109 protein-coding genes and 1 pseudogene (2 of these 110 cut by a window edge) are annotated in these 113,142 nt (G+C 59.7%); 53 read left to right on the top strand and 57 right to left on the bottom strand.

The features are described 5' to 3' along the window. The 16 genes from glmS to mnmG all read right to left on the bottom strand — a co-directional run. Window positions 1-1,811 carry the 5' portion of a glutamine--fructose-6-phosphate transaminase (isomerizing) gene (gene glmS / locus AC4PS6_RS10945; protein ID WP_014720585.1) on the bottom strand. Its footprint begins 22 nt before the window's first position, so only the first 1,811 of its 1,833 coding nucleotides appear in the window; the start codon lies at window positions 1,809-1,811; its stop codon lies beyond the left edge, outside the window. A gap of 10 nt (window positions 1,812-1,821) precedes the next feature. Continuing rightward, window positions 1,822-2,589 carry a DeoR/GlpR family DNA-binding transcription regulator gene (locus tag AC4PS6_RS10950; RefSeq protein WP_103451440.1) on the bottom strand — a complete coding sequence of 256 codons (768 nt, stop codon included), beginning with the start codon at window positions 2,587-2,589 and terminating at the stop codon, window positions 1,822-1,824. A 238-nt stretch (window positions 2,590-2,827) separates the two neighbouring features. Continuing rightward, complete coding sequence (glmU, locus tag AC4PS6_RS10955; RefSeq protein WP_336827191.1) at window positions 2,828-4,195, bottom strand: bifunctional UDP-N-acetylglucosamine diphosphorylase/glucosamine-1-phosphate N-acetyltransferase GlmU; 1,368 nt, start codon at window positions 4,193-4,195, stop codon at window positions 2,828-2,830. A gap of 122 nt (window positions 4,196-4,317) precedes the next feature. Further along, complete coding sequence (locus AC4PS6_RS10960) at window positions 4,318-4,734, bottom strand: F0F1 ATP synthase subunit epsilon (RefSeq protein ID WP_003195825.1); 417 nt, start codon at window positions 4,732-4,734, stop codon at window positions 4,318-4,320. Window positions 4,735-4,778: 44 nt separating this feature from the next. Next, on the bottom strand, window positions 4,779-6,155 hold the full coding sequence (gene atpD, locus AC4PS6_RS10965) for a F0F1 ATP synthase subunit beta (RefSeq protein ID WP_003195827.1): 1,377 nt from the start codon (window positions 6,153-6,155) through the stop codon (window positions 4,779-4,781). 27 nt (window positions 6,156-6,182) lie between these two features. Next, window positions 6,183-7,043 carry a F0F1 ATP synthase subunit gamma gene (gene atpG / locus AC4PS6_RS10970; RefSeq protein ID WP_005792602.1) on the bottom strand — a complete coding sequence of 287 codons (861 nt, stop codon included), beginning with the start codon at window positions 7,041-7,043 and terminating at the stop codon, window positions 6,183-6,185. A gap of 50 nt (window positions 7,044-7,093) precedes the next feature. Then, the gene (gene atpA, locus AC4PS6_RS10975; protein WP_003195831.1) at window positions 7,094-8,638 is read right to left on the bottom strand and encodes a F0F1 ATP synthase subunit alpha; all 1,545 of its coding nucleotides are present in this window, start codon (window positions 8,636-8,638) and stop codon (window positions 7,094-7,096) included. A gap of 21 nt (window positions 8,639-8,659) precedes the next feature. Continuing rightward, entirely contained in the window at window positions 8,660-9,196 is a 537-nt protein-coding gene (locus tag AC4PS6_RS10980) for a F0F1 ATP synthase subunit delta (protein WP_003195833.1), read from the bottom strand. 12 nt (window positions 9,197-9,208) lie between these two features. Further along, on the bottom strand, window positions 9,209-9,679 hold the full coding sequence (locus AC4PS6_RS10985; protein ID WP_003195835.1) for a F0F1 ATP synthase subunit B: 471 nt from the start codon (window positions 9,677-9,679) through the stop codon (window positions 9,209-9,211). Window positions 9,680-9,734: 55 nt separating this feature from the next. After that, window positions 9,735-9,992 (bottom strand): F0F1 ATP synthase subunit C, encoded by a 258-nt coding sequence (gene atpE / locus AC4PS6_RS10990; RefSeq protein WP_002555987.1) that lies wholly within the window; start codon window positions 9,990-9,992, stop codon window positions 9,735-9,737. A gap of 133 nt (window positions 9,993-10,125) precedes the next feature. Then, the gene (gene atpB, locus AC4PS6_RS10995; RefSeq protein WP_014720589.1) at window positions 10,126-10,995 is read right to left on the bottom strand and encodes a F0F1 ATP synthase subunit A; all 870 of its coding nucleotides are present in this window, start codon (window positions 10,993-10,995) and stop codon (window positions 10,126-10,128) included. Between the two features lie 16 nt (window positions 10,996-11,011). Beyond that, the gene (locus AC4PS6_RS11000; RefSeq protein WP_010565865.1) at window positions 11,012-11,419 is read right to left on the bottom strand and encodes a F0F1 ATP synthase subunit I; all 408 of its coding nucleotides are present in this window, start codon (window positions 11,417-11,419) and stop codon (window positions 11,012-11,014) included. A gap of 148 nt (window positions 11,420-11,567) precedes the next feature. After that, complete coding sequence (locus AC4PS6_RS11005) at window positions 11,568-12,440, bottom strand: ParB/RepB/Spo0J family partition protein (RefSeq protein ID WP_003195890.1); 873 nt, start codon at window positions 12,438-12,440, stop codon at window positions 11,568-11,570. A 9-nt stretch (window positions 12,441-12,449) separates the two neighbouring features. Further along, a complete protein-coding gene (locus AC4PS6_RS11010; protein ID WP_003195891.1) occupies window positions 12,450-13,247 on the bottom strand; it encodes a ParA family protein in 798 nt (265 codons plus the stop codon). A gap of 18 nt (window positions 13,248-13,265) precedes the next feature. After that, window positions 13,266-13,910, bottom strand: a complete 645-nt coding sequence (gene rsmG, locus AC4PS6_RS11015; protein ID WP_020302581.1) for a 16S rRNA (guanine(527)-N(7))-methyltransferase RsmG — start codon at window positions 13,908-13,910, stop codon at window positions 13,266-13,268. After that, a complete protein-coding gene (gene mnmG, locus AC4PS6_RS11020) occupies window positions 13,907-15,799 on the bottom strand; it encodes a tRNA uridine-5-carboxymethylaminomethyl(34) synthesis enzyme MnmG (RefSeq protein WP_014720591.1) in 1,893 nt (630 codons plus the stop codon). The genes rsmG and mnmG overlap by 4 nt, the downstream gene beginning before the upstream one ends. Window positions 15,800-16,340: 541 nt before the next feature. Between mnmG and AC4PS6_RS11025 the strand changes: the two genes are divergently transcribed. The 3 genes from AC4PS6_RS11025 to AC4PS6_RS11035 all read left to right on the top strand — a co-directional run bounded on the left by AC4PS6_RS11025 (window position 16,341) and on the right by AC4PS6_RS11035 (window position 20,317). Then, a complete protein-coding gene (locus tag AC4PS6_RS11025) occupies window positions 16,341-16,847 on the top strand; it encodes a sigma-70 family RNA polymerase sigma factor (protein ID WP_032901518.1) in 507 nt (168 codons plus the stop codon). Further along, complete coding sequence (locus tag AC4PS6_RS11030; protein ID WP_073452715.1) at window positions 16,847-17,791, top strand: FecR domain-containing protein; 945 nt, start codon at window positions 16,847-16,849, stop codon at window positions 17,789-17,791. Before AC4PS6_RS11025 ends, AC4PS6_RS11030 begins: the two co-directional genes overlap by 1 nt. Window positions 17,792-17,881: 90 nt before the next feature. After that, window positions 17,882-20,317: a TonB-dependent siderophore receptor gene (locus AC4PS6_RS11035; protein ID WP_492180808.1), complete on the top strand. Its 2,436-nt coding sequence runs from the start codon at window positions 17,882-17,884 to the stop codon at window positions 20,315-20,317. Between the two features lie 18 nt (window positions 20,318-20,335). Here the strand turns inward: AC4PS6_RS11035 and mnmE are convergent, their stop codons facing one another. The 5 genes from mnmE to rpmH form a co-directional block, all read right to left on the bottom strand. Next, window positions 20,336-21,706, bottom strand: coding sequence for a tRNA uridine-5-carboxymethylaminomethyl(34) synthesis GTPase MnmE (mnmE, locus tag AC4PS6_RS11040; protein WP_014720595.1), 1,371 nt, complete (start codon window positions 21,704-21,706; stop codon window positions 20,336-20,338). Between the two features lie 79 nt (window positions 21,707-21,785). Then, the gene (gene yidC / locus AC4PS6_RS11045) at window positions 21,786-23,468 is read right to left on the bottom strand and encodes a membrane protein insertase YidC (protein WP_014720596.1); all 1,683 of its coding nucleotides are present in this window, start codon (window positions 23,466-23,468) and stop codon (window positions 21,786-21,788) included. 2 nt (window positions 23,469-23,470) lie between these two features. After that, entirely contained in the window at window positions 23,471-23,716 is a 246-nt protein-coding gene (gene yidD / locus AC4PS6_RS11050) for a membrane protein insertion efficiency factor YidD (protein ID WP_019816912.1), read from the bottom strand. Further along, window positions 23,709-24,116 (bottom strand): ribonuclease P protein component, encoded by a 408-nt coding sequence (gene rnpA / locus AC4PS6_RS11055; RefSeq protein WP_020302575.1) that lies wholly within the window; start codon window positions 24,114-24,116, stop codon window positions 23,709-23,711. The genes yidD and rnpA overlap by 8 nt, the downstream gene beginning before the upstream one ends. A gap of 13 nt (window positions 24,117-24,129) precedes the next feature. Continuing rightward, window positions 24,130-24,264: a 50S ribosomal protein L34 gene (gene rpmH / locus AC4PS6_RS11060; RefSeq protein WP_003213577.1), complete on the bottom strand. Its 135-nt coding sequence runs from the start codon at window positions 24,262-24,264 to the stop codon at window positions 24,130-24,132. Between the two features lie 585 nt (window positions 24,265-24,849). On the opposite strand from rpmH, the gene dnaA reads away from it, so the two are divergent. The 4 genes from dnaA to gyrB are packed head-to-tail and all read left to right on the top strand — an operon-like array spanning window position 24,850 to window position 31,058. Continuing rightward, a complete protein-coding gene (gene dnaA / locus AC4PS6_RS11065; protein ID WP_032901521.1) occupies window positions 24,850-26,370 on the top strand; it encodes a chromosomal replication initiator protein DnaA in 1,521 nt (506 codons plus the stop codon). A gap of 38 nt (window positions 26,371-26,408) precedes the next feature. After that, the gene (gene dnaN, locus AC4PS6_RS11070) at window positions 26,409-27,512 is read left to right on the top strand and encodes a DNA polymerase III subunit beta (protein WP_073452723.1); all 1,104 of its coding nucleotides are present in this window, start codon (window positions 26,409-26,411) and stop codon (window positions 27,510-27,512) included. A 20-nt stretch (window positions 27,513-27,532) separates the two neighbouring features. Continuing rightward, window positions 27,533-28,636, top strand: a complete 1,104-nt coding sequence (recF, locus tag AC4PS6_RS11075; RefSeq protein ID WP_003187251.1) for a DNA replication/repair protein RecF — start codon at window positions 27,533-27,535, stop codon at window positions 28,634-28,636. Between the two features lie 4 nt (window positions 28,637-28,640). Continuing rightward, the gene (gene gyrB / locus AC4PS6_RS11080; RefSeq protein ID WP_003187253.1) at window positions 28,641-31,058 is read left to right on the top strand and encodes a DNA topoisomerase (ATP-hydrolyzing) subunit B; all 2,418 of its coding nucleotides are present in this window, start codon (window positions 28,641-28,643) and stop codon (window positions 31,056-31,058) included. 103 nt (window positions 31,059-31,161) lie between these two features. Here gyrB and AC4PS6_RS11085 read toward each other — a convergent pair whose 3' ends face one another. After that, a complete protein-coding gene (locus AC4PS6_RS11085; RefSeq protein ID WP_014716281.1) occupies window positions 31,162-31,884 on the bottom strand; it encodes a response regulator transcription factor in 723 nt (240 codons plus the stop codon). A gap of 411 nt (window positions 31,885-32,295) precedes the next feature. On the opposite strand from AC4PS6_RS11085, the gene AC4PS6_RS11090 reads away from it, so the two are divergent. Further along, window positions 32,296-34,575: a CHASE2 domain-containing protein gene (locus AC4PS6_RS11090; protein WP_336827188.1), complete on the top strand. Its 2,280-nt coding sequence runs from the start codon at window positions 32,296-32,298 to the stop codon at window positions 34,573-34,575. Window positions 34,576-34,756: 181 nt separating this feature from the next. On the opposite strand, the gene AC4PS6_RS11095 is transcribed toward AC4PS6_RS11090, so the two are convergent. The 4 genes from AC4PS6_RS11095 to glyQ form a co-directional block, all read right to left on the bottom strand. Then, entirely contained in the window at window positions 34,757-35,527 is a 771-nt protein-coding gene (locus AC4PS6_RS11095) for a lysophospholipid acyltransferase family protein (RefSeq protein ID WP_032901527.1), read from the bottom strand. A gap of 82 nt (window positions 35,528-35,609) precedes the next feature. Continuing rightward, complete coding sequence (gmhB, locus tag AC4PS6_RS11100; protein WP_173877514.1) at window positions 35,610-36,149, bottom strand: D-glycero-beta-D-manno-heptose 1,7-bisphosphate 7-phosphatase; 540 nt, start codon at window positions 36,147-36,149, stop codon at window positions 35,610-35,612. After that, window positions 36,149-38,203, bottom strand: a complete 2,055-nt coding sequence (gene glyS / locus AC4PS6_RS11105; protein WP_020302121.1) for a glycine--tRNA ligase subunit beta — start codon at window positions 38,201-38,203, stop codon at window positions 36,149-36,151. Before glyS ends, gmhB begins: the two co-directional genes overlap by 1 nt. Continuing rightward, a complete protein-coding gene (glyQ, locus tag AC4PS6_RS11110) occupies window positions 38,200-39,153 on the bottom strand; it encodes a glycine--tRNA ligase subunit alpha (protein ID WP_003187265.1) in 954 nt (317 codons plus the stop codon). The genes glyS and glyQ overlap by 4 nt, the downstream gene beginning before the upstream one ends. An 81-nt stretch (window positions 39,154-39,234) precedes the next feature. Between glyQ and AC4PS6_RS11115 the strand changes: the two genes are divergently transcribed. Together AC4PS6_RS11115 and AC4PS6_RS11120 are read left to right on the top strand one after the other, a co-directional pair. After that, window positions 39,235-39,792 (top strand): DNA-3-methyladenine glycosylase I, encoded by a 558-nt coding sequence (locus AC4PS6_RS11115; RefSeq protein ID WP_014716284.1) that lies wholly within the window; start codon window positions 39,235-39,237, stop codon window positions 39,790-39,792. A gap of 40 nt (window positions 39,793-39,832) precedes the next feature. Next, window positions 39,833-40,720, top strand: coding sequence for a lysophospholipid acyltransferase (locus AC4PS6_RS11120; protein WP_014716285.1), 888 nt, complete (start codon window positions 39,833-39,835; stop codon window positions 40,718-40,720). A gap of 131 nt (window positions 40,721-40,851) precedes the next feature. Here AC4PS6_RS11120 and AC4PS6_RS11125 read toward each other — a convergent pair whose 3' ends face one another. The 5 genes from AC4PS6_RS11125 to def all read right to left on the bottom strand — a co-directional run bounded on the left by AC4PS6_RS11125 (window position 40,852) and on the right by def (window position 45,531). After that, complete coding sequence (locus tag AC4PS6_RS11125) at window positions 40,852-41,163, bottom strand: tetratricopeptide repeat protein (protein ID WP_014716286.1); 312 nt, start codon at window positions 41,161-41,163, stop codon at window positions 40,852-40,854. Between the two features lie 135 nt (window positions 41,164-41,298). Then, window positions 41,299-42,672, bottom strand: a complete 1,374-nt coding sequence (trkA, locus tag AC4PS6_RS11130; RefSeq protein WP_492180809.1) for a Trk system potassium transporter TrkA — start codon at window positions 42,670-42,672, stop codon at window positions 41,299-41,301. Window positions 42,673-42,694: 22 nt separating this feature from the next. Further along, window positions 42,695-44,005 carry a 16S rRNA (cytosine(967)-C(5))-methyltransferase RsmB gene (gene rsmB, locus AC4PS6_RS11135; protein ID WP_336827187.1) on the bottom strand — a complete coding sequence of 437 codons (1,311 nt, stop codon included), beginning with the start codon at window positions 44,003-44,005 and terminating at the stop codon, window positions 42,695-42,697. Further along, a complete protein-coding gene (fmt, locus tag AC4PS6_RS11140) occupies window positions 44,002-44,955 on the bottom strand; it encodes a methionyl-tRNA formyltransferase (RefSeq protein WP_014716289.1) in 954 nt (317 codons plus the stop codon). The genes rsmB and fmt overlap by 4 nt, the downstream gene beginning before the upstream one ends. A gap of 69 nt (window positions 44,956-45,024) precedes the next feature. Continuing rightward, on the bottom strand, window positions 45,025-45,531 hold the full coding sequence (gene def, locus AC4PS6_RS11145; protein WP_003187273.1) for a peptide deformylase: 507 nt from the start codon (window positions 45,529-45,531) through the stop codon (window positions 45,025-45,027). A gap of 135 nt (window positions 45,532-45,666) precedes the next feature. Between def and AC4PS6_RS11150 the strand changes: the two genes are divergently transcribed. The 3 genes from AC4PS6_RS11150 to tsaC all read left to right on the top strand — a co-directional run bounded on the left by AC4PS6_RS11150 (window position 45,667) and on the right by tsaC (window position 48,241). Beyond that, complete coding sequence (locus tag AC4PS6_RS11150; RefSeq protein ID WP_103452227.1) at window positions 45,667-46,443, top strand: peptidoglycan-binding protein; 777 nt, start codon at window positions 45,667-45,669, stop codon at window positions 46,441-46,443. A 63-nt stretch (window positions 46,444-46,506) separates the two neighbouring features. After that, window positions 46,507-47,610 carry a DNA-processing protein DprA gene (gene dprA / locus AC4PS6_RS11155; protein ID WP_020301424.1) on the top strand — a complete coding sequence of 368 codons (1,104 nt, stop codon included), beginning with the start codon at window positions 46,507-46,509 and terminating at the stop codon, window positions 47,608-47,610. A gap of 73 nt (window positions 47,611-47,683) precedes the next feature. Continuing rightward, on the top strand, window positions 47,684-48,241 hold the full coding sequence (gene tsaC / locus AC4PS6_RS11160) for an L-threonylcarbamoyladenylate synthase type 1 TsaC (protein ID WP_014716292.1): 558 nt from the start codon (window positions 47,684-47,686) through the stop codon (window positions 48,239-48,241). A 110-nt stretch (window positions 48,242-48,351) separates the two neighbouring features. On the opposite strand, the gene AC4PS6_RS11165 is transcribed toward tsaC, so the two are convergent. Then, the gene (locus AC4PS6_RS11165) at window positions 48,352-49,329 is read right to left on the bottom strand and encodes a quinone oxidoreductase family protein (RefSeq protein WP_336827186.1); all 978 of its coding nucleotides are present in this window, start codon (window positions 49,327-49,329) and stop codon (window positions 48,352-48,354) included. 178 nt (window positions 49,330-49,507) lie between these two features. Here AC4PS6_RS11165 and hemF point away from each other — a divergent pair, with 178 nt between their 5' ends. Both hemF and aroE read left to right on the top strand, forming a co-directional pair. After that, entirely contained in the window at window positions 49,508-50,440 is a 933-nt protein-coding gene (gene hemF, locus AC4PS6_RS11170; protein ID WP_014716294.1) for an oxygen-dependent coproporphyrinogen oxidase, read from the top strand. Continuing rightward, window positions 50,440-51,258, top strand: coding sequence for a shikimate dehydrogenase (gene aroE / locus AC4PS6_RS11175; protein WP_014716295.1), 819 nt, complete (start codon window positions 50,440-50,442; stop codon window positions 51,256-51,258). The genes hemF and aroE overlap by 1 nt, the downstream gene beginning before the upstream one ends. A 128-nt stretch (window positions 51,259-51,386) precedes the next feature. On the opposite strand, the gene AC4PS6_RS11180 is transcribed toward aroE, so the two are convergent. From AC4PS6_RS11180 to betC, 3 genes are all read right to left on the bottom strand, one after another. Then, on the bottom strand, window positions 51,387-52,955 hold the full coding sequence (locus AC4PS6_RS11180) for a SulP family inorganic anion transporter (protein ID WP_020301423.1): 1,569 nt from the start codon (window positions 52,953-52,955) through the stop codon (window positions 51,387-51,389). 222 nt (window positions 52,956-53,177) lie between these two features. Beyond that, window positions 53,178-54,092, bottom strand: coding sequence for a choline ABC transporter substrate-binding protein (gene choX, locus AC4PS6_RS11185; RefSeq protein WP_014716297.1), 915 nt, complete (start codon window positions 54,090-54,092; stop codon window positions 53,178-53,180). A gap of 18 nt (window positions 54,093-54,110) precedes the next feature. Next, window positions 54,111-55,625 carry a choline-sulfatase gene (gene betC / locus AC4PS6_RS11190; RefSeq protein WP_019816917.1) on the bottom strand — a complete coding sequence of 505 codons (1,515 nt, stop codon included), beginning with the start codon at window positions 55,623-55,625 and terminating at the stop codon, window positions 54,111-54,113. 103 nt (window positions 55,626-55,728) lie between these two features. On the opposite strand from betC, the gene AC4PS6_RS11195 reads away from it, so the two are divergent. The 6 genes from AC4PS6_RS11195 to AC4PS6_RS11220 all read left to right on the top strand — a co-directional run bounded on the left by AC4PS6_RS11195 (window position 55,729) and on the right by AC4PS6_RS11220 (window position 61,457). Continuing rightward, window positions 55,729-56,679: a choline sulfate utilization transcriptional regulator gene (locus tag AC4PS6_RS11195; RefSeq protein ID WP_336827185.1), complete on the top strand. Its 951-nt coding sequence runs from the start codon at window positions 55,729-55,731 to the stop codon at window positions 56,677-56,679. Between the two features lie 30 nt (window positions 56,680-56,709). Further along, the gene (locus AC4PS6_RS11200; RefSeq protein WP_014716300.1) at window positions 56,710-57,036 is read left to right on the top strand and encodes a DOPA 4,5-dioxygenase family protein; all 327 of its coding nucleotides are present in this window, start codon (window positions 56,710-56,712) and stop codon (window positions 57,034-57,036) included. Between the two features lie 176 nt (window positions 57,037-57,212). Further along, the gene (locus AC4PS6_RS11205; protein ID WP_038448344.1) at window positions 57,213-58,172 is read left to right on the top strand and encodes a 2-dehydro-3-deoxygalactonokinase; all 960 of its coding nucleotides are present in this window, start codon (window positions 57,213-57,215) and stop codon (window positions 58,170-58,172) included. Window position 58,173: 1 nt separating this feature from the next. Next, complete coding sequence (locus AC4PS6_RS11210) at window positions 58,174-58,794, top strand: 2-dehydro-3-deoxy-6-phosphogalactonate aldolase (protein WP_014716302.1); 621 nt, start codon at window positions 58,174-58,176, stop codon at window positions 58,792-58,794. A 48-nt stretch (window positions 58,795-58,842) separates the two neighbouring features. Continuing rightward, window positions 58,843-59,991, top strand: coding sequence for a galactonate dehydratase (dgoD, locus tag AC4PS6_RS11215; RefSeq protein ID WP_336827184.1), 1,149 nt, complete (start codon window positions 58,843-58,845; stop codon window positions 59,989-59,991). A gap of 161 nt (window positions 59,992-60,152) precedes the next feature. Beyond that, entirely contained in the window at window positions 60,153-61,457 is a 1,305-nt protein-coding gene (locus AC4PS6_RS11220) for an MFS transporter (protein ID WP_032872181.1), read from the top strand. 32 nt (window positions 61,458-61,489) lie between these two features. Here the strand turns inward: AC4PS6_RS11220 and AC4PS6_RS11225 are convergent, their stop codons facing one another. From AC4PS6_RS11225 to trpB, 3 genes are all read right to left on the bottom strand, one after another. Then, window positions 61,490-63,148: an FAD-binding oxidoreductase gene (locus tag AC4PS6_RS11225; protein ID WP_038448347.1), complete on the bottom strand. Its 1,659-nt coding sequence runs from the start codon at window positions 63,146-63,148 to the stop codon at window positions 61,490-61,492. A 184-nt stretch (window positions 63,149-63,332) separates the two neighbouring features. After that, on the bottom strand, window positions 63,333-64,142 hold the full coding sequence (gene trpA / locus AC4PS6_RS11230; RefSeq protein WP_014716305.1) for a tryptophan synthase subunit alpha: 810 nt from the start codon (window positions 64,140-64,142) through the stop codon (window positions 63,333-63,335). Next, the gene (gene trpB, locus AC4PS6_RS11235; RefSeq protein WP_014716306.1) at window positions 64,142-65,368 is read right to left on the bottom strand and encodes a tryptophan synthase subunit beta; all 1,227 of its coding nucleotides are present in this window, start codon (window positions 65,366-65,368) and stop codon (window positions 64,142-64,144) included. Before trpB ends, trpA begins: the two co-directional genes overlap by 1 nt. A gap of 108 nt (window positions 65,369-65,476) precedes the next feature. Between trpB and AC4PS6_RS11240 the strand changes: the two genes are divergently transcribed. After that, on the top strand, window positions 65,477-66,373 hold the full coding sequence (locus AC4PS6_RS11240; RefSeq protein ID WP_336827183.1) for a LysR family transcriptional regulator: 897 nt from the start codon (window positions 65,477-65,479) through the stop codon (window positions 66,371-66,373). A gap of 8 nt (window positions 66,374-66,381) precedes the next feature. Here the strand turns inward: AC4PS6_RS11240 and AC4PS6_RS11245 are convergent, their stop codons facing one another. Then, window positions 66,382-66,708, bottom strand: coding sequence for an ElaB/YgaM/YqjD family protein (locus AC4PS6_RS11245; protein ID WP_003187304.1), 327 nt, complete (start codon window positions 66,706-66,708; stop codon window positions 66,382-66,384). A gap of 157 nt (window positions 66,709-66,865) precedes the next feature. On the opposite strand from AC4PS6_RS11245, the gene AC4PS6_RS11250 reads away from it, so the two are divergent. Then, window positions 66,866-67,081, top strand: coding sequence for a dodecin (locus AC4PS6_RS11250; protein WP_005783406.1), 216 nt, complete (start codon window positions 66,866-66,868; stop codon window positions 67,079-67,081). A 116-nt stretch (window positions 67,082-67,197) separates the two neighbouring features. Next, entirely contained in the window at window positions 67,198-67,425 is a 228-nt protein-coding gene (locus AC4PS6_RS11255) for a DUF1161 domain-containing protein (RefSeq protein WP_014716308.1), read from the top strand. Between the two features lie 137 nt (window positions 67,426-67,562). Here AC4PS6_RS11255 and AC4PS6_RS11260 read toward each other — a convergent pair whose 3' ends face one another. Continuing rightward, on the bottom strand, window positions 67,563-68,564 hold the full coding sequence (locus AC4PS6_RS11260; RefSeq protein ID WP_014716309.1) for an LLM class flavin-dependent oxidoreductase: 1,002 nt from the start codon (window positions 68,562-68,564) through the stop codon (window positions 67,563-67,565). 218 nt (window positions 68,565-68,782) lie between these two features. On the opposite strand from AC4PS6_RS11260, the gene AC4PS6_RS11265 reads away from it, so the two are divergent. Together AC4PS6_RS11265 and AC4PS6_RS11270 are read left to right on the top strand one after the other, a co-directional pair. After that, entirely contained in the window at window positions 68,783-69,214 is a 432-nt protein-coding gene (locus AC4PS6_RS11265) for an OsmC family protein (protein WP_003187311.1), read from the top strand. A gap of 212 nt (window positions 69,215-69,426) precedes the next feature. Continuing rightward, window positions 69,427-69,666, top strand: a complete 240-nt coding sequence (locus AC4PS6_RS11270) for a DUF1161 domain-containing protein (protein ID WP_020301418.1) — start codon at window positions 69,427-69,429, stop codon at window positions 69,664-69,666. Window position 69,667: 1 nt separating this feature from the next. Here the strand turns inward: AC4PS6_RS11270 and AC4PS6_RS11275 are convergent, their stop codons facing one another. Further along, window positions 69,668-70,090, bottom strand: coding sequence for a PA0061/PA0062 family lipoprotein (locus AC4PS6_RS11275; protein WP_014716310.1), 423 nt, complete (start codon window positions 70,088-70,090; stop codon window positions 69,668-69,670). 110 nt (window positions 70,091-70,200) lie between these two features. On the opposite strand from AC4PS6_RS11275, the gene AC4PS6_RS11280 reads away from it, so the two are divergent. Then, window positions 70,201-71,244, top strand: a complete 1,044-nt coding sequence (locus AC4PS6_RS11280) for an aminopeptidase (RefSeq protein ID WP_014716311.1) — start codon at window positions 70,201-70,203, stop codon at window positions 71,242-71,244. A 95-nt stretch (window positions 71,245-71,339) separates the two neighbouring features. Here the strand turns inward: AC4PS6_RS11280 and AC4PS6_RS11285 are convergent, their stop codons facing one another. Beyond that, complete coding sequence (locus tag AC4PS6_RS11285; protein WP_014716312.1) at window positions 71,340-71,999, bottom strand: HAD family hydrolase; 660 nt, start codon at window positions 71,997-71,999, stop codon at window positions 71,340-71,342. Next, window positions 71,996-72,538 carry a gamma carbonic anhydrase family protein gene (locus tag AC4PS6_RS11290; protein WP_003187318.1) on the bottom strand — a complete coding sequence of 181 codons (543 nt, stop codon included), beginning with the start codon at window positions 72,536-72,538 and terminating at the stop codon, window positions 71,996-71,998. Before AC4PS6_RS11290 ends, AC4PS6_RS11285 begins: the two co-directional genes overlap by 4 nt. 101 nt (window positions 72,539-72,639) lie before the next feature. Here AC4PS6_RS11290 and prlC point away from each other — a divergent pair, with 101 nt between their 5' ends. Together prlC and AC4PS6_RS11300 are read left to right on the top strand one after the other, a co-directional pair. Further along, complete coding sequence (prlC, locus tag AC4PS6_RS11295) at window positions 72,640-74,691, top strand: oligopeptidase A (RefSeq protein ID WP_014716314.1); 2,052 nt, start codon at window positions 72,640-72,642, stop codon at window positions 74,689-74,691. Further along, window positions 74,688-74,963, top strand: coding sequence for a YheV family putative zinc ribbon protein (locus AC4PS6_RS11300; RefSeq protein ID WP_020301415.1), 276 nt, complete (start codon window positions 74,688-74,690; stop codon window positions 74,961-74,963). Before prlC ends, AC4PS6_RS11300 begins: the two co-directional genes overlap by 4 nt. 35 nt (window positions 74,964-74,998) lie before the next feature. Here AC4PS6_RS11300 and AC4PS6_RS11305 read toward each other — a convergent pair whose 3' ends face one another. Next, window positions 74,999-75,649 carry a dual specificity protein phosphatase family protein gene (locus AC4PS6_RS11305; RefSeq protein ID WP_073452753.1) on the bottom strand — a complete coding sequence of 217 codons (651 nt, stop codon included), beginning with the start codon at window positions 75,647-75,649 and terminating at the stop codon, window positions 74,999-75,001. Between the two features lie 275 nt (window positions 75,650-75,924). Between AC4PS6_RS11305 and AC4PS6_RS11310 the strand changes: the two genes are divergently transcribed. The 6 genes from AC4PS6_RS11310 to AC4PS6_RS11335 all read left to right on the top strand — a co-directional run bounded on the left by AC4PS6_RS11310 (window position 75,925) and on the right by AC4PS6_RS11335 (window position 83,503). Beyond that, window positions 75,925-76,677, top strand: coding sequence for a gluconate 2-dehydrogenase subunit 3 family protein (locus tag AC4PS6_RS11310; protein ID WP_014716317.1), 753 nt, complete (start codon window positions 75,925-75,927; stop codon window positions 76,675-76,677). Window positions 76,678-76,679: 2 nt separating this feature from the next. Beyond that, complete coding sequence (locus tag AC4PS6_RS11315) at window positions 76,680-78,464, top strand: GMC family oxidoreductase (protein ID WP_014716318.1); 1,785 nt, start codon at window positions 76,680-76,682, stop codon at window positions 78,462-78,464. A 12-nt stretch (window positions 78,465-78,476) separates the two neighbouring features. After that, window positions 78,477-79,775, top strand: coding sequence for a cytochrome c (locus tag AC4PS6_RS11320; protein ID WP_102665865.1), 1,299 nt, complete (start codon window positions 78,477-78,479; stop codon window positions 79,773-79,775). 82 nt (window positions 79,776-79,857) lie between these two features. Continuing rightward, window positions 79,858-80,916: a PA0069 family radical SAM protein gene (locus tag AC4PS6_RS11325; protein ID WP_014716320.1), complete on the top strand. Its 1,059-nt coding sequence runs from the start codon at window positions 79,858-79,860 to the stop codon at window positions 80,914-80,916. A 228-nt stretch (window positions 80,917-81,144) separates the two neighbouring features. Then, on the top strand, window positions 81,145-81,876 hold the full coding sequence (locus AC4PS6_RS11330) for a carbonic anhydrase (RefSeq protein ID WP_003187331.1): 732 nt from the start codon (window positions 81,145-81,147) through the stop codon (window positions 81,874-81,876). Between the two features lie 85 nt (window positions 81,877-81,961). Then, complete coding sequence (locus AC4PS6_RS11335) at window positions 81,962-83,503, top strand: SulP family inorganic anion transporter (RefSeq protein WP_014716321.1); 1,542 nt, start codon at window positions 81,962-81,964, stop codon at window positions 83,501-83,503. 68 nt (window positions 83,504-83,571) lie between these two features. On the opposite strand, the gene AC4PS6_RS11340 is transcribed toward AC4PS6_RS11335, so the two are convergent. Further along, on the bottom strand, window positions 83,572-84,219 hold the full coding sequence (locus tag AC4PS6_RS11340; protein ID WP_003187334.1) for a hypothetical protein: 648 nt from the start codon (window positions 84,217-84,219) through the stop codon (window positions 83,572-83,574). Window positions 84,220-84,588: 369 nt separating this feature from the next. Between AC4PS6_RS11340 and coxB the strand changes: the two genes are divergently transcribed. The 4 genes from coxB (at window position 84,589) to AC4PS6_RS11360 (ending at window position 88,968) form a co-directional block, all read left to right on the top strand. Then, window positions 84,589-85,716 (top strand): cytochrome c oxidase subunit II, encoded by a 1,128-nt coding sequence (gene coxB, locus AC4PS6_RS11345; protein WP_014716323.1) that lies wholly within the window; start codon window positions 84,589-84,591, stop codon window positions 85,714-85,716. Window positions 85,717-85,774: 58 nt separating this feature from the next. Continuing rightward, complete coding sequence (gene ctaD / locus AC4PS6_RS11350) at window positions 85,775-87,358, top strand: cytochrome c oxidase subunit I (RefSeq protein ID WP_003187339.1); 1,584 nt, start codon at window positions 85,775-85,777, stop codon at window positions 87,356-87,358. 135 nt (window positions 87,359-87,493) lie between these two features. After that, window positions 87,494-88,045: a cytochrome c oxidase assembly protein gene (locus AC4PS6_RS11355; protein ID WP_003187340.1), complete on the top strand. Its 552-nt coding sequence runs from the start codon at window positions 87,494-87,496 to the stop codon at window positions 88,043-88,045. A gap of 35 nt (window positions 88,046-88,080) precedes the next feature. Further along, window positions 88,081-88,968 carry a cytochrome c oxidase subunit 3 gene (locus AC4PS6_RS11360; protein ID WP_014716325.1) on the top strand — a complete coding sequence of 296 codons (888 nt, stop codon included), beginning with the start codon at window positions 88,081-88,083 and terminating at the stop codon, window positions 88,966-88,968. A 6-nt stretch (window positions 88,969-88,974) separates the two neighbouring features. Here the strand turns inward: AC4PS6_RS11360 and AC4PS6_RS11365 are convergent, their stop codons facing one another. After that, a complete protein-coding gene (locus AC4PS6_RS11365) occupies window positions 88,975-89,178 on the bottom strand; it encodes a twin transmembrane helix small protein (protein WP_003187345.1) in 204 nt (67 codons plus the stop codon). Between the two features lie 31 nt (window positions 89,179-89,209). Between AC4PS6_RS11365 and AC4PS6_RS11370 the strand changes: the two genes are divergently transcribed. From AC4PS6_RS11370 to AC4PS6_RS11390, 5 genes are read left to right on the top strand one after another with little or no spacing between them, the layout of a single operon-like run. Further along, a complete protein-coding gene (locus AC4PS6_RS11370) occupies window positions 89,210-89,974 on the top strand; it encodes an SURF1 family protein (RefSeq protein WP_336827182.1) in 765 nt (254 codons plus the stop codon). After that, window positions 89,940-90,524: a PA_0111/PP_0108 family redox-active disulfide protein gene (locus tag AC4PS6_RS11375; protein WP_014716327.1), complete on the top strand. Its 585-nt coding sequence runs from the start codon at window positions 89,940-89,942 to the stop codon at window positions 90,522-90,524. The genes AC4PS6_RS11370 and AC4PS6_RS11375 overlap by 35 nt, the downstream gene beginning before the upstream one ends. Before the next feature lie 10 nt (window positions 90,525-90,534). Beyond that, complete coding sequence (locus tag AC4PS6_RS11380; RefSeq protein ID WP_096142994.1) at window positions 90,535-91,614, top strand: COX15/CtaA family protein; 1,080 nt, start codon at window positions 90,535-90,537, stop codon at window positions 91,612-91,614. Further along, window positions 91,602-92,501, top strand: a complete 900-nt coding sequence (gene cyoE / locus AC4PS6_RS11385; protein ID WP_336827181.1) for a heme o synthase — start codon at window positions 91,602-91,604, stop codon at window positions 92,499-92,501. Before AC4PS6_RS11380 ends, cyoE begins: the two co-directional genes overlap by 13 nt. Beyond that, entirely contained in the window at window positions 92,498-93,133 is a 636-nt protein-coding gene (locus tag AC4PS6_RS11390; RefSeq protein ID WP_122300900.1) for an SCO family protein, read from the top strand. Before cyoE ends, AC4PS6_RS11390 begins: the two co-directional genes overlap by 4 nt. A gap of 128 nt (window positions 93,134-93,261) precedes the next feature. On the opposite strand, the gene AC4PS6_RS11395 is transcribed toward AC4PS6_RS11390, so the two are convergent. From AC4PS6_RS11395 to AC4PS6_RS11405, 3 genes are read right to left on the bottom strand one after another with little or no spacing between them, the layout of a single operon-like run. Then, window positions 93,262-94,032: a MetQ/NlpA family ABC transporter substrate-binding protein gene (locus tag AC4PS6_RS11395; protein WP_014716331.1), complete on the bottom strand. Its 771-nt coding sequence runs from the start codon at window positions 94,030-94,032 to the stop codon at window positions 93,262-93,264. A gap of 51 nt (window positions 94,033-94,083) precedes the next feature. After that, the gene (locus tag AC4PS6_RS11400) at window positions 94,084-94,758 is read right to left on the bottom strand and encodes a methionine ABC transporter permease (protein WP_003187354.1); all 675 of its coding nucleotides are present in this window, start codon (window positions 94,756-94,758) and stop codon (window positions 94,084-94,086) included. Further along, entirely contained in the window at window positions 94,758-95,765 is a 1,008-nt protein-coding gene (locus AC4PS6_RS11405; protein WP_014716332.1) for a methionine ABC transporter ATP-binding protein, read from the bottom strand. Before AC4PS6_RS11405 ends, AC4PS6_RS11400 begins: the two co-directional genes overlap by 1 nt. 265 nt (window positions 95,766-96,030) lie before the next feature. Here AC4PS6_RS11405 and katE point away from each other — a divergent pair, with 265 nt between their 5' ends. Continuing rightward, window positions 96,031-98,172: a catalase HPII gene (gene katE, locus AC4PS6_RS11410; RefSeq protein WP_060766945.1), complete on the top strand. Its 2,142-nt coding sequence runs from the start codon at window positions 96,031-96,033 to the stop codon at window positions 98,170-98,172. Window positions 98,173-98,258: 86 nt separating this feature from the next. On the opposite strand, the gene AC4PS6_RS11415 is transcribed toward katE, so the two are convergent. Genes AC4PS6_RS11415 through zur form a run of 4 tightly spaced genes read right to left on the bottom strand, consistent with a single transcriptional unit; the run spans window position 98,259 to window position 101,049 of the window. Then, complete coding sequence (locus AC4PS6_RS11415) at window positions 98,259-98,978, bottom strand: PA5502 family lipoprotein (protein ID WP_020301406.1); 720 nt, start codon at window positions 98,976-98,978, stop codon at window positions 98,259-98,261. Window positions 98,979-99,015: 37 nt separating this feature from the next. Continuing rightward, on the bottom strand, window positions 99,016-99,804 hold the full coding sequence (gene znuB / locus AC4PS6_RS11420; RefSeq protein WP_014716335.1) for a zinc ABC transporter permease subunit ZnuB: 789 nt from the start codon (window positions 99,802-99,804) through the stop codon (window positions 99,016-99,018). Continuing rightward, window positions 99,797-100,567: a zinc ABC transporter ATP-binding protein ZnuC gene (znuC, locus tag AC4PS6_RS11425; protein ID WP_003187361.1), complete on the bottom strand. Its 771-nt coding sequence runs from the start codon at window positions 100,565-100,567 to the stop codon at window positions 99,797-99,799. The genes znuB and znuC overlap by 8 nt, the downstream gene beginning before the upstream one ends. Further along, entirely contained in the window at window positions 100,567-101,049 is a 483-nt protein-coding gene (gene zur / locus AC4PS6_RS11430) for a zinc uptake transcriptional repressor Zur (RefSeq protein WP_014716336.1), read from the bottom strand. Before zur ends, znuC begins: the two co-directional genes overlap by 1 nt. A gap of 58 nt (window positions 101,050-101,107) precedes the next feature. On the opposite strand from zur, the gene AC4PS6_RS11435 reads away from it, so the two are divergent. Further along, window positions 101,108-102,037, top strand: a complete 930-nt coding sequence (locus AC4PS6_RS11435) for a zinc ABC transporter substrate-binding protein (protein ID WP_003187364.1) — start codon at window positions 101,108-101,110, stop codon at window positions 102,035-102,037. A 107-nt stretch (window positions 102,038-102,144) separates the two neighbouring features. Here AC4PS6_RS11435 and AC4PS6_RS11440 read toward each other — a convergent pair whose 3' ends face one another. Beyond that, a complete protein-coding gene (locus tag AC4PS6_RS11440; protein WP_014716337.1) occupies window positions 102,145-103,098 on the bottom strand; it encodes a homoserine kinase in 954 nt (317 codons plus the stop codon). A gap of 56 nt (window positions 103,099-103,154) precedes the next feature. Continuing rightward, the gene (locus AC4PS6_RS11445; protein ID WP_014716338.1) at window positions 103,155-103,445 is read right to left on the bottom strand and encodes a DUF2782 domain-containing protein; all 291 of its coding nucleotides are present in this window, start codon (window positions 103,443-103,445) and stop codon (window positions 103,155-103,157) included. A 74-nt stretch (window positions 103,446-103,519) separates the two neighbouring features. On the opposite strand from AC4PS6_RS11445, the gene polA reads away from it, so the two are divergent. Then, window positions 103,520-106,315 (top strand): DNA polymerase I, encoded by a 2,796-nt coding sequence (polA, locus tag AC4PS6_RS11450; protein ID WP_336827179.1) that lies wholly within the window; start codon window positions 103,520-103,522, stop codon window positions 106,313-106,315. A 271-nt stretch (window positions 106,316-106,586) separates the two neighbouring features. On the opposite strand, the gene yihA is transcribed toward polA, so the two are convergent. Then, complete coding sequence (yihA, locus tag AC4PS6_RS11455; protein ID WP_003187369.1) at window positions 106,587-107,228, bottom strand: ribosome biogenesis GTP-binding protein YihA/YsxC; 642 nt, start codon at window positions 107,226-107,228, stop codon at window positions 106,587-106,589. A 192-nt stretch (window positions 107,229-107,420) separates the two neighbouring features. On the opposite strand from yihA, the pseudogene AC4PS6_RS11460 reads away from it, so the two are divergent. The 6 genes and pseudogenes from AC4PS6_RS11460 (at window position 107,421) to AC4PS6_RS11485 (ending at window position 112,903) form a co-directional block, all read left to right on the top strand. Continuing rightward, window positions 107,421-107,628: pseudogene (locus tag AC4PS6_RS11460) on the top strand (cytochrome). Between the two features lie 33 nt (window positions 107,629-107,661). Further along, entirely contained in the window at window positions 107,662-108,288 is a 627-nt protein-coding gene (locus AC4PS6_RS11465) for a c-type cytochrome (protein WP_014716340.1), read from the top strand. Between the two features lie 167 nt (window positions 108,289-108,455). Continuing rightward, a complete protein-coding gene (gene dsbA / locus AC4PS6_RS11470) occupies window positions 108,456-109,091 on the top strand; it encodes a thiol:disulfide interchange protein DsbA (protein ID WP_014716341.1) in 636 nt (211 codons plus the stop codon). Window positions 109,092-109,101: 10 nt separating this feature from the next. Further along, window positions 109,102-109,980 carry an endonuclease/exonuclease/phosphatase family protein gene (locus AC4PS6_RS11475; protein WP_003187377.1) on the top strand — a complete coding sequence of 293 codons (879 nt, stop codon included), beginning with the start codon at window positions 109,102-109,104 and terminating at the stop codon, window positions 109,978-109,980. Continuing rightward, the gene (locus tag AC4PS6_RS11480) at window positions 109,977-112,037 is read left to right on the top strand and encodes a GGDEF domain-containing protein (RefSeq protein ID WP_014716343.1); all 2,061 of its coding nucleotides are present in this window, start codon (window positions 109,977-109,979) and stop codon (window positions 112,035-112,037) included. The genes AC4PS6_RS11475 and AC4PS6_RS11480 overlap by 4 nt, the downstream gene beginning before the upstream one ends. Before the next feature lie 89 nt (window positions 112,038-112,126). Then, the gene (locus tag AC4PS6_RS11485) at window positions 112,127-112,903 is read left to right on the top strand and encodes an N-acetylmuramoyl-L-alanine amidase (RefSeq protein ID WP_014716344.1); all 777 of its coding nucleotides are present in this window, start codon (window positions 112,127-112,129) and stop codon (window positions 112,901-112,903) included. 32 nt (window positions 112,904-112,935) lie between these two features. Here AC4PS6_RS11485 and AC4PS6_RS11490 read toward each other — a convergent pair whose 3' ends face one another. Further along, window positions 112,936-113,142, bottom strand: partial view of a KinB sensor domain-containing domain gene (locus tag AC4PS6_RS11490; protein ID WP_020301401.1) — the end only. It continues 1,581 nt past the right edge of the window; only the last 207 of its 1,788 coding nucleotides appear in the window; the start codon falls outside the window, past its right edge; it ends in the stop codon at window positions 112,936-112,938.

A 113,142-nucleotide genomic window follows, 5' to 3' on the forward strand; every position in this document is an offset into this window, starting at 1 on the left:
GCCAGGTTACGCGGCTGGTCAACGTCGGTGCCCTTGAGCACCGCGACGTAGTACGACAGCAACTGCAGCGGGATGGTGTAGAGGATCGGCGACAGGGTGTCGTGGATGTGCGGCATGTTGATTACATGCGTGCCTTCACCGTTGGTCATTCCGGCCTTCTCGTCAGCGAAGACGATCAGTTGGCCGCCACGGGCGCGTACTTCCTGCAGGTTGGACTTGAGCTTCTCCAGCAGTTCGTTGTTCGGCGCCACGGTGACCACTGGCATGTCGTCATCCACCAGGGCCAACGGGCCGTGCTTCAGCTCGCCGGCCGGGTAGGCTTCGGCGTGGATGTACGAGATTTCCTTGAGTTTCAGCGAGCCTTCCATCGCAACCGGGTACTGCGCACCACGGCCGAGGAACAGGGTGTGGTTCTTGTCGGCGAACAGCTCGGCGACTTTTTCCACGGTGCCGTCCATGGCCAAGGCTTCGCCCAGGCGGGTCGGCAGGCGGCGCAGTTCTTCCACCAGAGTGGCTTCGACACCGTCGGCGAGGGTGCCGCGTACTTGGCCCAGTGACAGGGTCAGCAGCAACAGGCCCACCAGTTGGGTGGTGAAAGCCTTGGTGGAGGCGACGCCGATTTCACGACCGGCCTGGGTCAGCAGGGTCAGGTCGGATTCACGCACCAGGGAGCTGATGCTGACGTTGCAGATCGCCAGGCTGCCGAGGAAGCCCAGTTCCTTGGCATTGCGCAGGGCGGCCAGGGTGTCGGCGGTTTCGCCGGACTGGGAAATGGTCACGAACAGGGTGTCGGGCTGCACCACCACCTTGCGATAGCGGAACTCGCTGGCGACTTCGACCTGGCATGGGATGCCGGCCAGTTCTTCCAACCAGTAACGCGCCACCATACCGGCGTGATAGCTGGTGCCGCAGGCGACGATCTGCACATTGCGCACTTTGGCGAACAGTTCAGCGGCTTGCGGGCCGAAAGCATTCACCAACACTTGGTTCTGGCTCAGGCGACCTTCCAGGGTGCGCTGTACCACGGACGGCTGCTCGTGGATTTCCTTGAGCATGAAGTGGCGGAACTCGCCCTTGTCGGCGGCTTCGGCACCGTCGCGGTATTGCACGGCTTCACGTTCCACGGACTGACCGTTCACGTCCCAGATCTGCACGCTTTCACGGCGGATGTCGGCAATGTCGCCTTCTTCCAGGTACATGAAGCGGTCGGTCACTTGGCGCAGGGCCAGTTGGTCGGACGCAAGGAAGTTCTCACCCAGGCCCAGGCCAATTACCAATGGGCTACCGCTGCGGGCGGCCACGACGCGGTCAGGCTGGCTCGCGCTGATCACGGCCAGGCCGTAGGCGCCGTGCAGCTCTTTGACCGTGGCCTTGAGGGCGGTGGTCAGGTCGCTGTGGTCCTTGAGCTTGTGGTTGAGCAGGTGGGCGATCACTTCGGTGTCAGTGTCCGAGGTGAAGACGTAGCCCAGGCCCTTGAGTTGTTCACGCAGCACTTCATGGTTTTCGATGATGCCGTTGTGCACCACCGCCAGGTCGCCAGAGAAGTGCGGGTGAGCGTTACGCTCGCACGGAGCACCGTGGGTGGCCCAACGGGTGTGGGCGATCCCTAAGCGACCTACCAGTGGCTCACCGGCCAGGGCCTGGTCCAACTCGCTGACCTTGCCCGGGCGGCGCATGCGCTCCAGCTTGCCGGCGTTAGTGAAGACGGCCACACCGGCGCTATCGTAGCCGCGGTATTCGAGGCGCTTGAGGCCTTCGATCAGGATGGCAGTAACGTTACGTTCGGCGACTGCGCCAACAATTCCACACATGGTGCTTCTCCTAGATGATTGCCGCGCATATCAGCGTGATGCCGCGGGCTTGGATCTGGTCGCGGGCCTCGAGCGGCAGGCGATCATCGGTAATAAGGGTATGGACGCTGCTCCAGGGCAGTTCCAGGTTGGGAATCTTGCGGCCGATCTTGTCGGATTCGACCATCACCACCACTTCACGGGCGACCTCGGCCATGACGCGGCTCAAGCCCAGCAGTTCGTTGAAGGTGGTGGTGCCGCGCAGTAAATCGATGCCATCGGCACCGATGAACAGCTGGTCAAAGTCGTAAGAACGCAGGACCTGCTCGGCGACCTGGCCCTGGAACGAATCCGAATGCGGGTCCCAGGTGCCCCCGGTCATCAACAGCACCGGTTCGTGTTCCAGTTCGCTCAAGGCGCGGGCCACGTTCAGGGAGTTGGTCATCACCACCAGGCCCGGCTGATGGCCCAGTTCGGGGATCATCGCGGCGGTGGTGCTGCCGCTGTCGATGATGATGCGCGCATGTTCACGCAAACGCTTCACGGCCGCACGGGCGATGGCGCGCTTGTAGACCGAGATGGGCTGGGCAGCGTCACCCACCAGCTCTTGGGGCATAGTGATTGCACCGCCGTAGCGACGCAGGAGCAAGCCGTTACTTTCGAGGGCAGCAAGGTCCTTGCGGATGGTCACTTCCGAAGTTTCGAAATGTTTGGCCAATTCGTCCACGCTGACTTCGCCCTGTTCGTTGAGCAAGGTCAGGATATTGTGGCGTCGTTGGGGGGTGTTTCGTTTCGACATGGTAGTGATAAGTTTCGTTTCGAAAGATAACGAAGGCAATCAAAACCTATTGGTGAAAGATCGTCAAGAGGCGGAAGGCATTTTTGTAGAGCTTTCGGACATGCCACTAAACAACTGTGGGAGCTGGCTTGCCTGCGATAGCGGCGTGTCAGGCGACATCATGATGAATGTCAGACCGCTATCGCAGGCAAGCCAGCTCCCACAGGAGGGCGTATCAACCTATGGAGTTGTGGATAACTCAGGTCTTCTTGATTTTGACCGGGCGTTTCCAGCCGTCGATGTTGCGTTGGCGAGCCCGGGCAACAGCCAGTTGGGACTTATCCACATCCTGGTTGATGGTTGAGCCCGCTGCGGTGTTGGAACCATCGCCGATGGTCACCGGAGCAACCAGCGAGTTATTGGAGCCGATGAACACGTCTTCACCAATGGTGGTCTGGTACTTGTTGGCACCGTCATAGTTGCAGGTGATGGTGCCGGCGCCGATGTTGGTGCGGGCGCCGATGACGGCATCGCCCAGGTAAGTCAGGTGGCCGACTTTGGCGCCTTCGCCCAGGTGAGCGTTTTTCAGTTCGACAAAGTTCCCCACATGGGCCTTGGCCCCCAGCTCGCTACCCGGACGCAAGCGCGCAAACGGCCCGGCATCGCTGCCCTCGCCCATCACCGCACCGTCGATATGGCTGTTGGCCTTGACCACCACGCCTTTGCGCAAGGTGCTGTCCTTGATCACGCAGTTCGGGCCGATCACCACACCGTCTTCAATGATCACGCGGCCTTCGAGGATCACATTGATATCGATCAGGATGTCGCGGCCCACCGTGACTTCGCCACGTACATCGAAACGCGCCGGGTCTCGCAGAGTCACACCCTGGGCCATCAGGCGCAGGCCTTCGCGCAGTTGATAGTGACGTTCCAGCTCTGCCAGTTGTTTGCGGTCGTTGGCGCCCTGCACTTCCATCGGATGGTGGGGCTGCTCGGTGGCGACCAGCAGGCCATCGCTGACGGCCATCTCGATGACGTCGGTGAGGTAATACTCGCCCTGGGCGTTGTTGTTGGACAGGCGGCTCATCCAATCGGCGAGCTTGTTGGCAGGCACCGCGAGAATGCCGGTGTTGCCTTCAGTAATCGCGCGCTGGGCTTCGCTGGCATCTTTGTGTTCAACGATGGCAGCCACCTTGCCGTCGGCGTTGCGCACAATGCGGCCGTAGCCCGTAGGGTCGTCCAGCTCAACGGTCAGCAGGCCCATCTGGCCAGGCACCACGTGCTTGAGCAGGCGTTGTAAGGTTTCCACTTCAATCAGCGGTACATCGCCGTAGAGGATCAATACCGTGTCCGCGGTGATGAAAGGCACAGCCTGCGCGGTCGCGTGGCCGGTGCCCAGTTGCTTGTCTTGCAATACGAAATTCAGGTCGTCCGCGGCCAGACGCTCACGGACCACGTCGGCACCGTGGCCAATCACCACATGAATACGTTGTGGGGCCAGTTGCCGGGCGCTGTGGATAACATGACCCAGCATGGAATTGCCCGCGACCGGGTGCAGCACCTTGGGCAGGGCCGAACGCATACGAGTGCCCTGGCCTGCGGCGAGAATGACGATTTCAAGAGACATGAATGGCTACCAATCCTGGGCGGTCCGGGTTCAGACCAAAGAAGTGTTTTGCAAAAAAGAAAAAGGGTAGCCGAGGCTACCCTTTTTAATCAATCACGCATCAAGCAAAACGGCGTGGCCGCTTACTTCTTGCGGATCTGCTGGAGAGTACGCAGCTGGGCTGCGGCCTCGGCCAGACGGACTGCAGCAGCGCTGTAGTCGAAGTCTGCGCCTTTTTCGTTCAGCGCCTTCTCGGCAGCCTTGACGGCTTCCTGAGCGGAGGCTTCATCCAGGTCGCCAGCACGTTGCACGGTGTCGGCAAGTACCTTGACCATGTTCGGCTGAACCTCGAGGAAACCACCGGAGATGTAAAACACCTCACGTTCCCCGCCTTGCTTGGTCAGAGTGATCGGACCTGGCTTCAAGCTTGTGATCAGCGGGGCGTGACCCATGGCGATACCAAGATCACCCAAGTCGCCGTGCGCTGTTACAAACTCGACCAGACCGGAGAAAATTTCCCCTTCCGCGCTGACGATATCGCAATGGACTGTCATAGCCATCTGATTGCCTCAACCTGATGAGCGCCCGTTTCCGGGCGCCAGGATTACAGTTTCTTGGCTTTCTCGATCGCTTCTTCGATGCCGCCGACCATGTAGAACGCTTGTTCTGGCAGGTGGTCGTAGTCACCGTTGAGGATGCCTTTGAAGCCAGCAATGGTGTCTTTCAGGGAAACGTATTTACCCGAAGCACCGGTGAAGACTTCAGCCACGAAGAACGGCTGCGACAAGAAACGCTGGATCTTACGAGCACGGTTTACCAACTGCTTGTCGGCTTCCGACAGCTCGTCCATACCCAGGATCGCAATGATGTCCTTCAGTTCTTTGTAACGCTGCAGCACGTACTGAACGCCGCGAGCGGTGTCGTAGTGCTCCTGGCCGATCACGTTCGGGTCCAGCTGGCGCGAAGTCGAGTCGAGTGGATCGACCGCTGGGTAGATACCCAGGGAAGCGATGTCACGGGACAGAACGACGGTGGCGTCCAAGTGGGCGAAGGTGGTAGCTGGCGACGGGTCGGTCAAGTCATCCGCAGGTACGTATACCGCTTGGATCGAAGTGATCGAACCTTCCTTGGTCGAAGTGATACGTTCTTGCAGAACGCCCATCTCTTCAGCCAGGGTCGGCTGGTAACCTACTGCAGAAGGCATACGGCCCAGCAGTGCGGATACTTCAGTACCGGCCAGGGTGTAACGGTAGATGTTGTCGACGAACAGCAGAACGTCGTTACCTTCGTCACGGAATTTCTCGGCCATGGTCAGGCCAGTCAGGGCTACGCGCAGACGGTTTCCCGGCGGCTCGTTCATCTGACCGTAAACCAGTGCCACTTTGTCCAGAACGTTGGAGTCCTTCATCTCGTGGTAGAAGTCGTTACCCTCACGAGTACGCTCACCAACACCTGCGAACACGGAATAACCGCTGTGCTCGATGGCGATGTTACGGATCAGTTCCATCATGTTTACGGTCTTGCCTACACCGGCACCACCGAACAGACCGACTTTACCGCCTTTGGCGAACGGGCAAACCAGGTCGATAACCTTGATGCCGGTTTCCAGCAGGTCGTTGCCGCCCGCTTGTTCTGCGAACGAAGGTGCTGCGCGGTGAATGCCCCAGCGCTCTTCGGTGGCAATCGGGCCAGCTTCGTCGATCGGGTTGCCCAGTACGTCCATGATCCGGCCCAGGGTCGCTTTACCGACCGGTACGGAGATGGCAGCGCCAGTGTCGACAACGTCCAGACCGCGCTTCAAGCCTTCGGTGGAACCCATCGCAATGGTACGAACTACGCCGTCGCCCAGCTGCTGCTGAACTTCCAGGGTAGTTTCCGCGCCTTGTACTTTCAGCGCGTTGTAGATGCTCGGTACGCTGTCGCGTGGAAATTCCACGTCGATAACGGCGCCGATGATTTGAACGATACGTCCGCTACTCATAGCTGGATCCTCTGAATATTTGAACCGTTAAACCGCGGCAGCGCCGCCGACGATTTCCGAGATCTCTTGGGTGATCGCAGCCTGACGCGCCTTGTTGTAGATCAGCTGCAAATCGCTGATCAGATCACCGGCGTTATCGGTAGCGTTTTTCATCGCGATCATCCGCGCCGCTTGTTCAGCTGCGTTGTTCTCGACCACCGCCTGGTACACCTGCGACTCCACGTAGCGCACCATCAAGCCGTCAAGCAGCTCTTTGGCGTCTGGTTCGTAGAGGTAGTCCCAGTGGTGCTTGAGTTCCTGATCCGGGGTTGCCACCAGTGGAATCAATTGCTCCACGGTTGGCTGCTGGGTCATGGTGTTGATGAACTTGTTGGATACCACGGACAGGCGGTCAATCCGGCCTTCCAGGTACGCATCCAGCATCACCTTCACACTGCCGATCAAATCATTGATCGACGGCTCTTCACCCAGGTGGCTGATAGCTGCAACGACGTTACCGCCGAAGTTGCGGAAAAAGGCCGCACCCTTGCTACCAACAACACACAGATCGATCTCGACGCCGTTTTCGCGGTTTACCGCCATGTCCTTGACCAGGGCCTTGAACAGGTTGGTATTCAGACCACCGCACAAACCACGGTCACTGCTCACTACCACATAACCTGCACGCTTGACGGCGCGCTCGATCATGAACGGGTGGCGGTATTCCGGGTTGGCGTTGGCCAGATGCCCAATTACCTGGCGGATACGCTCCGCATAAGGACGGCTAGCAGCCATGCGCATTTGTGCCTTGCGCATTTTGCTGACCGCCACTTTTTCCATGGCGCTGGTAATTTTTTGCGTGCTTTTGATGCTCGCAATCTTACTGCGAATCTCTTTTGCGCCTGCCATGTAACACCTATCAGGTTAGCAAGCGGAAGCCTTGCGGCTCCCGCTGCGGCTTACCAGGTTTGGGTGGCCTTGAACTTCTCGATACCGGCTTTCATGCCAGCGTCGATATCGTCATTGAAGTCACCCTTCACGTTGATCTTCGCCATCAATTCGGCGTGATCGCGGTTGAAGTAAGCAATCAGCGCTTGTTCAAAGCTGCCGACCTTGGCGATTTCAACGTCGGTCAGGAACCCACGCTCAGCGGCATACAGCGACAACGCCATGTCAGCGATCGACATTGGGGCGTATTGCTTCTGCTTCATCAGCTCGGTAACGCGCTGACCATGCTCAAGTTGCTTACGGGTCGCTTCGTCCAGGTCAGAAGCGAACTGGGCGAATGCCGCCAGTTCACGGTACTGAGCCAGAGCGGTACGGATACCACCGGAGAGCTTCTTGATGATCTTGGTCTGAGCGGCACCACCCACACGAGATACCGAAACACCGGCGTTCACTGCAGGGCGGATGCCCGAGTTGAACATGGCCGATTCCAGGAAGATCTGACCGTCGGTGATGGAAATCACGTTGGTCGGAACGAACGCGGAAACGTCGCCAGCCTGGGTTTCGATGATCGGCAGTGCGGTCAGGGAACCGGTTTTGCCGGTCACTGCGCCGTTGGTGAACTTCTCTACGTATTCTTCCGAAACGCGGGATGCGCGCTCCAGCAGACGGGAGTGGAGATAGAACACGTCGCCTGGGTAGGCTTCACGGCCTGGTGGACGGCGCAGCAGCAGGGAAATCTGGCGGTAAGCCACTGCTTGCTTGGACAGATCGTCATAAACGATCAGCGCGTCTTCACCGCGGTCGCGGAAGAATTCACCCATGGTGCAACCGGAGTACGGTGCCAGGAATTGCAGCGCAGGAGATTCCGAAGCACTGGCAGCCACGATGATCGTGTTGGCCAGGGCGCCGTTTTCTTCCAGCTTGCGAACTACGTTGGCGATGGTCGATTGCTTCTGACCGATGGCTACGTAGACGCAGAAAATGCCGCTGTCTTTCTGGTTGATGATCGCGTCGATGGCCAGAGCGGTTTTACCGATCTGACGGTCACCGATGATCAGCTCACGCTGGCCACGGCCGACCGGGATCATGGCATCGACAGCCTTGTAGCCAGTCTGTACAGGCTGGTCTACCGACTTACGCCAGATCACGCCTGGAGCAACTTTCTCGACCGCATCGGTCTCGGTGTTGCCCAGTGGACCTTTACCGTCAACAGGGTTACCCAGTGCGTCGACAACGCGACCCAGCAGTTCCTTACCAACCGGAACTTCCAGGATGCGGCCTGTGCACTTGGCGCTCATGCCTTCAGCCAGACTGGTGTATGCGCCCAATACAACGGCACCTACGGAGTCTTGCTCCAGGTTGAGGGCCATACCGTAGACGCCGCCCGGAAACTCGATCATCTCGCCGTACATGACGTCGGCCAGACCGTGAATCCGCACGATGCCGTCAGATACGCTGACGACAGTGCCTTCGTTACGGGCTTGGGAGGTCACATCGAGCTTGTCGATGCGGCCCTTGATAATTTCACTTATTTCGGAAGGATTGAGTTGCTGCATTGCTCTGCTGCCCCTTCAAACTCAAGATTTCAATGCTTCGGCAAGTTTCGCGATTTTGCCGCGAATCGAGCCATCGATAACCAGGTCGCCGGCACGGATAACAACACCACCAATAAGCGATGCGTCCTCCGAAGCTTGCAGGCGCACTTCCCGATTGAGTCGTGCACTGAGAACCTTGGCGAGTTTGTCTTGCTGTTCTTGGTTCAATGCGAAAGCACTGGTCACTTCAACGTCTACCGATTTCTCTGCTTCGGCCTTGTACAGGTCGAACAGAGCGGCGATCTCCGGCAATAGCGGGAGACGGTCGTTTTCGGCAATGACGTGGATGAAGTTCTGCACCTTCACATCAAACTTGTCGCCGCACACTTCAATAAAAGTGGCGGCCTTGTCTGCGCTCGTCAGGCGCGGGGCCTTGAGCACGCGCTGCATGGTGTCGTCTTGCGACACTGCTGCAGCCAGGCCGAGCATGGCTGACCAAGAGGCCAGCTGCTGGTGGGCCTGGGCGTGCTCGAAGGCTGCCTTAGCGTAAGGTCGGGCCAACGTGGTCAGTTCTGCCATGATCGCCCTCGCTTAAATTTCAGCAGCCAGTTTGTTAACCAGCTCCGCGTGCGCGTTTTGATCGATTGTGGCACCGAGGATCTTCTCAGCACCGCCAACGGCCAGAGCACCCAGTTGGGCACGCAGCGCGTCTTTGACACCGTTCAGTTCCTGTTCGATCTCGGCATGAGCCGAAGCCTTCACACGGTCAGCTTCGACGCGGGCTTTTTCAACAGCCTCTTCGACGATCTGGTTACCGCGTTTCTTGGCTTGCTCAATGATCTCGGCTGCCTGTGCTTTAGCTTCGCGCAGTTGCTGACCCACTTTCTCGTGGGCCAACTCCAGGTCGCGAGCTGCACGGCTGGCAGCGTCCAAACCATCCGCGATCTTCTTCTGACGTTCGTGCAAAGCCGCGATGACCGGAGGCCACACGAACTTCATGCAAAACACTACAAAAATGAAGAACGCAACGGATTGGCCAATCAGGGTTGCATTAATGTTCACGCCAACACCTCGCTCATTCGTTGTCCATCACCCCAATCACTCGAAAATCGAGTGATTAGCCAGCGAGTTGACCAACGAAGGGGTTCGCGAAGGTGAAGAACAGTGCGATACCAACGCCGATCATGGTCACGGCGTCGAGCAGGCCGGCGACGATGAACATTTTAACTTGCAGCATTGGGACCATTTCTGGCTGACGCGCTGCGCCTTCCAGGAATTTGCCGCCCAGCAGGCCGAAACCAATGGCAGTACCCAGGGCGCCCAGGCCGATCAACAGTGCAACAGCGATAGCGGTTAGACCAACTACAGTTTCCATCTTTCCTCCCGACTTTTACGTCGTATGGTTTAGGTTTTTTAGATTTTAAAGCGGTAAAACAAATCGTTTCATAGCCCTGTTGGGCCACCTTCCCGTTTGACCGGGAAGGACATCAGACTAGTCGAGACTGGTCTTAATGGTTCTCTTCGTGCGCCATCGACAGGTAGACGATGGTCAGCATCATGAAGATGAAGGCCTGCAGGGTAATGATCAGGATGTGGAACACAGCCCACGCCCACTGCAGAACTACGCCCAGGCCGCTAAGCCAGAGCAGGCCGCTGCCGAACATCACAGCGATCAGAATGAACACCAGCTCGCCGGCATACATGTTGCCGAACAGTCGCAGAGCCAGGGAAATCGGCTTGGCGACCAGGGTGACGAATTCCAGCAGGAAGTTCACCGGGATCAGCAGGGCTTGAACGAAGATGTTCTTGCTGCCGAACGGGTGCAGGGTCAGTTCGCCGATGAAGCCGCCGATGCCCTTGACCTTGATGCTGTAGAAAATGATCAGCGCGAATACCGACAGAGCCATGCCCAGTGTGGCGTTCGGGTCAGTGGTGGATACGGCGCGGAATGGAATGTGCGGGTCGCCGGAGATCGCCATGGCCAACTGAGGAATCCAGTCCACCGGGATCAGGTCGACGGCGTTCATCAGGAACACCCAGACGAAGATGGTCAGTGCCAGCGGTGCAATCACCGGGCTACGGCCATGGAAGCTGTCTTTCACGCTGCCATCGACGAATTCGACCAATACTTCAACGAAGTTCTGCAAAGCACCTGGCTGACCCGAAGTCGCCTTCTTTGCCGCCATGCGGAAAATCAGGACGAAGATCAGACCCAATGCGACCGACCAACCCAGAGTATCCAGGTGGAAAGCCCAGAAACCCATTTCTTTGGCTTCTGCTGCGGTGTGGGCAAAGCCCCAGCCGCCATTAGGAAGCTGACCGAAGGTCAGGTTCTGCAAGTGGTGCTGGATATAGCCCGAAGCGGTTGTTTCTGCCATGGTTGCCTCAAACGCCCTAAGGTTTCGAAAGTCTTGTTTTCATTAGCAGGGGAGCGAACCAGCTGACCAGTTGGGTCAACACGAAGACGCCGAATACAGCCAGCGGCGCCAATGGCTTCACACCTGCAAAGGTCAGTGCAAACAGCACTGCCGTCAAAATCAGTTTCCCTGCTTCGCCGGCATAAAAAGACCGGACGATAGCCTGGGCTGCTCGGGCGCCGGAAAACCGAAAGGCCCTGTGAGCAAAATACATATTGGGCAGCAAGGCTATCAGGCCTCCGCAGAGTCCTGAATACCCGGCTACGACTCCATGCCAATACCAGAGCGCCAATGCGGCGATCAGCAAAATGACAAATTGAGCCAGTAGAACCGGAAAAACAGCCAAGCGATGGAACGGCAACGTGTTTGGCGTGCGGGTTTCCATCACTCTTGCTCCTCAATGGTCGGCTGCCGGAAATCAATAACTTGGCATAATTTGTGCCGACAAAATGCGCGCAGAGTATAGGGGCGGTTCAGCCCCTATTCAACTGTCGGGTAGTGATTTCCGATCACGCGCTACATAAGCAAATGTTTCAGCGGATGTGGGCAAGGACGCCCTGAAGCTCATCGAGTGAGTTATATCCGATGACCAACTGCCCTTTGCCCTTCTTGCCGTGGCGAATTTGCACCGCAGAGCCTAGCCGCTCGGCCAGGCGCTGCTCAAGGCGCGCGATATCCGGATCAGGTTTGGCGGTTTCGACCGGTGCAGGTTTACCGCTGAGCCACTGGCGAACGAGGGCCTCGGTCTGACGAACGGTGAGCCCTCGTGCGACAACGTGTCGCGCCCCTTCAACCTGTTGATTTTCCGGCAAACCGAGCAACGCACGGGCATGGCCCATTTCCAGGTCGCCGTGGGACAACATGGTCTTGATCACTTCCGGTAGCGCGATCAAACGCAACAAGTTGGACACGGTGACGCGGGACTTGCCCACTGCCTCGGCCACTTGTTGCTGGGTGAGCTGGAATTCCTGCTGCAAACGCTGCAACGCAATCGCTTCTTCGATCGGGTTGAGGTCTTCACGCTGAATATTTTCGATCAGTGCCATGGCGATTGCGGTTTCATCCGGCACGTCGCGCACCATCGCCGGGATAGTCTCCTTGCCTGCCTGCTGGCTGGCACGCCAGCGGCGCTCCCCGGCGATAATCTCAAAGCGGCCACCGCCAATGGGGCGCACCACGATGGGCTGCATCACGCCCTGAGCCTTGATCGAGTTGGACAGTTCTTCCAGGGCCTGGGGGTCCATGTCCCGACGTGGCTGGTATTTGCCGCGCTGGATCAGGTCCAGCGGCAAGTGCTGCAGCTCGCGCTCGTCGGCCTGCACCGCTTGTTCTTCAAGCGATGTGACGGTCGGACCACTCAACAGTGCATCCAGTCCACGTCCGAGACCTCGTTTCTTGACGGCCATGGGGATTCCTTAAGTTGGCTGGGCTGCAGCGGTGCGTGAATTACGGCGTTGGCGGCGAACCATCTCGCCAGCCAATGCCAGGTAGGCGATGGCGCCACGCGAGGATTTGTCGTACGCCAGCGCCGGCATGCCATAGCTTGGCGCTTCGGCCAGACGGATGTTGCGTGGAATCACGGTGTCGTACAGCTGGTCACCGAAGTGTTCCTTGAGCTGCGCCGACACATCGTTCATCAGGCTCAGGCGCGGGTCGAACATGGTCCGCAACAAGCCTTCGATCTGCAGTTTCGGGTTGAGCAACTCGGCAATGCGCTTGATGTTATCCACAAGGTCACTCAGGCCTTCCAACGCGTAGTACTCGCACTGCATGGGGATAATTACCCCATCGGCGGCCACCAGCGCGTTAAGCGTGAGCATCGACAGCGACGGTGGGCAGTCGATCAAGATGTAATCGTAGTTGTCGCGAATGGGCGCCAGGGCGCTGCGCAGACGGCTTTCTTTCATCTGCATTTCCAGCAGCACCACTTCCGCCGCGGTCAGATCGCGGTTGGCCGGCAGCAGTTGGTAACCGCCGTGCTCGGAATAATGCATGGCCTGGGCCAGGTCGCATTCGCCAATCAGCAAATCGTAGACCGAGTTTTCCAGGCCGTGTTTATCCACACCGCTACCCATGGTGGCGTTGCCCTGTGGATCGAGATCGATCAACAGCACCCGACGCTTGGTCGCGACCAGGGATGCTGCGAGGTTGATACAGGTGGTGGTTTTACCCACGCCACCTTTCTGGTTCGCTATCGCGAATACCTTAGCCATTCTTGCTTGTGTTCCCAATCATGCCGTGCGGCGCAGTATCAGCAGATGGCGTTGGCCTTGGCAACCAGGTACGGCCAAGGCGTGTTCGCTATCGAGGTGGAAGTCTGCCGGCAATGCTAACAGCTCGTCGCTTGGATGGACGCCCTTCATTGCCAGCCAGCGCGTGTCGCGATCGCCAAGGTGGCGGGTCCAGTTGCTGAAGTTCTCCATGCTGCTGAACGCCCGGGAAACAATTCCGTTGAAGGGCTGTTCAGGCGTGAAGGCTTCGACGCGGCTGTGGATAACTTGCAGGTTGTCCAGCTTGAGTTCGAGTTTGACCTGGGTCAGGAAGCGGGTTTTCTTGCCGTTGCTGTCCAGGCAGGTCACTTGCGACTCGGGAAACAGAATCGCCAGCGGAATACCGGGCATTCCGCCGCCGCTGCCGACATCCAGCCAGCGACCATTTTCGATGAATGGCATAACACTAAGACTATCGAGCAGATGGCGCGAGACCATTTCGTCCGGATCACGCACTGCGGTCAGGTTGTAAGCCTTGTTCCATTTGATCAACAGGGCGAGGTAGCCCAGCAGTAGCTCATGCTGGGCTTCGGTCAGCGCAACGCCCAACTGGCGCGCTCCTGTGGATAACTCTTCGGCGTGTTGCGAGGTGACCAACGAACTCAAGCGCTTTGCTCCAACTGACGGCCCGCGCCGCGTTTTTTCAAATGAATCATCAACAGCGAGATGGCTGCCGGGGTGACGCCAGGAATACGTGAAGCCTGCCCGAGGGTTTCCGGACGAGTTATCCCCAACTTGCTTTGGATTTCTTTCGACAACCCGGAAATCCCGGTGTAGTCGATATCCACAGGCAGCTTGGTGTCTTCACTGGCGCGCAGGCGAGCAATTTCGTCCTGCTGGCGATCAATGTAACCGGCGTACTTGGTCTTGATCTCCACCTGTTCGGCAACTTGTGGGTCTTCAGCGCCCTGGCCTGTCACTTCGACCAAACCAGCGTAGTCGATTTCCGGACGGGAAAGCAGGTTGAGCAAGTTGTACTCATGGGTCAACGGCGTGCCGAATTTTTCTGCGATGGCGTCGCCCTGCTCCGTGCCCGGGCGAACCCAGGTACTTTTCAGACGCTGTTCTTCGAGCGCAATGCTTTCGCGTTTTTTGCAGAAGGCCGCCCAGCGGGCGTCATCGACCAGGCCCAGCTCGCGACCTTTTTCGGTCAAGCGCAGGTCGGCGTTGTCTTCGCGCAGGATCAGACGGTATTCCGCCCGAGATGTGAACATCCGGTACGGTTCCTGGGTACCCAGGGTAATCAGGTCGTCGACCAATACGCCGATGTAGGCTTCATCGCGACGCGGGCACCAGCTGTCTTTGCCCTGTGCACGCAATGCTGCGTTGGTCCCGGCCAGCAAACCTTGGGCCCCGGCTTCTTCATAACCGGTGGTGCCGTTGATTTGGCCGGCGAAGAACAGGCCACCGATCACTTTGGTTTCCAGGCTGTATTTCAGGTCGCGCGGGTCGAAGTAGTCGTACTCGATGGCGTAGCCCGGACGCACGATGTGCGCGTTTTCCATACCGCGAATCGACTGCACGATCTGGATTTGCACATCGAACGGCAGCGAAGTGGAAATTCCGTTGGGGTACAGCTCGTGGGTGGTCAGGCCTTCGGGTTCGATAAAGACCTGGTGGCTTTCCTTGTCGGCAAAGCGGTGGATCTTGTCTTCGATCGACGGGCAATACCGCGGGCCAATGCCTTCGATCACCCCGGAATACATCGGCGAACGATCAAGGTTCGCGGCAATGATTTCGTGGGTACGGGCGTTGGTGTGGGTAATCCAGCAGCTGACCTGTTTCGGGTGCTGTTCTTTGGAACCCATGAACGACATGACCGGGATCGGCGTGTCGCCGGCTTGCTCGGTCATCATCGAGAAATCCACAGAACGCCCATCAATGCGTGGCGGGGTCCCGGTTTTCAAGCGGCCGACGCGCAGCGGTAGTTCACGCAGACGTTTTGCCAGGGCGATCGACGGCGGGTCACCGGCACGGCCACCGGAATAATTTTGCATACCGATGTGGATAAGTCCGCCCAGGAACGTGCCCGTGGTCAGTACGACCGAATCTGCATGAAAACGCAGACCCATTTGTGTAACAACACCACGTACCTGGTCCTGCTCGACGATCAAGTCATCGGCGGCCTGCTGAAATATCCACAGGTTCGGCTGGTTTTCCAGGGTTTCGCGTACCGCTGCCTTGTACAGGATGCGGTCGGCCTGAGCCCGGGTAGCACGTACGGCCGGGCCTTTACGGCTGTTGAGCACGCGAAATTGAATACCACCCTTGTCGGTGGCCATCGCCATTACCCCGCCAAGGGCATCGATTTCCTTGACCAGATGGCTTTTGCCAATCCCGCCAATTGCGGGGTTGCAACTCATGGCACCGAGGGTTTCCACGTTATGCGTCAGCAACAGGGTTTTTACACCCATGCGTGCTGACGCCAGTGCTGCCTCGGTACCGGCATGACCGCCGCCGATGACGATCACTTCAAAACGGGAAGGGAAATCCACCACGCACCTCGTGCCTGCTTATGTAGGTAATCAGGAATTGTTTGTTGAAAGGGTTTTAGAGCTTTGCGGGCAAGTATAGGGACTTAGGGCTTCCTAAAGAACCCTTTGCACAAAATTTAACCAGCTGTGGATGAATCACAGACAATAGAAATTAAAAGAGAGAAATTTATTAAATCTTTGTTTTTATGTTTATTTATACTGAGCAACATTTCTGTGGATAGATCTCTACAGGCCTTTGTTTACAATGTGTACAGCGATTCAAAACGTTGTGGTCATCTGCCAATGAGGCCCTTGGATAAGTGCTTTAAGCCTGTGGATTAAACGACCGGTTATCCACAGATGGGTTTTTACGCAGGTTTCACGCCCTGTTATCAACTGGGCACAGGAGCGGTTATTCACAGGGCTTAATCCACAGAAACGGCCGATTTCGTCCACGGCAAAGCTGGGAATTAATCCCGGGTGGGACAAAAACAGATCTATTGTGGGAAAACACTGGGCCAGTTAATAATAGCGATTATCATTAACCTGCCTTGTCGCGCCTATGCCTCCCTCCTCACATACCGCAGCGGTCCACCACATCTATGAACAGCACCATTCGTGGTTGCGCGGATGGCTCAAGGGAAAATTGCATAACGCCAGCGATGCAGCCGATGTGGCCCACGACACGTTCGTGCGCATGCTCGGTGGACGACATGCGGCGCAGATCCTCGAACCACGGGACTATCTGGCCACCATCGCCAGGGGCCTGGTGATTGATCGGTATCGCCGGCATGCCATCGAGCAGGCCTACAGGCAGACCCTGGCAGAGCGTCCTGAAGCCACGGCTATCAGTGAGGAAGACAAGGCAATCATCATCGAAACCCTGGTGGCTGTGGATAAAGCGCTGTCTGGGCTGGGTGAGCGTGCACGGCGAATTTTCATGCTGGCACAGATTGAAGGGCTGACTTATCAACAGATCGCCGATCTACTGCAGGTATCGCTGACCACGGTGAAGAAACACATGATCCGTGCCCTCACCGAGTGCTCCCTGATCATGGCCAGCCGGTAATGGTCAGCCCTGACCGCAAGACGTTCGAGGTCGCTGCCAGTTGGTATGTGCAATTCCAGTCGCAATCACCGACGCCCGCACAACATCAAGCGTGGCAGCAGTGGCTTAATCATGACCCGTCCCACCAGGCGGCTTGGGACCAGATGGAGCAGTTGCAACGCAGCCTCGGTGGCCTGCCCCCTGATCTCACACGCCGCGCGTTATCCACCACGCAACAGCGGCGCCAGGTACTCAAGTGGATGCTGGTGCTTGGCGGCAGTGGCTACCTGGGCTGGAACGTCCAGCAACATACGTCGTTGGGTAACGCATGGGCTGATTACCGCACGTCGGTGGGCCAGAGGCGGCGCATCGAGTTGGCGGATGGCACGCAGATCAATCTCAATACTCATACCGCTATCGATGTGGCCTTTGACGGGTACCAACGTTTGATCCGTCTGCGCGAGGGTGAAGTACTTATCCACACCGGCACGCGGGGTGGGCACTTACCGTTTTATGTAGAAACTCGCCAAGGCCGGGTCAAGGCGCTGGGCACTCGGTTTACTGTGCGCCAACTGCCGGATGCCACGCGGGTGGGCGTCTTGGAAGAACGGGTTGAGATATCCCCCGGCGACCAACCCGAACTTCGCCGCACTATGGGCGCGGGTGAGAGCGCAGAGTTTGATCGGCACAATGTGCGCCCTGCCCAGCGATATGGCGGTGTACAGGCCGCCTGGGTCGATGGCCAACTGATCGTGCTCGATGCTCGGCTAGGAGAAGTTATCGATGAGTTGGCGCGCTATCGGCCGGGCGTATTGCACTGCGACCCAGCCTCTGCGGGCCTACGCGTTTCCGGGACATTCCGTCTGGACTCAACCGATGCCGTCCTCGCTAACCTGCAAGCGAGCCTGCCGATTCAAGTGAAATACTTTACGCGCTATTGGGTGTCGGTCACCCGGATCGGCTAATCGAAAAATAATCCACAGAGGGGTTATCTTTTTTTGACCTGGTGCGGCCCTACAGGTAATCACGACGCTACCTTCAGGGCTTACTCACCTATGCGCCTTCCCACCCCGCTCCGCAAACGACTTTCCTGCCATGGCATGACGTACGGTCTGCAGTTCATCACCGCTACGACCGGTGTGTTGTTATCCACCACCGTCATGGCCGCCAGCGCAACGCAACACTTTGCCATTGCCGCAGGCCCGCTGGACAACGCCTTGAGCCAGTTTGCCGCCAAGGCCAATGTGATTCTGTCCTTCTCGCCACAGCAAACGGCGCGTTTGAATACGCCAGGGCTGCAAGGTGACTATTCGGTGGACCAGGGCTTTGCGCTACTGTTGCAGAACTCGGACCTGCAGGCGGTCGCACAGGCTCCCGGCAGCTATGTATTACAGGCGGCACCTGCTGGCCAATTGACCTTGGCCCCTACCACCGTCAGCGCTTATCAACAGGGCGGCTTCAATCAAGAGATCGCCGGGGATGTAGGCTACAAGGCTCAGAGCAGCCGGATCGGCACGAAGACCAGCACACCGCTGTCCGAGACCCCGCGTTCGGTGTCCGTTGTCACTGGCCAGCGTATCAAGGACCAGAAGTCCCAGACCCTGACAGAAGTGCTGGGCTACGTACCGGGAATCTTCGCCCCACCGTTCGCGGCGGGCGACGGCTTGGCAGGCGATCTGTTTTTCATACGCGGTTTCAACGCCACGGATTACGGCTACGGCCTGCTGCGAGATGGCCTGCGAGTTCAAGGCAATCGATACGACACCACCAGCGAACCCTACGGCCTGGAACGGGTCGAGATTTTCCGAGGTCCTTCTTCCCTGCTCTACGGTGAAAACGCACCCGGTGGCTTGGTTAATCTGGTGAGTAAACACCCGACTGCAACCCCGCAAGGCGAGGTGCAGGTGAGTTATGGTTCGAATAATCGACGCCAGTTGGGTGTGGATATCTCGGGCCCGCTCAACGACAGTGACACTGTCCTGGGCCGGGTGGTGATGCTGGGGCGTAAATCCGACACGCAGACCGATCACGTTCCGGACGATCGTCTGTATATCGCGCCATCCCTGACCCTGAACTTCGACGACTACAACACCCTGACGCTGCTGGCCAACTATCAGAAAGACCATACCAACCTGGAACTCGGCCTACCCGCCGCCGGTACCCTGCTTACAAATCCCAACGGCAAGCTGTCCAAACACACCTTGCTGGGCAACCCGGACTGGAACACCTTTGAACGCGAAGCGTGGAGCACCGGCTATGAGTTCAGCCACAGCTTCAATGATGACTGGCAGTTCCGTCAGAACTCGCGCTATATGCAGTCACGTATCAACCGGCACGAAACCTGGCCTGGCTCATTGAATAACGGTGGCTTCGGCACCCGGCTGAACATGAACGCCTACGACCGCTACAACAAGTCGATGGTCTATTCCCTGGATAACCAGCTCGAAGGCAAGTTCCAGTTGGGCAGTGTGGAAAACACAGTGCTATTGGGCGCCAGCTATGACCGAACCTCGTTCAATCAAGACTGGGATGCGGGTTTCGCCGGCACCATCGATGTGTATAACCCGGTGTACCTGCGCGACCCGCTCACTCCCCTGGCAGTGCAAAACACTTTGCTTGAACAGCAGATGAAAGGGGTTTATGCACAGATCCAAAGCAAATACGACCATTGGCTCTTTCTGCTCGGCGGTCGCCAGGACTGGGTCGACAGCGATTACCGAGACAAGGTCAAGCCATCGAGCAATATCAACTCACAGGATCGTAAATTCACTTACCAGGGCGGGGTGATGTACCAGTTCGACAACGGCCTTACGCCGTATGTCAGCTATTCCACCGCGTTTGTCCCCGTGCAGCAGATCTCCAACGCCGGCTCGCCGTTGAAACCGATCACCAGCAGCCAATACGAAGTGGGCGTTAAGTACGAACCGATCGGCTGGGATACGGCGATGACCGTGTCGGTGTATGACCTGCGCAAGCAGGACGATACCTACCTTGATGCCACCACCAACAGCTATCGCCAAGTCGGTGAAAGTCGCGCCAAGGGCGTGGAAGTCGAGGTCAACAGTAACATCAGCTCCAACTTCAACGTGACGGCAGCCTATACCTACACCGACGCCCGGATAACCAAGGATTCGGCCACTTCGCTGGTAGAAGGCCGTCAGATGACGGGCGTGCCGCGTAACCAGGCTTCGGTGTGGGGCAAATATCGCTTTCTCGACGGCCAACTCAAGGGTTTCTCCGCGGGCGGCGGGGTGCGCTATTTCGACAGTACCTTTTCCTACACCCCGCCTACGCTCTACGGGAAGCTGGACGCAGGTAGCGTCACCTTGGTGGATGCGGCACTGGGTTATCAGATCAACCCACACTGGTCGGTGGACCTGAACGCCAAGAACCTGTTCGACAAGGAATATGTATCCGGTTGCAACGATGCGGGGCGTTGCTATTGGGGCGACAGCCGTACCTTGCTCGGTACGGTGTCTTACAACTGGTAGACGGTGTGGATAACTCGGTTACTTGCCAATGCAAAAGCTTGAGAAAATCCGCCCCAGCAAATCATCCGAACTGAAAGCGCCGGTGATTTCACCCAACAGCTGCTGCGCCTGACGCAGATCTTCAGCCAGCAGCTCCCCAGCCCCCGCCAAGGTCAACTGAGCGCGCCCGTGCTCCAGGGCCGCGCTGGCATGACGCAGCGCTTCCAGGTGCCTGCGCCGCGCACTGAAGCTGCTTTCCGAGGTCTGTTCGTAGCCCATGCAGGCTTTAAGGTGTTCGCGCAGCAATTCCAGACCCTCACCGGCCGATTTCGCGCTCAAGCTGATCGTGACGTGGCCATCTTCACTGGTTTCCAGGGCGATGGCTTCACCCGTAAGGTCGGCCTTGTTACGGATCAAGGTGACTTTGGCCGGGTCTGGCCGTTGTTCAAGGAATTCGGGCCACAAGGCAAAAGGATCCACAGCTTCCGGTGCAGTGGCATCCACCACCAGCAACACCCGATCGGCTTCGCTGATCGCCTTGAGCGCACGTTCCACGCCGATCTTTTCCACCTGGTCGTCGGTGTCGCGCAGACCAGCGGTGTCGACCACGTGCAGCGGCATACCGTCGATGTGGATATGCTCGCGCAAGATATCCCGTGTAGTGCCGGCGATCTCGGTGACGATGGCCGCCTCGCGCCCTGCAAGAGCATTGAGCAGGCTGGATTTGCCGGCATTGGGCCGGCCGGCAATTACCACCGTCATACCATCGCGCAGTAAGGCGCCCTGCCCGGCTTCACGCAGCACTGTGGATAACTCATCGCGGACTTTGTCCAGCATCGCCAATACATGGCCATCCGCCAGAAAGTCGATTTCTTCTTCCGGAAAATCAATCGCGGCTTCGACGTAGATGCGCAGACTGATCAACTGCTCGGTCAAGTTATGCACACGCAGGGAAAAAGCCCCCTGCAATGAGCGCAACGCGTTACGTGCAGCCTGTGCAGAACTGGCTTCGATCAAATCAGCGATAGCTTCGGCCTGGGCCAGGTCGAGCTTATCGTTCAAGAATGCGCGTTCGCTGAATTCCCCGGGTCTGGCCAGGCGGCAACCCAATTGCAAGCAGCGCTGCAGCAGCATGTCCAACACCACAGGACCACCGTGCCCTTGTAGTTCAAGGACATCTTCACCGGTGAACGAGTTTGGCCCTGGAAAATAGATGGCCAGCCCCTCGTCCAATACGCTGTGGTCGGCATCCAGGAACTGGCCGTAATGGGCATAACGGGGTTTCAGCTCCCGGCCGCTGATAGCCTTGGCTGCCACGCCCGCCAATGGCCCGGAAATTCGAACGATGCCGACACCGCCCCGACCTTGAGCGGTAGCGACAGCAGCGATGGTTTCACGAGGAGCGCTCATCAGCAGGTTCCAGAACAAAAGTGACGGAAAGCAAAACGCCCCACTAGGGGGCGTCTTGAGTGGTTATCCACAGAGTAAATTACGCCTCGGCTTTTTTGGTAGCCGCTTCGATTTTACGTGTGATGTACCACTGTTGAGAGATCGACAACACGTTGTTGACCACCCAGTACAGTACCAAGCCAGCAGGGAACCACAGGAAGAAGAAGGTGAAGATGATTGGCATCATTTTCATTACCTTGGCCTGCATCGGATCCGGCGGGGTTGGGTTCAGACGCTGCTGGATAAACATGGTAGCGCCCATGATGATCGGCAGGATAAAGAACGGGTCTTTGATCGACAGGTCAGTTATCCACAGCATGAACGGCGCCTGGCGCATTTCAACGCTTTCCAGCAATACCCAGTAAAGCGACAGGAACACCGGCATCTGTACCAGAATCGGCAAGCATCCACCCAGCGGGTTGATCTTCTCTTTCTTGTACAGCTCCATCATGGCCTGCGACATTTTCTGCCGGTCATCACCATGTTGTTCTTTCAGCGCGGCCAGTTTCGGGGCCACGGCGCGCATACGCGCCATCGACTTGTAGCTGGCTGCCGACAGAGGGAAGAAAAGCCCTTTGATCAGCATGGTCAGAAAGATGATCGACCAGCCCCAGTTACCGACGATGCTGTGGATATGCTGCAACAGCCAGAAGATCGGCTGGGCAATGAACCACAGGAAGCCGTAGTCCACAGTCAATTCCAGGCCTGGGGACAACTCTTTCAGTACCGCCTGGCTTTTAGGGCCGGCGTACAGGGTAGCGCTGGTTTCAGCCTTGGCACCTGGAGCGACGGTCAACGCCGGGCCAGTGAAGCCAATGATGTAGTTGCCCTGGCTGTCCTTGCGGGTCTGAACCAGGTTCGCGTCACCCTTGTTAGGAATCCAGGCGGTCACGAAATAGTGCTGCAGCCACGCTACCCAGCCACCTTGGACGGTTTCTTTCAGCGAGCCCTTGTCGATATCTTTCATCGACACTTTTTTGTACGGCTCGTTACTTGTCCACAGGGCGGCGCCCAGGTAAGTGGCGGTACCGGTGGCGGTGCTGGAAGACGGATCGGAGCTGGCGTCACGCTTGAGCTGGGCAAACAGGTTGCCGCTCCAGGCTTTGTCGCTGGTGTTGTCGATCAGGTAAGTGACCTTCAAATCGTACAAACCGCGGGTAAAGCTGAAACGCTTGATGTAGTTGACACCGTCGAGGCTGAATTTCAGGTCGACGTTCAACTGGTTCTGGCCGTCTGCCAGTTGATAAGTCTTCTGCTCGGTCGAATAAACCGGACGACCGGTAGCACGTGCATCCGGACCATTGGTGCCGGTCAGGCCGCTTTGCGCCAGATAGGTACGTTCACCGCCGTTATCGAACAGTTGGAACGGCACATCCGGATGGTCTTGGCGACGTGGATAAAGCGGCAGCTTCAGCTGTGCGATATCACCACCTTGTGGGTCGATAGCCAGGTCGAGCACATCCGTTTTTACGTGGATGAGGTCTTTGTTGGTGACCACTGGCGTTTCTAACGGGGCACTTGTCTCGCCATTCGCGCTGGGAACATCGGCACTCGCGGACGCATTGTTACCCAGCGGGGTGTCCGGAATAGCCGGCGCAGCCTGATTGGTAGCAACATTCTGAGTCGGCAGGGCAGCCTGACCGTAGTCCTGGTTCCATTTAAGGACCATGACATAGGACACGATTGCCAGGGCGACGATCAGGATTGTGCGTTTAATATCCATGATTACTCGGCCATCGAAGAAGAACGGGAGGTAGGGATAGGTGGAACCGGGTCATAACCACCGGGATTCCACGGATGACAGCGACCTAAACGACGAAAGGTCAGCCAGCCACCGCGCAGAAGACCATGATTTTCTATGGCCTCTAACGCGTAGCAGGAACAACTGGGGTAGAAACGACAGTGGCTGGCCATCAGAGGACTAATGGCATAGCGATAAAACTGGATCGGAACGATTGCCAGTTTACGCATCAAGGCTGTCTACCCCTACAGTTTCGGTGCTGACTGCTGGTGCTGGCTTGTGGGTACGCGCCAAACGTTTCCAGAGCTTGCCGAAATGCTGAATCAATTCGGGGTTTTCTACATCACCCAAGCCTTTGCGCGCGACGATAACAATATCCCAACCAACCAGAGTGTCCTGGTGGAGGCGAAACGATTCGCGCATCAGACGCTTGAGGCGATTGCGCTCAACGGAGAGCTTTACGCTCTTCTTGCCGATCACCAACCCGAGACGGGGATGATCAAGATCGTTGTTACGCGCAAGGAGCAGGAGATTTTTCCCCGGAACCTTGCCGGTGGGGGAGTCAAAGACTGCCTTGAAATGCCGGGGGGTTAGCAGACGCTTTTCCCGACTGAAGTCCTGACTCACCACCAGTACCGGATTATCAAACTGCCAGACGCGCACGACCTTTGGCGCGGCGACGCGACAGGACAGCACGGCCGTTCTTGGTAGCCATGCGAGCACGGAAGCCGTGAGTACGGGCGCGTTTGATGGTGCTTGGTTGGAAAGTACGTTTCATGGCGTTGTTACCTGGTTCGTCCACAACGGGCCGGAATGGCCCCCGTTTTAAGAGACCGGCGATTCTAGAGAAAGCAAGCCTCTAGGTCAATTTCCAACCAGCTTTTCCTTTAATTAGATGTCGACGGGGTCCTGGCGCCCTTCTCCCCGTCTGACTTCCATCTGCCATGCGATAGATATAAAAATAAAGAAGGAAGTTATTTAAAGCTTTTCTGTAAAGCTTATAAAAGCTAGGGACGCGATCATCTGTGGATAACTGCCTTGAGCCCTTGTTCCACGTGTTGTACAGAGAATGACAACACGGGGGAGAAGCGGTGCTCTGCCTGTGCTGCGCTATCGGATAAGCTGTGTGTGGAACAGCTACTTATCCACAGGCCGGTTACCCACAGACTTTCGACCCCACTTGTACAACGAGCTTAGGTGGGTTTATCCACAGAGCTTATGCACAGACCACTGGTCGCATTTTTTGCGGTTAAGGCATTGATTTTGGGTGGCCTGTGAACAACCTACATGTGGATAAGTGGACGGCTGGCCGCTACAATGGCGGCTGTTTTTGCCTCACCGGCTTTCAACTTAGGGGATATCCGTGTCAGTGGAACTTTGGCAGCAGTGCGTGGAGCTTTTGCGCGATGAGCTGCCTGCCCAGCAATTCAACACCTGGATCCGTCCGCTACAGGTCGAAGCCGAAGGCGACGAGTTGCGTGTCTATGCGCCCAATCGTTTTGTCCTCGACTGGGTCAACGAGAAGTACCTGGGCCGCGTTCTCGAATTGCTCGACGAACATGGCAACGGCCTGGCGCCTGCTCTCTCCTTATTAATAGGCAGCAAGCGCAGCTCAGCTCCTCGCGCCGCGCCGAATGCGCCATTGGCCGCCGCCGCGTCGCAAGCCCAAGCTGCAGTGGCGCCTGTCGCCGCAGCACCTGCACCGACAGCTGCGCCGTCCAAGCCGTCGTCGCGCAAAAATAATGCGCCAGAGAATGAAGAGCCGTCCCGCGACAGCTTCGACCCGATGGCCGGTGCCAGCTCTCAACAGGCGCCCGTGCGCTCCGAGCAACGTACTGTGCAGGTAGAAGGCGCGCTCAAGCACACCAGTTACCTGAACCGCACGTTTACCTTCGAGAACTTTGTCGAAGGCAAGTCCAACCAGCTGGCCCGAGCGGCCGCCTGGCAGGTCGCCGATAACCCCAAGCATGGTTACAACCCGCTCTTCCTTTATGGCGGCGTGGGCTTGGGTAAGACGCACTTGATGCACGCCGTCGGTAACCACCTATTAAAGAAGAACCCGAATGCCAAGGTGGTTTACCTGCATTCGGAGCGCTTCGTGGCCGACATGGTCAAGGCCTTGCAGCTCAACGCCATCAACGAGTTCAAACGTTTCTACCGCTCCGTTGATGCCTTGTTGATCGATGACATTCAGTTCTTTGCCCGCAAGGAACGTTCCCAAGAGGAGTTCTTCCACACCTTCAACGCCCTGCTCGAAGGTGGCCAGCAGGTCATCTTGACCAGTGACCGTTACCCGAAGGAAATCGAAGGCCTGGAAGAACGTCTGAAGTCTCGTTTCGGCTGGGGCCTGACTGTTGCCGTGGAGCCACCGGAGCTGGAAACCCGCGTTGCGATCCTGATGAAGAAGGCCGACCAGGCTAAAGTCGATCTGCCTCACGATGCTGCGTTCTTCATCGCCCAACGCATCCGTTCCAACGTGCGTGAGCTGGAAGGCGCGCTCAAGCGGGTCATCGCCCACTCCCACTTCATGGGTCGCGATATCACCATCGAGCTGATTCGCGAGTCCTTGAAAGACTTGTTGGCCTTGCAGGACAAGCTGGTGAGTGTGGATAACATCCAGCGCACCGTGGCCGAGTACTACAAGATCAAGATTTCCGACCTGCTGTCCAAGCGCCGTTCGCGCTCGGTGGCACGTCCACGCCAGGTTGCCATGGCCCTCTCCAAGGAGTTGACCAACCACAGCCTGCCGGAAATCGGTGATGTGTTTGGCGGACGCGACCACACCACGGTCTTGCACGCATGCCGCAAGATCAATGAACTTAAGGAATCCGACGCGGATATTCGCGAGGACTACAAGAACCTGCTGCGTACACTGACTACGTGATGACACCAGCGCAGCTTATTAAGGCAAGGGACTAGACCATGCATTTCACCATTCAACGCGAAGCCCTGTTGAAACCCCTGCAACTGGTCGCAGGCGTCGTCGAGCGCCGACAGACCTTGCCGGTGCTTTCCAACGTATTACTGGTGGTCGAGGGGCAACAGTTGTCCTTGACCGGTACCGACCTGGAAGTCGAACTGGTGGGTCGTGTCCAGCTCGAAGAGCCTGCCGAACCCGGCGAGATCACCGTGCCGGCGCGCAAGCTGATGGATATCTGCAAAAGCCTGCCTAACGATGCGCTGATCGACATCAAGGTGGATGAGCAGAAGTTGGTGGTCAAGGCAGGCCGCAGCCGTTTCACCCTGTCGACCTTGCCGGCCAATGACTTTCCAACCGTAGAAGAAGGCCCTGGCTCGCTGACGTGCAGCCTGGAGCAAAGCAGGCTGCGTCGTTTGATCGAGCGCACCAGCTTCGCAATGGCCCAGCAGGACGTGCGTTACTACCTCAACGGTATGCTGCTGGAAGTCTCGGAAGGCATTATCCGTGCTGTAGCCACCGACGGTCACCGCCTGGCGATGTGCTCGATGCGTGCCGATATCGGTCAGCCGGATCGTCACCAGGTAATCGTTCCACGCAAAGGTATCCTTGAACTGGCGCGCTTGCTCACCGAGCCGGACGGCAACGTCAGCATCGTGTTGGGCCAGCACCACATTCGCGCGACCACCGGTGAGTTCACCTTCACCTCCAAGTTGGTAGACGGTAAGTTCCCGGACTACGAGCGTGTGTTGCCTAAAGGTGGCGACAAGCTGGTGGTCGGTGATCGTCAGGCTCTGCGTGAAGCCTTTAGCCGTACTGCGATTCTGTCCAACGAAAAGTACCGTGGTATTCGCCTGCAGCTGGCCAACGGCCAACTGAAAATCCAGGCCAACAACCCGGAACAGGAAGAGGCGGAAGAAGAAGTGGGTGTCGACTACAACGGCGCATCGCTGGAAATCGGCTTTAACGTGAGCTACCTGTTGGACGTGCTGGGTGTTATGACTACCGAACAGGTTCGTCTGATCCTGTCGGACTCCAACAGCAGCGCCCTGGTACAAGAATCCGACAACGACGACTCGGCTTACGTTGTCATGCCGATGCGCCTGTAATCATGCTCAGCAGAAGCTAGATGTCCCTCAGTCGCGTCTCGGTCACCGCGGTGCGCAATCTGCACCCGGTGACCTTCTCCCCTTCCCCCCGCATCAATATCCTCCATGGCGCCAACGGCAGTGGCAAAACCAGTGTGCTGGAAGCCATCCATCTGCTGGGGCTTGCGCGTTCCTTCCGCAGTGCCCGTTTGTTACCCGTGATTCAGTACGAACAATTGGCCTGTACCGTATTTGGCCAAGTGGAACTGGCTGAGGGCGGTCATAGCAGCCTGGGGATATCGCGTGATCGTGGTGGGGAATTTCAGATCCGAATCGACGGGCAAAATGCGCGCAGCGCAGCGCAACTGGCAGAGATCCTGCCGTTGCAACTGATCAACCCCGACAGCTTTCGATTGCTGGAAGGTGCCCCGAAAATCCGTCGGCAATTCCTCGACTGGGGCGTGTTCCACGTGGAACCCCGCTTCATGGCCACTTGGCAGCGGCTGCAGAAGGCCCTGCGGCAGCGGAACTCATGGCTGCGGCATGGTACACTTGACGCCGCTTCGCAAGCAGCCTGGGACCGTGAACTGTGCCTGGCCAGCGACGAAATAGATGAATACCGCCGCGCCTATATCAAAGCCTTGAAACCAGTCTTTGAGCAGACCTTGAGCGAGTTGTTGGACCTCGAGGGCCTGACGCTGAGTTATTACCGCGGTTGGGACAAAGAACGTGAGCTGAGTGCAGTGCTCGCAACGTCCTTGCAACGGGATCAGCAAATCGGACACACCCAGGCCGGCCCCCAGCGCGCTGATTTGCGCCTTAGATTAGGTGCACACAATGCTGCGGACATCTTGTCCCGCGGCCAGCAAAAGTTGGTGGTCTGTGCGTTGCGTATCGCGCAGGGCCATCTGGTTAGCCAGGCTCGACGCGGTCAGTGTATTTATTTGGTGGATGACTTGCCGTCAGAACTCGACGAGCAGCACCGCCGCTCGCTATGCCGCTTGTTGGAAGACTTACGCTGCCAAGTGTTTATCACCTGTGTAGACCACGAATTATTGAGGGAAGGCTGGCAGACGGAAACGCCAGTCGCTTTGTTCCACGTGGAACAAGGCCGTATCACCCAGACCCACGACCATCGGGAGTGAAGGCATGAGCGAAGAAAACACGTACGACTCGACCAGCATTAAAGTGCTGAAAGGTTTGGATGCCGTACGCAAACGTCCCGGTATGTACATTGGCGACACCGATGATGGTAGCGGTCTGCACCACATGGTGTTCGAGGTGGTCGATAACTCCATCGACGAAGCTCTGGCCGGTCACTGCGACGACATCAGCATTATCATCCACCCGGATGAATCCATCACCGTGCGTGACAACGGTCGTGGCATCCCGGTAGATGTGCACAAAGAAGAAGGCGTTTCGGCGGCAGAGGTCATCATGACCGTGCTCCACGCTGGCGGTAAGTTCGACGACAACTCCTATAAAGTATCCGGTGGTTTACACGGTGTAGGTGTGTCGGTAGTGAACGCCCTGTCCGAAGAACTGATCCTCACTGTCCGCCGTAGCGGCAAGATTTGGGAGCAGACCTACGTCCACGGCGTACCACAGGAGCCGATGAAAATCGTCGGTGACAGTGAAACCACCGGTACCCAGATCCACTTCAAGCCATCGGAAGAAACCTTCAAAAACATCCATTTCAGCTGGGACATCCTGGCCAAGCGGATTCGCGAACTGTCTTTCCTTAACTCCGGTGTCGGCATCGTCCTCAAGGATGAGCGCAGCGGCAAGGAAGAGCTGTTCAAGTATGAAGGTGGCCTGCGAGCGTTCGTTGAATACCTGAACACCAACAAGACCGCGGTCAACCAGGTGTTCCACTTCAACATCCAGCGTGAAGATGGCATCGGCGTGGAAATCGCCCTGCAGTGGAACGACAGCTTCAACGAGAACCTGTTGTGCTTCACCAACAACATTCCACAACGCGATGGCGGTACTCACCTGGTGGGTTTCCGTTCTGCGCTGACGCGTAACCTGAACACCTACATCGAAGCGGAAGGCTTGGCGAAGAAACATAAAGTCGCCACCACCGGTGACGATGCCCGTGAAGGCCTGACGGCGATCATCTCGGTCAAGGTACCGGATCCGAAGTTCAGCTCCCAGACCAAAGACAAGCTGGTGTCTTCCGAAGTGAAGACTGCGGTTGAACAGGAAATGGGTAAGTACTTCTCCGACTTCCTGTTGGAAAACCCGAACGAAGCCAAGCTGGTTGTCGGCAAGATGATCGATGCTGCACGCGCCCGTGAAGCCGCACGGAAGGCCCGTGAAATGACCCGCCGCAAAGGCGCGCTGGATATCGCCGGCCTGCCAGGCAAACTGGCTGACTGCCAGGAGAAGGACCCTGCCCTCTCCGAACTGTACCTGGTGGAAGGTGACTCTGCTGGCGGTTCCGCCAAGCAGGGTCGTAACCGTCGCACCCAGGCCATCCTGCCGTTGAAGGGTAAGATCCTCAACGTTGAGAAGGCCCGCTTCGACAAGATGATTTCCTCCCAGGAAGTCGGCACCTTGATCACGGCGTTGGGCTGCGGTATTGGCCGCGATGAGTACAATATCGACAAGCTGCGCTACCACAACATCATCATCATGACCGATGCTGACGTCGACGGTTCGCACATCCGCACCCTGCTGCTGACCTTCTTCTTCCGTCAGTTGCCGGAGCTGATCGAGCGTGGCTACATCTACATCGCCCAGCCGCCGTTGTACAAAGTGAAAAAGGGCAAGCAAGAGCAATACATCAAAGACGACGACGCCATGGAAGAGTACATGACGCAGTCGGCCCTGGAAGATGCCAGCCTGCACTTGAATGACGAAGCGCCGGGTATCTCCGGTGAGTCGCTGGAGCGCCTGGTCAACGACTTCCGTATGGTCATGAAGACACTCAAGCGTTTGTCGCGCCTGTACCCACAGGAGCTGACCGAGCACTTCATCTATCTGCCGGCCGTGAGCCTGGAGCAGTTGGGCGATCACGCCGCCATGCAGGATTGGCTGGCCCAATACGAAGTGCGCCTGCGTACTGTGGAGAAGTCTGGTCTGGTGTACAAAGCCAGCCTGCGTGAGGACCGTGAACGTAACGTATGGCTGCCAGAGGTCGAACTGATCTCCCACGGCCTGTCCAATTACGTCACCTTCAACCGCGACTTCTTCGGTAGCAACGACTACAAGACCGTGGTTACCCTCGGCGCGCAATTGAGCACCCTGCTGGACGACGGTGCTTACATTCAGCGTGGCGAACGCAAGAAGCAGGTCAAGGAGTTCAAGGAAGCCTTGGACTGGTTGATGGCGGAAAGCACCAAGCGTCATACCATCCAGCGCTATAAAGGTCTGGGCGAGATGAACCCGGATCAGCTGTGGGAAACCACCATGGACCCTGCTCAACGTCGCATGCTGCGCGTGACCATCGAAGACGCCATTGGCGCCGACCAGATCTTCAACACCCTGATGGGTGATGCGGTCGAGCCTCGTCGTGACTTCATCGAGAGCAATGCCTTGGCGGTGTCTAACCTGGACTTCTGATCAGGAACATCTGCTAAAAAAAAGGCCAACGCTTAGCGTTGGCCTTTTTTGTTGGTTCGTAGTCGCGCATTTTTTAAATGCTCCACGTGGAACATCAGCCTATTTAACTTTCCACAGCGGGTGTCACACTCTCCAACCGATACCCGTACCCATAGATGGTAAGCAGCTGCCAACCGCGATCCGCGGTCAGCCCTAGCTTGTTGCGCAGGCGGTAGATATGCGTGTCCAACGGCCGCGACGACACCATTTCTTCGTGGCTCCAGAACCGCTCATAGAGATACTCGCGAGACAACGGCCGGGCCAGGTTGGCAAATAGACAACTTGCCAAACGGTATTCCCGTTCTGTCAGGTTAATGGGCTTGCCCGCTCGGGTGACGGTCAGTTCGGCATCGTCGAACGTCAGATCGTTAAAGCTCTGCACTTCCTGGGTAGCCGACTTTTGCAAACCGTGGCGCCGCAGCACGGCGCTGACTCGGGCTTTGAGTTCGTTGGGCCGAAACGGCTTGCTGACATAGTCGTCCGCCCCGCTGTTCAACGCCGTCACGATATCGCTTTCGGCATCGCGACTGGTGAGCATGATAACGGCGGGAGGCGACTCCATGTGCTCGCGGGTCCAGCGCAATAACGCGATCCCGGAGATATCCGGCAGTTGCCAGTCGAGGATCAGCAGGTCAAAGGTTTCCCGACGTAGCTGGCGTAGCAGGTCTTCGCCACGTTCAAAAAAATGCAGGGACCAGGGCTGTTCAGCCGGACCGGGAATCTGTCGCAGTGTCTGTTCCACCCGTCGCAACTCTGCGGGTTCGTCATCCAGTATTGCGACACGCATGGGCGGGGTCCTTCCTACAAAAATACGAGAGCTTGAATGGGGGGCACATGCTGTACAAATGCCGGCCTATGAATCTGAATAATTATGGACGGATTCTACAGTGCCTGGATCTCTCGATACGCTGAAAGCGCCGTAAACTCAATCCACTACGATCCTCAAAGAAGATACCGGCTCCTGTCGTTCCGTAAAAGCGTCGGTGTGATCGCCTCGCCGGGGCGTTATGCCCGCTCCAATGTGCGGTATCGTTCATTGCGCGGTCGTGGGAAGTTCCTCCAATGAGACCGAAATAAGCTTCACTGGTTTCAGAACACTGCATGCACTTCATCGCAACCCCATGGAGAGAGATCCTGGGCTTATGACATCTTTACTTAACGACCATCAATGCCTTGGCCCCCTCATGGCGCTAGCCCTGTGAAGCTCTGGCGCAAAACCGAGAAACGCCAACCTACCCAGGCCCAGCTTTTGTTCCATGGGTTGGTTCGTGAATGGCTGTTGATCGGTTTGGTACTCCTGCCCTTTACGGCCTACTTATCCTTGAGCGCTGGCTTAGCGCTCAATAATCCGCTCTATGACAGCCTGCGCCGCCTCACGCCCTTGCCGGTAGATCCACGCATCGTCCTGGTGACCATCGACGCACCCAGCCTGGAAGCACTTGGCCCATGGCCTTGGCCGCGCAGCGTACATGCCGAGCTGATTGAACGCGTGAACGCCGCACAGCCGGCGGGCATTTTGTTGGATGTGATCTTCAGTGAGACCGACCACAGTCATGACGACCAGCGCCTGGCCGATGCCGTATGCAAAGCCGGCAATGTATTGCTGCCCATCGCCGGAGACAGCAGCGTCAGCCCCAAGGCTCCCATAGCGCCGTTGTCGCCACTGCTCAAGTGCGCCAAGGGTGTCGGTCACATCAACGTCGAAGCGGACAACGACGGTGTGGTGCGCAGCGTGTATCTACGTGAAGGCCCGCCGGGGAGCACGCTTCCTCAGTTGGCGTGGCTGGCGTTCGTCATGAGCGAGCATGCCGAGACGATGCCGGGCCTGCCGCAAGAGCCTACTGGAGGTCACTGGCACCAGGAACATGAAATCCGTGTGCCGTTCACTTCGGAACCAGACCATTTTCCCAGTCTGTCCTACGTCAGCGTATTGCGGGGCGAGGTACCTCCCGAGTCTCTGCGTGGTCGCCTGGTTCTGATCGGCGCCTCAGCCTATGGCATGGCCGATCGTTTCGTGACGCCGCTCTCTTCCACCGTAGGTACCACAGCGGGCGTTGAGATCCAGGCGGACGTACTGAATGGTTTATTGCAGGGCCGCAGCATCGTCGATTTGCCCGGCTGGCTGGCGGCGTTGCTAGCAACGTCCCTGGTGGCCCTGCTGCTGGGCCTTCTGCTTGTGCGCCCCCGTTACGCCCTGTGGATGACCTTGGCGTGCATGGCCGTGGCTTTGCTGGGCTCATGGGGCTTATTGCGCCTGGGCCACTGGTGGAGCCCCGCAGCATGCCTGATCGGTTTGTTGCTGAGTTACCTGATCTGGAATTGGCGACGTCTGAGCGTAATTCTCGCCTACTTTGGCTGGGAACTGGCACGTCTGGATAACGAACCCAAGGTGCTTCCGGAACGTCGTCGCGCGCCCGCCAGTAAGGGCGATGTGCTGCAAGGGCGGATCTTTGCCCTTGAACAAGCCGTCAGTCGTACACGCGATACGCGGCGCTTTATGGCTGACGGGCTGGAGTGCCTGCCGGTAGCAACGCTGATCACCGACCCTCAGGGCAGCATCCTGTTGGCCAACCGCGTGGCCCGTGAAGTATTCGGCAATGACCTGGTCGGCGAAAACCTCGTCGAACAGCTCGCCGATCTAGGCTATCCCCCGCTGCACAATGGTGTACGCCCTGCCCTATCGGCACTGGAACTGGTCGAGTTTCGCGATATCCACCAACGCAGTTTGCGCATGGAGCTAGCCCCTTTGCTGCCTGCCGAAGGGGATTTTGCCCTCGGCTGGTTGTTGAGCCTCACGGACCTGAGCAAGGAGCGTGAAGCCCAGCAGCACCGCGAGACGATGCTGCGTTTCCTTTCCCACGACCTGCGTGCACCGCACTCAGCGATCCTTGCCCTGTTGGACGTGCACAACGGGGAGTCCCCGGTGTTTACCCAGATCGAACAGCAGGTGCGGCGGGCCTTGAGCCTGACTGAATCCTTTGTGCAATTGGCCAAGGCTGAAGCGGACGGTTACCAGTTCCAGCCCACCCTGTTTGCCATGCTGGTGATGGACGCCTTTGATCAAGTGGCGGTGATTGCGCAGTTGAAGGGCATCCATTTGGTTCACGACCTGGATGAGGCGGACGAGGCCATGGTCTACGCTGACCAATCGCTGCTCACCCGGGCGTTGTTCAATGTGCTGGAGAACGCGATCAAATACTCCCCATCCGGTACCACCGTCAGGTTGAGGCATGGCAGTGCGCAAGGTTGGTTGGAATGCAGGATAAGCGACCAGGGACCGGGGATTGCGCCTGAGGATCTGCCGGAGTTGTTTAACCAATACCGACGTTTCGATTCGGCTCAAGGCAGTGAGGGGCTTGGACTGGGGCTGACCATGGTTAAAGCAGTGTTGGAGCGGCACGGTGGGCGCATCGTGTGTGAAAGTGAGCTGGGCAAGGGCTCGACGTTTATCCTGCTGCTGCCGTTATTGGAGGACTGAAAAAGCGGCTTTTCTGCTGTGCATAAAAAACCGGTCACAAGGACCGGTTTTTTTATGAAGAAAAAACTTATGCACGTTTTTCTGAATTTTATGAGCTTCAGAAATATGTAAGTAAATCAGCTTGTTATGAAGCAAAAAAGCCAATTCGCCAACAAAGCGTACACAGGTTATCCACAGATGCTCAAACGGCCGGCGTCTCCACCACCACAGGTTCCGGAGGCAGAGAGCCCATGGCCCGTTGCTGCGCTTCATTCCACGCCGCAGCGCGGTCGTTCAGAGCGGCGATGGCACGTGGTCCTTCGCCTTCTGCGTACATCGGTTCGCCGATCACTACGGTGATAGTGCCTGAGCGTTTAGCCCAGCCAGTCTTGGGCCAGAACTTGCCGGCGTTATGCGCAATTGGCAGCACAGGCAGGTTGGCGTTGACCGCCAGGGCGGTACCACCCCGTGAGAACTTACCCACGGTGCCGTAGGGCACCCGCGTGCCCTCGGGAAAGATCAGCACCCAGACGCCGTCCTTGAGCAACTCATCGCCCTTCTTCGCGACATGCTTGAGCGCAGCCTTGGGGTTGTCCCGGTCGATGGCGATCGGACGCAACATGGCCATGGCCCAGCCGAAGAATGGCACATACAGAAGCTCGCGCTTGAGCACCTGGCTCAACGGCGAGAAATACGCCGAGAGGAAGAACGTCTCCCAGGTGCTCTGATGGTTCGAGAGAATCACGCACGGTTGATCAGGAACGTTTTCAGCGCCCTTGATCTCGAAACGAATATTCAGGAACACCTTGCTCAGCCACAACGCGCAGCGGCACCAGTAGACGTTGATAAAGCGATAGCGCGCCTTGAAGGGAAGGAACGGTGCAATAAAAAAGCTCAGGGTGCACCAGAGAAACGAACTGGTGCCCAGCAGCAGGTAAAAGAAAAAGGTTCTGATGGCCTGCAAGATCGACATGGCGGCATTTACCGTTGCGGGACACGGCCCGCCTGCTAAAAGCGCACTCCCGAACAGTCCTTGGTCAGGAAGTCGAGGGCGGCTAGTTGTTGATAAGTTCTGCGGCAACGGCCGCCAGATCGTCAAAAATCAAGGTGCCTACCGGCAGGTTTTTAGCCTGGGTCTTTTCGCCTTTTCCGGTTTTAACCAAAACTGGCTGAGAGTCGACGGCTTTGGCCGCCTCCAGGTCACCGAGGCTGTCCCCGACGAACCATATCCCAGCCAAGGGCACCTTGTAATGTTCTGCAATAATTTTCAACATGCCAGGCTTGGGCTTGCGGCAATCGCAGCCTTCGTCCGGCCCGTGGGGGCAGTAGACCACCAACCCCACCTCGCCGCCCTGCTCGGCCACTAACGCGCGCAAACGCGCGTGCATGGCCTCCAGGGTCGCGATGTCGTAGTAACCGCGGGCGATGCCGGACTGGTTGGTGGCGATGGCCACCGTCCAGCCGGCTTTGCTCAACTGCGCGATGGCCTCGATCGAACCGGGCAGCGGGATCCACTCCTCCACCGACTTGATGTAAGCGTCGGAGTCGTAGTTGATCACCCCGTCCCGATCGAGAATCAGCAGTTTCAACATGATCAGCCCAGTACGGAGATGTCGGCGATATTGATGAACAAGCCACGCAGGCGCGCCAGCATGGCGTAGCGGTTTTTGCGCACGCCAGCATCATCGGCATTGATCATCACCGCTTCGAAGAACGCATCCACCGGCTCACGCAAGGACGCCAGGCGCGCCAACGCTTCAGCGTAGTTACGCTCAGCGATCAGCGGCTTCACGGCGTTCTCGGCCTTGGCGATGGCTGAGTTCAGCGAGAACTCCTTGGCATCGGCAAACAGGCCCGGGTCGACTTCGGCAGTGCCGAGGCTGTCGGCCTTGCTCAACAGGTTCGACACGCGCTTGTTCACGGCGGCCAGGGCATCGGCTTCCGGCAGCTTGCGGAACGCTTGCACGGCTTGTACACGCTGGTCGAAGTCCAGTGCCGAGCCCGGTTGCAGGGCACGTACCGACAGGTAGACGGAAACGTCCACGCCTTCGTCTTCATAACGCGCACGCAGGCGATCGAACACAAACTCCAGCACTTGCTCGGCCAGGCCGGCTTGCTTGACCTTGGTGCCGAACTGGCCGACGGCAAATACCACGGCCTGGGTCAGGTCGAGGTCCAGCTTTTTGTCGATCAGGATACGCAGCACGCCCAAGGCCGCACGGCGCAGGGCATACGGGTCTTTGCTGCCGGTGGGCAGCATGCCGATACCGAAGATACCCACGAGGGTGTCCAGCTTGTCGGCAATGGCCACGGCCGCACCGGTCAGGGTGCTCGGCAGTTCTGCACCGGCACCGCGCGGCATGTACTGCTCGTTCAGGGCCAGGGCGACATCATCCGGCTCGCCGTCGTTGAGGGCGTAGTAGTAACCGGCCACGCCTTGCATCTCTGGGAACTCGCCGACCATCTCGGTGGCCAGGTCGCACTTGGACAGCAAGCCAGCACGCGCTGCCCAGGCTGCGTCGCCGCCGATACGTGGGGCAATGTAGGCCGCCAGCTTGGAAACACGCACGGCCTTGTCGTAGACGCTGCCGAGTTTTTCCTGGAACACCACGTTTTGCAGGCGCAGGTTGAAGTCTTCCAGCTTCTGCTTCTTGTCTTGCTTGAAGAAGAACTCGGCGTCGGTCAGGCGCGGGCGCACGACTTTTTCGTTACCGGCGATGATCTGCTGTGGGTCTTTGCTTTCGATGTTGGCCACGGTGATAAAACGCGGCAACAACTTACCGTCCACGTCCAGCAGGCAGAAGTACTTCTGGTTGTCCTGCATGGTGGTGATCAAGGCTTCTTGCGGCACGTCGAGGAAACGCTCTTCGAACGAGCACACCAGCGGCACCGGCCATTCCACCAGGGCGGTCACTTCGTCGAGCAGGCTTGGCGGCACGATGGCGGTGCCTTCTTGCAGACGGGCCAGCTCTTCGGTGCGCTTGCTGATCAGCTCGCGACGCTCATTGGCGTCGGCCAGCACGTAAGCAGCGCGCAGGTCGTTGAGGTAGTTGGCCGGCGAAGTGATGCGCACGCTTTCTGGATGATGGAAGCGGTGACCACGGGAGTCACGACCGGCCTTCTGGGCGAGGATGGTGCAATCGATGACCTGGTCGCCGAGCAGCATCACCAGCCATTGGGTTGGGCGCACGAACTCTTCCTTGCGCGCACCCCAGCGCATGCGCTTGGGGATAGGCAGGTCGTTCAGGGAATCTTCAACGATGGTCGGCAACAGGCTGGCGGTTGGCTTGCCGGTGATGACCTGGCTGAAACGCAGTTTCGGGCCGCTCTGGTCGATCTCGCTCAGCTCCACGCCACACTTCTTGGCAAAGCCAAGGGCCGCCTGGGTCGGGTTGCCTTCGGCGTCGAAAGCCGCCTGGCGCGGTGGGCCGTCCAGGTTGATGCTGCGATCCGGCTGCTGGGTTTCCAGCGCGGTCAGCAGCACAGCCAGGCGGCGCGGCGCGGCGTAGACCTTCTTGGCTTGAAACTTCAGGCCAGCGGTCTGCAGGCCTTTTTCGATACCGGCCAGGAATGCATCGGCCAGGGTATTGAGGGCCTTGGGTGGCAGCTCTTCGGTGCCCAGTTCAACCAGGAAATCTTGAGCACTCATTGTGCAGCCTCCAGCTTAGCCAACACTTCATCACGCAAATCCGGGGTTGCCATCGGGAAGCCCAGCTTGGCGCGAGCCAGCAGGTAGGCTTGGGCGACGGAACGCGCCAGGGTGCGCACACGCAGGATGTATTGCTGGCGCGCAGTAACCGAAATGGCACGGCGGGCGTCCAGCAGGTTGAAGGTATGGGAGGCCTTCAACACCATTTCATAGCTTGGCAACGGCAGCGGCTGGTCGAGTTCGATCAGGCGCTTGGCTTCGCTTTCATAGAAGTCGAACAGTTCGAACAGTTTGTCGACGTTGGCGTGTTCGAAGTTGTAGGTGGACTGCTCCACCTCGTTCTGGTGGAACACATCGCCGTAAGTCACCTTGCCGAACGGGCCGTCAGCCCATACCAGGTCGTAGACCGAGTCCACGCCTTGCAGGTACATGGCCAGGCGCTCAAGGCCATAGGTGATTTCGCCGGTGACCGGGTAGCACTCGATGCCGCCGGCTTGCTGGAAGTAAGTGAACTGTGTCACTTCCATGCCATTGAGCCAGACTTCCCAGCCCAGGCCCCAGGCGCCCAGGGTTGGCGATTCCCAGTTGTCTTCGACGAAACGAATGTCGTGCACCAGTGGGTCCAGGCCGACATGTTTCAGCGAGCCCAGGTACAGCTCCTGGAAGTTGTCCGGGTTGGGCTTCAATACCACCTGGAACTGGTAGTAGTGCTGCAGACGGTTCGGGTTTTCGCCGTAGCGGCCGTCAGTCGGGCGGCGACTGGGCTGCACATAAGCGGCGTTCCAGGTTTCCGGGCCGATGGCCCGCAGGAATGTAGCGGTGTGGAAAGTGCCGGCGCCTACTTCCATATCGTAGGGCTGAAGTACCACACAACCTTGCTCGGCCCAGTATTGCTGGAGGGCGAGGATCAAGTCTTGGAAGGTACGCACGGCTGGCGTAGGCTGGCTCACGAAATTCACCTGTTACTTGGGCTGCGATTTAAAGAGCGGGAGTATACCCGATTCGGCCCCGCCACCACTCCCTGGAGCCTTATGCCACGCTGCTTTTGGTGTTCTGAAGATCCGCTGTACATGGCTTATCACGATCAAGAGTGGGGAACGCCGCTGCGCGATGCGCAGGGTTTGTTCGAGTTGCTTTTGCTCGAAGGGTTCCAGGCAGGCCTGTCCTGGATCACCGTTTTACGCAAACGCGAGCATTATCGAAAGGTGTTGTTCGGCTTTGACGCGCAGCGTCTGGCGCAATTGAGCGATGACGAAATCGAGGTGCTGATGCAGGACCCGGGTATCGTGCGCAATCGCTTGAAGCTCAACGCTACCCGGCGCAACGCCGCGGCCTGGCTGGCGCTGGAAGATCCCGTGGGGTTGCTGTGGTCGTTTGTCGGCGGCAAACCCAAGGTCAATCACTTCAAGGATCGCAGCGACGTCCCGGCGATCACGCCCGAAGCCCAAGCCATGAGCAAAGCCTTGAAAAAGGCCGGCTTCACCTTCGTCGGGCCGACCATCTGCTACGCCTTCATGCAGGCCTCGGGCATGGTCATGGACCACACCCAGGACTGCGACCGTTACGCGGACTTGGTCAACGCCGGTTAGAATGCCGGCTTTGCGCACCACACACGATCAGGAGTGACCTGTGGAAAAGTTTAAAGGCGCCTTGCTGGTAGGCGCTCTTCGGTTGTTTGCCCTGCTGCCCTGGCGCGCCGTACAAGCCGTCGGCACGGGGATCGGCTGGATCATGTGGAAAACCCCCAACCGTTCCCGCGATACCGTGCGGATCAACCTCTCCAAATGCTTCCCGGACATGGACCCTGCAGAACGCGAGCGCCTGGTGGGCCGCAGCCTGATGGACATCGGCAAGTCCCTCACCGAAAGCGCCTGCGCGTGGATCTGGCCGGCGCAGCGCTCCATCGACCTGGTCCGCGAAGTCGAGGGCTTGGAAGTGCTGCACGAGGCCCTGGCTTCTGGCAAAGGCGTGGTGGGCATCACCAGCCACCTGGGCAACTGGGAAGTGTTGAACCACTTCTATTGCAGCCAGTGCAAACCGATCATTTTCTATCGCCCGCCCAAGCTCAAGGCGGTGGACGAACTGCTGCGCAAACAACGCGTGCAGCTGGGCAACCGCGTGGCGGCTTCCACCAAGGAAGGCATTCTCAGCGTGATCAAGGAAGTGCGCAAAGGCGGCCAGGTGGGCATTCCTGCCGACCCGGAGCCGGCTGAGTCCGCCGGGATCTTCGTACCGTTTTTTGCCACCCAGGCGCTTACCAGCAAGTTCGTGCCGAACATGCTCGCGGGCCACAAGGCCGTTGGCGTATTCCTGCACGCCCTGCGCCTGCCGGACGGCTCGGGCTACAAGGTGATCCTGGAAGCGGCGCCGGAGGACATGTACAGCACCGACACCGCGACGTCCTGTGCGGCGATGAGCAAGGTAGTTGAGCGCTATGTAGGCGCTTACCCAAGCCAGTACATGTGGAGCATGAAGCGCTTCAAGAAACGCCCGCCGGGTGAGGCGCGGTGGTATTGATACACCGCTGACCTCCAGCCCAATGGAGATCAAATGTGGGAGCTGGCTTGCCTGCGATAGCATCACCTGGGAGTGCCTGATATACCGAGGTGTCTTCATCGCAGGCAAGCCAGCTCCCACAGGTGATCACGTCAGGTTTGGCGATCAAGTTTCTTCAGGAACACCGTCATTTCTTTTTCGGCCTGTTTGTCGCCATGGGCCTGGGCGGCTTCGATGCCCTTCTCCCATGCCAGGTGTGCTGCCGCGCGATCTTCCAATCCCAGCCGCGCCTTGCCCAACAACTTCCACGCCGCTGAATACTTCGGATCGAACTCGACGCATCGCTGCAAATGCTCGGCCGCCGTTGCGTTGTCCTTCAGGTCCAGATAACCCTTGCCCAGGCCAAAGCGCAGCAGCGAATTATCCACACCCTTGGCGAGCATTTTTTCCAGGGATTCGAGCATGACTGTGCGTCCTTTAGCTATATAGCGGTTTCGATATCGTCATCGCGGGCAAGCCCGCTCCCACACTTGGAACGCGATCACATGTGGGAGCGGGCTTGCCCGCGATGGCGGCGGCAGGCTCACTCAATTTTTTAATCAGAAAAAACTCAGCCCCACGTGGAACAGCTTCTCCACATCGCGGATATGTTTCTTGTCCACAAGGAACAAAATCACGTGGTCTCCGGTGGCGATCACCGTGTCGTCGTGGGCAATGATCACTTCTTCATCGCGAATGATCGCACCAATGGTGGTACCGGGCGGCAGGCCGATATCGCGGATCGCCTTGCCAATCACTTTGCTGGACTTGGAGTCACCGTGGGCAATCGCCTCGATGGCTTCCGCTGCGCCACGGCGCAACGAGTGCACGCTGACAATGTCGCCACGCCGTACGTGGGCGAGCAAGGTACCGATGGTCGCCAACTGCGGGCTGATGGCAATGTCGATATCGCCGCCCTGGATCAGGTCCACATAGGCCGGGTTGTTGATGATGGTCATCACCTTCTTCGCCCCCAGCCGCTTGGCGAGCAAGGACGACATGATATTGGCTTCGTCATCGTTGGTCAGGGCCAGGAAGATATCCGCGTCGGCGATGTTCTCTTCCATCAGCAGGTCACGGTCCGAGGTGCTGCCTTGCAGTACGACAGTGCTGTCGAGGGTGTCGGACAAATGCCGACACCGCGTCGGGCTCATCTCGATGATCTTCACCTGATAGCGGCTTTCGATGGCTTCGGCCAAACGCTCGCCAATCTGCCCACCGCCGGCGATGACGATGCGTTTGTAGCTTTCGTCGAGCCTGCGCATTTCGCTCATGACCGCACGAATGTTCGCCTTGGCGGCGATGAAAAACACTTCGTCGTCAGCCTCGATCACCGTATCGCCCTGGGGCAGGATCGGCCGGTCACGGCGGAAAATCGCGGCGACGCGGGTTTCCACATTCGGCATGTGCTCACGCAGCTGGCGCAATTGCTGGCCAACCAGCGGCCCGCCGTAATAGGCCTTCACGGCTACCAGTTGCGCTTTGCCTTCAGCGAAGTCGATAACCTGTAGCGCACCTGGAATTTCGATCAGGCGCTTGATGTAGTGGGTCACCACCTGTTCCGGGCTGATCAGGACGTCTACCGGGATGGCGTCGTTGTCGAACAGCCCGGCGCGGGTCAGGTAAGCCGCTTCGCGCACCCGAGCGATCTTGGTCGGGGTGTGGAACAGGGTGTGGGCGACCTGGCAGGCGACCATGTTGGTCTCGTCGCTGTTGGTCACAGCCACCAGCATGTCGGCATCGTCGGCACCGGCCTGGCGCAGCACCGTCGGAAACGACGCGCGGCCTTGCACCGTACGAATGTCCAGGCGGTCGCCCAGGTTGCGCAAGCGCTCGGCATCGGTGTCGACCACGGTAATGTCGTTGGCTTCACCGGCCAAATGTTCGGCCAGCGTGCCACCCACCTGCCCTGCTCCAAGGATGATGATTTTCATCCGGTCACTCCCTTAAAACCATTCAGCCGCGCACGGCGGCAATCTTGATCAGTTTGGCGTAGTAGAAGCCATCGTGCCCGCCTTCCTGCGCGAGCAGTTGGCGGCCGTGAGGCTGCTTGATGCCGGCGCTGGTGGCGAGGTCCAGTTCGCGCGCGCCGCTGGTGCGGGCGAGGAAGGCTTGGATGACCTCGGTATTTTCGGTGGGCAGCGTGGAGCAAGTGGCGTAAAGCAGGATGCCGCCCACTTCCAGGGTTGGCCACAGCGCGTCGAGCAGTTCGCCTTGCAACACCGCCAGCGCGGCGATGTCGTCGGGCTGGCGGGTCAGCTTGATGTCCGGGTGCCGACGGATCACACCGGTGGCGGAGCAAGGAGCGTCCAGCAGGATGCGCTGGAATGGCTTGCCGTCCCACCACGTCGCGGTGTCGCGGCCGTCGGCGGCGATCAGGTCGGCGCTGAGGCCCAGGCGTGCAAGGTTTTCCCGCACGCGCACCAGGCGCTTGGCCTCAAGGTCCACAGCCACCACACCGGCCAGGTCTTTTTCAACCTCAAGGATGTGACACGTCTTACCGCCTGGCGCGCAGCAGGCGTCGAGTACGCGCTGGCCTGGGGCCAAATCGAGCAGATCGGCAGCCAATTGCGCGGCCTCGTCCTGCACGCTGATCCAGCCTTGGGCAAAGCCCGGCAGGCTGCGCACATCGGCGGCGGCTTCCAGCACGATACCGTCCGTGCTGTACACGCACGGGGTGGCGTTGATGGCCGCGTCGGCGAGTAATTGCAGGTATGCATCCCGGCTGTGGTGGCGACGGTTGACCCGCAGGATCATCGGCGGGTGCGCGTTGTTGGCCGCGCAGATAGCCTCCCATTGCTCGGGCCAAAAGGCCTTCAGGGATTTTTGCAGCCAGCGCGGGTGGGCGGTGCGCACCACCGGATCATGTTCCAGCTCGGCCAACAGCGTTTCGCTTTCACGCTGGGCGCGGCGCAGCACGGCATTGAGCAGGGCCTTGGCCCAGGGTTTTTTCAGCTTGTCGGCGCAGCCGACGGTTTCACCAATGGCGGCGTGGGCGGGCACGCGGGTGTAGAGCAACTGGTAGAGACCCACCAGCAACAGCGCCTCGACATCCGCGTCCGCCGTTTTGAACGGTTTTTGCAGCAGCTTGGCGGCCAACGCAGACAACCGTGGCTGCCAACGGGCGGTGCCAAAGGCCAGGTCCTGCGTAAACCCCCGATCGCGGTCTTCAACCTTATCCAACTGCGTGGGCAATGAACTGTTCAGCGAAGCCTTGCCGTTGAGCACGGCGGCGAGAGCCTTGGCGGCGGCCAGACGTGGGTTCATTGAGTGACCACTCCAAGCGTGGTGCCCAGGGCGAATTTCTCACGACGACTGTTGAACAAATCACTGAAGTTCAGCGCCTTGCCGCCGGGCAATTGCAGACGCGTCAGGCACAGCGCCTGTTCACCGCAAGCCACCAACAGGCCGTCTTTGCTGGCGCCGATGATCTCGCCGGGAGCGCCTGCACCATCGGCCAGGGTCGCGGCCAACACTTTCAAAGCCTCGCCGTTCAGGGTGCTGTGGCAGATCGGCCACGGGTTGAAGGCACGTACCAGGCGCTCAAGCTCCACGGCTGGGCGGCTCCAGTCGATGCGTGCTTCGTCTTTGTTCAATTTGTGCGCGTAGGTGGCCAGGCTGTCGTCCTGTACCTCGCCTTCCAGTGTGCCGGCAGCCAGGCCAGCGATGGCCTGGATCACGGCGGGCGGCCCCAATTCAGCGAGGCGGTCGTGCAGGCTGCCGCCGGTGTCTTGGGCGGTGATCGGTGTGGTGACTTTGAGCAGCATCGGCCCGGTATCCAGGCCGGCTTCCATGCGCATCACGGTCACGCCGCTCTCGCTGTCGCCTGCTTCAACGGCACGTTGAATCGGCGCCGCACCGCGCCAGCGGGGCAGCAGTGAAGCATGACTGTTGATGCAACCCAGGCGCGGTATATCCAGCACAGCCTGAGGCAGGATCAAACCGTAAGCCACCACCACCAGCAGGTCCGGCTTCAGCGCGGCCAGTTCGGCCTGGGCGTCGGCGTTACGCAGGGTCGGCGGTTGCAGCACCGGAATGTTGTGCTCCAGTGCTAATTGCTTGACCGGGCTCGGCATCAGTTTTTGCCCGCGACCGGCCGGGCGATCCGGTTGGGTGTACACCGCGACGATGTCATAAGGGCTGGCAAGCAGCGCCTTGAGGTGTTCGGCGGCAAATTCAGGAGTGCCGGCAAAAACAATGCGCAATGGCTCGGTCATGGGAGTTCTCGGTTAAAAACAGTCACAAAAGAAAAAGGCTTGCCGCAGCAAGCCTTTGGAAGAAGGGCATCAAGCTTGCTGGCGATGCTTTTTTTCCAGCTTTTTCTTGATCCTGTCCCGCTTGAGCGTGGACAGGTAATCGACAAACAGTTTGCCGTTGAGGTGGTCGCATTCATGCTGGATGCACACCGCCAACAGACCTTCGGCAATCAGCTCAAACGGCTTGCCGTCACGGTCCAGCGCCTTGATCTTCACGCGCAGCGGGCGTTCCACATTTTCGTAGAACTCCGGCACCGACAGGCAGCCTTCCTGGTATTCGCCCATCTCTTCGGTCAGCGGTTCGAACTCAGGGTTGATGTACACCCGAGGTTCGCTGCGATCTTCCGACAGGTCCATGACCACGACACGCAGATGCACGTTGACCTGGGTAGCGGCGAGGCCGATGCCCGGGGCTTCATACATTGTTTCAAACATGTCATCGACCAACTGACGAACCTTGTCGTCCACTACGGCCACCGGCTTGGCGATCGTGCGCAGGCGCGAGTCGGGAAATTCGAGGATGTTCAAAATAGCCATAAGCGTAATTGCTGCACATGTGAGGAAGAGACAAATCGGCGGTGGGATGGACCCATACGGCCGGTGTGAAACGCTCGGAAGCCGCGAAGGCCATGGCATTTCACGCGAACGCACATAATAAAGGAGATTCACCCCATGAGGAAATCGCTACTCGTCTTGCTGCTGTGGGCCCCGTTCGCCACGGCGTTGATTGCGCAACCCACTGAGCGCCTGGATCAGGCCGCGCAACAGGCCATCCAGCATTTTTTACTGCACAACCGTATTTTTGACTCGCCCGAGGACCTCGATAACGCGCCTTACATTATTGCGGCGCAAGGCGGGCGCGTGCTGGGTGCCAACGACGAGCGTGTGCATGCGCGCGGGCGTCTGGACCCGGCCCAGCCGAGCTACGGGATCTTTCGGCGAGGCAAGGCCTACACCGACCCCGTTACCCAGGAGTTACTCGGCATCAATGCCGACGACATCGGCACTGCGCGCTTTGTGCTTGCCGACAGCCTCACCACCCTCGCAGTGCAACGGGTGACCCAGGAAATCCGCCCAGGCGACCGCTTGTTGCGCGCCGAGCCTCCCGTTGCTTTGGTCAGCCTGGAACCCTGCAAACCTGCACCCTTGATTACAGGGCACATCATCGACATCCCCAAGGGCGTCACGCAGATTGGCGTGCTCGACGCTGTGACCCTGAACAAGGGCCGCCGCGATGGCCTGGTGGAGGGCCAACTGCTGACGGTGATCAAGGCTGGCGCCACCGTTCGAGACGCCCTCACCGGCACGCCCACACCACTTCCGGATGAGCGAGCCGGCACCCTTCTGGTGTTTCGCACCTATGAAAAGCTCAGCTATGCCCTGGTGCTCAGTGCTTCACGGTCGCTAGCCGTGCAAGACCGTTTCGAGACGGCTCAACAAGCGCAATAAATAGCCTGCTAAATAAGTTACCAACAGAGTTATCCACAGCTTGTTCCGGTCAAGGATGATCATATGAATCCGATAAACAGTAGCGATATTTCCCCGGCAGAGCTGGAAGCCCGGCTACGCTTGCACAGGCTGCCAGAACTGGGGCCCAAGCGTTTTCACGTGTTGATCGAAGCCTTTGGTTGCGCTTCCAAGGCTCTGAGTGCTCCCGCCAGCGCCTGGCGTTCCCTCGGTTTGCCCGCCATCAGTGCCGAGGCCCGACGTAGCCCAAAAGTCCGTGACGGTGCCAGTGAGGCGTTAGCCTGGCTGGCGCGCCCGGCCCAGCATTTGCTGATGTGGGACCAACCAGAGTACCCGGCGTTGCTCGCGCAGATCGACGATGCGCCGCCGTTGTTATTCGTGGCGGGCGACCCCGGTATTCTGGAAAAACCACAGTTGGCCATGGTCGGAAGCCGGCGTGCCTCTCGCCCAGGCATGGACACGGCAGCGGCCTTTTCCCGCAGCCTGGCGAGCGCCGGTTTTGTCATCACCAGTGGGCTGGCGGTGGGCATTGACGGCGCAGCGCACCAGGCGGCATTGGACGTGGGCGGCCATACCATCGGCGTGCTTGGCACTGGCCTGGAAAATTTTTATCCACAGCGCCATCGCAAGCTTGCTGCGGCGATGATCGCCCAAGGCAGCGCCGTGGTTTCCGAGTTTCCGCTGGATACCGCGCCCCAGGCCGGTAATTTCCCACGGCGCAACCGGATTATCAGCGGGTTGTCGTTAGGCGTGCTGGTGGTGGAGGCCAGTATGTCCAGCGGCTCGCTGATCACCGCACGCCTGGCGGCGGAGCAAGGGCGTGAGGTGTACGCGATTCCGGGTTCCATCCACCACCCCGCCGCCAAGGGCTGTCATCAACTGATCCGTGATGGCGCGGTGCTGGTGGAAACCATCGAGCACATTCTTGAAGGCCTGCGCGGTTGGCAGCGGTTGCCCCCTGCTGCGCCGGTGCCCGTGACCCATCCGCTGGTGGCGCTGCTGCACGCGGCACCGCATAGCAGCGAAGCCTTGGCGATTGCCAGCGGCCGGCCGTTGTCCCAAGTGCTGGCCACCCTGACGGAGCTGGAGTTGGAGGGCCAGGTGATTTGCGAAAGCGGGCGCTGGCTGGCGCGGTGTCCGCTTTTGTAGTGGACGTTTTTGGCGCTAGGTTTTGTAACGAAGATCGGTAAACTGCCCAGAGCTTTAGTCCGGAGAGTAAACAATGGTCAACAGGTGGCGTGTGCTGGAAGCCGCACGGGAAATTCGCGCAGGCGCGGTGATCGCCTATCCGACCGAAGCGGTCTGGGGCCTGGGCTGCGACCCGTGGAACGAAGAAGCAGTGGATCGGCTGCTGGCGATCAAGAACCGCTCGGTCGACAAAGGCCTGATCCTGGTGGCGGACAATATTCGTCAGTTCGACTTTCTGTTTGAAGATTTCCCGGACACATGGATCGAACGCATGGCCAGCACCTGGCCAGGGCCGAATACGTGGCTGGTGCCCCATCAAGACTTGCTGCCCGAATGGGTCACGGGTGTGCATGACACCGTAGCGCTGCGGGTCAGTGATCATCCGTTGGTGAGAGATTTGTGCGCCGAGGTCGGCCCGTTGATTTCCACCTCGGCCAACCCACAGGGCCGTCCGGCAGCCCGCACGCGGATTCGCGTGGAGCAGTATTTTCGCGGGCAAGTGGACCTGGTGTTGGGCGGCGCCTTGGGTGGGCGCAAGAACCCGAGCCTGATTCGGGACCTGGTGACGGGTGATGTGGTGCGCCCCTCCTAGGTGCAGCTCGTTCCCACGCTCTGCGTGGGAACGCCGCATTGGACGCTCTGCGTCCGCTTGTGACGCAGAGCGTCACGGTATGCATTCCCACGCAGAGCGTGGGTACGATCTTAAGGCAGCAGGATGGTCGATCCAGTCGTGCGCCGCGCCGACAACTCCGTCTGCGCTTTGGCCGCCTCTGCCAGCGAGTAGCGCTGGTTGATATCAATGCGCACCTTGCCACTTTTGATCATCGAAAACAGATCGTCCGCCATCGCCTGCAAGTTCGCCGGGTTGTTCGCGTAGGTCGCCAAAGTAGGCCGGGTCACGTACAGCGATCCTTTCGCCGACAGAATTCCCAGGTTCACCCCATCCACTGCACCCGACGCATTGCCGAAGCTCACCAACAAGCCCCGTGGCGACACGCTGTCGAGCGAGGTCAGCCAGGTGTCTTTGCCGACGCCGTCATATACCACCGGGCACTTCTTGCCGTCAGTCAATTCCAGTACGCGTTGTGCGACATCTTCCTTGCTGTAGTCGATGGTTTCCCAGGCGCCGAGCGATTTGGCCAGGGCGGCTTTTTCCGGGGAACTGACCGTGCCGATCAACTTCACCCCCAGGGCTTTGGCCCATTGGCAGGCCAGGGAGCCCACGCCACCCGCAGCGGCGTGGAACAAAATGGTTTCACCGCCTTTGAGCTCATAGGTCTGGCGCAACAGGTATTGCACGGTCAGGCCTTTGAGCATGGCACCGGCGGCCTGTTCGAAGCTGATCTCATCCGGCAGGTGCACCAGGTTGGCGGCAGGCAACACATGCCGCTCGCTGTAGGCACCCAGCGGACCGCTGCCGTAGGCCACGCGGTCGCCAACTTTGAATTGGCTGACTTCACTGCCCACCGCGTCCACCACGCCAGCGCCTTCCGCACCCAGGCCCGATGGCAGGGCGGGCGGCGCGTAGAGACCACTGCGGAAATAGGTGTCGATGAAGTTCAGGCCGATGGCCTCGTTGCGCACCCGAACCTGCTGTGGGCCAGGCTCCGCTGGCGTGTAGTCCACATATTCAAGTACTTCGGGGCCGCCATGGGCGCTGAACTGGATACGTTTGGCCATCTGCACTTCTCCTTGGGTTCGAATCTGCGTAGCCCCCTATCGGACTCCTAAGCTTGATCCTCGTCAACTGCTGTGCACCTAAGTGCAGTGGCATGTAGGCGCAGTGGTATCCTGTGCGCCCATTTGCCGCCGACGCCCCATGGGCCTCGCGTAGCTTTGCCCGATTCAAGGTGATGCCATGACTACCCGCACCGAGGCCGTTAAAGCCTACCTGCTTGACCTGCAAGACCGCATTTGCAGCGCCCTGGAAACCTTCGAGACGGACACTCGCTTTATCGAAGACGCCTGGACCCGGCCAGCCGGCGGTGGCGGTCGTACCCGTGTGATGGAAAACGGTTCGGTGATCGAAAAAGGCGGTGTCAACTTTTCCCACGTGTTCGGCAGCGGTCTGCCACCGTCTGCCAGTGCCCATCGCCCTGAACTGGCGGGCCGTGGGTTTGAGGCCCTGGGTGTGTCGCTGGTGATCCATCCGCATAACCCTCATGTACCGACTTCCCACGCCAATGTGCGGTTTTTCATCGCTGAAAAAGAAGGTGAAGAACCGGTGTGGTGGTTCGGTGGTGGCTTCGATCTCACCCCGTATTACGGCAATGAAGAAGACTGCATTCACTGGCACCGCGTGGCCGAGCAGGCCTGTGCACCGTTTGGCCCGGACGTGTACTCCCGCTACAAGGCCTGGTGTGACACCTACTTCCACATCAAGCACCGCAACGAGCCCCGTGGCATCGGTGGGCTGTTCTTCGATGACTTGAACGAGTGGGGCTTTGACACCTGCTTCGCCTTCATCCGCGCCATCGGCGATGCCTACATCGATGCCTATCTGCCGATTGTGCAGCGTCGCAAGGCCATGGCGTACACCGAGCAACAACGCCAGTTCCAGGAGTTCCGCCGGGGCCGCTACGTTGAGTTCAACCTGGTCTATGACCGGGGCACCCTGTTCGGCCTGCAATCGGGCGGGCGTACGGAGTCGATCCTGATGTCGCTGCCACCTCAGGTACGCTGGAGCTACGACTGGAAGGCCGAAGCCGGCAGCGAAGAGGCGCGCCTCACCGACTACTTCCTGCAAGACCGTGACTGGCTCGGCGTTGCCGCGCCCAAGGCGGCGGTGTGATGGACCGTTATGTGGTGTTCGGCAACCCCATCGGCCATAGCAAGTCGCCGCTGATTCATCGTCTGTTCGCCGCCCAGACCGGCGAGCAACTGGACTACAGCACGATGCTCGCGCCGTTGGAGGACTTCACCGCCTGTGCCCGTGAGTTTTTCCAACAGGGCCGTGGCGCCAACGTGACCGTGCCGTTCAAGGAAGAGGCCTATCGCTTGGCCAATACCCTGACCGAACGTGCCCAGCGCGCCGGCGCCGTGAACACCTTGAGCAAACTGGCTGACGGCACGTTGTTGGGCGACAACACCGACGGCGCGGGCCTGGTGCGCGACTTGACGGTCAATGCCGGGCTGAGCCTGCAAGGCAAACGCATTCTGTTGTTGGGCGCCGGTGGCGCGGTACGCGGTGCGCTGGAGCCGTTGCTGGCGCAGCAACCCTCGTCGTTGATCATCGCCAACCGCACCGTGGAAAAGGCCGAGCGGCTGGCTGAGCTGTTCGATGACCTGGGCCCGGTGTCTGCCAGTGGTTTCGACTGGTTGCGTGAGCCGGTGGATGTGATCATCAATGCCACGTCGGCCAGCCTGTCAGGCGATGTACCGCCGATTGCCGGCAGCCTGATCGAGCCGGGCAAGACCTTCTGCTACGACATGATGTACGCCAAGGAACCCACCGCATTCTGCCGCTGGGCGAGCGAGCAAGGCGCGGCGGTGGCGATGGATGGCCTGGGCATGCTGGTGGAGCAAGCGGCGGAAGCCTTCTTGCTGTGGCGCGGCGTGCGTCCGGATTCGGGCCCCGTACTGGCCGAACTGCGCCGGCAATTGGCCTGATCCCACACGCTGATGTGGGCACACTTAATGTGGGAGCTGGCTTGCCTGCGATAGCAATAGGTCAGTTACCCATGTGCTGGCTGATCCACCGCTATCGCAGGCAAGCCAGCTCCCACAGTTGATCGGGTTTAATCTTCGAAATGGAGGGGGCAGTTATCCGGCCCCTCCAGCTTCATCAATTCCTCGACCACCTGCGGCCTGGCCCCACGCAACGTCAAGCTACGGCCCAACCCCGCCAACCGCCGCGCCTCCTGGTGCAGCATCTCCACCCCGGAATAGTCGATAAAGTTGATCTGCTGCGCCTCGATCACCACCCGCTCACCCTGCAGACGTTGCAGGCGCACTTGCAGGTAATGGCTGGCGCCAAAAAAGATCGAGCCGCCCACCCGCAACACATCCGCTTCACCGTCGCGCCAGTGTTGCACCCGTGGCTGCGAGGTGCGCTTGAGATAGAAAAACAGCGACGCCAGTACCCCGGCATAGATCGCCGTTTGCAGCTCCAGCAACAAGGTGGCGACACAGGTCAGGCTCATCACCACAAATTCGGCGCGGCTGACCCGGAACAGCGCACGAATGCCGCGGTGGTCCACCAGGCCCCAGCAGATCAGCAGGATGCTCGCCGCCATGCTCGGGATCGGAATATGCGCAATCAACGTTGCGCCAAATAACGCGAATAACGCCACCCACAGGGCCGAAAAAACCCCCGCCAATGGCGAACAGGCACCCGCCTCATAACTGAGGCCCGAGCGGGTGAACGATCCGGCTGACAGGTATCCGGAAAAAAATCCGCCCACGATGTTGGATAAACCCTGGGCGCGTACTTCCTGGTTGGCGTCGAGCAGTTGTTGCGAGCGGGCGGACAGCGAACGGGCAATCGACAGGCTGGTCACCAACCCCAGCATTCCCACCGCCACGGCACTGGGCAGCAGGCGCAGCACCAGATCCAGATCCATCGGCAACGGGCTGAACGGCGGCAGTTTGCCAATAAACGAACTGACCCGTGCCACATGCCCGAACATCGCCGGCAACAGCCATGCCGCCAGGCTGCCCAACACCAAGGCGATCAACAATGTCGGCCAACGTGGCACCAGGTACTTGAGCAGCATACCTGCCAGCAATGTACCCAGCCCCAGGGCCAGGGACGCGTGGTCCCACTCGCCACGATGGTCGATCAGCGCCAGCAGGCCATTGATAGCCGTGGCCTGGCTCGGTAAATCCAAGCCGAGCAGGTTGGGCAATTGCCCCAAGGCGATCACTACGGCGGCACCCAGGGTGAAACCCAGCACCACCGAATGGGAGACAAAGTTCACCAACGCGCCGAAGCGCAGCAGGCCGAGCAACCATTGGAATACCCCGGCGAGGAAGGTCAGCAACAGTATGAGGGTGATGTAGTCCTGGGAGCCTGGCACGGCCAGTGGGCTGATGCTGGCGTAAAGCACGATGGAGATGGCGGCCGTGGGCCCGCAGATCAGGTGCCAGGACGAGCCCCACAGGCAGGCGATCAATACTGGGATGATGGCTGCGTAGAGCCCATATTCGGGTGGGAGACCGGCGATCAGTGCGTAGGCAATCGACTGCGGCAGCGCAAGCACAGCGCCGCTGAGGCCGACGATCGCGTCCCGGCCGACGCTGGCGCGGGTTTGGCGCGGCAGCCAGCGCAGGAAAGGCAAGAGTGTATGGCGGTTGGGCCGGGGCATCGCAGGCTCGGATAAAGGGTTTTGGCAAGAGTATCAATATGCATGGGTACCTGTGGGAGCTGGCTTGCCTGCGATGCTGGCGCCTCGGTGTGAGAGGCATACCGGGGTGATGCTATCGCAGGCAAGCCAGCTCCCACGGGGTCGCCGGCAAGCGTCAGAGTTGATCGTTCCCACGCTCTGCGTGGGAATGCTGCTCGGGACGCTCTGCGTCCGATTTTAACGTCAGAGTTTGGCTTTTACCGCCGGCAACGCCTCCTGGCCGTCCAGGGTTTTCACCCCCTCCAGCCACTGGTCCAGGACCGCCGGGTTGGCCTTGATCCACGTCTTCGCCGCCTGCGCATTGCTGACCTTGTTGTTCGCCACGTCAGCCATGATGCTGTTCTCCATGGCCTGGGTAAAACTCAGGTTGGTCAGCAGTTTGCCGACATTGGGGCACGCTTGTGCGTAACCCTTGCGAGTCAAGGTATAGACGCTGCCGGTGGCACCAAAGTACTGCTCGCCGCCCTTGAGGTAGCGCATTTTCAGCTGCACGTTCATCGGGTGCGGGGTCCAGCCGAGAAAGGTGATGAAACGCTGTTTCTTCACCGCTCGCGAGACCTCTGCGAGCATCGCCTGTTCGCTGGACTCGATCAGCTTCCACTGCCCCAGGTCGAAATCATTTTTCTTGATGATCTCCTGCAACGAGATATTGGCTGGTGCGCCGGAGCCGATGCCGTAGATCTTCTTGTCGAACTTGTCGGCAAATGTGTTCAGGTCGGCAAAGTCATGCACCCCGGCGTCCCACACATAGTCCGGCACGGCGAGGGTGAACTCGGTGCCCTCCAGGTTCTTCGCCAGTTGCACCACATCGCCGTTGGCCACGAACTTGTCGTAGAAGCCCTGCTGCGCCGGCATCCAGTTGCCGAGGAAGACATCCACCTGGCCGTCCTTGAGCCCGCCGAAGGTAATCGGCACCGCCAGGGTGTCGACCTTGGGTTGATAGCCCATGCCCGTCAGCAGGAAACTGGTGATAGCGTTGGTGGCGGCAATATCGCTCCAGCCTGGATCGGCCATCTTTACCGTTTCGCAGCGAGTGTCTGCGTACACCTGGGCGCTGCTGAGCACCACCAAACTCAGTACCACGGTCAACTTTTGCATGGCCTTCCCTCTGTCTACTTATTGGTTTTGGCAGGGTTGTGGAAAACGTGCTTTGCGCTCCAGGTCATCAAGGTCGATATGGTTGCGCATGTACTGCTGACTGGCGTCTACCAGTGGCTGGTGATCCCAGCTCTTGAGCTTGCCTTGGGTCAGCGCTTCAAACACCAGGCGGCGACGGCGTTGGCTGGCGAGCACCTGTTGATGGATCGCCGGGATGTCCCATTTAGCCCGCGCTTCACGCAAGAACGCCTCGAACAATGGCCGATGTTCAGCTGACTGGCTGAGGTTTTCCTGCTCGCTCGGGTCGTTGTGCACATCGAACAATAGGCAAGGATCGTCCTCGCTGTAGATGAATTTGTAGGCGCCCCGGCGAATCATCATCAATGGGCTGACGGTGCCTTCGGCCATGTATTCGCCAAACACTTCGTCATGTCCGCCCTGCCCCTGCAAGTGCGCGACCAGCGAGCGGCCGTCCAGCGGCAAGTGCGGATCCAGTTCGCCTCCGGCCAATTCCACCAGGGTCGGCAACAGGTCGGCGGTCGACACGGCCTGGGTGACGCGGCCAGCGGCGAACTGCCCCGGCGCACTGATCAGCAGCGGCACGCGGGCGGCCATTTCAAACCAGTGCATTTTGTACCAGAGGCCGCGCTCGCCAAGCATGTCGCCGTGGTCGCCAGAGAAAATGATCAGGGTGTCGTCGGCCAGGCCGGTGTCTTCCAGGGTCTGCAGCAGCTTGCCGACGTTGCTGTCGATGTAGCTGCAGGCACCGAAGTAGGCGCGGCGGGCGTCGCGGATCTTATCCACAGGCAGCGGTTTGTCCCACAAGTCATAAACCTTGAGCAGCCGCTGGGAATGCGGGTCGAGATCGGCCTGGGGCGGCGTCGCGGGCATTGGGATCTCGGTGTCGGCGTAGAGGTCCCAGAACGGCTTGGGAATGGTGTAAGGGTCGTGGGGATGAGTCATCGACACGGTCAGGCAGAACGGCTGGTCGCCCGGCTCGCGGATGTGGTCGAACAGATATTGCTGGGCCTTGAACACCACCTCTTCGTCGAAATCCAGCTGGTTGGTGCGTACACACGGACCGGCTTGCAGCACCGAGGACATGTTGTGATACCAGGTAGGGCGTACGTCTGGCTCATCCCAGTTCACCGCCCAGCCGTAGTCGGCGGGATAGATGTCGCTGGTCAGGCGTTCCTCATAGCCGTGCAACTGGTCGGGGCCGCAGAAGTGCATCTTGCCCGACAGTGCGGTGCGGTAGCCCAGGCGGCGCAAGTAGTGGGCATAGGTCGGCACGTCGGCGGGGAAATCGGCGGCGTTGTCGTAGGCGCCGATCTTGCTCGGCAACTGGCCGCTGACCAAGGTGAAGCGCGACGGTGCGCACAACGGGCTGTTGCAATAGGCAGCGTCGAACACCACGCCTTGTGCCGCCAGGCGGCTGAGGTTGGGCAGCTTGATCGGGGAAGGCCCGTAGAACGGCAGCATCGGCGCGGCCATCTGATCGGCCATGATGAAAAGAATGTTCTTGCGCTTCATGGTTTCTCGGCATTCCATAGGCAGTGTTTATGCCAATGAGCATGCGGTCCTTAAATTATGGGGTAAAGCCCATGCGCAGCAATGACTAGGATAAGTTGAGCTTATGTATGAAGCGCTGGGTGACCTCTCTCTCGATTTGCTGCGCGCCTTTGAGGCGGCGGCGCGTCATCGCAGTTTCACCGCGGCTGCGATGGAGCTGGGTACCACCCAACCGGCGGTCAGCCAGCAAATCAAACGCCTTGAAGAGCAACTGGCGATCCGCCTGTTTGATCGCATTTACCGCGGCATCGAACTGACCGACGCCGGTGCCCTGCTGTTCGAGCATGTGCAAGGCGGCCTGCAGAACATCAACCAGGGCCTCGGCGCCATCACTCAACAAAGCCAGCATGAAGTGCTGCAAGTCGCCACCGACTTTGCCTTCGCCGCCTATTGGCTGATGCCACGCCTGCATCGCTTTCACCAGGCCAACCCGCAGGTGGATGTCAGCCTGGTCACCAGTGAGCGCAACCACGCCACGCTGCGCAGCGATATTGATGTGGCGGTGCTGTTTGGCGATGGCCGTTTCAAGCAGGGCGAAAGCCTGTGGTTGTTCAATGAGGAAGTGTTCCCGGTGTGCAGCCCGCAGTGGCTCAAGGAGCAGGTCGCGCCCCTGACGGTGCAGACCTTGCAAGACTGCCCGTTGCTGCACCTGCGCCAGGAAAACAACAGCCAGTGGTTCGACTGGAATGGCGTGTTCCGTGAATTGGGTATCACGGCTGCGCCGACCCCTGGGCAATTGCGCTTTGACAACTACACCTTGCTGATCCAGGCCGCGATTGCCGGCCAGGGCGTCGCCATCGGCTGGCGCCACCTGGTGGATAACCTGCTGGAGCAGAATTGGCTGTGCCGGCCGATCAGCCACACGGTGACGTCGCGCTTGGGCTATTACGTGGTGCAGCCCCAGCGCAAACGCCGTGGGCAGTTGGTGGACCGCTTTGTCGAGTGGCTGGTGGCGGAACAGGCCAACAGTGCGCAGTCGTTGACCGGGCTGGCCCTGCCGTCGATTGCGGTCTAGGATCGGCGCACAGTGGAACCGGAGTCTGTCATGCAACGTATCAAGGGCTACCACGCCCATATCTACTTCGACGCCAGCACGATTGAGCAGGCGCGCACGCTCTGTGAAGACGCCGCCAAGTTGTTCCCGCTGCGCATGGGCCGCGTGCACGAGCGGCCCGTGGGCCCGCACCCGGATTGGAGTTGCCAGTTGGCGTTCGAGCCGGAATATATCGGCGTGGTGTTGCCGTGGCTGGCGCTGCATCGCAATGGTCTGGTGGTGTTCCTGCACCCTGAAACCGGTGATGACCTCAAGGACCACACCGATTACGCCATCTGGATGGGTGCGATGCGCGAACTGGACCTGTCTATTTTTTAGCCTTTCCTACCCGATAATCCCGCGTCTTTCCCTAAGTAAAAACAGGATGAGTTGTAGGATTTATCTTGTCTTGTCTCATTATATGGGATTGATATTTATATATTGAGATATTCCGCGCCCTAGGTTTATATTCGCCCATCTGCTTTTATCAGCACCCACTCATTTCAGGTGAAGCGATGCAGGCGCAATTGATCGCGCTCGATTGGGGGACCAGCTCCCTTCGTGCTTACAAACTCGGCCCCGCGGGGGTTGTGCTGGAACAGCGCTCGCTGGCTACGGGCATCATGCATTTGCCCACAGCGTCCCGGGAAATAGCCGGTGTGCTGTGCACCGATGGCTTTGAACTGGCGTTCGATAGCGCCTGTGGCGATTGGCTTGATGCCCAGCCCGAGCTGCCGGTGATCGCTTGCGGCATGGTCGGCAGCGCACAGGGTTGGAGCGAGGCGGCCTATCGCAGCACGCCCGTGGATGTCGCCAGTCTCGGCCAGGCGTTGCATGGCATACGCAGCCTGCGCGGGGTGCAGGTGCATATCGTGCCGGGGGTGATCGAGCAAGTGGGTCTGCCTAATGTCATGCGTGGCGAAGAAACCCAAGTGCTCGGCGTACTGCAAGGGCTAGGGCCCCAGGTGTTGATCGGCCTGCCCGGCAGCCATTCCAAATGGGTCGAGGTGGTGGAAGGCCGCATTACCCATTTCGATACCTTCATGACTGGCGAAGTGTTTGCGGTGTTGAGCAAGCACAGCATCCTGGGGCGTACCCAACAGGCGAGCGAGCAGTTCCAGGCCGAGGCGTTTGATCGCGGCGTGCGCGTGGCGCTGTCCAACGATGGTCAGCGTGGCGTGCTTTCGACCCTGTTCAGTGCCCGTACCCTTGGGCTGACCGCGCAGCTGGCGCCCGACCAGCAACCCGATTACCTGTCTGGCCTGCTCATCGGCCATGAGCTCGCCGGCTTGCCAGATTCGGCCAAACATCAGCCGATCATCCTGGTCGGCGCTGCTGCACTTTGCGCCCGCTATCAACGCGCCCTCGCCCTTTGCGGATTTGCCCACGTCAGCCTGGCGCAAGAAGCCACCGAGCGTGGCCTGTGGCAACTGGCGCAAGCCGCCGGGCTCATTCGACCTGTACTGGAGGCCTGACATGCTCAAGCAAGCACTCGCACAAAACGGTTTGATCGCCATCCTGCGCGGCCTACGCCCCGACGAAGCCCAGGCGGTCGGCCAAGTGCTGTACGACGCGGGGTTTCGCGTGATCGAAGTGCCGCTCAACTCGCCAGACCCTTACACCAGCATCCGCATCCTGCGCGACAGCTTGCCCGCCGATTGCCTGATCGGTGCCGGCACGGTGTTGACGCCTGAGCAGGTCGAACAGGTCAAGGCCGCCGGAGGCCAGGTGATCGTCATGCCCCACAGCGATGCCAAGGTGCTGCGTGCCGCTAAAGCGGCGGGCCTGTACTTGTCGCCTGGGGTAGCCACGCCTACGGAGGCCTTTGCCGCACTGGCCGAAGGCGCCGATGTGTTGAAGCTGTTCCCGGCCGAGCAGATGGGCCCTTCAGTGATCAAGGCATGGCTGGCGGTATTGCCGGCGGGCACATTGCTGCTGCCGGTGGGCGGCATCACCCCGGACAACATGCAGGTGTTTACCGACGCCGGCGCCAAGGGCTTCGGATTGGGTTCCGGGCTGTTCAAGCCGGGCATGACAGTGGATCAGGTTGCGAGCCGTGCCCAGGCTTATGTCGCCGCCTGGAAAGCCCTCGGCTGAGAGCATATTCCGCGCCCACAGGCGCTGCATCTATAAGAGAGACAAGAGATGAAAATTACCAAACTGACGACCTTTATCGTTCCGCCGCGCTGGTGCTTCCTCAAGGTCGAAACCGACCAGGGTGTGACCGGCTGGGGCGAGCCGGTGGTCGAGGGCCGCGCTCACACGGTGGCCGCCGCCGTGGAAGAACTGTCCGACTACCTGATCGGCAAAGACCCACGCAATATCGAAGATATCTGGACCGTGCTCTATCGCGGCGGCTTCTACCGAGGCGGCGCGGTGCACATGAGCGCCCTCGCCGGTATCGACCAAGCGTTGTGGGACATCAAGGGCAAAGCCCTCGGTGTGTCGGTCAGCGATCTGCTGGGCGGCCAGGTGCGTGACAAGATTCGCGTGTACTCATGGATCGGCGGTGACCGCCCCGCCGACACCGCCCGTGCTGCCAAAGGGGCCGTAGCGCGTGGCTTCACGGCGGTAAAAATGAACGGCACCGAAGAATTGCAGTTCGTCGACAGCTTCGAAAAAGTCGACCTGGCCCTGGCCAACGTCGCTGCCGTGCGCGATGCGGTCGGCCCTAACGTGGGTATCGGCGTCGACTTCCATGGCCGCGTGCACAAGCCGATGGCCAAGGTGCTGATGAAAGAGCTCGACCCATACAAACTGATGTTCATTGAAGAGCCGGTGCTGAGCGAAAACTACGAAGCGCTGAAAGAACTGGCGCCGCTGACCAGTACGCCGATCGCCCTGGGCGAGCGCCTGTTCTCGCGCTGGGATTTCAAGCGGGTGCTCAGCGAAGGCTACGTCGACATCATTCAGCCGGACGCCTCCCACGCCGGTGGGATTACCGAAACCCGCAAGATCGCCAACATGGCCGAAGCCTACGACGTGGCCTTGGCCCTGCACTGCCCACTGGGCCCGATTGCCTTGGCGGCATGCCTGCAATTGGATGCGGTTTGCTACAACGCGTTTATCCAGGAGCAGAGCCTGGGTATTCACTACAACGAAAGCAATGATCTGCTCGACTACGTGCGAGACCCGGGCGTATTCGACTATGACCAGGGCTTTGTGAAGATCCCCAACGGCCCGGGGTTGGGCATTGAGATCAACGAGGAGTATGTGGTTGAGCGCGCGGCCATCGGCCATCGCTGGCGCAACCCGATCTGGCGCCATGCCGATGGCAGTTTTGCCGAGTGGTGATTTCCACTTGATTGAAACGCGCTAAAAATGTGGGAGCTGGCTTGCCTGCGATGGCGGTGGGCCAGTCACCGCAGCGGTGCCATTCATGCCGCCATCGCAGGCAAGCCAGCTCCCACATTGAGCGCGTTCCTTCCTCAACAAATATAAAAAGAGGCACCCCCATGCACCCTGAATCCCTCACCGGGCAGGCTTCTTTAGTCACGCCTAGCAGAAAGCGCTTTTTCATCATGGTGCTGCTGTTCATCACCGTGGTCATCAATTATCTCGACCGTAGCAACCTGTCGATTGCCGCGCCCGCGCTGACCAGCGAGCTGGGGATCGACCCGGTGCAAGTCGGGCTGATTTTCTCTGCCTTCGGCTGGACGTACGCGGCCATGCAAATCCCGGGTGGCTGGCTGGTAGATCGGGTGCCGCCGCGCATTCTATACACGGCCGCCCTGCTGCTGTGGTCGATTGCCACCGTGATGCTCGGTTTCGCCGCCAGCTTTATCGCGCTGTTTGTGCTGCGCATGGCCGTGGGTGCGTTGGAGGCACCGGCCTATCCCATCAACAGCCGTGTGGTCACCACCTGGTTTCCCGAGCGTGAGCGCGCCACGGCTATCGGCGTCTATACCTCCGGGCAATTCGTCGGCCTGGCGTTCCTCACCCCGGTGTTGGCGTGGCTGCAGCACCAGTACGGCTGGCACATGGTGTTTGTGGTAACCGGTGGCATCGGCATCCTGTGGGCGGCGATCTGGTATGCGGTGTATCGCGAGCCCAAGGATTTCAAAGGCGTCAACGAAGCCGAAGTCCAACTGATCCGCGACGGTGGCGGGCTGGTGGACATGCAGGCTAAAACCGTCAAGGCACCCTTCAGTTGGACCGACCTCGGCATCGTGCTGAGCAAGCGCAAGCTGTGGGGCATCTACCTGGGCCAGTTTTGCCTGAACTCCACGCTGTGGTTCTTCCTGACCTGGTTCCCGACGTACCTGGTGAAATATCGCGGCATGGACTTTATCCAGTCTGGCTTGCTGGCCTCCTTGCCGTTCCTGGCCGCGTTTGTGGGCGTGCTGTGTTCGGGGGTGTTTTCCGATTGGCTGATTCGGCGTGGGGCGTCAGTGGGCTTTGCGCGCAAGTTACCGATCATCAGCGGGCTGCTGATTTCCACGGCGATCATCGGGGCCAACTACGTGGAATCGACGGGGTGGGTCATCGCGTTTCTGGCGGTGGCGTTTTTCGGCAATGGCCTGGCGTCGATCACCTGGTCGTTGGTGTCGACCTTGGCGCCTGCCCGTCTGCTGGGGCTGACCGGCGGGGTGTTCAACTTCATTGGCAACCTGGCGGCGATTGCCACACCTATCGTGATTGGCTTTCTGGCCAGTGGCTCATCGTTTGCGCCGGCCATCACCTATATCGCGGTCTTGGCGTTGCTCGGTGCGCTTTCCTACATATTGCTGGTCGGCAAAGTCGAGCGGATCGAGCTGTAAAAAAGGCGACCTTCGGGTCGCCTTTTTTTGTTCTACGGCACCGACATCTCGTTGCGAAATATATTGTGCGGGTCCCAGCGCTGCTTGGTACGGCGCAAGCGGCTTTCGATCATCAGATCGGGAAAGAAGATTTTGTACCACTGGGGGTTTTTGCCGTTGGCCGGGTTACCTCCTTTGTAAGTCATGTCGAGGTCGGGATAATTGATGTAGCAGCCTTCGAACGCATCGTTGAGCGGCACGCCTTGAGCGTCGGCAAACGCGTTGAAGTACAGCCCCCGGATCCAGTCAGCATGGACTTGGTCCGCAGCGGCGCTGTCGCCGTGCCAGTAACATTGGGGTTGCCACTTGAGGAAGGACGAACGCTGGGCGGCCGACGACTCCTTGCGTACGGGCGCACTGGCGGCGTTGATCTGGCCGCCGAAGGACTGGATCTGGATCAGGCTTTGTGTCAGGTGGTTGTCTGGGTCTGGCCAGGTCAAGGCCCGCCAGATGGCCTCTAATACGTGAGGGCTGAATCCACCTTTCTGATAGGCCGATTTGTAGCGCCCACGCTGATTGTCTCCCGAACCATTCAATGTTTGCTGGCACGCCAGCCAATCCAGGCGCCGCGCCGCAGCCTGGGCGGATGACACTGAGTCGATGGGGCGCCCGCCGGCTGTGCCAGGCGGCAAATGGACCACATGAAACGGCACCAGCGACTCGGTGGCAGGTAAGCCGATGGCCGTGAGCATCTTGTCGACAAAATCATCGAAGGGCGCAAGGTCGTTCAGCTCACCCTCCTTGTCCACATAATGGATGCCCAGGGTGATATTGCCTGTGTGCTCGTGGCGCATTTCCAGTTTGGTCGCCAGGCCCCAGGTGTCCGGGTTGTTCTGATGGCTGGCAAACCATAGCTGGTAAGCCGCCAGCAGATTGTTCAGTGCATCCTGGGTCAGTACTGACCAATCCCATTCCAACACCAGCCACAGTACTTCTTTGGGGGCCGGTGGCAGGTCTTCGAAGTAATAGCTGGTGATAATGCCGAATTGCCCACCCCCCGCACCGCAGCACGCGGCGAACAGGTCCAATTCGTCCTGTTGCGTGCTGTCCCGGCTGACATGGCGCGGTTCGAGCCCTTTGCCTTGGCTGTCAGGCACCAGGATATCGACCCCGCTGAGCCAGTCACACACCAGTCCATACTTGCGCGACAGCAGCCCGTAGCCGCCACCACAAATGTGCCCGCCCAGGCCCACTGAGTAACATGAGCCGCCGGGCAGGGTTTTGTTGGCTTGCTTGTACAACGCGCTATAGCTGTCCCAGGCCTGGCTGCCGGCCTCGAGGCGAAAGCGGTAGCGAAAGGGCTGCGTGGGATTCAGCTCGGAACCGATCTGGCCGCTGGCATCGTAGACCACTCGGTTCAGCGCGCTGATATCCAGGATCGATAGCACCTCATGCGGGCTGTCGGGCATCTTGTTGGCGACAAACCCTTCGTAGCAATGACCGCCGCTGCGTACGGTGATGCGCCCATTGGGCAGGGCCAATGCCTGGGCGGCGGCGTCCATGATGTCTTGCGGGCTGCGGCACAGGTAAATCAGATTGGCGCCCTTGGTCGACGACTGGCCCTGCACGTTTCCCAAGGGCCAGCGCAGGTTGAAGCCTTTTTGTAGGGCTGAGTGACGACGGTCTGAAACCGTGACGAGATCAAATGCCATGATGTACTCCTTAAAGAGACAAGAATGACTTCTGATGCGGCTAACTTAACGACCGAGGGGCAAGGACTGCAGGACTTGCGAAGGTGGTTAGACGGCAAAGGGCACGAAGTGCGATAAAAAAGGAGGTGGGCGACATGCCCACCTCCTTTGAAGCCTAGCGTATGAGCTGCGGTCGTTGTGCAGTTTACTTGCGTGCGTTGCGAACACCTTCCGACAGCGCCGCGCACAGGGTCAGTACGCCGTCAATGGCTTGCTGGTCGTTCTTGGCCGTGGCGATGTGATCGATCAGCGCCGAACCCACTACCACCCCGTCTGCCAGGCGTGCGATGGCCGCTGCCTGGTCCGGTGTGCGGATACCAAAGCCGATGCTGATCGGCAGGTCGGTATGACGGCGCAGGCGGGTCACGGCTTCTTCGACGTGTTCCAGAGTGGCGGCGCCCGCCCCGGTAACACCGGCGACCGACACGTAATACACAAACCCGGAGCTGCCATTGAGCACAGTAGGCAGGCGCACATCATCGGTGGTCGGCGTGGTCAGGCGGATAAAGTCGATGCCTGCGGCCTGGGCCGGGTCGCACAGCTCGCCGTTGTGCTCGGGGGGCATGTCCACCACGATCAGGCCGTCGACGCCAGCTGCCTTGGCATCGGCAATGAACTGCGACACGCCATATTTATGGATCGGGTTGAAATAGCCCATCAACACCAGCGGCGTGTCGTTGTTGTCCTGGCGGAACTCGCGAACCATCTGCAGGGTTTTCAACAGGTTCTGTTTGGCGGCCAGCGCGCGGATATTGGCCAGTTGAATGGCCGGGCCGTCGGCCATCGGGTCGGTGAAGGGCATGCCCAGTTCGATCACGTCGGCGCCAGCGGCCGGCAAGCCCTTGAGGATCGCCAGCGAGGTGTCATAGCCGGGGTCGCCAGCGGTGACGAAGGTCACCAGGGCGGCGCGGTTTTGTTCTTTAAGTTGCGCAAAGCGCGTTTGCAGGCGGCTCATCAGTGTTTCTCCTGCTTGGACTGTTCCATATGGTGCATCACGGTCTGCATGTCTTTGTCGCCACGGCCCGAGAGATTGACCACCATCAGATGATCCTTGGGCAAGTTTGGCGCGCGCTTGAATACTTCAGCCAGGGCGTGGGCGCTTTCCAGGGCAGGAATGATCCCTTCCAGGCGGCAGCATTTGTGGAAGGCTTCCAGGGCTTCGTCGTCCGTTACCGAGGTGTATTGGACGCGGCCAATGTCATGCAACCAGGCGTGTTCCGGGCCGATGCCGGGGTAGTCCAGGCCTGCGGAAATCGAGTGGGCGTCGATGATCTGGCCGTCGTCGTCCTGCAGCAGGAAGGTGCGATTGCCGTGCAGCACGCCCGGGACGCCGCCGTTGAGGCTGGCGGCGTGCTTGCCGGTTTCGATGCCATGGCCTGCGGCTTCAACGCCGATGATCTCGACGCTGGTGTCATCCAGGAACGGGTGGAACAGGCCCATGGCGTTGGAACCGCCGCCGATGCACGCCACCAGGCTGTCCGGCAGGCGGCCTTCCTGGGCTTGCAGCTGGGTGCGGGTTTCCTTGCCGATCACTGCCTGGAAGTCGCGCACCATCGCCGGGTATGGGTGTGGGCCGGCCACGGTGCCGATCAGGTAGAAGGTGCTGTCGACGTTGGTGACCCAGTCGCGCAGGGCTTCGTTCATGGCGTCTTTGAGGGTGCCGGTGCCGGCGACCACGGGGATGACCTCGGCGCCCAGCAGCTTCATGCGAAACACGTTGGCCTGCTGGCGCTCGATGTCAGTGGTGCCCATGTAGATCACGCATTGCAGGCCAAAGCGCGCCGCCACAGTTGCGGTGGCCACGCCGTGCATGCCGGCGCCGGTCTCGGCGATGATGCGTTTTTTGCCCATGCGCCGGGCCAGCAGGATCTGGCCGATGCAGTTGTTGATCTTGTGCGCGCCGGTGTGGTTGAGCTCTTCGCGCTTGAGGTAGATCTTGGCGCCGCCGCAGAACTCGGTGAGGCGTTCGGCAAAGTACAGCGGGCTTGGGCGTCCGACATAATCGCGCTGAAAGTAGGCCAATTCTTCGTTAAACGCCGGATCTACCTTCGCCGCTTCGTATTCACGGGCCAGGTCGAGAATCAACGGCATCAGGGTTTCAGCGACGTAGCGGCCGCCGAACGCACCAAACAGGCCGTTGGCGTCGGGGCCGTTGCGTAGATCGGTCTGGGACTGAGTCATGGGACGCTCCAGGAAAAATGTGTTTAAAGGCAATGACGGTCACTCTACTCGTGACGCCCTGGCCTGAAAACCGATAAGATCGCCGTAACCTGTCAGGAAAACTCACAGATGAGTCGTAATCTCCCGCCCTTTAATGCCCTGCGCGCTTTTGAAGCCACTGCTCGCCTTAACAGCGTCAGCCAGGCTGCGCAGCTATTGCACGTGACCCACGGTGCTGTCAGCCGGCAGTTGAAAGTACTGGAGGAGCATTTGGGCGTGAGCCTGTTCGTCAAGGATGGACGCGGCATTAAACTCACAGATGCTGGCGTCAGGCTACGAGATGCCAGCAGCGAGGCTTTTGAGCGGTTGCGCGACGTGTGCGCCGAACTCACCCAACGCGGCGCTGATGCGCCCTTCGTTCTTGGCTGTTCAGGCAGCTTGCTGGCGCGTTGGTTTATCCCTCGGCTGGGGCGGTTGAATGCCGACTTGCCGGATTTACGCCTGCACCTGTCGGCGGGCGAAGGCGATCTGGACCCGCGCCGTCCGGGGCTGGATGCCCTGCTGGTATTCGCTGAGCCGCCTTGGCCGGCGGACATGCAAGTGTATGAATTGGCCAGCGAGCGTATCGGCCCGGTCTTGAGCCCCCGCTTCGCCGGTTTTGAACACCTGCGTCAGGCCCCAGCGTCGGAACTGCTGGAGCAACCCTTGCTTCACACCACTTCAAGGCCGCAAGCCTGGCCCAGTTGGGCACGGCAACACGGCATCGAACCCGGTGCGCTGAAGCTCGGCCAGGGGTTTGAGCATTTGTATTATTTACTGGAAGCGGCGGTTGCCGGCTTGGGAGTGGCAATTGCGCCAGAACCGCTGGTGGCAGAGGACCTGCGAGCGGGTCGCCTGGTGGCGCCGTGGGGGTTCAGTGAAACCCCGGCGCACCTGGCGTTGTGGCTACCCAAGCGCGCCGCAGACGGGCGCGCCGGGCAGTTGGCGCAATGGCTCAAGGCTGAGCTGTTGCGTCAACCGGTGTAACCGGTCAATCAGTCACCGCGCTTGCACAGCAGGTAAGCCGCCAGCAGGCCCAGCGCGCCCACGGCGACGCCAGCGGTCGTCCATGGGTGCTCTTGTGCGTAGTCACGGGTGGCAGCGCTGGTTTCGCGGATTTTGACTTTGCTTTCTTCGTAGGCGTCGCTGATCAGATGGCGAGAGTGCTTGAGCGCGTTCTCGGCATTGCTCTTCAAGGCCTTCAGCGTTTTGCGCGACTCATCGGACGCGTCGTCCTTGAGGCTCTCCAGAGATTTGAGCAGGCTCGAAATCTCGGCTTCCATGCTTTCCAGCGACGCTTTGCGTAAAGAAGTGTTGGCCATGTGGACATCTCCTGAAGTGATTGAGTGGCGTGTGTAGATACCGACTGCGCCGGTTTCAGAAAGTGCAGTAATTCTGAACTTTCGCCTCCCAACGGTCGCCTGAAGCAGTACGCACATTCGCTGCTAGTCTTGATTGACGACCTAAAGGAGAAACGCCATGAGTGATCATCACACGTACAAGAAAGTCGAACTGGTAGGCTCTTCCACCACCAGCATCGAAGACGCGATCAACAATGCCCTGGCCGAAGCCAACAAGAGCATCAAGCATCTGGAATGGTTTGAGGTGACCGAAACCCGTGGTCACATCAAGGATGGCAAGGCTGCGCACTTCCAGGTCACGCTCAAAGTGGGATTCCGCATTGCCAGTAGTTGATCGGCAGAGTTGAACTTTGCCCGCTGGCCGATTGCCATAACCTGCGCTACAAACAACGGGTGCCGACGCGATGAGCGTCGGCACGCTCTTTTTGATCAGCGCAAGGAAAGTAACGGATGAAGAAGTTTCTGTTAGCGGTAGGGTTGTTGAGCATTGCGGGTACCGCTATGGCGGCGGGCAAGCCTTGTGAAGAGCTGAAAAGCGAAATCGCAGCGAAAATCGACGCCAAGGGTGCTTCGGGGTATTCGCTGGAAGTGGTGGACAAAGGTGCTACGCCAAGTGACCACACAGTAGTTGGCACCTGCGAAGGTGGCACCAAGGAAATTGCCTACAAGCGCGGCTAACCTCGTGCTGTATAAGCGACGCACCTGTGGCGAGGGAGCTTGCTCCCGCTGGGCTGCGTAGCGGCCCCAAAAAAATGGGAGCGCTGCGCACTCCAGCGGGAGCAAGCTCCCTCGCCACAGGTATATCGTTTTACCATTCAGCCCTTCATCACTTGTGCGAGCAGCTCGTAGGAATGAATCCGGTCGGCGTGCTCATACAGGTCACTGGTAAAAATCAGCTCATCAGCGCCGGTCTGCTCGATCAACACCTCCAGCTTGCCGCGAATCTTCGCCGGGCTGCCCACCATGGCCAGGCCGAGGAAGCTGCCCACCGCGTCTTTTTCGTGAGGCAACCACAGGCCGTCCATGGTTTTTACTGGAGGGCGCTGCACCAGGCTCTGGCCGCGCATCAACGCGAGAATACGCTGGTACACCGAGGTGGCCAGGTAATCGGCCTGCTCATCGGTGTCCGCGGCCACCAGCGGAATGCCGAGCATCACGTAGGGCTTGTCCAGCACCGCCGAAGGCTTGAAGTGATTGCGGTACACGCGAATTGCTTCGTGCATCAGGCGCGGCGCGAAATGGGAGGCGAAGGCGTAAGGCAAGCCACGCTCACCGGCCAATTGCGCGCTGAACAGGCTTGAACCCAGCAGCCACACTGGCACATTGGTGCCGGTCCCCGGTACCGCGATAACCCGTTGGTCGGGCGTACGCGGGCCCAAGTAGGCCATCAGCTCGGCCACATCTTCGGGGAAGTCATCGGCACTGCCGGAGCGTTCACGGCGTAGGGCGCGGGCGGTCATCTGGTCGGAACCGGGGGCGCGCCCCAGGCCCAGGTCGATACGGCCAGGGTAGAGGCTTTCCAGGGTGCCGAACTGCTCGGCGATCACCAGTGGCGCGTGGTTAGGCAGCATCACCCCGCCGGAACCCACGCGAATGGTCGAGGTGCCGCCTGCCAGGTAACCGAGCAGTACCGAGGTAGCCGAACTGGCGATACCGTCCATATTGTGGTGCTCGGCTACCCAGAAACGGTGGTATCCGAACTTCTCCACATGCTGGGCCAGGTCCAGGGAATTGCGCAGGGACTGCGCCGGGTTGCCGTCGGCGCGCACGGGCACGAGGTCAAGGGTCGAGAATTTTACGTCGGACAGCGATTTCATAAGCCTGCTTCTCCAATTGGGCGCACAGGCTTTTTTAAACGAGCCAAAACCTGCCGCTGCATGTGCATACCCTATGCAATGAGGGCATATACCCGAGATTCAATAGTAACCGCCAAATTTCCTACTTAATCACTAGGTTTTTCTTACAAGTGAACTTTGCCGCGGCGTCTATCCTCAGAACCCTTACCGACGCAAAACCACCGTTCGAGGAGAAAGCTATGAGTATCGTTAAAAAGGCATCCGCGCATTGGGAAGGTGACCTGAAGACTGGCCTGGGCTCCATTTCCACGGAAACCGGCGTGCTGCGCGAAGCGCCCTACGGCTTCAAGGCCCGCTTCGAGGGCGGCAAGGGTACCAACCCTGAAGAATTGATCGGCGCGGCTCACGCCGGCTGTTTCTCCATGGCGTTTTCCATGATTCTTGGCGACGCCGGGCTCAAGGCTGACAGTATCGACACCCAGGCCGAAGTGACCCTGGACCAGGTCGAGGGCGGCTTTGCGATTACAGCAGTGCATCTGATCCTGAAGGCCAAAATTCCAGGCGCGAGCCAGGCGCAGTTCGATGAACTGAGCAAAAAGGCCAAGGAAGGATGCCCGGTGTCCAAGGTGCTGAATGCAACCATCACCTTGGATGCCACGCTGGTCAACTGACACAGCAGTCATCTTGTGTGGGAGCGGGCTTGCTCGCGAATGCGGTGGATCAGCCGATATCTTCGGTGCCTGATACTGCGTATTCGCGAGCAAGCCCGCTCTCACATTTTTGGTGCTGCGTTAAATTAGAACTCGTGTTTGCAAAATGTGGTCGAATAGCCCATGCAGCCTAGGCGCACACTCGTGCGCAGCGCATTCAGGGAGCTCCACACATGAAACGTTTTGCCTTGGCAATCATCTGCGGTGTATTGGCCACTTCGGCCGTGGCCGCGCCAAAAGATTGTGAAGAGCTCAGGAAAGAAATCGAAGTGAAGATCCAGGCCAAGGCGATTCCGTCCTACACCCTGGAAATCATCACCGCCGAAGAAGCCAAGAACCATGACGAAGCCATGATTGTCGGCTCATGCGAAAGCGGCACCAAGCGCATCATCTATCAAAAGAACAACGACTGATTCAGATGCAGTTCACGCTGCGCTCTTCGGCCAATAGCTGGCGGGTTGAGTCGTACAGCCGGATGTTGGGCGTGAACGCCAGTGATCGCCCTTCCAGCACATAGTGCTGGCCGGCCTGAAAGTGGTCGTACTGCAGCGTCATGAAGCAGGTGCGATACATCATCTGGCTGAGGCCACCCAGGCCGCCGCCGGCGGGCACTTCAAAGTCAAAGCGCACCATCAGCTCGTGAGGGCCGGGAGGCATTTGAAAAAAGCGCCCGTCGTCGAGGTTTTTCCCGTCCAGGCGCTGAGCCATCACCAACTTGGAACCCGGTGTCGGCGTGGTGAAATCCACCCAGGCCTGCTGCGGGTCCACAGGGGGGATGGGGGTATAGGCGCAAGCGCTGAGGAACACAGCGGCGAGGGGAAGCACAAGCTGGCGCATGGCAGGTACTCAACACGAAGAGAGGCTTGAGTATAAACACGCCATGCCGTGGAAAAATCCCCTGCAAGCGCGATAGTCTGGCGAACCCATCATCCAGGAGCAGTCAGGGCATGATCAGGCGTTTTCTTCCAGGGCTGATGGTTGTGCTGCTCAGCGGCTGCTCCAGTGTCAGTTATTACAGCCAGTTGGCGAGCGGCCAGTGGCAGCTGTTGCGGGCCCGGGAGCCGGTTGCCGAGGTCATCGCCGACCCTGCTCGCCCGCCAGTGCTGCGCGAGCATCTGGCTCAATCGCAGAGAGCCCGAACCTTTGCCAGTGAACAGCTGCATCTGCCTGACAACCAAAGTTATCGGCTGTATGCCGATATCGGCCGGCCCTATGTGGTCTGGAATGTCTTTGCCACGCAGGAATTTTCTCTGTCACCACAGAACCATTGCTTTCCCATCGCCGGTTGCGTCGCCTATCGCGGCTACTACAACCAAGGCGCTGCGCGGGGCGAGGCGGCGCTGTTGCGGCAGCAGGGCATGGATGTGTCGATTGGTGGCGTGGAGGCCTATTCCACCCTGGGCTGGTTCAACGACCCGATCATGAGTTCGATGATGAGCTGGGGCGATGAGCGCCTCGCCACGCTGATCTTCCATGAGCTGGCCCACCAGCGCTTCTACGTGAAAGACGACACCGAGTTCAACGAGTCCTATGCCAGTTTTGTCGAGCAGGAAGGCACCCGACAATGGCGTGCGGCGCGGGGCCTGGCGCCTGTCGGCGATGCGGCGTTGAAGCAACGCGATCAATTTATCCGGCTGATTCTCGATACCCGCAAACGTCTGGAGGCGTTGTACGCGCAGCCGTTGGCGGCGGACGCCATGCGCCGGGCCAAAGCGGCGCAATTCGAGCAGTTGCGTAGCGAATACCGGCACCTGCGCGATAGCCAATGGGGTGGTGACAAGCGTTATGACGCCTGGATCAACCAGCCGATGAATAACGCGCGGCTTTTGCCGTTTGGGTTGTATGACCAATGGGTGCCGGCGTTTGCGGCGTTGTTTGCGCGGGAAGGCGGCGATTGGGTGAGGTTTTATGCGGCGGTGGAGAAGTTGGGTGAGCTGCCGGTGGAGCAGCGTAAGGCGGCGTTGAGGCAGTTGGAGAGGGTTGGCCGTTAGGGCCTTATCGCAGGCAAGCCAGCTCCCACAGTTGACCGATTTTCAACATGAGAATGCGGTCAACTGTGGGCGCTGGCTTGCCTGCGAAAGCGGTCTCAAGGACGCTGCAAAAACGCCTGATGCATCTGGTCCAACGTCTCGAAATGCCAGGTTGGCGCCTCGGCATTCAGCTCTTCAAAACTACCAAACCCATACCCCACGGCGACCGAATCCAGCCCATTACTGCGTGCCCCGATCAGGTCATGCTTGCGATCACCGATCATCAGGGTGGTGGCTGGGTCCAGCCTTTCCTCACGCATCAAATGCGCGATCAATTCGACCTTGTTGGTGCGCGTACCGTCCAGTTCGCTGCCGTAGATCACCTTGAAGTGCTTGGCAAAGTCGAAATGTCGCGCAATCTCGCGGGCAAATTCCCACGGTTTGGAGGTGGCGATGTACAGCTGGCGCCCTTGGCTGTTCAACTCTTCCAACAACGGCATGACCCCGTCGAACACGCGGTTTTCATACAGTCCGGTAACCTTGAAGCGCTCGCGGTAGAAATTCACCGCCTCCCATGCCTTGGCCTCGTCGAAGGCGTAAAACTGCATGAACGCCTGCAACAAGGGCGGGCCGATGAAGTGTTCGAGCTTGGTCAGGTCGGGCTCATCAATGCCCAGTTTGGCCAGGGCGTACTGGATCGAACGGGTAATGCCCTCGCGCGGGTCGGTGAGGGTGCCGTCCAGGTCGAACAGGACGGTGGGGTGATGCAGGGTCATTGATCGAATCCTTCGGCCAGGTGCAGGTCTTTGAGCTTCACGTAGTTCGCCGCGCTGTAGGTGAAAAAGGCGCGCTCTTTGTCAGTCAATGCGCGAACCTGCTTAACCGGGCTGCCCACATACAAAAAACCGCTGTCGAGTTTCTTGCCTGGCGGCACCAGGCTGCCGGCACCGATGATCACGTCGTCTTCAACCACGGCGCCATCCATCACGATGCTGCCCATGCCGATCAGGACGCGGCTACCTACGGTGCAGCCATGCAGCATGACCTTATGGGCGATGGTCACATCGTCGCCGATCAGCAACGGGTAACCCTGCGGATTGAACGGCCCGGCATGGGTAATGTGCAGCACACAGCCGTCTTGCACGCTGGTGCGCGCACCGATGCGGATGCGGTGCATGTCGCCGCGAATCACGGTCAGCGGCCAAACCGAGCTGTCAGTGCCGATTTCGACATCGCCGATCACCACCGCCGAAATATCGACAAACGCCCCGGCGCCGAGGGTTGGCGTGTGGTTCTGATAGGTGCGAAGGGTCACGATAGCCTCTCTCTGTTGTGCTGATAGCTGCGGTGGGTGTTGATTGTAATTAAGATGGCCCCATCTTTGTTCTACATGTTTCTTCAGCCAAGGTGCCCACCGTGAGCGCGAACAACCCGCTTTTGCAGTCCTACGACCTGCCGCCGTTCTCGGCGATCCGTGCCGAGCACGTCCAGCCGGCCATCGAACAGATCCTCGCCGACAACCGCGTGGCAATCGCAGAGATCCTGCAAAGCCAGGGTAAAAATCCGACGTGGGCCGGCCTGGTCCTGGCCATGGATGAACTCAATGATCGCCTCGGCGCGGCCTGGAGCCCGGTCAGCCATCTCAATGCCGTGTGCAACAGCGCCGAACTGCGCGAAGCCTACGAGGCGTGCCTGCCGGCCTTGAGCGCTTACTCCACCGAAATGGGCCAGAACCGTGAGCTGTTCCAGGCCTTCGAAGCCCTGGCCAACAGCCCGGAAGCTGCCGGTTTCGATGTGGCACAAAAAACCATTCTGGAGCACTCCCTGCGTGACTTCCGCCTGTCGGGTATCGACTTGCCGCCGGAGCAGCAAAAACGCTACGCCGAGGTACAGAGCAAGCTATCCGAGCTGGGCAGCAAATTCTCCAACCAGTTGCTGGACGCCACCCAGGCCTGGACCAAACACGTCACCGATGAAGCCACCCTCGCCGGCCTGACCGATTCGGCCAAGGCGCAAATGGCCGCCGCCGCTCAGGCCAAGGGCCTCGACGGCTGGCTGATCACCTTGGAATTCCCCAGCTACTACGCCGTCATGACCTACGCCCAGGACCGTGCCCTGCGTGAAGAGGTGTACGCCGCCTACTGCACCCGTGCCTCGGACCAAGGCCCGAATGCCGGTCAGAACGATAACGGCCCGGTGATGGAACAGATCCTCGACCTGCGTCAGGAACTGGCCCAATTGCTGGGTTATGCGTCGTTCTCCGAGCTGAGCCTGGCCACCAAGATGGCCGAGTCCAGCGACCAGGTGCTCAGCTTCCTGCGTGACCTGGCCAAGCGCAGCAAGCCGTTTGCCGCCCAGGACCTGCAGCAACTCAAGGCCTATGCCGCCGAGCAAGGCTGCGCCGATCTGCAAAGCTGGGACAGCGGTTTCTACGGCGAAAAACTGCGTGAGCAGCGCTACAGCGTGTCCCAGGAAGCGCTACGCGCCTACTTCCCCATCGACAAAGTGCTGGGCGGCCTGTTTGCCATTGTGCAGCGCCTGTACGGCATCGAGATCGCCGAGCTTAAAGGCTTCGACACCTGGCACCCGGATGTGCGCTTGTTCGAGATCAAGGAGAACGGCGAGCACGTCGGACGTTTCTTCTTCGACCTGTACGCCCGCGCCAACAAGCGTGGCGGTGCCTGGATGGATGGCGCCCGTGACCGCCGCCGTACCGTTGATGGCGTGCTGCAAAGCCCCGTCGCCAACCTGGTGTGCAACTTCACTCCGGCCGACAGCGGCAAGCCTGCCCTGCTGACCCACGATGAAGTCACCACCCTGTTCCACGAATTCGGCCATGGCCTGCATCACCTGCTCACCCGCGTGGAACATGCCGGCGTATCCGGTATCAACGGTGTGGCGTGGGACGCGGTGGAACTGCCGAGCCAATTCATGGAGAACTGGTGCTGGGAGCCTGAAGGCCTGGCGCTGATCTCCGGCCACTACGAAACCGGCGAGCCCCTGCCCCAGGACTTGCTGGAGAAAATGCTCGCGGCGAAAAATTTCCAGTCCGGCCTGATGATGGTGCGTCAGCTGGAGTTCTCACTGTTCGACTTTGAACTGCACGCCACCCATGGCGATGGTCGCAGTGTGGCCCAGGTGCTTGAAGGCGTGCGCGATGAAGTCTCGGTCATGCGCCCACCGGCCTACAACCGCTTCCCCAACAGCTTCGCTCACATTTTCGCCGGCGGTTATGCGGCGGGCTACTACAGCTACAAGTGGGCGGAAGTGCTGTCGGCGGATGCGTTCTCCAAGTTTGAGGAAGACGGCGTGCTCAACGCCCAGACCGGGCGTGCCTTCCGTGAAGCCATCCTGGCGCGTGGCGGTTCCCAGGCACCGATGGTGCTGTTCGTCGACTTCCGCGGACGCGCGCCGTCGATTGACGCACTCTTGCGCCACAGCGGCCTGAGTGAGGACGCAGCAGCATGAGTGAAGGGCCTGTGATCACCAAAAAGCAATTTATCGCCGGGGCGGTCTGCCCGGCGTGCAGCGAGCCGGACAAGTTGAAGATGTGGACCGAAGACAGCGTGCCGCACCGCGAATGCGTGGCCTGCGGGTATACCGATACGCTGAATGATCAAGGCCTGTCGGTGCCCAAGGAATTGGGCACTAGGGTCAATACCACCGCGTTGAAAGCGCCGGCGGATCCTAAAGTGCAGGCAGTGCAGTTCTTCCCGAACCCGAAGCTGAAAAAAGACTAAAACCGCACTCACTGTAGGAGCGAGCAAGCTCGCTCCTACAATTTTTTCTCTTGCTGGCCCGTTGTGGTGATCCAGTCTTTCATTGAGCACAACGCAAAGGCGCTGGTGCTGCAATCCCCATTCGCCAAAGCTGTACGCAACTTGTCAACATCAGCTTTTATCATGTAGCGAACGCCGTCCTTGAAACCATTGCTGCTGCCAAAGCCGCCCAAGGTCATTTCGTTCAGCGCGTCCTCCTTGCTCCACCCTTGAACCACCACCCGATACATCGCTGCCATCAGGCCGGTGCGGTCGGCGCCGTGCTTGCAATGCATCAACACCGGGCCATCGGCCTCTGCTGCCTGAATCGCCCTGATCGCCGCCAGCACGTCGGCATCGTCGACGTGGTTGGTGCGATAACTCAACTGCACCTGTTTGATATCAGATGATTGGAGCCACTGCGCATCAGATTCCGGCAGGAAGTTGATGACCGTAGCGATCTTTAGCGTGTGCAACAGCGGCAGCGCACGCTCGTCCGGCAATGCACTGCGATAGAGCGTGGGTGTCATTTGATGCAGGTTGTATTGGTTACCCACCGGCTGGGCCCATTCCGGTGAGCGGATCGACGCAGCCTCATCGGCTTGTACGGTGTTGAGCAGGCTCATGAGCGCCAGGCCGAGAGCGAGCAGTATGCGTGTGTTGAACATGAACGTTGTGACCGAGCGAGGAAGTGGTTGATGGGCCACAGGCTCACTCACGGCGGGTCAATAAGGCGTGAGGTTCGCGTCAAAGAATCGTGATACTTGCTATCTGATCCGGTGTTTTTGTCGCCGAATTGACGCCTCTGAATTCTTAGCCTGCTATCATTTGTAACTAATGTTTGCCATTGTGCTGTATCTGCTTGGATCCAATTAGCCGCAAAGCCTTCACGCTGCTCCCAGAAGCGGCGGATAAACCCGTGACCACATGATGAGGTGTACCTATGTCTGATCAAGATCAAGACAACCCCCGGCGTGACTTTTTACGCAAATCCTTGACCTTGATCCCGGTGGTCACGGTTGCCAGCACTGGCCTTGGCGGTTCGATGTTGATGGCCACTCCGGCACCGGCCCAGGCCGAGCCGGCCAAACCTGCGGCGAGCGATAAAGCCTATGAGCCGAGCTATTTCACGGCCGAGGAATGGGCGTTTATCAACGCCGCCGTCGAGCGCTTGATTCCCGCTGACGCCCAGGGACCCGGTGCCTTGGAGGCTGGCGCGCCGGAATACATCGACCGCCAGATGAACACCCCTTACGCCAGTGGCGCTCTGTGGTTCATGCAAGGCCCGTTCAATGCCGATGCGGCGCCGGAGATGGGCTGGCAGAGCAAATTGGTGCCCAAGGAGATCTATCGCCTGGGTATTGCTGCGACGGATGCCTGGTCGAAAGCGTTCAACGGTAAAGCTTTTGCTGCGCAAGACAGCGCTACCCGAGACGATATGCTCAGGCGTCTGGAGGCTGGCGGCAGCGAAGTGGCGGCGCATTTCGATGCCGTGCCGCCCAAGATGTTCTTCAACCTTTTGCTGCAAAACACCAAGGAAGGCTTCTTCTGCGACCCTATCCACGGCGGTAATAAAGGCATGGTCGGCTGGACCATGATCGGCTTCCCCGGCGCCCGCGCCGACTTCATGGATTGGGTGGAACGCAACGAGCAATACCCCTTCCCGGCTGTTTCCATTCGCGGCGAGAGGGCGTAAACGTGGCGACCATCATGAAGAAAGTGGATGCAGTGATTGTGGGCTTCGGCTGGACGGGCGCGATCATGGCCAAAGAGCTGACAGAAGCGGGCCTCAACGTGGTAGCGCTGGAGCGCGGCCCGATGCAGGACACTTACCCAGACGGCAACTATCCCCAGGTCATCGACGAACTGACCTACAGCGTGCGTAAGAAGCTGTTCCAGGACATCTCCAAAGAAACGGTGACCATTCGCCACAGCGTGAATGACGTTGCCCTGCCCAATCGCCAGTTGGGCGCATTCCTGCCGGGTAACGGTGTTGGTGGTGCGGGGCTGCACTGGTCGGGCGTGCATTTTCGCGTCGACCCGATTGAGCTGCGCATGCGCAGCCATTACGAAGAGCGCTACGGGAAGAACTTCATTCCCAAGGACATGACCATCCAGGACTTCGGCGTCAGCTATGAAGAGCTGGAGCCGTTTTTCGATTATGCGGAAAAAGTCTTTGGCACCTCCGGGCAAGCCTGGACGGTCAAGGGCCAACTGGTCGGCGAGGGCCGTGGCGGCAACCCCTACGCGCCGGATCGCTCCAACCCGTTCCCGCTTGCGGCGCAGAAAAATACCGTCTCCGCCCAGCTGTTTCAGAAAGCGGCGACCGACGTAGGTTACAAACCTTACAACCTGCCTTCGGCCAACACGTCGGGGCCGTACACCAACCCCTACGGTGCGCAGATGGGCCCGTGCAACTTCTGCGGTTTTTGCAGTGGCTACGTGTGCTACATGTATTCCAAAGCCTCGCCGAACGTGAACATCCTGCCGGCCTTGCGCCAGGTGCCCAACTTCGAGCTGCGGCCCAATTCCCACGTGCTCAAGGTCAACCTCGACAGCACCAAGAAGAAAGCCACCGGCGTGACCTACATCGACGCCCAGGGCCGCGAATGTGAACAACCGGCCGACCTGGTGATTCTTGGCGCATTCCAGTTCCATAACGTGCGCCTGATGCTGCTGTCGGGCATCGGCAAGCCCTACGACCCGATTACCAACGAGGGTGTGGTAGGCCGCAACTTCGCCTACCAGAACATGGGCACCATCAAGGCGTTCTTCGACAAGGACACCCACACCAACAACTTTATCGGCGCGGGCGGCAATGGCGTGGCCATCGACGACTTCAACGCCGACAACTTTGACCATGGCCCCCATGGCTTTGTGGGGGGGTCGCCGATGTGGGTCAACCAGGCGGGCAGCCGGCCGATTGCCGGTACGTCCAACCCGCCGGGCACCCCGGCGTGGGGCAGTGCCTGGAAGCGCGCCACCGCCGATTACTACACCCATCAAGTCTCAATGGATTCTCACGGTGCCCATCAGTCCTACCGCAGCAACTACCTGGATCTGGACCCGGTTTACCGCGATGCCTACGGCCTGCCGCTGCTGCGCATGACCTTCGACTGGCAAGAAAACGACATCAAGATGAACCGCTTCATGATGGAAAAAATGGGCAAAGTGGCCCAGGCCATGAACCCCAAGGCCATCGCCGTGCTGGGTAAAAAGGTCGGTGAGCATTTCAATACCGCCTCCTACCAGACCACCCACCTCAACGGTGGCGCGATCATGGGTACCGACCCGAAAACCAGTGCGTTGAACCGCTACTTGCAGAGCTGGGATGTGCACAACGTCTTCGTCCCTGGTGCTTCCGCTTTCCCACAAGGCTTGGGCTACAACCCTACCGGCCTGGTGGCAGCGTTGACCTATTGGTCGGCTCGCGCGATTCGCGAGCAGTACCTCAAAAACCCCGGCCCACTGGTTCAGGCATAAGGAGCGATGACCATGAAAGCATTCGTTATTGCCTCCCTGGCGCTGTTCAGCAGCTGCTCGATCAGCGCTGCCGAAACCGATCTGATCAAACAGGGTGAATACCTGGCGCGGGCCGGCGACTGTGTTGCCTGCCATACCGCCAAGGGTGGCAAGCCCTTCGCTGGCGGCCTGCCGATGGAAACACCGATTGGCGTGATCTATTCCACCAACATCACCCCGGACAAGACCGGCCTGGGCGACTACAGCTTCGAGGATTTCGACAAGGCCGTGCGCCATGGCGTCGCCAAGAACGGTAGTACGCTTTACCCGGCGATGCCCTACCCGTCTTACGCGCGCGTCAGCGACAGCGATATGCAAGCGTTGTATGCGTACTTCATGAAGGGGGTCGAACCGGTCGCCCAGGAAAACAAGGACAGCGATATACCCTGGCCCCTGAGCATGCGTTGGCCGTTGGCGGCCTGGCGCTGGATGTTTGCCCCGGCAGTCGAGGCGCATCAGCCGCAAGCCGCTGCCGACCCGGTGATCGATCGCGGTGCCTACCTGGTGGAAGGTCTCGGGCATTGCGGCGCCTGCCATACGCCGCGTGCCCTGACCATGCAGGAAAAAGCCCTGAGTGCCACGGACGGCAGCGCCTTCCTCTCTGGCAGTGCGCCATTGGAAGGCTGGATTGCCAAAAGCCTGCGCGGCGACCACAAGGACGGTCTCGGCAGCTGGAGCGAGGAGCAGTTGGTGCAGTTCCTCAAGACCGGTCGCAGCGACCGCAGTGCGGTGTTCGGCGGCATGAGTGATGTGGTCGTGCACAGCATGCAGTACATGTCCCAAGAGGACCTGACCGCTATCGCTCGTTACCTCAAGAGCCTGCCGGCTGTCGATCCCAAGGATCAGCCGCACCAGTACGACAAACAGGTAGCGCAAGCATTGTGGAAGGGGGACGACAGCAAGCCGGGTGCGTCGGTGTACATCGACAACTGCGCGGCCTGCCACCGTACCGACGGCCATGGCTATACGCGGGTGTTCCCGGCGCTGGCGGGCAACCCGGTGTTGCAGACGGCAGATGCCACGTCGTTGATCAACATTGTGTTGAACGGCGGCACCTTGCCGGCCACCCATGCGGCGCCGTCAACCTTCACCATGCCGGCGTTTGCCTGGCGTCTGTCGGACCAGGAAGTGGCGGATGTGGTCAGTTTTATCCGTGGCAGTTGGGGCAACCAGGGCGCACCGGTCAAGGCGAGCGATGTGGCGGATCTGCGCAAAAACGATCTGCACACCACCTCGGGCGATGACCTGGGGCAGGTGACGCAAAAGCACTGATAAGTTCGCTGGCCGCCCAACGGCACTGGTCAGAAGCTTCGCGCCTCGATACTGTATATAAAAACAGTATCGAGGCGTTTTCATGTCTACTGCGCTGCCGCCCCGTGGCCGGGGTACGGCCACCAACCTGCACAATCGCTTTGCACCCACCGTCAGCGTGGCCGAGGACGACGGTTGGTACCAGGAAGTGCCGCCGACCCAAGGCACCGAAGTGCGTATCGAAACGGCCAAGACCATCATCACCCGCAACACCTCCCCGGACTTGCCGTTTGATCGGTCCATCAATCCGTATCGCGGTTGTGAACATGGTTGCATCTACTGCTATGCACGGCCCAGCCATGCCTATTGGGACATGTCGCCCGGGCTGGACTTTGAAACCAGATTGATTGCCAAGAGCAACGCGGCCGATGTGCTGGAACAGCAGTTGTCGAAGCCGGGCTACGTGTGTGCGCCGATCAACCTGGGCTCCAATACCGATCCGTACCAGCCAATCGAGCGCGAATACCGGATCACCCGGCAAACCCTTCAAGTCCTGCTGCGCTACCGCCACCCAGTGACGATCATCACCAAGGGTTCGCTGATCCTGCGCGACCTCGACCTGCTGACCGAGTTGGCCCGCCAGCGCCTGGTGGCGGTGATGATCAGCCTCACCAGCCTGGACGATGAGCTCAAGCGCATCCTGGAACCGCGCACCGCAGCGCCCAAGGCACGGCTGCGGGCGATTCGGGTAATGCGCGACGCGGGTATCCCGGTGGGCGTGCTGTGCTCGCCAATGATCCCGATGATCAACGACAGCGAGCTGGAGAGCCTGCTTACCGAAGCTCACGCGGCCGGCGCACAAAGCGCGGCGTATATGATGCTGCGCCTGCCGTTGGAGGTGGCGCCGTTATTCGAGGAGTGGTTGGCGGCCCATTACCCCCAGCGTGCGGCCCATGTGATGAGCCTGGTGCGCCAGGTGCGCGGGGGTGAGGTGTATGACAGCCGGTTTGGCGTGCGCATGCGTGGTGAGGGGCCGTTTGCCGATTTGCTGGCGCAGCGTTTCAGCAAGGCAATCAAGCGCCTGGGGCTGAATCGGCGGGAAGGGTTCAACCTCGATTGCACGGTGTTTTGCCCACCGGGCAGGCAGATGGCTTTGTTGTAGACTGATGGAGAGACGTGCACCTTTGCTGTAGGAATAGTCGCGTTTTGACATCACTGAAACCCGCGTTCTAGAGCGGTTCATTCAGTTTGAGTTAAGTTTCGACGGTTACCTTGTTCAGCGAGTGACTGATGAGTCGGCGGCCTGGCCGGTGCTTGTTTTACAACTATTTCACCGCCATGGCGTCGAACTGACCTGAACCCTCCCCTGCATTGATCAAGAGGATGAATCATGAGTGACAAGGATAAACAGCCGTTGGCTGCGTCGGCTTCAGCCCCTCAGGTGGCGGAATCCGCCGATGCAGCGCTGCAGCATATCGTTGACGGCTTTTTGCATTTCCATCACGACGTCTTCCCCCAGCAGGAAGAACTCTTCAAGAAACTCGCCACCGCCCAGAGCCCACGGGCGATGTTCATCACCTGCGCCGACTCGCGCATCGTGCCCGAGCTGATCACCCAAAGCTCCCCAGGCGACCTGTTCGTGACCCGTAACGTCGGTAACGTGGTGCCGCCTTACGGCCAGATGAACGGTGGTGTTTCCACGGCCATCGAGTACGCGGTGCTCGCCCTTGGCGTACAGCACATCATCGTGTGCGGGCATTCGGACTGCGGCGCCATGCGTGCGGTGCTCAACCCCGACAGCCTGGAGAAGATGCCAACGGTCAAGGCCTGGTTGCGTCACGCCGAGGTCGCCAAGACAATGGTCCATGACAACTGCGACTGCGCCAACGAAGGCGAGAGCATGGCGGTGCTGACCGAAGAAAACGTTATCGCCCAACTGCAACATTTGCGCACCCACCCTTCCGTGGCTTCGCGCATGGCCAATGGTCATTTGTTTATCCATGGTTGGATCTACAACATCGAGACCAGCGAAATCCGGGCCTACGATGCGGACAAAGCGGCGTTCCGACCGCTGAACGGCACCGAGCCGATCCCTTCAGCGACGCCTAAAGCGCGCTTCTAAAACACTTCCCTGCCGGGTAATGCGGTGGCTGCCATGGATGCAGCCAGGCTTTACCGCGCCCGGCGAATGCCTCGGGAGAGTCATCATGCGTGCTGCTCAATTGAAAGCTGTATTGCCACGGGAGCTGCTCGCCTCGGTGGTTGTTTTTCTGGTCGCCTTGCCACTGTGCATGGGCATCGCGATTGCGTCCGGCATGCCGCCGGCCAAAGGCCTGATCACTGGCATCATCGGCGGCTTGGTGGTGGGCTGGTTGGCCGGCTCGCCGCTGCAAGTCAGCGGCCCGGCGGCGGGTCTGGCGGTACTGGTGTTCGAACTGGTGCGCCAGCACGGCATGCTGATGCTGGGGCCGATCCTGTTGCTGGCCGGCTTCCTGCAATTGGTGGCCGGGCGTTTGCGCCTGGGCTGCTGGTTTCGCGTCACCGCGCCGGCGGTGGTCTACGGCATGTTGGCCGGCATTGGCGTGTTGATCGTGCTGTCGCAGATCCATGTGATGCTCGACGGCGCGCCCAAGCCGTCAGGGCTGGATAACCTGGCTGGCTTCCCGGCAGCGCTGGCTGAAGCGATTCCTACCTTCGGCGGCGGTCTCGGCTGGCAGGCTGGCGTACTCGGCCTGTCGACGATGTTGGTGATGTACCTGTGGGACAAATTCCGCCCGCAACAACTGCGGTTTGTGCCTGGCGCGTTGCTTGGCGTGGGCCTGGCGACCGTCGCCAGCCTGGTGCTGGCGTTGCAGGTCAAGCGCGTGGAAGTCCCGGAAAACCTGGCGGACGCTATCGACTGGCTGCGCCCCAGCGACCTGCTGAACCTGGCAGATCCACAGCTTTTGATCGCGGCATTCGCCGTGGCGTTTATTGCCAGTGCCGAAACCCTGCTGTCTGCCGCAGCGGTGGACCGTATGCACAGTGGTCAACGTTCCGATTTCGACAAGGAATTGTCGGCCCAAGGCGTGGGCAACATGCTCTGCGGCCTGGTGGGTGCATTGCCAATGACCGGTGTGATCGTACGCAGCTCGGCTAACGTCCAGGCTGGTGCTACCACGCGTCTGTCGGCGATGTTCCATGGCCTGTGGTTGCTGGGTTTCGTGCTTTTGCTGTCGAGCGTGCTGCAGAGCATTCCGGTCGCGAGCCTGGCGGGTGTTCTGGTATACACCGGGATCAAGCTGGTAGACGTCAAGGCGTTCAAGGCGCTGGGGCGCTATGGGCGGATGCCGATGTTCACCTATGCGGCCACCGCGCTGGCAATCATCTTTACCGATTTGCTGACCGGCGTGCTGGTGGGCTTCGGGCTCACATTGCTCAAGTTGGCCTTCAAGGCCTCGCGCCTGAAAGTCAGCCTGATCGACCTGCCCCAGGAAGGTGAGATGGAGCTGCGTTTGACGGGGGCGGCGACCTTTCTGAAGGTGCCGGCGTTGACTCAGGTGTTGTCGGCGGTGCCTGCGGGGACCACCCTGCATGTGCCGTTGAGCAACTTGAGTTACATCGACCACTCTTGCCTGGAGTTGCTGGAAGAATGGGGCCGGGCCAATGCGGCCAAGGGCTCGACGTTGGTGATCGAGGCGCGTGGGTTGAAGCGTCGGCTGGAAGGTCGGGTGCGAACGACAGTGGGGATCGGCTCAGCGCCTGCCTGACCCTTCAAAAAACTGTGGGAGCCGGGCTTGCCCGGCTCCCACATTGAATCCCCTATCGGATCTGAAGTCTATGCCGGCTGATCCAGCGACAGCTCAACCCCAAGCTGGCGCGACAGGCATGGCCAGCGCTTCCAGGACGCTTCGGTCTGCGGGCTCTTGAGCTGTTCGCGATAGGCCTCGACCGACTCCAGCGCAAAGCTTTCCTCGTTAAGCATCTCATCCACCGCCAGGTGCACGGCTTCATCCAATTGATTGGCGAAGTCTTCACCGATCAGTTGATGGGCGATCACGTTGGCCACGGTGGTATCCGCTGGAATCAACGGCTGGCCAAAATGCTTGATATACAGATCGTTTACTTCTTCGACCAGGCGATGCGCCAGGTAGGCCTCATCCAGCAGGCCATCAAGGCCGTCGTGGCCGGCCAGAATCGCTGGCGGCTGCAGGAAGAAATGTTCAGCGATTTTCAGTACCGGTTTGATCTGGCTTTCAATCCCGGCCTCACGGGCCACGTCATTGGCGGCGTCGAGCAAATCAGGAACCAGGTCGATGTAAGCGGTCACAAAACGGGTCATGACCATGTTGCGATCACCGTCAGCCAGGGCGATGGACGAATGCAGGTGCGGCACTTGTTTTTTCAGCTGGCTGACGAGCTGGCCGGTGCTGGCTTCGTGTTGATGGGCACGGGAAATCTGCTCGCGCAATGCGGCGGTGTTCATGAGGGCTCCAGTGAAGCAGGCGTAGGAAAAGGGAGAAGATAAGGTAGTTCGTTTATACGAGCGCCTAAGACGCATTTGTCATAATTATTTCATGGTTATAGGCAGGGGTTATATCGAAATGCCATCGTTCGTCGGATAAACGATTCCGCTGCCTATTTTACGGGCTCCGTCTGTCTGTTTCTATTCATTTGCCCCCACACATTGCGGGGTTGCTACGGCTGTCTATACTCGATTTTGTACGCAATTAGCTGATGACGCCCAACTGCATGACGCAGGCAAGGCTTGGCGGTTGTAAGCAGTATGGAAGCCGCTCCCTTCGCCGCAGGTGCAAACCGGCGGGATAACAAGAAACATAAAGGGGAACCCGCAATGACGCGACATCCACACGTTTGGATGGGCCTCCTGTTGTGGTCGGTATTCGGCCAGGCGCACGCCGCCTGGACTACGAATATGGCGCCAGGGGCTACTGAAGTCAGCCACGCTGTGTTTGACCTGCACATGACCATTTTCTGGATCTGTGTGGTGATCGGCATCGTCGTGTTTGGCGCGATGTTCTGGTCGATGATCCTGCACCGTCGGTCCACGGGCCAGGTAGCGGCCAAGTTCCACGAAAGCACCACCGTGGAAATCCTCTGGACCGTGGTGCCCTTGCTGATCCTGGTGGCCATGGCTATTCCGGCCACCAAGACCCTGATCAACATCTACGACAGCAGTGAGTCGGATATCGATATCCAGGTCACCGGCTATCAGTGGAAGTGGCACTACAAATACCTGGGTCAGGATGTGGAGTTCTTCAGCAACCTGGCCACCCCCGCCGAGCAGATCCATAACCAGGCCACCAAGGGTGAGCACTACCTGTTGGAAGTCGACCAGCCGCTGGTATTGCCGGTGGGCGCCAAGGTGCGCTTTCTGGTGACCGCTGCCGATGTGATCCACTCCTGGTGGGTGCCGGCCTTTGCGGTCAAGCGCGATGCTATCCCTGGCTTCGTCAACGAGGCCTGGACCCGCGTCGAGAAGCCCGGCATCTACCGTGGCCAGTGCGCCGAACTGTGTGGCAAGGACCATGGCTTCATGCCCATCGTGGTGGAGGTCAAGTCCAAGGCCGACTACGACACCTGGCTGGGGGAGCGCAAGGAGGAGGCCGCCAAGCTCAAGGAGTTGACCTCCAAAGAATGGACACTGGACGAACTGGTGGCACGTGGCGACAAGGTCTATCACACCACTTGCGTGGCCTGTCACCAGGCCGAGGGCCAAGGCTTGCCACCGATGTTCCCAGCGCTCAAGGGCTCGAAAATCGCCACCGGGCCGGCCAAAGACCATCTGAGCATCGTGTATCACGGCAAGCCCGGCACCGCGATGGCAGCCTTCGGCAAGCAGCTCTCTGAAGTGGATATCGCCGCTGTGGTGACCTATGAGCGTAACGCCTGGGGCAATAACAAAGGCGACATGGTCACGCCCAAAGACGTGCTGGCTCTGAAACAGGCCCAAAGCAAATGACGACTTTCATTGCCAATGCCCTGAATCGCCCCGCTCACTCGCTTGCAGGAGAACGGCCATGAGCACTGTGATCGACCACGGTCATGCCGACCACGCCCACGGCCCCGCCAAAGGCTTGATGCGCTGGGTGCTGACCACCAACCACAAAGACATCGGCACCATGTACCTGTGGTTCGCCTTCACCATGTTCCTGCTCGGCGGCTCGTTCGCCATGGTGATCCGCGCCGAGTTGTTCCAGCCGGGCCTGCAGATCGTGCAGCCGGCGTTCTTCAACCAGATGACCACCATGCACGGGTTGATCATGGTATTCGGCGCGGTGATGCCGGCGTTTGTCGGCCTGGCCAACTGGATGATCCCGTTGATGATCGGCGCGCCGGACATGGCCCTGCCGCGCATGAACAATTTCAGCTTCTGGCTGTTGCCGGCGGCGTTCCTGTTGCTGGTGTCCACCTTGTTCACGCCCGGCGGCGGGCCGAATTTCGGCTGGACCTTCTACGCCCCGCTCTCCACCACTTATGCGCCGGAAAGCGTGACGTTCTTTATATTTGCCATCCACCTGATGGGCATCAGTTCGATCATGGGCGCGATCAACGTGGTCGCCACCATCCTCAACCTGCGTGCGCCGGGCATGACCCTGATGAAAATGCCGCTGTTCGTGTGGACCTGGCTGATCACCGCATTCCTGCTGATCGCGGTGATGCCGGTACTGGCGGGCTGCGTGACCATGATGCTGATGGACATTCACTTTGGCACCAGCTTCTTCAGTGCGGCCGGTGGTGGTGATCCGGTGCTGTTCCAGCACGTGTTCTGGTTCTTCGGGCATCCCGAGGTGTACATCATGATCCTGCCGGCCTTTGGCGCCGTCAGCTCGATCATCCCTACCTTCTCGCGCAAGCCGCTGTTCGGTTACACCTCGATGGTCTACGCCACCGCGAGCATCGCGTTCCTGTCGTTCATCGTGTGGGCGCACCACATGTTCGTGGTGGGCATTCCGCTGGTGGGTGAGCTGTTCTTCATGTACGCCACCCTGCTGATTGCCGTGCCCACGGGCGTGAAGGTGTTCAACTGGGTCAGCACCATGTGGCAAGGCTCACTGACGTTCGAGACGCCGATGTTGTTTGCGGTGGCCTTTGTGATCCTGTTCACCATCGGCGGCTTCTCCGGGCTGATGCTGGCGATTGCCCCGGCGGACTTCCAGTACCACGACACCTACTTTGTGGTGGCGCATTTCCATTACGTACTGGTGCCCGGCGCGATCTTCGGGATCTTCGCTTCTGCCTACTACTGGCTGCCGAAATGGACCGGCCATATGTACGACGAAACCTTGGGCAAGCTGCACTTCTGGTTGTCTTTCGTGGGCATGAACATGGCGTTCTTCCCCATGCACTTTGTGGGGCTGGCCGGTATGCCGCGCCGAGTGCCGGACTACAACCTGCAGTTCGCTGACTTCAATATGGTCTCGTCCATTGGTGCCTTCATGTTCGGCGCCACGCAGATCTTCTTCCTGTTCATTGTCATCAAGTGCATCCGTGGCGGCCCGCCTGCGCCGGCCAAGCCGTGGGATGGCGCCGAGGGCCTGGAATGGAGCGTGCCCTCACCCGCGCCGTATCACACCTTCACCACGCCGCCGGAGGTCAAATGAAGCCCTCCCTATACTCCCCCTGTGGGAGCGGGCTTGCCCGCGATGGCGGTAGGTCAGGCGCTGAATCTACCAGCCCTCAGGCCTTCATCGCAGGCAAGCCAGCTCCCACAGAAAGTCCAAAGCCAGGTGGGCGCCATGGCTGACTCCGTCCCGCTCAAGCGCCTGGTCACCCGCCTGCTGATCCTGGTGCTGGCGATGTTCGCCTTTGGCTTCGCCCTGGTGCCGATCTACGACGTGATGTGCAAGGCGTTCGGCATCAACGGCAAGACCGCCGGGCAGTACGAGGGTGAGCAAATGGTTGACCCCTCGCGCCAGGTGCGGGTGCAGTTTCTGTCCACCAACGCCATCGACATGGTCTGGGAATTCCACTCCAAGGCCGATGAGATTGTGGTCAACCCCGGTGCAGTCAACGAGATGCTGTTCGTGGCCTACAACCCCACCGATAAGCCGATGACAGCCCAGGCGATACCCAGCATTTCCCCGGCCGAAGCGGCGATGTACTTCCACAAGACCGAATGCTTCTGCTTTACCCAGCAAGTGTTGCAGCCCGGTGAGCGCATTGAGATGCCCGTACGTTTCATCGTCGACCGCGCGATGCCCAAGGATGTGAAGCATTTGACCCTGGCGTACACGCTGTTCGATATCACTGCGCGCCAGCCGCCCGTGGCCGTCAGGACCGGGGGCTAGCTACTGTTTGCCCCCTCAATCAGGAGAGCGAATACATGTCGACTCATGATACGTACTACGTACCAGCGCAAAGCAAATGGCCAATAATTGCCACGATTGGCCTGCTGGTCACCGTGTATGGCCTGGCCGTGTGGTTCAACGACTTGAAGGCCGCGCGGCCCGAATCCCACGGGCCGTGGATCTTTTTCGTCGGCGGTTTGTTGCTGGCCTATATGCTGTTTGGCTGGTTTGGCGCGGTGATCAAGGAAAGTCGCGCCGGGCTGTACAGCGCGCAGATGGACCGCTCGTTCCGCTGGGGCATGACCTGGTTCATCTTTTCGGAGGTGATGTTCTTCATCGCCTTTTTTGGTGCGCTGTTCTACGTGCGCGTCTGGGCCGGGCCTTGGTTGGCGGGCGAGGGGCCCAAGGGCATTGCCCACATGCTGTGGCCGAACTTTGAGTTTGCCTGGCCCCTGCTGAACAACCCCGACCCTAAGCTCTACCCTGCGCCCAAAGGCACCATCAGCCCCTGGGGCCTGCCATTGGTGAACACCATCTTGCTGGTGAGTTCCAGCGTGACCATCACCATTGCCCACCATGCCCTGCGCAAAGGCCATCGTGGTGCGCTGAAAGTCTGGCTGGCGATCACCGTGCTGCTGGGCTTGGCGTTTCTTGGATTCCAGGCCGAGGAATACATCCACGCCTACAAAGAGTTGGGCCTTACCTTGGGTTCGGGGGTGTACGGCGCGACGTTCTTCATGCTCACGGGCTTTCACGGCGCCCACGTGACCATCGGCACCATCATTCTGTTTGTGATGCTGATGCGTATCCTGCGCGGGCATTTCAATGCCGAGCACCAGTTCGGTTTTGAGGCGGCCAGTTGGTATTGGCACTTTGTGGACGTGGTGTGGATCGGGCTGTTTTTCTTTGTCTATGTGCTGTGACGCCGCTTACCACGGCGCATGAGAGACCAATTGGCCGCTGAAAAAGCCCCAGGCGATCAAGCCCACGGTGATCACGGCCAGCGTGACACGCACGGTCAAGGCAGTGACGAGGCGGTTGGAGTTGCCCTCGTCCTTGACCAGGAAGAACAAGCCACTGAACAGGCTCACGACGGTCGCGATCAGCATCAGGGCAATGGCGGCTTTGAGCATGGTCTGGCTCCGGGCTAATTGGGGAGGGGCGATGAGATCGAGTATAGCCAGTGCCATGCAACGCTTTCGCCCGGGCATCGCGCCGACGCTGGTGGTACTGGTGTTGCTGCCGTTGATGGTGGGCCTGGGGTTTTGGCAATTGTCCCGCGGGCACGAAAAGCAACTGTTGGTAGACCGTTATGCCGAGCGCCGCGCCGCCGAGCCGGTCAGCAGTGCTCAGCTCAATGACATGGCTGATCCAGCCTTCCGTCGCGTTCACCTTCGCGGGCAACTGGATGATGCACACAGCGTATTGCTGGATAACCGCATGCGTGACGGCAAGGCCGGTGTCGAGTTGCTGCAACCCTTTCATGACCAGGCCAGCGGCCTGTGGCTGTTGCTCAATCGCGGCTGGCTGCCCTGGCCGGACCGGCGTATCGCGCCCGCCTTTACAACCCCTGAACAGACGCTGAACCTCGACGCCTGGGTGTACGTCGCCCCCGGCGAGACCTTCCAACTGCATGCCGACCCGGCCAGCACGCAATGGCCGCGCCTGCTGACCGCGCTGCACCCTGCCGCCTTGTGGGGCGAGCTGGGGCGCAGTGGCTTTGCCTATGAGCTGCGTGCCGAAGCGGGCCCCGGTACCTACGAAACCAGCTGGCCTGTGGTCGCCATGGGCCCGGAAAAACACCTGGCCTACGCTGTGCAATGGTTCGCCATGGCCATGGCGTTGCTGGCGCTTTACCTCTACCTCGGATGGCATAACAAAAAGGAGAAGCCCCATGGGAGCGGTCATGAATCCACCCAGCACATCTGACACGCCTGATCGGCGCAAGGGGCGCTGGCAGCTGATTTTGATCCTGATGATGGTGATCGGCCCGATGGTGCTGGCCACCTTCATGTACAAATTGCAGTTCTGGGTGCCGGACAGCCGCAGCTATCACGGCGAACTGATTGGCAACGGCCAGACCCGCGCCGACATCGGCGTGCAGGCCGATGAACAGCGCTGGCAACTGCTGGTCACCGCCCCCACCGCCTGTGCTGCCAATTGCCAGCAACTGGTCTACCTGGCGCGTCAGCTGCAGATCAGCCTTGGCCGTGATGCATCCCGTGCCAGCCATGCCCTGGCGGGTGCGCAACCGTTGAGCGGCGAATACGAGGCCAAGCTCAAAGCCGAATATCCACAGCTGCAGCGCTACCCGCTGGATGTGTCGACCTTTACCAGGAACGCTGCCGCGCCTGGCGATGCGCAATTGTGGATCGTCGACCCCCACGGCAATCTGGTGCTGCGCTACGACGCCAAGGTCAAGGGCAAGGACTTGCTCAACGATCTGCGCTTGCTGCTGAAACTGTCGAACATCGGATAAGGGCACCCTCATGGCCAAGCCTGGATTTCGCCTCGCGCTGTTTGCCACGTTACTGGCGTTGTTTGTCGTGCTGCTCGGTGCTTATACCCGCCTGACCCACGCCGGCCTCGGCTGTCCGGACTGGCCGGGCTGCTATGGCTTTATCAGCGTGCCGCAAAGCGAAGCCCAACTGGCTCATGCCGAGTTGCACTTTCCCGACACGCCGGTGGAGGCCGACAAAGGCTGGGCCGAGATGACCCATCGCTACTTCGCGGGCAGCCTGGGCCTGTTGATCGCGCTGCTGGCGGCGCGTTCGTGGCGTCATCGACGCGATCCGGGCCAGCCGGTGAAGCTGCCGCTGTTCCTGCTGGCGGTGGTGTTCGCCCAAGCGGCGTTTGGCATGTGGACCGTGACCTTGAAGCTCTGGCCGCAAGTGGTCACAGGGCATCTTTTGGGCGGCTTTGCGACCTTGAGCCTGCTGTTTCTGCTGACCCTGCGGCTGTCCGGCGTACTACCGGCGCTGGTCGTGCCCAAGCGCCTGCAATATTGGGCAACGGCGGGCCTGGTGCTGGTGATCGGGCAGATCGCCCTGGGCGGCTGGGTCAGTTCCAACTACGCCGCGGTGGCCTGTGTCGATTTGCCCACCTGCCACGGCCAATGGTGGCCGGCAGCGGACTTCGCCAATGGTTTTCACCTGACCCAGCACATCGGCCCCAATTACCTGGGGGGGCAGCTCGACAGCGAAGCGCGCACCGCCATCCACCTGACGCATCGCATCGGCGCCGTGCTGGTCACGCTGGTGCTGCTCGGTTTGGCCTGGCAACTGCGGGCAGTGGGGATGACGCGCCTGGCCGGCTTGTTGTTGATCGCCCTGGCCGCGCAGATCTGCCTGGGGGTGAGCAATGTGGCGTTCGGCCTGCCGCTGCCGGTGGCGGTCGCGCACAACGCTGGCGGGGCAACGTTGTTGATGACGCTGGTGCTGGTCAATTATCACGCGCGCACCAGCCTGGTTCGGGTGCGTCACCCGCGCCTGTTCGGCTGGCGTTTTATCCCGCGCAAACAGGTGTCAGGCCTGATCACCCTTAAAGGAGAACTGCCATGGCGGCCGTGATCGGCGCACGTCGCGACCGGGCGATCTGGCGTGACTATTTGGAGCTGACCAAGCCCAAAGTGGTGGTGCTGATGCTGATCACTTCGCTGGTGGGCATGTTCCTTGCCACCCGCGCCGGTGTGCCCTGGACAGTGCTGGTGTTCGGCAACCTCGGCATTGCCCTGTGTGCCGGCGGCGCGGCGGCGGTCAATCATGTAGTGGATCGACGGATTGATGCCGTGATGGCGCGCACTCACAAGCGGCCGATGGCTGAGGGGCGTGTCTCGCCGATGGCTGCGTTAGCGTTTGCGTTGTTCCTGGCTATTGCAGGATTGGCCCTGCTGCTGGTGTTCACCAACCCGCTGGCGGCCTGGCTGACCTTGGCTTCGCTGCTGGGTTATGCGGTGATCTACACCGGCTTTCTCAAGCGAGCGACGCCGCAGAATATCGTCATCGGCGGTCTGGCCGGTGCGGCCCCGCCGCTGCTGGGTTGGGTGGCTGTCACTGGGCATGTGAGTGCCGAACCCTTGCTGCTGGTGCTGATCATCTTCGCCTGGACTCCGCCACACTTCTGGGCCCTGGCTATTCACCGCAAAGAGGAATACGCCAAGGCCGACATCCCGATGCTGCCGGTCACCCATGGCGAGCACTACACCAAGGTGCATATCCTGCTGTACACCTTCGCCCTGCTGGCGGTAAGCCCGATGCCCTACGTTATCCACATGAGCGGGCTGCTCTACTTGGGCTTTGCGCTGGTATTGGGGGCGCGCTTTCTGCAATGGGCCTGGGTGTTGTACCGTGGCAGCCAGCCGCACGCGGCGATCAACACGTTCAAGTACTCTATCTGGTACTTGCTGCTGCTGTTTATCGCCCTGCTCGTAGACCACTACTTATTGTTGAACCTATGACTCGAACTCAAAAAACCGTCTTCATCCTCGTGGCCCTGGTGGCGTTGATCATGGGCCTGACCGTCAACAAAGTGCTCTCGGGCAAAGGCCAGGGCGACCCCACTGCGCTGATCGACGCCGGCATCATTCTGCTGCCGCAAAGCCGCCAGTTGCCAGCGGTAACCATGACTGACCAGGAAGGTCAGCCGGTGGTGGTCAATGAGTTGAAGGGCAAGTGGAGCCTGCTGTTTTTCGGTTACACCTTCTGCCCGGATATCTGCCCGACCACCCTCGCCCAGCTTCGCCAGATCAAGAGCGAACTGCCCAAAGAGGCTGTGGATAAGTTGCAGGTGATCCTGGTGAGCGTCGATCCGAACCGCGATACCCCGGCGCAGCTCAAGCAGTACCTGGGTTACTTCGACCCACAGTTCCAAGGCCTGACTGGCGCGAATGTGGAGGATGTACAGAAGGTTTCGAATGCGGTGAGCATTCCCTTCATTCCGGCGGATACCAGCAAGCCGAACTACACCGTCGACCACAGCGGTAACCTGGCACTGATCGGCCCGGATGGTACCCAGCGTGGGTTTATTCGTGCGCCATTGAACAACCAGAAGCTGGCGGCGCAGTTGCCGGGGTTGCTACAGCGCAAGTGAGCACCTGATGATCGTTCCAACGCTCTGCGTGGGAATGCAGTTAGGGACGCTCTGCGTCCCCAAGCGTGACGCAGAGCGTCACAAGAGCGTTCCCACGCGGAGCGTGGGAACGATCAGATCAGGAGAGATCAGAACGCTGGCTTGATCGCGCCTTTGTACTTCTCTTCGATGAATTTCTTCACTTCAGGCGTGTGCAAGGCTGCAACCAGCTTCTTCACCGCGTCTGCATCCTTGTTGTCTTCGCGGGTTACCAGGATGTTCACGTAAGGCGAGTCGTTGCCTTCGATCACCAGGGCATCCTTGGATGGGTCCAGCTTGGCTTCCAGGGCGTAGTTGGTGTTGATCAGCGCCAGATCGACCTGGGTCAGCACGCGCGGCAAGGTAGCGGCTTCCAGTTCACGGAATTTCAGGTTTTTATCGTTGCCGGTGATGTCCTTGATGGTCGACAGGATGTTGGTCGGGTCCTTCAGGGTGATCAGGCCGTTCTTGGCCAGCAGCAACAGCGCACGGCCGCCGTTGGTGGCGTCGTTCGGGATCACCACGTTGGCGCCGTCAGGCAGGTCGGCCAGTTTTTTGTACTTGCTGGAGTAAGCGCCCAGTGGTTCCAGGTGCACAGCGCCGACGCTCACCAGGTGAGTGCCTTTGGCTTTGTTGAATTCATCCAGGTACGGCTGGTGCTGGAAGAAGTTGGCATCCAGGCGCTTTTCAGCCACCTGTACGTTCGGCTGCACGTAGTCGGTGAAGACTTTGACCTTCAGGTCCACGCCTTCTTTGGCCAGGGCAGGCTTCACGAATTCGAGGATTTCGGCGTGAGGCACCGGCGAAGCAGCGACCGTAATGGTCTCGGCGTGGGCGGAAAACGCAGCCACGGCGGCGAAGGCAACCAGTAGTTTTTTCATCCAGCAAGCTCCTTGTTCGGGCATCTGCCGGCTGCGCGCCGGCAATGGCCGTTATTTACGAGAAAAGTGCACCACCAGCCGGTCGCCGACGGTTTGCAGAATTTGCACCAGAATCAACAGCATCACCACAGTGACCACCATCACATCGGTCTGGAAGCGCTGGTAGCCAAAACGGATTGCCAGGTCGCCCAGGCCGCCAGCACCGACCACACCAGCCATCGCGGTGTAGGAAACCAGTGTAATAGCCGTCACCGTAATCGCCGCGAAGATGCCAGGGCGGGCCTCGGGCAATAGGGCATTGGTGATGATCTGGCGGGTGGTGGCGCCCATGGCCTGGGTGGCTTCGATGATGCCACGGTCCACTTCGCGCAGTGCGGTTTCCACCAGGCGCGCAAAGAATGGCGTAGCGCCGACGACCAACGGTGGGATCGCACCGGCAACACCCAGCGACGTGCCGGTGATCAGTACCGTGAACGGAATCATCACGATCAACAGAATGATGAACGGCAGCGAGCGCAAGATATTCACGATCAGCGACAACAGCGCGTACAGGCCTTTTTGTTCGAACAGCTGGCGCGGGCTGGTCAGGAACAACAGCACGCCCAGAGGCAGGCCCAGCAGCACGGTGAAGAACAGCGAGCCGAACAGCATGGTCATGGTGTCGCCGGTGGCGAGCCAGATTTCAGACCAGTCGATATTGGCGAAGAAACTCAGGAACACGTCCATCAGCGCAGCACCTCCATGTGAACGTCTGCGGCGGTGAAGCGTGCAAACGCAGCTTCCATGTCACCGCCGGTGACGGCGAGGGTCAGTTGCCCGTAAGGGATGTCTTTGATGCGGTCGATACGACCGGCAAGAATGCTGTAGTCCACACCGGTTTCCCGTGCGACGGTACCCAGCAGTGGCGCGTAGGTCGCGTCCCCTTGGAACGTCAGGCGCACGATACGGCCTGGCACATGGGCAAAGTCGTCGCGCTGCTCGCCTTCGTCCACCTGTTCGGCTTCTTGTACGAAGCGTTTGGTGGTCGGGTGCTTGGGGTGCAGGAACACGTCGGCCACCGAGCCTTGCTCGACGATCACCCCCGCGTCCATCACCGCGACTTGGTCGCATACGCGGCGGATCACGTCCATTTCATGGGTGATCAACACGATGGTCAGGTTCAGCTCGCGGTTGATCTCGGCCAGCAGTTGCAGGACCGATGCCGTGGTTTGCGGGTCGAGGGCGCTGGTGGCTTCGTCGCACAGCAGGATTTTTGGCTTGGTCGCCAGGGCTCGGGCGATGCCGACGCGCTGTTTCTGGCCGCCGGACAACTGCGCCGGGTACTTCTTGGCGTGGTCCGACAAGCCGACGCGGGCGAGCAGCTCAGCCACACGTTGGTCGATTTCCTTGCGCGACAGTTCACCGGCGAGCGTCAGCGGCAGCGCGACGTTGTCGGCCACGGTCTTGGACGCCAGCAAGTTGAAGTGCTGGAAGATCATCCCGACCTGCTGACGGAAGCGGCGCAGGCCGTTGGCATCCAGGGCGGTGACTTCTTCACCGTCGACCGTGATCTGCCCGCCGCTGGGTTCTTCCAGGCGGTTGATCAGGCGCAGCAGTGTGCTTTTACCCGCACCCGAGTGGCCAATCAGGCCGAACACCTGGCCGTTGGCGACGCGCAGGCTGGTGGGGTGCAGGGCGGGGATATCCTTACCGGCGACGCGGTAGGTTTTATGGACGTTTTGAAACTCGATCACGTAGCGAACCTTGTGGGGCGCATTGAAAAGGGATCAGCGGTTAGCCGGGCGCGCATTTTAGCCTGTCCGTATAGCGTTTCTTAGCATTTATTTCGTATTCATCCAGTCATTTGGCAATAACGCGATCAAAGGTCATAAAAAAGGAACGGTGCAAAACCCCGTCAGTCACTACTTAAGCAACTCGATTTCCCAGGTGCCGTGCCTGGGGTTTTGCTCAAACGAGCCGGGGACCGCTCTGGCCACTTTAAATAAGGAGTTTTGACTGATGAGTACCAAGAAGCCAGCCACCCCGCCGAAGAGTGAACTCGCGGGCACTGATACCCTGGACCGTGGCAACACCAACGCCAAGCTGCAGGCGTTGGAAGAATTCCGTTCCGATGCAACCGGCCAGGCCCTGCGCACCAACCAGGGCGTGAAGATTTCCGACAACCAGAACAGCCTGAAAGTCGGCGCCCGCGGCCCTTCGCTGCTGGAAGACTTCATCATGCGTGAAAAGATCACGCACTTTGACCATGAGCGTATCCCGGAGCGCATCGTGCATGCCCGTGGTACGGGGGCCCATGGCTATTTCCAGAGTTACGGCGACCATTCGGCGCTGACCAAGGCAGGTTTTCTGCGCACGCCTGAGCATAAAACCCCGGTGTTCGCGCGTTTTTCCACGGTGCAGGGCCCGCGTGGTTCCGGCGACACCGTGCGTGACGTTCGCGGTTTTGCCGTGAAGTTCTTCACCGACGAAGGCAACTTCGACCTGGTGGGCAACAACATGCCGGTGTTCTTCATCCAGGATGCGATCAAATTTCCTGACTTCGTCCACGCGGTGAAACCCGAGCCTCATAACGAGATTCCTACCGGCGGTTCGGCCCACGATACGTTCTGGGACTTTGTTTCGCTGCAACCGGAATCCGCGCACATGGTGATCTGGGCCATGTCCGACCGCGCCATTCCAAAAAGCCTGCGCGCCATGCAGGGCTTTGGGGTACACACCTTCCGTTTGATCAATACCGAAGGTAAGTCCAGCTTCGTGAAGTTCCACTGGCGTCCAAAAGTCGGCACCTGCTCGCTGGTATGGGATGAGGCGCAAAAGCTGGCCGGTAAAGATACGGACTACCACCGTCGTGACCTGTGGGAAGCGATTGAAAGCGGCGATTACCCCGAGTGGGAGCTGGGCGTACAGATCGTGGCCGAAGAAGACGAGCACAAGTTTGATTTCGACTTGCTCGACCCGACCAAGATCATTCCAGAAGAACTGGTACCGATCACGCCGCTGGGCAAAATGGTGCTCAACCGTAACCCGGACAACTTCTTCGCTGAAGTCGAGCAGGTTGCGTTCTGCCCGGGCCACATCGTGCCGGGCATCGACTTCACCAACGACCCATTGCTGCAGGGCCGTCTGTTTTCCTACACCGATACCCAGATCAGCCGACTGGGCGGGCCGAACTTTCATGAGATTCCAATCAACCGGCCTGTCGTGCCTTTCCATAACGGCCAGCGCGACGCTCAGCATCGCACCGTGATTGATAAGGGTCGTGCGTCCTACGAGCCAAACTCTATTGATGGTGGTTGGCCGAAAGAAACCCCTGCTGGTCCTACCGATGGTGGCTTTGAGTCCTACTACGAGCGCGTCGATGCCAACAAAGTACGTGAGCGCAGCGAATCCTTCGGTGACCATTTCTCCCAGGCGACGCTGTTCTACAACAGCATGAGCCACCACGAGAAAGAGCACATTATCGCGGCCTACAGTTTTGAGCTGGGCAAGGTGGAGCGCGAGTTCATCCGTGCGCGCCAGGTCAACGAGATCCTGGCCAATATCGACCTGGAGCTGGCCAAGCGCGTTGCGCAGAACCTCGGCTTGCCGGCGCCGACCAAGGGCACCGTGCCTGCACGTGAAACGTCGTTGAAAGAATCGCCAGCCTTGAGCCAGGTGAATTTGCTATCGGGTGATATCAAAACGCGCAAAGTGGCGATTCTGGCAGCCAACGGCGTTGATGGTGCGGCCATTGACGCGTTAAAAGCCGCGCTTGAAGCTGAAGGCGCCCATGCCAAGTTGCTGGGGCCTACTTCGGCGCCGGTAACCACCGCGCAGGGCAAGACGCTGCCGGTCGACGCCTCCATGGAAGGCATGCCGTCCATTGCCTTCGACGCAGTGTTTATCCCGGGTGGCAAAGAGTCCGTGAAGGCGCTGAGCGGTGATGGCGTGGCGTTGCATTACGTACTGGAAGCCTACAAACACCTGAAGGCGATTGCGGTAGCCAGCGATGTGAAGCCGTTGCTGGACCTGCTGAAACTGGAGGAGGATGCGGGGTTGATCGTGGGCGCGGATGCCAAGGCGTTCAAAGCGTTTTTTGCGGCGATTGCCCAGCATCGGGTGTGGGAGCGTGAGCCGAAATCCAAGGCGATTCCGGCTTAACTTATCGGTTGTTTGTTAGGTCGTCATCGCAGGCAAGCCAGCTCCCACACTGTTCAAATGTGGGAGCTGGCTTGCCTGCGATGCTTTTAGTCCGCCTTGCGCGGAATCAGCACAACCTGCGCCGGAATACGTTTCAGGATTTGCCGGTGAATCTTCAGGTCATACCCCGAATCAATCCGCTTGACCCGCTTGGTCAGTAACGTGGCCAGCCACGGGTAATCCTGGGTGCGTGGCACCTGGATGCTGACGTCGCACTGGTAATTCACCACATCGGTGGCGATGGCGTCCAACTGATGGCGCATGTCTTCAACATCCGCAAGGTTCAGCGCCACGGTGGTGCTCGGCGCTGCCGGGTCGATGACCTTGGCGGCAGGCTTGGCCTCAGCGGCTTTCAACGCAGCTTCTGCCTGGTCCAATTCGGCTTTGCGCGCATGGCTGATGGCGCTGTTGACGCCACCGGTCAGCGCAGGGGCCTTGGGCATCAAGGCGCGGGCGCGGCTCAGGGCCGTGGCGGCAGCGTTGACGTCGCCTTTTTGCAACACGATCTGGCTGCGTTGCAGGTAGGCTTCGGCCAATTGACGCTGGTAGGCCTCAAGTGCCGGGTCATTGGGCGATTGGGCCTGCAATGCAGCCAGCTGGTCTTCGGCGGTGGCCAATTCGCTGCTGGCCAGGTTTTGTTCCAGTTGCGCGATGGCCGCAGCCCGCGGATCCGGAGCCTGGGGGGCAGCGGGCGGCGTACTTTGGCAGGCGCCCAGCAGCAGTGAAAATGCGGCAAGGAGCAGATAACGGGAGGTGAACGGCTTCATTCCTGCGACTCTCTATTTGCGCAAAAAGCGAGCAAGTCTACACCCCTCGACGGGGCAGGACAAAACTCAGCAGAAACAGGGCGGCCGCCGTAACCACAATCGACGGCCCGGCCGGTGTGTCCTTGAACCAGGACAGCGCCAGGCCACCACACACTGCAAGCATCCCCAGGAGGCTGGCGCCAATCGCCATCTGCTCCGGAGAGCGAGCGTGGCGCTGGGCGGCGGCGGCTGGAATGATCAGCAGCGACGTGATCAACAATACGCCGACAATCTTCATCGCGACAGCAATCACCACGGCGATGAGCAACATCAAGGCCATACGCAGGCCTGCGACGGGCAAGCCTTCTACCTTGGCCAGTTCTTCATGCACGGTGATCGCCAGCAACGGGCGCCACAGGGCCACCAGCAACGCCAGCACCGCAGCGCTGCCGCCGAGGATCCAGGCCAGGTCGGTCGGGCTGATCGCCAGCAGGTCGCCGAACAGGTAGGCCATCAGGTCGATGCGCACTTCATGCATGAAGCTCAGCACCACCAGGCCCAGAGACAAGGTACTGGGCGCAAGGATGCCCAGCAGTGTGTCGGAAGCCAGTGGCTGGCGTTGCTGCAGGGTCACCAGCAGCACGGCTAGCAGCAGGCAGCCGACGGTCACGGCGATGGCCGGGCTTACATCCAGCAGAAAGCCCATGGCCACGCCCAGCAAGGCAGCATGGGACAAGGTGTCGCCGAAATAGGCCATGCGTCGCCACACCACGAACGAGCCCAATGGCCCCGCCACCAGTGCCAAAGCCAAGCCTGCCAGCAGGGCGTAGAGCAGAAAATCAGCCATGCTTGCAGCTATCTCCATGAACGTGGGGGGTATCGACGACGGCGCCATGCAGGTCATGGGCGTGGTCATGGTGGTGATGGTAGATCGCCAGGCTCTGGGCGTTCTTGCCGAACAGCTCCACGAACGCCGGGTCGCCACTGACCTGTTCCGGGTGGCCGGAGCAGCACACGTGGCGGTTGAGGCAGACCACTTGGTCGGTGGTGCTCATGACCAGGTGCAAGTCGTGGGAGACCATCAGTACGCCGCAACCATGGCGGTCGCGCAGGCGGGTGATCAGGCTGTACAGCTCGGCCTGGCCGGCGACATCGACACCTTGCACGGGTTCATCGAGTACCAGCAGCTCGGGCTCGCGCAGCAGGGCGCGGGCCAGCAGCACGCGCTGCATTTCGCCACCGGAGATGCTTTGCACCGGGTTGTCGATGACGTGTTCGGCGCCGACTTCCTTAAGCGCAGCCTGGGCGCGGGCGCGGTCTACGCCAGGCACCAGGCGCAGGAAGCGCAATACGGAGAGCGGCAATGTCGGGTCCACATGCAGCTTTTGCGGCATATACCCCACGCGCAGCTTGGGCTTGCGCCAAACCGTGCCGCTGTGGGGCTTGAGCAGCCCGAGCACGGCGCGCACCAAGGTGGTTTTGCCGGCGCCGTTGGGGCCGATCAGGGTGACGATTTGCCCCGGTTCCACGCTCAGTGCGATGTTCTCCAGCACGTTTTGCCCGGCGAACGTGACCCCGACCTGCTCCAGGCGGATTAACGCATTGCTCATCAAACCCCCTGGCAGCCTGCGCACAGGCCGACCACTTCGACCGTTTGCCCTTCGACCTTGAAGCCGACGTCGGCAGAGCTTTTGATAATGGCGTCGCTGATGCTTTTTTGTTCAAGCTCAATGGCGGCGTGGCACTCGCGGCAGATCAGGAACTGGCCCTGATGCGCGTGCTCCGGGTGGTTGCAACCGACAAAGGCATTGAGCGAGGCAATACGGTGCACCAGGCCGTTTTCCAGCAGGAAATCCAATGCACGGTAAACGGTGGGCGGTGCGGCGCGGCGGCCGTCCTGCTCGCTGAGGACGCCCAGAATGTCGTACGCGCCCAAAGGCTTGTGGCTCTGCCACACCAGCTCCAGCACCCGGCGACGCAAGGCAGTCAGGCGCAAGCCTTTCTTTGCGCACAGGGTGTCGGCCTCTGACAATGCGGTGTGCACGCAGTGAGAGTGGTCGTGGGGACGGCTGGCAAGCGGTGTTTTAGGCATGAGCGGCGACAGATATTTGATAGAGACGTTATTATGTTACCCGTTCCTACGCCATCGAGTGGTCATCGTGTCCCGACTTTTTCCCGTTTTTGTCGTATTTGTCACCAGTTTGTTCGTTGCGGGTGCCGCTCAGGCCGAGGTCAAGGTACTGACGAGCATCAAGCCGTTGCAACTGATTGCCGCTGCCGTGCAGGACGGCGTGGCTGTTCCAGAGGTATTGCTGCCGCCGGGGGCGTCGCCGCACAACTTCGCTTTACGCCCATCCGACGTACGGCGTGTGCAGTCGGTGGACCTGCTGTACTGGATCGGGCCGGACATGGAAACGTTTTTGCCGCGTGTGCTCAAAGGCCGTACGGCGCCAACGGTGGCCGTGCAGGACCTGCCAGGCATGAAACTGCGCATCTTCGGCGAAGATAGCCATTCACATGCCGATGAAGCCGACGAACATGACCATGATCACCGCCCAGGCAGTGTGGATGCGCACCTGTGGCTGTCCACGGTCAATGCACGTGTGATCGCCGCTCGGATGGCGGCCGATCTGAGCGCTGCCGACCCAGCCAATGCCGAGCGTTATCAGAGCAATGCGAAGGCCTTCGAAGAACGCCTGAACGCGCTGGATGCGCGCCTGAAGCAGCGTTTGGCGGGCGTTGATGGCAAACCATACTTCGTGTTCCACGAAGCCTTTGATTACTTCGAAGAGGCGTACGGTTTGAAGCATGCTGGCGTGTTCAGCGTGGCCGCCGAAGTGCAGCCGGGCGCGCAGCACGTAGCGGCGATGCGCGCGCGTTTGCAGGAAGTGGGCAAGACTTGCGTGTTTAGCGAGCCGCCGTTGCGACCTCGCTTGGCCGAAACCCTGGTGGCCGGGTTGCCGGTGAAGTTGGCGGAATTGGATGCGTTGGGTGGCTATACGCCGGCTACCGCGCAGGGTTATGAGCAGGTGCTGGAAAAACTCGGCAATGATCTGGCCGGTTGCCTGGAGTCGCTCTAACAGGTAACACAAAACTCCTGTGGGAGCGGGCTTGCCCGCGATAGCGTTGGCTCAGTTGATACCGCTATCGCAGGCAAGCCAGCTCCCACATTGACCGAGTCGGTCTTTTAAAGCGCGAACGGTAGATGGAGCGTGACCTGCTGACGCTGCGCCAGGCGATGCTCGAACTCAGCCGGGTCGTGAATCAACACATCCTGCCCGGCAAATGACTCGGCCGCGATCAGCCGGGACAGCCAGAACCGTACGCACGCCACGCGCAGCATGGTCGGCCATAGCTCGGCTTCCTTCGCGGTAAACGCTCGTAGCCCCGCGTAAGCGCCCAGCAGCGCCCGGGCACGGTGACCGTCAATCACGCCATCGGCATCCGAGCACCAGTCATTCAAGGCGATTGCCACGTCGTAGAGCATCGGCCCCGAACAGGCGTTGTAGAAGTCGATCAGGCCCGTCAGGTGCGTGCCTTCAAACATCGCGTTATCGCGAAACAGATCGGCGTGCACATTCGCTCGTGGCAGGCCAAGGATGTCAGCCTTGTGAGCGTCGATCTCGGCCAGCGCATCGCGCAACAGGCGTTGCTGGGCCTCGTTGAGGTGCGAAATAAGCTGCGCGCCCTCGCTGAGCATCCACGCCAGGCCGCGGTCGGTCTTGCGTTCAAGTACCTTTTCGCCCTGGGTGGCCAAGTGCAGGTGGCCGAGCAGTTCGCCAACCTGGGCGCAATGCTGCGCATTGGCCTCCTTGATGTGCTTGCCCGCCAGGCGCGGTTGCAGCAAGGCCGGTTTGCCCTTGAGTTCGCGCAAAGCGATACCGTCGGTGGTACGCAGGGCGTACGGCACAGGCAGATCGGCGTCGTGGAGCACGTCAAGCAGTTCGATGAAGAACGGCATTTCTGCCACCGGGCCACGCTCAACCAGGGTCAGGACGAATTCACCCTGTTCCAGGCTGATAAAGAAATTGGTGTTTTCGCTGCCGGCGGCAATCCCCTGGAAATCAAGCAGGCGGCCGAGCCCGTAAGGGGCGAGAAAGGTTTCCAGCTCGGGCCGAGCCAGGGGGGTGAACACAGACATGGTTAAAACTGCCGTTACGGGCGCTGCGGTGGGCAGCGCCGGTTAAAATTAAGAAATCATTTCCATTCGAAGATCTTCCATGACGGGATCAGCATATCCGGCTGGTCAGAGCGGATGAAGTTCGCGTCGGTGCCGTCCGCACGTACCAGAAAGTACGGTGGTGCGCCCTTCGGGGTGACTTTGATTGCGTACAGAAAGCCGTTTTGGCGGTATTCCTGGATGGTTTTGTCGCCTTCCGTGCGAATGGTAACTTCCGGATCACCTCCAGGGGCACTGTCTGCCGCCGTGGCAGCCATCGGAGCGAGTGCAATCAAACCGGTCAACAGCAGGCGATTGAATGTACGCATGATAACCTTGTCCCTTTGTTTTCATTGGTCCGGCTATTCTAGCGCCTGACCCGCCGAAAAGGTTGATCCTGCTCATGAGCCAAGCGCCCCTCGTCCTGGTGGACGGTTCTTCTTATCTGTACCGCGCCTTCCACGCGCTGCCACCGCTGACCACCTCCAAAGGCCTGCCCACCGGTGCGGTCAAGGGCGTGTTGAACATGCTCAAAAGCCTGCGCAAGCAGTACCCGGACAGCCCATTTGCCGTGGTTTTCGACGCCAAGGGTGGGACGTTTCGCGATGAGATGTACGCCGAATACAAAGCCAACCGCCCGAGCATGCCCGATGACATGCGCCTGCAGATCGAGCCGCTGCATCAAAGCGTGATCGCTCTTGGCTTCCCGTTGCTGTGCGTCGAGGGCGTTGAGGCCGATGACGTGATCGGCACTCTGGCCCGCAGCAGCGCGGCCGCCAGCCGCCCGGTGGTGATCTCGACCGGTGACAAAGACATGGCGCAGTTGGTGGACGGCCACATTACCTTGGTCAACACCATGACCGGTAGCTCGATGGACATCGAGGGCGTTAAGGAGAAATTCGGTGTCGCTCCGGAGCAGATCATCGACTATCTGGCGTTGATGGGGGATTCGTCCGACAACATTCCCGGCGTTCCGGGCATTGGCCCCAAGACCGCCTCCGGCTTGCTGGTAGGGGTCAATGGCGGCCTCAAAGAGCTTTATGAGCAGCTGGATATTGTGCCGACCCTGCCTATCCGTGGGGCCAAGACCCTGCCGGCCAAGCTGGATGAGCATAAGGAGATGGCATTCCTGTCTTATCAGTTGGCGACGATCAAGATCGATGTGCCGCTGGATATCGGGTTGGATGATTTGCACCTGATCGAACCGGATCGCGAAAAGCTGCTGGAGCTGTACACGCTGCTTGAGTTCAAAAGCTGGTACGACGAGATCCAGCGCGATGCCAAGCGTGTCGAGCTCAAATCGGCGAGCGAAGTTGCGCCTGCCGCCGAAATGCCGGTCGAGGCTGTTATATCGGTACCGGTAGAGGCCGTTTACACCACCATTCTGGACCAGGCCACCTTCGACGTGTGGCTGAAAAAACTCCACGATGCGCCGTTGTTTGCTTTCGACACCGAAACTACCGGCATCGACGCCCAGCAGGCGCAATTGGTCGGGGTCTCGTTTGCTGTGCAGCCCCATGAAGCCGCCTACATCCCGCTGACCCATTCCTATATCGGCGCGCCGGATCAATTGGATCGCGACACCGTGCTGCTGGCCCTGAAACCGCTGCTGGAAGACCCGACCAAACTCAAGGTGGGCCAGCACGCCAAGTTCGATATGAACATCCTGGCCAACTGCGCCATTGGCGGCGACTCTGCCCAGGGCATTACCGTGCGCGGCATCGCCTTCGACACCATGCTCGAATCCTACGTGCTCAATTCCACCGCGACGCGGCACGATATGGACAGTCTGGCGAAGAAGTACCTGGACCACGACACGGTCAGCTTCCAAGACATCGCCGGCAAAGGTGCAAAGCAACTCACGTTCGACCAGATCGCCCTTGAGCAAGCCGGCCCCTACGCGGCCGAAGATGCCGACGTGACCTTGCGCCTGCATCAACACTTGTACGCGCAACTGGCCGCGATCCCGACCCTGGCCAGTGTGCTGACGGACATCGAGATCCCGCTGGTGCCGGTGCTGGCACGCATCGAGCGCCAGGGCGCACTGGTAGACAAGGACCTGCTCGGCATCCAGAGCATCGAGCTGGGTAACAAGATGGTCGAGCTGGAGCGCCAGGCGTACGAGATCGCCGGTGAAGAATTCAACCTGGGTTCGCCCAAGCAGCTCGGGGCGATCCTGTACGAGAAGCTCGGCATGCCGGTGCTGAAGAAAACCGGCAAGGGCCAGGCATCCACGGCTGAGGAAGTACTGGCCAAACTGGCCGAGGATGATTTCCCGCTGCCCAAGGTACTGATGCAGTACCGCAGCATGAGCAAGCTCAAAAGTACCTATACCGACCGCCTGCCGGAACAGATCAACCCGCGTACCGGGCGTATTCATACGTCCTACCATCAGGCCGTCGCGGCGACCGGGCGCTTGTCCTCCAGCGATCCGAACCTGCAGAACATCCCGGTGCGCACCGCCGAGGGGCGGCGCATTCGCCAGGCGTTTGTCGCGCCCAAGGGCTACAAGCTGCTGGCGGCGGACTATTCGCAGATCGAGCTGCGGATCATGGCGCATTTGTCCAAGGACGAAGGCTTGATGAACGCCTTCCGCAATGACCTGGACGTGCACACGGCCACGGCGGCCGAAGTGTTCAAGGTCGAGTTGAATGAGGTCACGTCCAACCAGCGCCGCAGCGCCAAGGCGATCAACTTCGGCCTGATTTACGGCATGGGCGCCCAGAAGCTGGGCAAGGACATCGGCGTCGATACCAAGACCGCCAAGGCTTACATCGATGTGTACTTCGCCCGCTACCCAGGGGTGCGCGAATACATGGAGCGCACCCGCGCCCAGGCGGCGGATCAGGGGTATGTCGAAACGTTCTTCGGACGACGGCTGTACTTGCCGGATATCAACTCCAACAAGCCCCAGGAGCGCGCGGCGGCCGAGCGCACGGCGATCAACGCGCCGATGCAGGGCACGGCGGCGGACATCATCAAGAAAGCCATGGTGCAGGTGGATAACTGGCTGACCGAGTCGGGCCTGGATGCCAAGGTTATCCTTCAAGTGCACGACGAATTGGTGCTGGAGGTGCGTGAAGACTTGGTCGCGCAGGTCAGCGAGAAGATTCGCGAGCATATGAGCGCGGCGGCGCAGTTGGACGTGCCTTTGGTGGTGGACGTAGGCGTAGGCGATAACTGGGACGAGGCGCACTGATTCTGCGGCTTTGCCATCATCGCCAGTGGTGGCGAAGCGGTTTAGAGCGCAAACGGGGGTCAGTTATTTCCAATAGTTTTTTGAGCCTGTCGGAACTTAACCTGTGAACTGCCACTCAGAGTTACTGAATGGGTGGTGAAGCCCTTCAATGCTCCTATGTTGTGTTAAGTGTTGGCAGATAATTCCGGACCCCGCCCTAGCGGTCCGGAACTTGAACCCCGAACTTCCCCTCCCCAAAAGAAGTCCGGGGTTTTTTTTGCCCGCAGAAAAGTTATTCGGCGATTTCTGCGCCCTTGTCCGCCAATTCCATCCAGCCGGCCAGTACGGTGTAGGCTTCTTCCAGGCCCATGCGCTTGGGGGCGGAGAACAGTTGAATCGTGATGGTATCGCCCCAGCCCTTACGGATTTCGGACTGCACTTTGAGCAGGGTGTTCTTGGCTGCGCCGTAGGTGAGCTTGTCGGCCTTGGTCAGCAAAATGTGCATCGGCATGCCGCTGGCGACAGCCCAGTCGAGCATCAGCAAGTCGAAGTCGGTCATTGGATGACGGATATCCATCATCAGAATCAAACCCTTCAGACTCTCGCGACCACCCAGGTAAGCCTCAAGGTGACGCTGCCAGTGCAGCTTCAGCGGGATAGGTACTTTTGCATAACCGTAGCCCGGCAGGTCGACCAGACGCCGATCATCGTCTAGCTTGAAGAAATTGAGTAGTTGCGTGCGGCCCGGGGTTTTCGAGGTGCGCGCCAGGCTGGCGTGAGTCAGGGTGTTCAGTGCGCTGGATTTACCGGCGTTGGAACGGCCGGCAAAGGCGACTTCAAAGCCCTCGTCATCGGGGCATTGGTCCACTTTGGCGGCGCTGAGCATGAAGGTGGACTGTTGGCACAGGCCGAGGATGGGGTTCTTGAGTTGCATGAGATTTCCGATGTGGGCGGTGCCGAGAAAGGGTGCGGCAAGCGGTGTCGTTTCCGTTTCAGTAGCGCCAGTATATAATGCCGCAGATTTTGTGTGTGCTTTGTCCCAGCGAAGGATGAGGTTCACGGGAGCGAAAGACCTTTATTGCGCATTAGAACGCAAAACGCTCTCAAACCCTGAATAGGTCGATGTATGGACCGACGGTTGCTCGCTTCTGCTGCCCTGATTTCGCTTTACGGCGCTCAGGCTACACAGGATCAACCGAGTTTGCATGGTCAGGCTGACGCAGTGCGTGACCCAGGGTTTCAAGGCAATGCCGCCGCGTGGTTTGTGCATGGACTGCAGTACTGAGGATTACCAGGCCGTCATTGATTTGATGGTGAGTAAACCCGGTAGATAACTCTTAAACCCTTAGCCGTAGTTGGATTAGCTGATGAACAAACTGATCGTGAGTCTGCTGTTGACCTTGGGCATCACAGGCGCTGCCGTCGCTGCAGAGGGCCCCGTCAAAGGTGATGCCACTGCCGGTCAAGCGAAGGCCGCCGTGTGTGGTGCCTGCCACGGGCCGGATGGTAACAGCCCGGCGCCGAACTTCCCCAAACTGGCCGGCCAGGGTGAACGTTACCTGAGCAAGCAGATGCACGACATCAAGGACGGCAAGCGCACGGTGCTGGAAATGACCGGCCTGCTGACCAATCTCAACGATCAGGACCTGGCGGACCTCGCGGCGTATTTTGCCAGCCAGAAGGGCAGCGTGGGAGCTGCCGATCCTAAACTGGTCGCCCGCGGAGAGCAGTTGTTCCGTGGCGGTAACCTGGAAAAAGGCTTGCCTGCCTGCACCGGTTGCCACTCGCCCAATGGCGCAGGCAACGCTGCCGCAGGCTTCCCGCACCTGAGCGGCCAGCACGCCACCTACATCGCCAAGCAGTTGACCGACTTTCGCAAAGAAGAAGCCGGCCGGGCCAACGATGGGGACGCCATGACCATGCGCACCATCGCTCGCAAGCTGAGCGACGAAGACATCGCAGCCCTCTCCAGTTATATCCAGGGCCTGCACTGACGGGGCTGGGCGTTAACGCTCGATTAATCCCGCGATGCAAGCATAAAAAGGGTGGCTCAGGCCGCCCTTTTTTGTGGCCGCTGCCGTTACACTAACGAACTCATGTCCGCGTAGACCTGTCACAACAAAGGTCGCGTGAGGCGACTTTATTTGTCCAGGAGTAAAGCATGCGTAATCTGATCCTCAGCGCCGCTCTCGTCACTGCCAGCCTCTTCGGCATGACCGCACAAGCTGCCGATGTGCCGCTTGAAGCCGGTAAAACCTATGTTGAGCTGTCTAATCCGGTTCCGGTTGCGGTACCCGGCAAGATCGAGGTGGTGGAGCTGTTCTGGTACGGTTGCCCGCATTGCTACGCGTTCGAGCCGACTATCAACCCATGGGCTGAAAAGCTGCCCAAGGACGTTAATTTCCGTCGCATTCCCGCCATGTTCGGTGGCCCATGGGACGCCCACGGCCAACTGTTCCTGACCCTGGAAGCCATGGGTGTTGAGCACAAGGTCCACAACGCCGTCTTCGAAGCGATCCAGAAACAGGGCAAGCGCCTGACCAAACCGGACGAAATGGCTGACTTTGTTGCTACTCAAGGTGTCGACAAGGACAAGTTCCTGGCGACCTTCAACTCTTTCGCTATCCAGGGCCAGATCAAACAGGCCAAGGAACTCGCGCAGAAGTACGGCGTGCAAGGCGTTCCAACGCTGATCGTCAACGGCAAATACCGTTTCGACCTGGGCAGCACCGGTGGTCCTGAAGCGACCCTCAACGTTGCTGACCAACTGATTGCCAAAGAACGCGCTGCCAAGTAAGGGGCTCGCCATGCGCCGCTGGGGTACCGAGCGTGTCGTTGGCCTGCATGAACCGCAGGTCAACGAGCATCACCTGGAGTCCACAGGCCTGCCGGCAGATAGCCGCTTGCGCCTGCTCAGTTTCAATATCCAGGTGGGCAACAGTACCGAGAAGTATCGGCATTACCTCACGCGTGGCTGGCAGCACCTGCTGCCCCACAAGGGGCGTACCGGTAACCTGCAGAAAATCGGCGACCTGCTCAGCGACTTCGACTTGGTCGCGCTGCAGGAAGCCGACGGCGGCAGCCTGCGCTCCGGCTATATCAACCAGGTGGAACACCTGGCTCAGCTGGGCGCCTTCCCGTACTGGTATCAGCAACTCAACCGCAACCTGGGGCGCCTGGCGCAGCACAGCAATGGCGTACTCAGCCGCCTCAAACCCACGGCTATTGAAGATCACCCCTTGCCAGGCCCCAAAGGGCGCGGGGCGATCCTTGTGCGTTTTGGCGAAGGCCCGGAAGCCTTGGTGGTGGTGATGATGCACCTGGCCCTCGGGGGGCGTACGCGCAACCTGCAACTGGCCTACGTGCGTGAATTGATTGGTAACTACAAGCACCAGGTGCTCATGGGTGACATGAACACCCATGCCAACGACCTGCTGCAGAATTCTCCGCTGCGCGACCTTGGGTTATTGGCGCCGCAAGTCGAAGCCACGTTTCCCAGCTGGCGCCCGCAGCGCTGTCTTGACCATATCCTGCTCAGCCCAAGCCTCACACTGGAAAGTGTGCAAGTGCTGGCGCAGCCCATTTCCGATCACCTGCCGGTCGCGGTAGAGATTCGTCTGCCGGGTTCGCTCACGGCTGATGCATTACCCGCGTTGAGCCCAGGCCCTCGCGGACCCCTTGCATGAGCGACGACGCCCAGCGCTGGAAAGAGAAATACCTCCAGAGCATCGAGCAACAAGACAAACTCGAACGCCGCTGGGCTGCCCGCCTCGATTTGCTGCGCCGCGGGCTGGTGCGCAGCACGCTGGCCGCCGAAGGCACCGACCGAGCTGTCGACCAATGCATGAAGGAAATGCGCGATGTCGTTCGCACGGACGACATGGATGCTGCCCTCGCCGCTTTACTGCCACGCCTGGAAAAGGCCGTGCTGGATTCGGAGCAGCGCCGCGAAACCCGCGTCGACCAGATCAGCGCCGCGCTCACCGCCTTGGTCACCCAGTTGCAAAAGCTGCCGCTGCCCCGCGAGGTGGCTCGTCCGCTGAAAACCTTCGCCAAGCAACTCGATGGTCGCGTGGCGCAAGCGCGGGAGATACCGCTGCTGCTCAGTGAGCTGAGCAGCCTGCAGGGGCAGGCGCTGAATAATCTGGAGCCTGAAGGCGAACCCGCACGCCCAGGCCCGGGTCTGTTGCAACGCCTGTTCGGTAGTAAAGAGGCCGCCAGTGAAGCGCTCCCGGTTGACGCGGAGCCACTGCCGGCAGCGCAATTGGCACCGCCAAAGCCTGCAGCGCCCACACCCGCGCCCGAACCGGAAGAACCTGCGCAATCGGAAGAATTGACCCAAGCCTTGCGTGCCTTTGCACCGCTGTCACCTACGCCCGTGGCCTTGAAGCCTGCGCCTGTTGCAGCGGCCGGAGGGCAAGAGGTCGCCAGCGACACGCCGTTATTCGACGCTCCAGAGCTGCCGTCGATTGCGGCGCCTGCGCAATTATCTGAACCCGACGTGCAGGCGCCTCCGGTTGCGGAGCCTGCTCAAGAAAGCGCACTCGCCGCCTTTATCGAACCGCCGCCGGTTCCAGTCGAAACGCCGGATGAAACCACCATCGGCAGCCTGTCGCTGCCCCCTGTGCTGGAAGGTCCCGAGCCCGACGAACTGCAACCGGACGGCACCTACGCCCTGCCTGATTCGCCTGAACCGTCCTATAGTTCGGTGGCCAAGCACATTGAAGGCACTTTGCTCGGCCTGCTGGAAGACCTTTCCCTGCCTGAACGTCACCAGCCCCAGGCCGAGGCGATGCGTGAACGTCTCGCCCATGGTTTGAATTGGTACGAACTGCTCCCGATCCTGGATGACCTGGCCGTGCTGATGCTGGCGGTCACCGACAGTGGCCAGCATGAGTTCGAGGCTTATCTCAAGCAGCTCAACGAGCGTCTCGAGGCATTCCAGGGTCATCTGCAGGTCGCCAGCGAGGGCCACGCCGACAGCAGCCTGGCCGCGCGGGAGTTGGACACGCAGATTCGCGAGCAGGTCGACGGCCTGCAAAGCAGCGTGCAGGACGCTGCCGACCTGGACAGCCTCAAGCAGGTGCTCGAAAGCCATCTTGAAGGCTTGCTCGGCACCATGGATGAACACCAGCAACAGCGTGACCTGCGCGAACAGGAAGTGGCCGCACGCCTCAAAGGTCTGGCTGAACGCGTGGCCCATATGGAGCAGGAGGCCCAGGGCTACCGCGAGCACCTGGAGGTACAACGCCAGAAGGCCTTGCTCGATCCGCTCACCGGGTTGCCCAACCGTGCGGCGTGGAGCGAACGCCTCGATTACGAAGTCAACGCCTGGCATCAGCGCGGTAACAGCCTGTCGCTGGCCATGCTCGACCTGGACCACTTCAAACGCATCAACGACGGCTACGGTCACCTGGCAGGGGACAAAGTCTTGAAGATCATCGCCAATGTGCTGAGCAAGCGCCTGCGGCCGACGGACTTCATCGCGCGTTTCGGGGGTGAAGAGTTTGTGCTGCTAATGCCCGACTCGGCCTTGGCGGATGCCTTGGCCGTAGGTGAAGTATTGCGTGAGGCTATTGCAGCGTGCCCGTTCCACTTCAAGGGTGAGCCGGTAACGATCACGGTGTCCATGGGCGTGGCGCAGTTTCAACCCGGCGAGCGCAGTGACCTGGCGCTCAAGCGTGCCGATGAAGCGCTCTACAGGGCAAAAGCTGCGGGACGTAATCAGGTGCAGGCGGCATAAAAGATGTTCCATTTTGTAATTTGACCGCTTGGCCGTGAGCCGTACGTTACACTGTTGCATTATCGTCTTTCAGTGTAATGCCTCTCGCCATGAAATCCTTGTATATCGCTTTAGCGTTTCTTCTGCTCGCCGGCTGCGCCAGTGGCCCGCGCCTGAACACCAGCCATCCTTCGGTTAACCACGACAACCGCGTGCAGTTCGTTGTGGTGCATTACACCTCGACCAACCTTGAACGTTCCCTGGCGCTGTTGACCCATGGCCAGGTCAGCAGTCATTACCTGATCGGCGACGACGCCTCCGGCACCATCTACAAGCTGGTGGATGAAAGCCAGCGCGCCTGGCACGCGGGGGAAAGCGAGTGGATGGGGCGCACCTGGCTCAATTCCAGCTCCATCGGCATCGAGATCGTCAACCCAGGGTTCAGTGATACTCCCACGGGGCGTGTGTGGTACCCGTATTCCGAAGCGCAGGTGCAGTCGCTGATCGTGCTGCTCAAGGACATCAGCAAGCGCAATGGCATCGACCCCAAGAACATCATCGGGCACAGCGACATCGCCCCACTGCGCAAGCTGGACCCAGGCCCGTTGTTCCCTTGGAAACGCTTGGCGGCAGAAGGTCTGGCCGTGTGGCCGGATGCCCAGGCAGTGGCCCGGTTCCAGGTGCAGTACGCCGCGCAGTTACCAAGCATTACCTGGTTCCAGGAAGAGCTGGCGCGCCTGGGCTACCAGACGCCGCAGACTGGCGAGTTGGATGTGGCCACGCGGCACGTCATCGCCGCGTTCCAGATGCGCTTCCGGCCATCGCTGTTTGATGGCACTCCGGATGCTGAAAGTGCCGCAATCCTGCGGGCCTTGAATCACCGCTGATGGTGTACAGGTAGGAGCGAGCAAGCTCTCTCCTACAGGGGTAATGCCATATAGAACTGCGTACCCTGCCCCGGCCGCGAGTACACACCCATGCGGCCGCCGTGCAATTGCACGATTTCCTTGCACAGTGCCAAGCCCAGGCCCGCACCGCCCTTCTTGCGGCCCACCTGTACAAAGGGCTCGAAGATCCGCCCTTGCTGGCCGTAGGCAATGCCTTCGCCGTTATCCTCGACGCTGAT

The sequence above is a fragment of the Pseudomonas sp. DW-iso17 genome, from assembly GCF_058725345.1.

Coding starts and splice junctions, on each gene's coding strand:
- dnaN (WP_073452723.1), top strand. CDS start 26,409: ATGCATTTCACCATTCAACGCGAAGCCCTGTTGAAACCCCTGCAACTG.
- AC4PS6_RS11330 (WP_003187331.1), top strand. CDS start 81,145: ATGAGTGACAAGGATAAACAGCCGTTGGCTGCGTCGGCTTCAGCCCCT.
- zur (WP_014716336.1), bottom strand. CDS start 101,049: ATGCCTAAAACACCGCTTGCCAGCCGTCCCCACGACCACTCTCACTGC.
- AC4PS6_RS11280 (WP_014716311.1), top strand. CDS start 70,201: ATGATCAGGCGTTTTCTTCCAGGGCTGATGGTTGTGCTGCTCAGCGGC.
- AC4PS6_RS11010 (WP_003195891.1), bottom strand. CDS start 13,247: ATGGCTAAGGTATTCGCGATAGCGAACCAGAAAGGTGGCGTGGGTAAA.
- atpG (WP_005792602.1), bottom strand. CDS start 7,043: ATGGCAGGCGCAAAAGAGATTCGCAGTAAGATTGCGAGCATCAAAAGC.
- dsbA (WP_014716341.1), top strand. CDS start 108,456: ATGCGTAATCTGATCCTCAGCGCCGCTCTCGTCACTGCCAGCCTCTTC.
- tsaC (WP_014716292.1), top strand. CDS start 47,684: ATGGTCAACAGGTGGCGTGTGCTGGAAGCCGCACGGGAAATTCGCGCA.
- AC4PS6_RS11150 (WP_103452227.1), top strand. CDS start 45,667: ATGAGGAAATCGCTACTCGTCTTGCTGCTGTGGGCCCCGTTCGCCACG.
- AC4PS6_RS10950 (WP_103451440.1), bottom strand. CDS start 2,589: ATGTCGAAACGAAACACCCCCCAACGACGCCACAATATCCTGACCTTG.
- yidC (WP_014720596.1), bottom strand. CDS start 23,468: ATGGATATTAAACGCACAATCCTGATCGTCGCCCTGGCAATCGTGTCC.
- AC4PS6_RS11325 (WP_014716320.1), top strand. CDS start 79,858: ATGTCTACTGCGCTGCCGCCCCGTGGCCGGGGTACGGCCACCAACCTG.
- trkA (WP_492180809.1), bottom strand. CDS start 42,672: ATGAAAATCATCATCCTTGGAGCAGGGCAGGTGGGTGGCACGCTGGCC.
- def (WP_003187273.1), bottom strand. CDS start 45,531: ATGGCTATTTTGAACATCCTCGAATTTCCCGACTCGCGCCTGCGCACG.
- znuB (WP_014716335.1), bottom strand. CDS start 99,804: ATGGCTGATTTTCTGCTCTACGCCCTGCTGGCAGGCTTGGCTTTGGCA.
- AC4PS6_RS11480 (WP_014716343.1), top strand. CDS start 109,977: ATGAGCGACGACGCCCAGCGCTGGAAAGAGAAATACCTCCAGAGCATC.
- trpB (WP_014716306.1), bottom strand. CDS start 65,368: ATGACTCAGTCCCAGACCGATCTACGCAACGGCCCCGACGCCAACGGC.
- AC4PS6_RS11030 (WP_073452715.1), top strand. CDS start 16,847: ATGGTCAGCCCTGACCGCAAGACGTTCGAGGTCGCTGCCAGTTGGTAT.
- atpE (WP_002555987.1), bottom strand. CDS start 9,992: ATGGAAACTGTAGTTGGTCTAACCGCTATCGCTGTTGCACTGTTGATC.
- AC4PS6_RS11380 (WP_096142994.1), top strand. CDS start 90,535: ATGGCCAAGCCTGGATTTCGCCTCGCGCTGTTTGCCACGTTACTGGCG.
- AC4PS6_RS11250 (WP_005783406.1), top strand. CDS start 66,866: ATGAGTGATCATCACACGTACAAGAAAGTCGAACTGGTAGGCTCTTCC.
- AC4PS6_RS11005 (WP_003195890.1), bottom strand. CDS start 12,440: ATGGCCGTCAAGAAACGAGGTCTCGGACGTGGACTGGATGCACTGTTG.
- glmU (WP_336827191.1), bottom strand. CDS start 4,195: ATGTCTCTTGAAATCGTCATTCTCGCCGCAGGCCAGGGCACTCGTATG.
- AC4PS6_RS11445 (WP_014716338.1), bottom strand. CDS start 103,445: ATGCGTACATTCAATCGCCTGCTGTTGACCGGTTTGATTGCACTCGCT.
- trpA (WP_014716305.1), bottom strand. CDS start 64,142: ATGAGCCGCCTGCAAACGCGCTTTGCGCAACTTAAAGAACAAAACCGC.
- ctaD (WP_003187339.1), top strand. CDS start 85,775: ATGAGCACTGTGATCGACCACGGTCATGCCGACCACGCCCACGGCCCC.
- AC4PS6_RS11115 (WP_014716284.1), top strand. CDS start 39,235: ATGCCACGCTGCTTTTGGTGTTCTGAAGATCCGCTGTACATGGCTTAT.
- AC4PS6_RS11265 (WP_003187311.1), top strand. CDS start 68,783: ATGAGTATCGTTAAAAAGGCATCCGCGCATTGGGAAGGTGACCTGAAG.
- AC4PS6_RS11320 (WP_102665865.1), top strand. CDS start 78,477: ATGAAAGCATTCGTTATTGCCTCCCTGGCGCTGTTCAGCAGCTGCTCG.
- AC4PS6_RS11485 (WP_014716344.1), top strand. CDS start 112,127: ATGAAATCCTTGTATATCGCTTTAGCGTTTCTTCTGCTCGCCGGCTGC.
- yidD (WP_019816912.1), bottom strand. CDS start 23,716: ATGCGTAAACTGGCAATCGTTCCGATCCAGTTTTATCGCTATGCCATT.
- AC4PS6_RS11035 (WP_492180808.1), top strand. CDS start 17,882: ATGCGCCTTCCCACCCCGCTCCGCAAACGACTTTCCTGCCATGGCATG.
- AC4PS6_RS11360 (WP_014716325.1), top strand. CDS start 88,081: ATGTCGACTCATGATACGTACTACGTACCAGCGCAAAGCAAATGGCCA.
- AC4PS6_RS11195 (WP_336827185.1), top strand. CDS start 55,729: ATGTATGAAGCGCTGGGTGACCTCTCTCTCGATTTGCTGCGCGCCTTT.
- katE (WP_060766945.1), top strand. CDS start 96,031: ATGAGTACCAAGAAGCCAGCCACCCCGCCGAAGAGTGAACTCGCGGGC.
- AC4PS6_RS11205 (WP_038448344.1), top strand. CDS start 57,213: ATGCAGGCGCAATTGATCGCGCTCGATTGGGGGACCAGCTCCCTTCGT.
- AC4PS6_RS11365 (WP_003187345.1), bottom strand. CDS start 89,178: ATGCTCAAAGCCGCCATTGCCCTGATGCTGATCGCGACCGTCGTGAGC.
- AC4PS6_RS11355 (WP_003187340.1), top strand. CDS start 87,494: ATGGCTGACTCCGTCCCGCTCAAGCGCCTGGTCACCCGCCTGCTGATC.
- AC4PS6_RS11305 (WP_073452753.1), bottom strand. CDS start 75,649: ATGTTCAACACACGCATACTGCTCGCTCTCGGCCTGGCGCTCATGAGC.
- atpD (WP_003195827.1), bottom strand. CDS start 6,155: ATGAGTAGCGGACGTATCGTTCAAATCATCGGCGCCGTTATCGACGTG.
- AC4PS6_RS11085 (WP_014716281.1), bottom strand. CDS start 31,884: ATGCGTGTCGCAATACTGGATGACGAACCCGCAGAGTTGCGACGGGTG.
- AC4PS6_RS11240 (WP_336827183.1), top strand. CDS start 65,477: ATGAGTCGTAATCTCCCGCCCTTTAATGCCCTGCGCGCTTTTGAAGCC.
- AC4PS6_RS11210 (WP_014716302.1), top strand. CDS start 58,174: ATGCTCAAGCAAGCACTCGCACAAAACGGTTTGATCGCCATCCTGCGC.
- AC4PS6_RS11285 (WP_014716312.1), bottom strand. CDS start 71,999: ATGACCCTGCATCACCCCACCGTCCTGTTCGACCTGGACGGCACCCTC.
- rpmH (WP_003213577.1), bottom strand. CDS start 24,264: ATGAAACGTACTTTCCAACCAAGCACCATCAAACGCGCCCGTACTCAC.
- AC4PS6_RS11390 (WP_122300900.1), top strand. CDS start 92,498: ATGACTCGAACTCAAAAAACCGTCTTCATCCTCGTGGCCCTGGTGGCG.
- AC4PS6_RS11000 (WP_010565865.1), bottom strand. CDS start 11,419: ATGGAAACCCGCACGCCAAACACGTTGCCGTTCCATCGCTTGGCTGTT.
- AC4PS6_RS11475 (WP_003187377.1), top strand. CDS start 109,102: ATGCGCCGCTGGGGTACCGAGCGTGTCGTTGGCCTGCATGAACCGCAG.
- AC4PS6_RS11180 (WP_020301423.1), bottom strand. CDS start 52,955: ATGCCCCGGCCCAACCGCCATACACTCTTGCCTTTCCTGCGCTGGCTG.
- AC4PS6_RS11275 (WP_014716310.1), bottom strand. CDS start 70,090: ATGCGCCAGCTTGTGCTTCCCCTCGCCGCTGTGTTCCTCAGCGCTTGC.
- AC4PS6_RS11370 (WP_336827182.1), top strand. CDS start 89,210: ATGAGATCGAGTATAGCCAGTGCCATGCAACGCTTTCGCCCGGGCATC.
- fmt (WP_014716289.1), bottom strand. CDS start 44,955: ATGACCGAGCCATTGCGCATTGTTTTTGCCGGCACTCCTGAATTTGCC.
- mnmE (WP_014720595.1), bottom strand. CDS start 21,706: ATGAGCGCTCCTCGTGAAACCATCGCTGCTGTCGCTACCGCTCAAGGT.
- AC4PS6_RS10980 (WP_003195833.1), bottom strand. CDS start 9,196: ATGGCAGAACTGACCACGTTGGCCCGACCTTACGCTAAGGCAGCCTTC.
- AC4PS6_RS11255 (WP_014716308.1), top strand. CDS start 67,198: ATGAAGAAGTTTCTGTTAGCGGTAGGGTTGTTGAGCATTGCGGGTACC.
- AC4PS6_RS11400 (WP_003187354.1), bottom strand. CDS start 94,758: ATGGACGTGTTCCTGAGTTTCTTCGCCAATATCGACTGGTCTGAAATC.
- AC4PS6_RS11300 (WP_020301415.1), top strand. CDS start 74,688: ATGAGTGAAGGGCCTGTGATCACCAAAAAGCAATTTATCGCCGGGGCG.
- yihA (WP_003187369.1), bottom strand. CDS start 107,228: ATGCAACTCAAGAACCCCATCCTCGGCCTGTGCCAACAGTCCACCTTC.
- atpB (WP_014720589.1), bottom strand. CDS start 10,995: ATGGCAGAAACAACCGCTTCGGGCTATATCCAGCACCACTTGCAGAAC.
- AC4PS6_RS11415 (WP_020301406.1), bottom strand. CDS start 98,978: ATGAAGCCGTTCACCTCCCGTTATCTGCTCCTTGCCGCATTTTCACTG.
- AC4PS6_RS11340 (WP_003187334.1), bottom strand. CDS start 84,219: ATGAACACCGCCGCATTGCGCGAGCAGATTTCCCGTGCCCATCAACAC.
- AC4PS6_RS10960 (WP_003195825.1), bottom strand. CDS start 4,734: ATGGCTATGACAGTCCATTGCGATATCGTCAGCGCGGAAGGGGAAATT.
- coxB (WP_014716323.1), top strand. CDS start 84,589: ATGACGCGACATCCACACGTTTGGATGGGCCTCCTGTTGTGGTCGGTA.
- betC (WP_019816917.1), bottom strand. CDS start 55,625: ATGAAGCGCAAGAACATTCTTTTCATCATGGCCGATCAGATGGCCGCG.
- AC4PS6_RS11440 (WP_014716337.1), bottom strand. CDS start 103,098: ATGTCTGTGTTCACCCCCCTGGCTCGGCCCGAGCTGGAAACCTTTCTC.
- choX (WP_014716297.1), bottom strand. CDS start 54,092: ATGCAAAAGTTGACCGTGGTACTGAGTTTGGTGGTGCTCAGCAGCGCC.
- AC4PS6_RS11395 (WP_014716331.1), bottom strand. CDS start 94,032: ATGAAAAAACTACTGGTTGCCTTCGCCGCCGTGGCTGCGTTTTCCGCC.
- rsmB (WP_336827187.1), bottom strand. CDS start 44,005: ATGAACCCACGTCTGGCCGCCGCCAAGGCTCTCGCCGCCGTGCTCAAC.
- AC4PS6_RS11220 (WP_032872181.1), top strand. CDS start 60,153: ATGCACCCTGAATCCCTCACCGGGCAGGCTTCTTTAGTCACGCCTAGC.
- AC4PS6_RS11200 (WP_014716300.1), top strand. CDS start 56,710: ATGCAACGTATCAAGGGCTACCACGCCCATATCTACTTCGACGCCAGC.
- AC4PS6_RS11095 (WP_032901527.1), bottom strand. CDS start 35,527: ATGTCGATCTTGCAGGCCATCAGAACCTTTTTCTTTTACCTGCTGCTG.
- AC4PS6_RS11310 (WP_014716317.1), top strand. CDS start 75,925: ATGTCTGATCAAGATCAAGACAACCCCCGGCGTGACTTTTTACGCAAA.
- AC4PS6_RS11125 (WP_014716286.1), bottom strand. CDS start 41,163: ATGCTCGAATCCCTGGAAAAAATGCTCGCCAAGGGTGTGGATAATTCG.
- polA (WP_336827179.1), top strand. CDS start 103,520: ATGAGCCAAGCGCCCCTCGTCCTGGTGGACGGTTCTTCTTATCTGTAC.
- AC4PS6_RS11260 (WP_014716309.1), bottom strand. CDS start 68,564: ATGAAATCGCTGTCCGACGTAAAATTCTCGACCCTTGACCTCGTGCCC.
- hemF (WP_014716294.1), top strand. CDS start 49,508: ATGACTACCCGCACCGAGGCCGTTAAAGCCTACCTGCTTGACCTGCAA.
- AC4PS6_RS11025 (WP_032901518.1), top strand. CDS start 16,341: ATGCCTCCCTCCTCACATACCGCAGCGGTCCACCACATCTATGAACAG.
- AC4PS6_RS11375 (WP_014716327.1), top strand. CDS start 89,940: ATGGGAGCGGTCATGAATCCACCCAGCACATCTGACACGCCTGATCGG.
- dgoD (WP_336827184.1), top strand. CDS start 58,843: ATGAAAATTACCAAACTGACGACCTTTATCGTTCCGCCGCGCTGGTGC.
- znuC (WP_003187361.1), bottom strand. CDS start 100,567: ATGAGCAATGCGTTAATCCGCCTGGAGCAGGTCGGGGTCACGTTCGCC.
- recF (WP_003187251.1), top strand. CDS start 27,533: ATGTCCCTCAGTCGCGTCTCGGTCACCGCGGTGCGCAATCTGCACCCG.
- AC4PS6_RS11245 (WP_003187304.1), bottom strand. CDS start 66,708: ATGGCCAACACTTCTTTACGCAAAGCGTCGCTGGAAAGCATGGAAGCC.
- AC4PS6_RS11270 (WP_020301418.1), top strand. CDS start 69,427: ATGAAACGTTTTGCCTTGGCAATCATCTGCGGTGTATTGGCCACTTCG.
- AC4PS6_RS11225 (WP_038448347.1), bottom strand. CDS start 63,148: ATGGCATTTGATCTCGTCACGGTTTCAGACCGTCGTCACTCAGCCCTA.
- gyrB (WP_003187253.1), top strand. CDS start 28,641: ATGAGCGAAGAAAACACGTACGACTCGACCAGCATTAAAGTGCTGAAA.
- atpA (WP_003195831.1), bottom strand. CDS start 8,638: ATGCAGCAACTCAATCCTTCCGAAATAAGTGAAATTATCAAGGGCCGC.
- aroE (WP_014716295.1), top strand. CDS start 50,440: ATGGACCGTTATGTGGTGTTCGGCAACCCCATCGGCCATAGCAAGTCG.
- cyoE (WP_336827181.1), top strand. CDS start 91,602: ATGGCGGCCGTGATCGGCGCACGTCGCGACCGGGCGATCTGGCGTGAC.
- AC4PS6_RS11165 (WP_336827186.1), bottom strand. CDS start 49,329: ATGGCCAAACGTATCCAGTTCAGCGCCCATGGCGGCCCCGAAGTACTT.
- AC4PS6_RS11465 (WP_014716340.1), top strand. CDS start 107,662: ATGAACAAACTGATCGTGAGTCTGCTGTTGACCTTGGGCATCACAGGC.
- dprA (WP_020301424.1), top strand. CDS start 46,507: ATGAATCCGATAAACAGTAGCGATATTTCCCCGGCAGAGCTGGAAGCC.
- AC4PS6_RS11335 (WP_014716321.1), top strand. CDS start 81,962: ATGCGTGCTGCTCAATTGAAAGCTGTATTGCCACGGGAGCTGCTCGCC.
- glyS (WP_020302121.1), bottom strand. CDS start 38,203: ATGAGTGCTCAAGATTTCCTGGTTGAACTGGGCACCGAAGAGCTGCCA.